This is a genomic window from Streptomyces sp. NPDC018019, from assembly GCF_044327805.1.
Classification (GTDB): domain Bacteria; phylum Actinomycetota; class Actinomycetes; order Streptomycetales; family Streptomycetaceae; genus Streptomyces.
The window spans coordinates 451,439-533,402 of sequence record NZ_JBIRGD010000003.1; the positions used below are offsets into that span (position 1 = coordinate 451,439).

General features: G+C 71.2%; 69 protein-coding genes, 1 pseudogene and 1 riboswitch (1 of these 71 only partly in view). Of the genes and pseudogenes, 33 read left to right on the forward strand and 37 right to left on the reverse strand.

What is annotated here, in order from left to right; translation table 11 throughout:
- From ACH4FX_RS07950 to ACH4FX_RS07970, 5 genes are all read left to right on the forward strand, one after another.
- Positions 1–162: the 3' end of an NAD-dependent epimerase/dehydratase family protein gene (locus ACH4FX_RS07950; protein WP_398476263.1), read on the forward strand. It extends 807 nt beyond the left edge of the window; 162 of the gene's 969 nt are visible here — the last part of the coding sequence; the start codon falls outside the window, past its left edge; its stop codon occupies positions 160–162.
- 416 nt (positions 163–578) lie between these two features.
- Entirely contained in the window at positions 579–2,006 is a 1,428-nt protein-coding gene (locus ACH4FX_RS07955) for a UDP-glucose dehydrogenase family protein (protein WP_398476265.1), read from the forward strand.
- A 90-nt stretch (positions 2,007–2,096) separates the two neighbouring features.
- Positions 2,097–3,773 carry an MFS transporter gene (locus ACH4FX_RS07960; protein WP_398476266.1) on the forward strand — a complete coding sequence of 559 codons (1,677 nt, stop codon included), beginning with the start codon at positions 2,097–2,099 and terminating at the stop codon, positions 3,771–3,773.
- Between the two features lie 207 nt (positions 3,774–3,980).
- Positions 3,981–4,694 (forward strand): GntR family transcriptional regulator, encoded by a 714-nt coding sequence (locus tag ACH4FX_RS07965; protein ID WP_398476268.1) that lies wholly within the window; start codon positions 3,981–3,983, stop codon positions 4,692–4,694.
- Positions 4,691–6,010, forward strand: coding sequence for a nitrate/nitrite transporter (locus tag ACH4FX_RS07970; RefSeq protein WP_398476270.1), 1,320 nt, complete (start codon positions 4,691–4,693; stop codon positions 6,008–6,010). The genes ACH4FX_RS07965 and ACH4FX_RS07970 overlap by 4 nt, the downstream gene beginning before the upstream one ends.
- A gap of 74 nt (positions 6,011–6,084) precedes the next feature.
- On the opposite strand, the gene ACH4FX_RS07975 is transcribed toward ACH4FX_RS07970, so the two are convergent.
- Positions 6,085–6,909: a maleylpyruvate isomerase family mycothiol-dependent enzyme gene (locus ACH4FX_RS07975; protein WP_398476272.1), complete on the reverse strand. Its 825-nt coding sequence runs from the start codon at positions 6,907–6,909 to the stop codon at positions 6,085–6,087.
- Positions 6,910–7,053: 144 nt separating this feature from the next.
- On the opposite strand from ACH4FX_RS07975, the gene ACH4FX_RS07980 reads away from it, so the two are divergent.
- Positions 7,054–7,842, forward strand: a complete 789-nt coding sequence (locus ACH4FX_RS07980) for a carbon-nitrogen family hydrolase (RefSeq protein ID WP_398476274.1) — start codon at positions 7,054–7,056, stop codon at positions 7,840–7,842.
- Positions 7,843–7,904: 62 nt separating this feature from the next.
- Here the strand turns inward: ACH4FX_RS07980 and ACH4FX_RS07985 are convergent.
- Positions 7,905–8,387 (reverse strand): annotated as a pseudogene (locus tag ACH4FX_RS07985) (LURP-one-related/scramblase family protein); the annotation flags it as partial.
- Between the two features lie 146 nt (positions 8,388–8,533).
- On the opposite strand from ACH4FX_RS07985, the gene ACH4FX_RS07990 reads away from it, so the two are divergent.
- Both ACH4FX_RS07990 and ACH4FX_RS07995 read left to right on the forward strand, forming a co-directional pair.
- Positions 8,534–8,722 (forward strand): hypothetical protein, encoded by a 189-nt coding sequence (locus ACH4FX_RS07990; RefSeq protein WP_398476276.1) that lies wholly within the window; start codon positions 8,534–8,536, stop codon positions 8,720–8,722.
- A 137-nt stretch (positions 8,723–8,859) separates the two neighbouring features.
- A complete protein-coding gene (locus tag ACH4FX_RS07995; RefSeq protein WP_398476278.1) occupies positions 8,860–10,707 on the forward strand; it encodes an NHL domain-containing thioredoxin family protein in 1,848 nt (615 codons plus the stop codon).
- A gap of 36 nt (positions 10,708–10,743) precedes the next feature.
- On the opposite strand, the gene ACH4FX_RS08000 is transcribed toward ACH4FX_RS07995, so the two are convergent.
- From ACH4FX_RS08000 to ACH4FX_RS08025, 6 genes are all read right to left on the reverse strand, one after another.
- Positions 10,744–11,406 carry a DUF4232 domain-containing protein gene (locus ACH4FX_RS08000; RefSeq protein WP_398476280.1) on the reverse strand — a complete coding sequence of 221 codons (663 nt, stop codon included), beginning with the start codon at positions 11,404–11,406 and terminating at the stop codon, positions 10,744–10,746.
- Positions 11,407–11,681: 275 nt separating this feature from the next.
- Positions 11,682–11,912, reverse strand: coding sequence for a DUF6458 family protein (locus ACH4FX_RS08005; protein ID WP_398476282.1), 231 nt, complete (start codon positions 11,910–11,912; stop codon positions 11,682–11,684).
- A gap of 98 nt (positions 11,913–12,010) precedes the next feature.
- Positions 12,011–12,697, reverse strand: coding sequence for a DUF4232 domain-containing protein (locus ACH4FX_RS08010; protein WP_398476284.1), 687 nt, complete (start codon positions 12,695–12,697; stop codon positions 12,011–12,013).
- 139 nt (positions 12,698–12,836) lie between these two features.
- Complete coding sequence (locus tag ACH4FX_RS08015; RefSeq protein ID WP_398476286.1) at positions 12,837–13,778, reverse strand: hypothetical protein; 942 nt, start codon at positions 13,776–13,778, stop codon at positions 12,837–12,839.
- Between the two features lie 190 nt (positions 13,779–13,968).
- Positions 13,969–15,867, reverse strand: coding sequence for a BTAD domain-containing putative transcriptional regulator (locus ACH4FX_RS08020; protein ID WP_398476288.1), 1,899 nt, complete (start codon positions 15,865–15,867; stop codon positions 13,969–13,971).
- Position 15,868: 1 nt separating this feature from the next.
- Positions 15,869–17,164 (reverse strand): M18 family aminopeptidase, encoded by a 1,296-nt coding sequence (locus tag ACH4FX_RS08025; protein WP_398476290.1) that lies wholly within the window; start codon positions 17,162–17,164, stop codon positions 15,869–15,871.
- A gap of 194 nt (positions 17,165–17,358) precedes the next feature.
- Between ACH4FX_RS08025 and ACH4FX_RS08030 the strand changes: the two genes are divergently transcribed.
- Positions 17,359–17,700, forward strand: a complete 342-nt coding sequence (locus ACH4FX_RS08030) for an ArsR/SmtB family transcription factor (RefSeq protein WP_398476292.1) — start codon at positions 17,359–17,361, stop codon at positions 17,698–17,700.
- 173 nt (positions 17,701–17,873) lie between these two features.
- On the opposite strand, the gene ACH4FX_RS08035 is transcribed toward ACH4FX_RS08030, so the two are convergent.
- Complete coding sequence (locus ACH4FX_RS08035) at positions 17,874–19,700, reverse strand: acyl-CoA dehydrogenase (RefSeq protein WP_398476294.1); 1,827 nt, start codon at positions 19,698–19,700, stop codon at positions 17,874–17,876.
- Between the two features lie 173 nt (positions 19,701–19,873).
- Positions 19,874–20,332 (reverse strand): hypothetical protein, encoded by a 459-nt coding sequence (locus ACH4FX_RS08040; RefSeq protein WP_398476296.1) that lies wholly within the window; start codon positions 20,330–20,332, stop codon positions 19,874–19,876.
- Positions 20,333–20,423: 91 nt separating this feature from the next.
- Between ACH4FX_RS08040 and ACH4FX_RS08045 the strand changes: the two genes are divergently transcribed.
- The 3 genes from ACH4FX_RS08045 to ACH4FX_RS08055 all read left to right on the forward strand — a co-directional run bounded on the left by ACH4FX_RS08045 (position 20,424) and on the right by ACH4FX_RS08055 (position 23,294).
- A complete protein-coding gene (locus ACH4FX_RS08045) occupies positions 20,424–20,894 on the forward strand; it encodes an SseB family protein (protein ID WP_003980379.1) in 471 nt (156 codons plus the stop codon).
- 191 nt (positions 20,895–21,085) lie between these two features.
- Positions 21,086–22,042, forward strand: a complete 957-nt coding sequence (locus ACH4FX_RS08050; RefSeq protein ID WP_398476298.1) for a pirin family protein — start codon at positions 21,086–21,088, stop codon at positions 22,040–22,042.
- Positions 22,043–22,157: 115 nt separating this feature from the next.
- Positions 22,158–23,294, forward strand: a complete 1,137-nt coding sequence (locus ACH4FX_RS08055) for an AI-2E family transporter (RefSeq protein ID WP_398476299.1) — start codon at positions 22,158–22,160, stop codon at positions 23,292–23,294.
- On the opposite strand, the gene ACH4FX_RS08060 is transcribed toward ACH4FX_RS08055, so the two are convergent.
- The gene (locus tag ACH4FX_RS08060) at positions 23,207–25,435 is read right to left on the reverse strand and encodes a SpoIIE family protein phosphatase (RefSeq protein WP_398476301.1); all 2,229 of its coding nucleotides are present in this window, start codon (positions 25,433–25,435) and stop codon (positions 23,207–23,209) included. The two genes, ACH4FX_RS08055 and ACH4FX_RS08060, sit on opposite strands and share 88 nt — an antisense overlap.
- Positions 25,436–25,597: 162 nt before the next feature.
- On the opposite strand from ACH4FX_RS08060, the gene aspS reads away from it, so the two are divergent.
- Complete coding sequence (aspS, locus tag ACH4FX_RS08065) at positions 25,598–27,361, forward strand: aspartate--tRNA ligase (protein ID WP_398476303.1); 1,764 nt, start codon at positions 25,598–25,600, stop codon at positions 27,359–27,361.
- 152 nt (positions 27,362–27,513) lie between these two features.
- Positions 27,514–28,101: a Uma2 family endonuclease gene (locus ACH4FX_RS08070; protein WP_398476427.1), complete on the forward strand. Its 588-nt coding sequence runs from the start codon at positions 27,514–27,516 to the stop codon at positions 28,099–28,101.
- 63 nt (positions 28,102–28,164) lie between these two features.
- Here the strand turns inward: ACH4FX_RS08070 and metG are convergent, their stop codons facing one another.
- The 8 genes from metG to ACH4FX_RS08110 form a co-directional block, all read right to left on the reverse strand.
- Entirely contained in the window at positions 28,165–29,874 is a 1,710-nt protein-coding gene (gene metG / locus ACH4FX_RS08075) for a methionine--tRNA ligase (RefSeq protein WP_398476305.1), read from the reverse strand.
- A gap of 134 nt (positions 29,875–30,008) precedes the next feature.
- Entirely contained in the window at positions 30,009–30,752 is a 744-nt protein-coding gene (locus ACH4FX_RS08080) for a class I SAM-dependent methyltransferase (RefSeq protein WP_398476307.1), read from the reverse strand.
- 90 nt (positions 30,753–30,842) lie between these two features.
- Entirely contained in the window at positions 30,843–32,375 is a 1,533-nt protein-coding gene (locus ACH4FX_RS08085; protein WP_398476309.1) for an MFS transporter, read from the reverse strand.
- 923 nt (positions 32,376–33,298) lie between these two features.
- Positions 33,299–33,658 (reverse strand): hypothetical protein, encoded by a 360-nt coding sequence (locus ACH4FX_RS08090; protein WP_398476311.1) that lies wholly within the window; start codon positions 33,656–33,658, stop codon positions 33,299–33,301.
- Positions 33,659–33,665: 7 nt separating this feature from the next.
- Positions 33,666–38,426, reverse strand: coding sequence for a putative T7SS-secreted protein (locus ACH4FX_RS08095; protein ID WP_398476313.1), 4,761 nt, complete (start codon positions 38,424–38,426; stop codon positions 33,666–33,668).
- Positions 38,426–39,043 carry a hypothetical protein gene (locus ACH4FX_RS08100; RefSeq protein ID WP_398476315.1) on the reverse strand — a complete coding sequence of 206 codons (618 nt, stop codon included), beginning with the start codon at positions 39,041–39,043 and terminating at the stop codon, positions 38,426–38,428. The genes ACH4FX_RS08095 and ACH4FX_RS08100 overlap by 1 nt, the downstream gene beginning before the upstream one ends.
- Positions 39,040–39,480 (reverse strand): SseB family protein, encoded by a 441-nt coding sequence (locus ACH4FX_RS08105; RefSeq protein WP_398476316.1) that lies wholly within the window; start codon positions 39,478–39,480, stop codon positions 39,040–39,042. The genes ACH4FX_RS08100 and ACH4FX_RS08105 overlap by 4 nt, the downstream gene beginning before the upstream one ends.
- A gap of 195 nt (positions 39,481–39,675) precedes the next feature.
- Positions 39,676–41,067, reverse strand: coding sequence for a VWA domain-containing protein (locus ACH4FX_RS08110; RefSeq protein ID WP_398476318.1), 1,392 nt, complete (start codon positions 41,065–41,067; stop codon positions 39,676–39,678).
- 643 nt (positions 41,068–41,710) lie between these two features.
- Between ACH4FX_RS08110 and ACH4FX_RS08115 the strand changes: the two genes are divergently transcribed.
- The 4 genes from ACH4FX_RS08115 (at position 41,711) to ACH4FX_RS08130 (ending at position 45,544) form a co-directional block, all read left to right on the forward strand.
- The gene (locus tag ACH4FX_RS08115; RefSeq protein ID WP_398476320.1) at positions 41,711–42,946 is read left to right on the forward strand and encodes an alpha/beta hydrolase; all 1,236 of its coding nucleotides are present in this window, start codon (positions 41,711–41,713) and stop codon (positions 42,944–42,946) included.
- Between the two features lie 176 nt (positions 42,947–43,122).
- Entirely contained in the window at positions 43,123–43,836 is a 714-nt protein-coding gene (locus ACH4FX_RS08120; RefSeq protein WP_398476322.1) for an ABC transporter permease, read from the forward strand.
- Positions 43,833–44,507: an ABC transporter permease gene (locus tag ACH4FX_RS08125; RefSeq protein WP_398476324.1), complete on the forward strand. Its 675-nt coding sequence runs from the start codon at positions 43,833–43,835 to the stop codon at positions 44,505–44,507. The genes ACH4FX_RS08120 and ACH4FX_RS08125 overlap by 4 nt, the downstream gene beginning before the upstream one ends.
- A 98-nt stretch (positions 44,508–44,605) precedes the next feature.
- Positions 44,606–45,544, forward strand: a complete 939-nt coding sequence (locus ACH4FX_RS08130) for an ABC transporter substrate-binding protein (protein ID WP_398476429.1) — start codon at positions 44,606–44,608, stop codon at positions 45,542–45,544.
- Positions 45,545–45,634: 90 nt separating this feature from the next.
- Here the strand turns inward: ACH4FX_RS08130 and ACH4FX_RS08135 are convergent, their stop codons facing one another.
- Positions 45,635–46,792, reverse strand: a complete 1,158-nt coding sequence (locus ACH4FX_RS08135; RefSeq protein WP_398476326.1) for an ABC transporter ATP-binding protein — start codon at positions 46,790–46,792, stop codon at positions 45,635–45,637.
- An 81-nt stretch (positions 46,793–46,873) separates the two neighbouring features.
- A complete protein-coding gene (gene ligD / locus ACH4FX_RS08140; protein ID WP_398476328.1) occupies positions 46,874–47,809 on the reverse strand; it encodes a non-homologous end-joining DNA ligase in 936 nt (311 codons plus the stop codon).
- A gap of 318 nt (positions 47,810–48,127) precedes the next feature.
- On the opposite strand from ligD, the gene ACH4FX_RS08145 reads away from it, so the two are divergent.
- Positions 48,128–49,069, forward strand: coding sequence for an NADP-dependent oxidoreductase (locus ACH4FX_RS08145; protein WP_398476330.1), 942 nt, complete (start codon positions 48,128–48,130; stop codon positions 49,067–49,069).
- Positions 49,070–49,102: 33 nt separating this feature from the next.
- Here the strand turns inward: ACH4FX_RS08145 and ACH4FX_RS08150 are convergent, their stop codons facing one another.
- Positions 49,103–50,173 carry a cation diffusion facilitator family transporter gene (locus tag ACH4FX_RS08150; protein ID WP_398476332.1) on the reverse strand — a complete coding sequence of 357 codons (1,071 nt, stop codon included), beginning with the start codon at positions 50,171–50,173 and terminating at the stop codon, positions 49,103–49,105.
- A 462-nt stretch (positions 50,174–50,635) separates the two neighbouring features.
- A complete protein-coding gene (locus ACH4FX_RS08155) occupies positions 50,636–53,854 on the reverse strand; it encodes an AfsR/SARP family transcriptional regulator (RefSeq protein WP_398476334.1) in 3,219 nt (1,072 codons plus the stop codon).
- A 194-nt stretch (positions 53,855–54,048) separates the two neighbouring features.
- Between ACH4FX_RS08155 and ACH4FX_RS08160 the strand changes: the two genes are divergently transcribed.
- A complete protein-coding gene (locus ACH4FX_RS08160; RefSeq protein WP_398476336.1) occupies positions 54,049–56,235 on the forward strand; it encodes a tetratricopeptide repeat protein in 2,187 nt (728 codons plus the stop codon).
- Here ACH4FX_RS08160 and ACH4FX_RS08165 read toward each other — a convergent pair.
- The 3 genes from ACH4FX_RS08165 to ACH4FX_RS08175 form a co-directional block, all read right to left on the reverse strand.
- A complete protein-coding gene (locus tag ACH4FX_RS08165) occupies positions 56,213–56,548 on the reverse strand; it encodes a hypothetical protein (protein ID WP_398476338.1) in 336 nt (111 codons plus the stop codon). The two genes, ACH4FX_RS08160 and ACH4FX_RS08165, sit on opposite strands and share 23 nt — an antisense overlap.
- Before the next feature lie 317 nt (positions 56,549–56,865).
- A complete protein-coding gene (locus ACH4FX_RS08170) occupies positions 56,866–58,140 on the reverse strand; it encodes a hypothetical protein (RefSeq protein WP_398476339.1) in 1,275 nt (424 codons plus the stop codon).
- Between the two features lie 264 nt (positions 58,141–58,404).
- On the reverse strand, positions 58,405–58,638 hold the full coding sequence (locus tag ACH4FX_RS08175) for a hypothetical protein (protein WP_398476341.1): 234 nt from the start codon (positions 58,636–58,638) through the stop codon (positions 58,405–58,407).
- A gap of 399 nt (positions 58,639–59,037) precedes the next feature.
- Between ACH4FX_RS08175 and cbiE the strand changes: the two genes are divergently transcribed.
- Genes cbiE through ACH4FX_RS08190 form a run of 3 tightly spaced genes read left to right on the forward strand, consistent with a single transcriptional unit; the run spans position 59,038 to position 61,790 of the window.
- Positions 59,038–60,324, forward strand: coding sequence for a precorrin-6y C5,15-methyltransferase (decarboxylating) subunit CbiE (cbiE, locus tag ACH4FX_RS08180; protein WP_398476431.1), 1,287 nt, complete (start codon positions 59,038–59,040; stop codon positions 60,322–60,324).
- A 58-nt stretch (positions 60,325–60,382) separates the two neighbouring features.
- Complete coding sequence (gene cobM / locus ACH4FX_RS08185) at positions 60,383–61,171, forward strand: precorrin-4 C(11)-methyltransferase (RefSeq protein WP_398476343.1); 789 nt, start codon at positions 60,383–60,385, stop codon at positions 61,169–61,171.
- Positions 61,172–61,211: 40 nt separating this feature from the next.
- Complete coding sequence (locus ACH4FX_RS08190) at positions 61,212–61,790, forward strand: cysteine hydrolase family protein (protein ID WP_398476345.1); 579 nt, start codon at positions 61,212–61,214, stop codon at positions 61,788–61,790.
- 33 nt (positions 61,791–61,823) lie between these two features.
- On the opposite strand, the gene ACH4FX_RS08195 is transcribed toward ACH4FX_RS08190, so the two are convergent.
- Positions 61,824–62,990: a cobalt-precorrin-5B (C(1))-methyltransferase gene (locus ACH4FX_RS08195; protein ID WP_398476347.1), complete on the reverse strand. Its 1,167-nt coding sequence runs from the start codon at positions 62,988–62,990 to the stop codon at positions 61,824–61,826.
- Between the two features lie 17 nt (positions 62,991–63,007).
- Here ACH4FX_RS08195 and ACH4FX_RS08200 point away from each other — a divergent pair, with 17 nt between their 5' ends.
- The 5 genes from ACH4FX_RS08200 to ACH4FX_RS08220 all read left to right on the forward strand — a co-directional run bounded on the left by ACH4FX_RS08200 (position 63,008) and on the right by ACH4FX_RS08220 (position 66,595).
- Positions 63,008–63,835, forward strand: a complete 828-nt coding sequence (locus tag ACH4FX_RS08200) for a cobalt-precorrin-6A reductase (RefSeq protein ID WP_398476349.1) — start codon at positions 63,008–63,010, stop codon at positions 63,833–63,835.
- A gap of 155 nt (positions 63,836–63,990) precedes the next feature.
- The gene (locus ACH4FX_RS08205; protein WP_398476351.1) at positions 63,991–64,329 is read left to right on the forward strand and encodes a hypothetical protein; all 339 of its coding nucleotides are present in this window, start codon (positions 63,991–63,993) and stop codon (positions 64,327–64,329) included.
- Between the two features lie 15 nt (positions 64,330–64,344).
- Positions 64,345–64,773: a hypothetical protein gene (locus tag ACH4FX_RS08210; protein ID WP_398476352.1), complete on the forward strand. Its 429-nt coding sequence runs from the start codon at positions 64,345–64,347 to the stop codon at positions 64,771–64,773.
- An 83-nt stretch (positions 64,774–64,856) separates the two neighbouring features.
- The gene (locus ACH4FX_RS08215; RefSeq protein WP_398476354.1) at positions 64,857–65,993 is read left to right on the forward strand and encodes an alpha/beta hydrolase; all 1,137 of its coding nucleotides are present in this window, start codon (positions 64,857–64,859) and stop codon (positions 65,991–65,993) included.
- A gap of 41 nt (positions 65,994–66,034) precedes the next feature.
- Positions 66,035–66,595: a hypothetical protein gene (locus ACH4FX_RS08220; RefSeq protein WP_398476356.1), complete on the forward strand. Its 561-nt coding sequence runs from the start codon at positions 66,035–66,037 to the stop codon at positions 66,593–66,595.
- Positions 66,596–66,659: 64 nt separating this feature from the next.
- Here ACH4FX_RS08220 and ACH4FX_RS08225 read toward each other — a convergent pair whose 3' ends face one another.
- The 3 genes from ACH4FX_RS08225 to ACH4FX_RS08235 are packed head-to-tail and all read right to left on the reverse strand — an operon-like array spanning position 66,660 to position 68,693.
- On the reverse strand, positions 66,660–66,803 hold the full coding sequence (locus tag ACH4FX_RS08225; RefSeq protein WP_398476357.1) for a hypothetical protein: 144 nt from the start codon (positions 66,801–66,803) through the stop codon (positions 66,660–66,662).
- Between the two features lie 54 nt (positions 66,804–66,857).
- Positions 66,858–68,192: a hypothetical protein gene (locus ACH4FX_RS08230; protein WP_398476359.1), complete on the reverse strand. Its 1,335-nt coding sequence runs from the start codon at positions 68,190–68,192 to the stop codon at positions 66,858–66,860.
- A 24-nt stretch (positions 68,193–68,216) separates the two neighbouring features.
- Entirely contained in the window at positions 68,217–68,693 is a 477-nt protein-coding gene (locus ACH4FX_RS08235; RefSeq protein ID WP_398476361.1) for a hypothetical protein, read from the reverse strand.
- A gap of 63 nt (positions 68,694–68,756) precedes the next feature.
- On the opposite strand from ACH4FX_RS08235, the gene ACH4FX_RS08240 reads away from it, so the two are divergent.
- The 3 genes from ACH4FX_RS08240 to ACH4FX_RS08250 are packed head-to-tail and all read left to right on the forward strand — an operon-like array spanning position 68,757 to position 69,896.
- A complete protein-coding gene (locus ACH4FX_RS08240; RefSeq protein WP_398476362.1) occupies positions 68,757–69,206 on the forward strand; it encodes a hypothetical protein in 450 nt (149 codons plus the stop codon).
- Positions 69,207–69,235: 29 nt separating this feature from the next.
- On the forward strand, positions 69,236–69,724 hold the full coding sequence (locus ACH4FX_RS08245; RefSeq protein WP_398476363.1) for a glycine-rich domain-containing protein: 489 nt from the start codon (positions 69,236–69,238) through the stop codon (positions 69,722–69,724).
- A gap of 31 nt (positions 69,725–69,755) precedes the next feature.
- Positions 69,756–69,896, forward strand: a complete 141-nt coding sequence (locus ACH4FX_RS08250; RefSeq protein WP_398476365.1) for a hypothetical protein — start codon at positions 69,756–69,758, stop codon at positions 69,894–69,896.
- A 50-nt stretch (positions 69,897–69,946) separates the two neighbouring features.
- Here ACH4FX_RS08250 and ACH4FX_RS08255 read toward each other — a convergent pair whose 3' ends face one another.
- Genes ACH4FX_RS08255 through cobG form a run of 3 tightly spaced genes read right to left on the reverse strand, consistent with a single transcriptional unit; the run spans position 69,947 to position 73,614 of the window.
- Positions 69,947–71,494 carry a precorrin-2 C(20)-methyltransferase gene (locus tag ACH4FX_RS08255; protein ID WP_398476367.1) on the reverse strand — a complete coding sequence of 516 codons (1,548 nt, stop codon included), beginning with the start codon at positions 71,492–71,494 and terminating at the stop codon, positions 69,947–69,949.
- Positions 71,491–72,123: a precorrin-8X methylmutase gene (locus tag ACH4FX_RS08260; protein ID WP_398476369.1), complete on the reverse strand. Its 633-nt coding sequence runs from the start codon at positions 72,121–72,123 to the stop codon at positions 71,491–71,493. Before ACH4FX_RS08260 ends, ACH4FX_RS08255 begins: the two co-directional genes overlap by 4 nt.
- 57 nt (positions 72,124–72,180) lie before the next feature.
- Positions 72,181–73,614, reverse strand: a complete 1,434-nt coding sequence (gene cobG, locus ACH4FX_RS08265; protein WP_398476371.1) for a precorrin-3B synthase — start codon at positions 73,612–73,614, stop codon at positions 72,181–72,183.
- Positions 73,615–73,731: 117 nt separating this feature from the next.
- Positions 73,732–73,804, forward strand: a riboswitch (cobalamin riboswitch).
- A gap of 56 nt (positions 73,805–73,860) precedes the next feature.
- Between cobG and cobN the strand changes: the two genes are divergently transcribed.
- Positions 73,861–77,532: a cobaltochelatase subunit CobN gene (gene cobN, locus ACH4FX_RS08270; RefSeq protein ID WP_398476373.1), complete on the forward strand. Its 3,672-nt coding sequence runs from the start codon at positions 73,861–73,863 to the stop codon at positions 77,530–77,532.
- A gap of 84 nt (positions 77,533–77,616) precedes the next feature.
- Here the strand turns inward: cobN and ACH4FX_RS08275 are convergent, their stop codons facing one another.
- The 4 genes from ACH4FX_RS08275 to ACH4FX_RS08290 all read right to left on the reverse strand — a co-directional run bounded on the left by ACH4FX_RS08275 (position 77,617) and on the right by ACH4FX_RS08290 (position 81,046).
- Positions 77,617–78,951, reverse strand: coding sequence for an LCP family protein (locus ACH4FX_RS08275; RefSeq protein WP_398476433.1), 1,335 nt, complete (start codon positions 78,949–78,951; stop codon positions 77,617–77,619).
- Between the two features lie 247 nt (positions 78,952–79,198).
- Positions 79,199–79,453, reverse strand: coding sequence for a hypothetical protein (locus ACH4FX_RS08280; RefSeq protein WP_398476375.1), 255 nt, complete (start codon positions 79,451–79,453; stop codon positions 79,199–79,201).
- 185 nt (positions 79,454–79,638) lie between these two features.
- Positions 79,639–80,604 (reverse strand): M56 family metallopeptidase, encoded by a 966-nt coding sequence (locus ACH4FX_RS08285; RefSeq protein WP_398476377.1) that lies wholly within the window; start codon positions 80,602–80,604, stop codon positions 79,639–79,641.
- Positions 80,605–80,611: 7 nt separating this feature from the next.
- Positions 80,612–81,046, reverse strand: a complete 435-nt coding sequence (locus ACH4FX_RS08290) for a BlaI/MecI/CopY family transcriptional regulator (protein ID WP_398476379.1) — start codon at positions 81,044–81,046, stop codon at positions 80,612–80,614.
- Between the two features lie 168 nt (positions 81,047–81,214).
- Between ACH4FX_RS08290 and ACH4FX_RS08295 the strand changes: the two genes are divergently transcribed.
- Positions 81,215–81,790: a TerD family protein gene (locus ACH4FX_RS08295; RefSeq protein WP_398476381.1), complete on the forward strand. Its 576-nt coding sequence runs from the start codon at positions 81,215–81,217 to the stop codon at positions 81,788–81,790.
- Positions 81,791–81,964: the final 174 nt, after the last annotated feature.

Sequence of the window (81,964 nt, forward strand, 5' to 3'; positions counted from 1 at the left end):
TACGCCGAGCTGTTCTACCAGCACACCGAGGGGCAGATCATGGCCTCGGCCGCGTTCGAACAGCGCTTCGGCATGGCACCGATGCCCCTGCCCGCCGGAATCGGCGCTACCGCCGACTGGTACCGCGGGTGGCTCTCGGATCAGGCGGTGGGCACGGCCTGACGGGGGGCGCTCGCCGGGGAGCCGGGCCCTGGTAGGCGTCGAGAGCGCTACGAGGCGAATAGTGACGGTCCCCTGGCGCGGAATTCATAGGCAGGCCCTTTCGCTGCATGCGCCCATCCGCGGCCGGCCGGAAGCGGGGCTACCGAGTAATACGGATTACAAGGAATCGCGGCCGGGTGGCCGGAATGGCGGCTACTGCGATCTGTGTCGGCGGAATACTGCTCGGTACCGACAGCGCCCGCCGGTTGCGCGAAACGGCTGTACAAGGCCGCTGTACGCGCCCTTCCCGTAAGGGAGGCCGGCTCCGGCTGCGGGGGTGGGCCGCACCTCGCACACTGGGAACAATTGCCTCGTCGTGCGGGGGAATCCGGTGGCGGGGCGCTTCAAATCAGCAGGAGCGAAGGGGCTGATTTGGGATGCGAGTCGCGGTCATAGGGCAGGGATATGTGGGCTTGACCGGAGCGGTCGCCCTGGCTCATCAAGGTCATCACGTCACCGGGATCGAACAGGATCCGGAGCGGCTGCGCGTCCTGAACGCGGGCCGGGCGCCGGTCTTCGAGCCGGGACTGCCGGAACAGCTGACGGCCGCGCAGGCCACCGGGCGGCTCCGCTTCGCCCGCAGCGTCACCGGGACCCATCGGCGCACGCCGTTCGACATCGTCCTCGTCACCGTCGGGACGCCGCCCGCACCGGACGGCTCCGCCGACCTGTCGCAGGTGACCTCCGTACTGAACGAGGTCCTGCAACTGCTGCCCGCGCCCTGCGTGGTGCTGAAGTCCACCGTGCCGCCCGGCACCAGCGCCATGCTCGCCGAGACCTACCCCGGGCTGCGCGAACGCTTCGCGTACAACCCGGAGTTCCTCAACCAGGGCAGCGCGCTGGAGGACTGGGCGGTCCCGGCCCGGATCGTGGCGGGTGCCTGGTGCGAGGGCGGGCTGCGGGCGCTGCGCGAGCTGTACGCGGGGGTGGCCGCGCCGTGGGTCGAGACGACGCCCTCCGGCGCCGAGATGATCAAGTACGCGAGCAACGCCTTCCTCGCCACGAAGATCAGCTTCGCGAACGAGGTGGCCGGGATGTGCTGCGGCCCGGACATCGACATCGACCACGTGATGCAGGGCGTCGGCTTCGATCCCCGTATCGGCCACGCCTTCCTCCAGCCCGGACTCGGGTACGGCGACTCCTGCCTGCCCAAGGACACCAACGCACTGGCCCACTGGGCGAGCACCGCGGGCCTGGCGACCCCGCTGCTGCGCGCCACCATCGCCGTCAACGACGCCCAGTTCGGGCTGGCCATCCAGATGCTGCGCACCGAACTCGGCGACGGGCCCGCCGACGGCCTGGCCGACGCGGAGATCGCGGTGCTCGGCGTACGGTACGAGCCCTGGAGCGACGACCTGCGCGCGGCGCCCAGCCGGACGGTGGTCCCGGCGCTGCTCGGCCAGGGCGCGCGGGTGCGGGTGTGGGACCCGGGCACCGACACCGACGCCATCACCGGGCTGTTCCCCGGCGCGCGTGCGGCGGCCGGACTGACGGAAGCGGTCGAGGGCGCACACGCCGCCGTGGTGCTGACCGAGTGGCCGCAGGCCATCGAGGCGGACTGGCGGGAGCTGGCCGCCCTGCTCCAAGACCCGCGGCTGGTCATCGACGGGAAGAACTGCCTCAGCCCGGAGCAGATGAGCGACCTGCCCGTCCGCTACCGCAGCATCGGCACCCGGCTGCCCGCCTCGGTCGGCAGTGGGCGGTCCGCCCCGGCGGCCGGTGCCCGCACGGGGGAGGAGCCGGCCCCGGGAGCCGCCGTCCGCAGGCTCCCTCCGGAGCCGCCTCCCCCTCTCCCAGACCGGTGAATCTCGGGATGTAAGGGACCATTCGCCGCCGCCGCGGGTACGGACAGAGGGAACACAGCGGTCGGTCCCACGGCGAGGAGAGCGTTTCACGTGAAACAGCCACCCACGCTGGATGAGCCGCCCCCGGGAGGAGCGCCCCCGGAGGCGGCTCCTCCTGAACCGTCGGCGTGGGCCCCGATGCGCCGCCGGATGTTCCGGGCGCTGTGGCTGGCCCAGCTGGCGGCCAACATGGGCACCTGGATGCAGACGGTCGGCGCCCAGTGGCTGATGGGCGACCTGGGCGGCGGTCCGCTGGAGGTCGCCCTCGTCCAGACGGCCACCACCCTGCCGGTGTTCGCGCTGGTGGTGCCGGCCGGCGCGCTGGGCGACATCCTCGACCAGCGGCGGCTGCTCCTCGGCGGCCAGTTGCTGATGTTCCTCGGAGCGGCCGGCCTGGCCGCCGTCACCGGCGGCGGCCAGGCGACACCGACCCTGCTGCTTCTGCTCACCGCCCTGATGGGTGTGGGTGAGGCGTTCTGCATCTCCTCCTTCCAGTCCATCCAGCCCGAGCTGGTCAGCAAGGAGGAGATTCCCCAGGCGGCCCTCCTGAACAGCGCCAACGGCAATGTCGCGCGGGCCGCCGGGCCCGCCCTGGGCGGCCTGCTCATCTCCGCGGCCGGCCCCGCGGCCACCTTCGGGATCAACGCGCTGTCCTTCCTGGGCGTCATGGTCGTGCTCTACGCCTGGCGGCGGCCCGCCAGGCACCGGCCGCTGGGCTCGGAGCATGTACGCGGCGCGATCCGCGCGGGCGCCCGTTACGTCCGCCGGGCGCCGCTGTTCGGCGCCGTACTCGGCCGTTCCGGGCTCTTCATGCTCTTCGCCGGCGGGCTGTGGGCGCTGCTCCCGGCCATCGCGCGCGGCCCGCTGGGCATGAGCGCCGGCGGGTACGGACTGCTGCTGGGCTGTGTCGGGGTGGGCGCGGTGGCCGGTGCGCTCGCGCTGCCCGTGGTGCGGCCCCGTACGACGACGAACGGCCTGGTCACCGTCGCCATGGTGCTGTACGCGGCCACCATGGCGGTGATCGGGCTGGTGTCGTCGGCGATCGTCGCCGCGGTCGCGCTGATCATCTCGGGCCTGGCCTGGGTGGCCGTGCTGTCCACCCTCTCCGCCTCGGCGCAGATCCTGCTCCCCGTCTGGGCCCGCACCCGGGCGCTTGCCTACTACCAGCTGGTCTTCATGGGCGGCCAGGCGCTGGGCGGGGTGGGCTGGGGCCTGGTGGCCGACTCGTTCGGCGTGCAGAGCGCGTTCGTGATCGCGGGTATCGGACTGGCGCTGACGACGGTCGTGGGCATGCGGACGATGCCGATGCCCACCGGGCACATCGACATGGAGCACGTACAGCACTGGCCCGAACCGGAGAGCATGCAGACGCCGGGCCGGAACATCGGGCCCGTGCTGGTCACCGTGGAGTGGCAGGTGGAACGGGCCGACGCGGAGGCGTTCATCCAGGCGATGCGGCCGGTCGGGCAGGCCCGGCGGCGTACCGGCGCGACCATGTGGGGTCTGTACGAGGACATGGACGACCCGACGGTCTTCCTGGAGACGTTCACCGTCGTCTCCGAGCGGGAGCATCTGCGCCAGCATGTGGAGCGCGGCACCAAGGAGGACCAGGAGCTCGAAGCGCGGGCCCGCAGCCTGATCAAGCCGGGCAGCGCCCCGCGCGTACGCCACTTGATCTGGGCGTATGCGCTGGACCGCACCGAGGAGCTGTCGATCCACCAGCACTGAGCCACCGGCCGCGGCAACCCGGCTGGGCCGGGACGACCGGCCCGCGCCCCGCCGCGCCACTCGGCGCACGCAGCCCCGCCGCCCCCACACGCCATAGACCCGAACCCCCCACGCCCCCACCCCGCGCCCCCCTGCGCCCCGCCCCGCTTCCGTCCGCATCCTGGACCGCCCTGCCTGGCGCATACCTGTTGTATCTATGCTGTACGCATGCCATCAGTCGCCGCTCCCGTCACGTCTGCCCCGGACGCCGCACCCGTGCCGGACACCACCGGCCCCGCCCCCGCCAAGACCCCGCCCGCCGCCGAGCGCGTCTACGCGTACGTCAAGCAGGCCGTACTGGAACGGCGCTACGAGGGCGGCATGCTGCTCACCGAAGGCGAGCTGGCCGAGGCCGTCGGCGTGTCGCGCACGCCCGTACGGGAAGCGCTGCTGCGCCTGGAGGTCGAGGGGTTGATGAAGCTCTACCCGAAGAAGGGCGCCATGGTCCTGCCGGTCTCCGCACAGGAGATCGCGGACGTGGTGGAGACCCGCCTGCTGATCGAGGAGCACGCGGCGCGCAAGGCCGTGCCGGCCGCCCCCGCGCTCATCGCCGAGCTGGAGGAACAGCTCGCGAAGATGGAGGAGCTGGCCGCCGCGGGCGACCTCGCCGCGGTGTCCGTCGCCGACCGCTGCTTCCACGCGGCGATCGTGCGCAGCGCGGGCAACCAGATCCTGGACCGGCTGTACGAGCAGCTGCGCGACCGGCAGCTGCGGATGGGCGTCGCCGTGATGCACGCCAACCCTGACCGCATCGCGAAGAACATCACCGAGCACGGCGAGATCCTCCAGGCGCTGCGCGCCGGGGACGCGGCCGCGGCCGTGGACGCCGTGCACCGGCACGTCAGCTGGGTGCGGAACCTGGCGCAGGGAGACGTCCGATGAGCGGCGGACCGGGGGGCCGGGGCGCCCTGCTGCCCGGCGATCCGCCGGGCGGGCGCAAGGCCATGGCGGTCTGGGGTCTCGGCGTCGCCGTCTACTTCGTGGCGATCACCTACCGTACGAGCCTCGGCGTGGCCGGACTGGACGCGGCGGAACGTTTCCACATCAACGCCTCCGCGCTCTCCACCTTCTCCATCCTCCAACTGCTGGTCTACGCGGGCATGCAGATACCCGTCGGCCTGCTGGTCGACCGGCTCGGCACCAAGAAGGTGCTGATCCTGGGCGTCGTGCTGTACACCGCCGGCCAGTTCGGCTTCGCGCTGTCGCAGTCGTACGCCATGGCGCTGGGCTCGCGGGCGCTGCTCGGGTGCGGTGACGCGATGACGTTCATCAGCGTGCTGCGGCTGGGCGCGCGCTGGTTCCCGGCCCGCCGCGGACCGCTGATAGCCCAGATCGCCGCCCTCATCGGCATGGCGGGCAACCTCGTCTCCACGCTGGTCCTCGCCCGGCTGCTGCACACCTTCGGCTGGACCCCGACCTTCGCGGCCAGCGCGCTCGGCGGCATCGCCGTCCTCGTGCTGGTGCTGGCCTTCCTCAAGGACCACCCCGAGGGCTTCGAGCCCGCCCCGGCGCCCGCCGGCCACACCGGTGCCGCCTTCGTCCGCCGGCAGATAACCGACGCCTGGCGCGAGCCGGGCACCCGGCTGGGCATGTGGGTGCACTTCACCACCCAGTTCCCGGCGATGGTCTTCCTGCTGCTGTGGGGCCTGCCGTTCCTCGTGGAGGCACAGGGCCTGTCGCGCGGCGCGGCGGGCGAACTGCTCACCCTCGTCGTGCTGTCCAACATGGTCGTCGGCCTGGTCTACGGGCAGGTCATCGCCCGCCACCACGCCGCCCGTACGCCGCTGGCGCTCGGCACCGTCGCCGTCACCGCGCTGCTGTGGGCCGCCACCCTGGCCTGGCCGGGCGAGCACGCGCCGGTCTGGCTGCTGATCGTGCTCTGTACGGTGCTCGGCGCCTGCGGCCCCGCCTCCATGATCGGCTTCGACTTCGCCCGCCCGGCCAACCCGCCGGAGCGCCAGGGCACCGCCTCCGGCATCGTCAACATGGGCGGCTTCACGGCGTCGATGACGACGCTGCTGGCGATCGGTGTCCTGCTGGACGCGACCGGCGACGACTACCGCGCCGCGTTCGCCTCGGTCTTCGTCCTCCAGGCGCTCGGCGTCACGCAGATCCTGCGGCTGCGCGGGCAGGCGCACCGGCGGGAGCGGGAGCGGCTGGTCACCAGCCGGGTGGAGGCGGTGCACGTACCGGCGTGAGCGGGCCGGGCGGGGGTGTTCCCGGCCGTACGCGCAGCTGCGCCGCCCTGCCGGGCGGTGGCGGGGGCCAACCGCTACGGCGTGATCGCGAAGTGCGCGAGGACCGCCTCCGCCAGCGGCCGGTCGCCGTCGATCTTGACCTGTTCGGCGACGGCGGCGGGCCGCACCCGGCCGCAGGCCAGCCGGAAGAACGTCTCCCAGTCCATCGAGAGCGTCACCGCCGGGCCCAGCGAGACACTGGCGTCGATGGTCCCGTTGCCCTGCGCGTCCACCCGGACCGTCCGCATGAACTCCAGCGCGCCGCTCACGTCGAAGACGACGGCCGAATCGGCGGGCGCGCCCGCGCTCTTGGCGACCACCTTCGGCAGCGCGAGGAGCAGCAGGTCACGGGTGAGCTGCGCGCCGGGGGAGTCGAGGTTGCCGGGCACGTTCAGCGCGTGGCGCAGGTCCTGTTCGTGGACCCACACGTCGAACGCGCGCTGCCGCAGGATGTACGCCAGCGAGCGCTCCTCGCCGAGCGGGCTGCGCAGCACCGTCTCCGGGTCGCGGGTCTCGTTGCGCAGCGACCGCGCGCGGCGGATGACCATGTACTCCAGCTCGGCGGTCATCTCGGGGCCGGTGTGGTGGCGCCGGACGTCCACCTGGAGCTCCATCCGGCGGGCGAATTCGGTACGTACGTGGTAGAGGTCGCGCGGCAGCGTGTGGATGGGGCGCGGGTCCCCGAGCATCTCGCTCTCCAGGCCGATGATGTGCGACACGATGTCGCGCACGGACCACCCCGGTAGGTCCGTCGCCCGGTTCCACTCCCCTTCCACCAGGGGCGCGACCAGCTCGGATATCGCTTCGATGGAATGAGTCCAGGCGTCGATGGAGGGCTGCAGGCTGGGATGGACGGTCACGGGACCCCTCGGACGGTTCGTACGCGGGCTGCTGTCTGGGCAGTTAAGTTACGCTGCGCACGGGCACCCCGGCAGTGCTTTCGGGTGACCATCGTAGGTCGATTTTTGACGGCGGACCGGCTCGAATGCTTAGGCGGTGGTACTGTGCGCGCTTCACTGATCCAGATGCACGTGGACCTGGCGGAGCCGGCCAATGCCCGGCGGGAGCGGGCCGGTTCACTGGTCCGCGAACGCGCGACCAGCGATCTCGTCGTCCTTCCCGAGCTGTGGCCGGTCGGCGCCTTCGCGTTCGAGACGTTCGCCGACCAGGCCGAACCGTTCGAAGGCCCCACGTATCAGGCGATGTCGGAAGCCGCCCGCGATGCCGGGGTGTGGCTGCACGCCGGATCGTTCGTCGAGCGGGACACCGACGGCACCCTCTACAACACCTCGCTGGTCTTCTCCCCCGACGGGCGGCTCGCCGCCTCCTACCGGAAGATCCACCGCTTCGGCTTCGACAAGGGCGAAGCGGTGCTGATGGGCGCCGGCGACCGGGTGGTCACGGTGCCGCTCCCCGACACCACCCTGGGCCTGGCCACCTGCTACGACCTGCGGTTCCCGGAACTCTTCCGCCAGTTGGCGGATGCGGGCGCGCAGACGCTCGTCATCCCGGCCGGCTGGCCCGCCCGCCGCCGCGCGCACTGGTCGCTGCTGGCCCGCGCCCGCGCGGTGGAGAACCAGAGCTACGTGTTGGCCTGCGGCACCGCGGGCACGAACGGCGGTGTCGAACAGGCCGGCCACAGTGTCGTCGTCGACCCGTGGGGCGAGGTGCTGGCCGAGGCCGGACCGTACGAGGAAGTGCTGACCGTGGAGCTGGATCCGGCCAAGGTGAGCAAGACCCGCGCCGACTTCCCGGCCCTGCGCGACCGGGTTCTCGGCCTCGACGCCCCGTGACCGGTGGTGGAACCCGACGGCCCGTCAGCCCGCAGCTCTTGGCCTTCGGTCAGCCCTCCCCCCCGTTCCCGCTCCGCCAGCCGGATCACCCCCACCGCGACGGCGATGAGCAGCGAGGGATCGGCGTCCTCCCGCACCACCTGCACCGCGTAGGCGTCCCGTACGGACAGCCACCGGCGCGAGATGTCCGCCAGCAGTTCGCCGTCGTACTCGACGGCGAACTCGCGGTCCAGGATCTTGCCGCTGACATCCAGCTCGGTACCGTCCACCAGCTCCACGCGGTAGTGGTTGCGCAGCAGCGACAGCCGCTTGCGCCGGATGGTGGCCAGCGGCCGGTCGTCCCGCTCGATCGTCATGGTGTCGCGCAGGGCGAGCCACTTCTTGCGGATGGTCGCCAGGACCCGCCGCTCGGGGTCCTTCAGCTCGAAGGTCTCGCGCAGCCGCAGCGCCTTGCCGTCGACGAGGAAGGCGTGCCGCCCGTGCTCATCGTCGATCCAGTAATCGTCACCGATGCCGAAGATCCGGTCGTGTACGAAGAACTTCATGGCCGCCATGTTCCCGGCCGTGCCCCGGCACACGGCCCGCCCCGCCCGGGACACGCCGTCACCGGGCCCGTACAGCCAGGTGACCTTGGCCGTCCGGTGCGCGGGTCCTGCCCCGCCACGGACCGCCGCCCACGGACCATGACCCCATGGCAGAAGCGGTCACGAAACGTCGTTTCATCCCCGAAGCGGGCTGCGCCCGCTGCACCGACCTGGACGCGGCACGCCGTCGCGCGATGTCCGCCCGCGACCGCAGCGCCGAAACGGACGCCCGCGTCCTGATCAAGCACCACGTGAGCAAGGCGCACGGGACGGTGCTGGAGACGGGGTGGACGTGAGGAGGTGAGGCGGGAGGGCGACGTGAGGCGGGAGCGGGACGTGAGGTGGGGTGGGGCCGGCCGGCCCGCCCTGTCGGCTGCCTCACACGCCGTACTCCTGTGATCGCGTGTTCATGCCCAAGTGGCACCCTTGAACCATGAACGACGCCGCCCCCGCCCCGCACACCCCGCGCCGTGCCCGTGTCCGTGCCCCCGAGCTGATCGGCAAGGGCGGCTGGCTGAACACCGGAGGCACCGAGTACACCCTCGCCGACCTGCGGGGACGCATCGTCATCCTGGACTTCTGGACGTTCTGCTGCGTGAACTGCCTGCACGTCCTGGACGAGCTGCGGGAGCTGGAGGAGCGGCACCGGGACACCGTGGTGATCATCGGGGTGCACTCGCCGAAGTTCGTCCACGAGGCCGAGCACCAGGCCGTCGTGGACGCCGTGGAGCGGTACGGGGTCGAGCACCCGGTGCTGGACGACCCGGAGCTGGCCACCTGGAAGCAGTACGCGGTCCGGGCCTGGCCGACGCTCGTCGTCATCGACCCCGAGGGGTACGTCGTCGCCCAGCACGCCGGTGAGGGGCACGCGCACGCCATCGGGACGCTGGTGGCGGAGCTGGAGGCGGAGCACGCGGCGAAGGGGACGCTGCGGCGCGGTGACGGGCCGTACGTGCCGCCCGAGCCGGTCGCCACCGACCTGCGTTTCCCGGGCAAGGCGCTGCGGCTGCCCGGCGGCACCTTCCTGGTCTCCGACACCACCCGGCACCAGCTCGTGGAGCTGGCCGCGGACGGCGAGACCGTGCTGCGCCGGATCGGCAGCGGCGAGCGCGGCTTCGGCGCGGACACCTTCAGCGAGCCGCAGGGCCTGGCGCTGCTGCCGGACGGCAAGGTCGCCGTCGCCGACACGGTCAACCACGCCATCCGGACGTTCGACCCGGAGACCGGCGAGATCGCGACCGTCGCCGGGACCGGTCGGCAGTGGTGGCAGGGGTCCGCGACCTCCGGGCCCGCCCGCGAGGTGGACCTCTCCTCGCCGTGGGACGTGGCCTGGTGGCAGGACCGGCTGTGGATCGCGATGGCGGGCGTGCACCAGCTGTGGACGTACGACCCGGCCACCGGCACCGTCGAGGCGGCCGCCGGTACGACCAACGAGGGCCTGGTGGACGGGCCGGCCGCCGAGGCGTGGTTCGCGCAGCCGTCCGGCCTGGCGGCGGCCGGCGACCGGCTGTGGGTCGCGGACTCCGAGACCAGCGCGGTGCGCTGGCTGGACACCGATCTCGTCGTGCACACCGCGGTGGGCACCGGCCTCTTCGACTTCGGGCACCGCGACGGCGAGGCGTCCCAGGCGCTCCTCCAGCACCCGCTGGGCGTCACCGCGCTGCCCGACGGCTCGGTGGCGGTCTCGGACACCTACAACCACGCGCTGCGCCGCTACGACCCGGCGACCGGCGAGGTCAGCACGCTCGCGACCGATCTGCGCGAGCCGTCGGACGCGGTGCTCGTGGGCGACGGGGGCTCCGGCGACCCGGAGATCGTCGTGGTCGAGTCGGCGCGGCACCGGCTGACCCGGCTGCGGCTGCCCGAAGAGGCCGTACGCGTCGAGTCGGTCGCGCACCGCACCCAGCGCGCGGCCACCGAGGTCGGCCCCGGCAAGCTCCGCCTGGACGTGGTCTTCCAGGCGCCCGCGGGCCAGAAGCTGGACACCCGCTACGGCCCGTCCACCCGCCTGCTGGTCAGCTCGACCCCGCCCGGACTGCTGGCCTCCGGTGACGGCGCGGACACCGACCTCGGCCGCGACCTGGTCCTGGCGGACGGCGTGACGGAGGGGGTGCTGCACGTCTCCGCGATGGCGGCGTCCTGCGACGACGACCCGGCGATCGAGTACCCGGCCTGCCACGTGCACCAGCAGGACTGGGGCGTCCCGGTCCGGGTCGTCGAGGGCGGCACGGACCGGCTGGCGCTGGTGCTGGCGGGGCTGGACGAGGCGACCGCCGGGTGACGGAGACGGGCGCGGTCCCGAGGCCGCGCCGCGCCGTCACCCCTGGGGCTTCGTGTAGCTCTCCGCCCGGTTCAGCGAGCTCTGCCAATACGTGACCTGAGAGGCGCCCACCGCCACCGGCGCGTTGCGGAAGTCGACGCGCTGCGGCGGGCCCTTCGGGCTGCCGTTCACGTCACTGCCGCTGAATTCGACCGTTGCGTACGTCTTCTTGCCGCTGCCCTTCTGGGCGGCGGTGGCGGTCGGAATGCTCGCCCAGATCGTGCCCTTGGGCCGGACGGTCTCCACGTCCCCGCCCATCACATTGCTGCCCTTGAGCAGCGGCAGCGGGTCCTTGGCGCCGCCGAAGCGGATCAGCGGGTGGTTGTAGACCCGGCAGGAACGGGTGCTGCTGGTGTTCACCGCCTTGATCACGACATGGTCGTTCGGCGCGTGCGAATAAATCTCGAATCGGAACATGCCGGGCCCGCACGCCCGCGCATCGCGCGAACCGGCCACCGAACCCGCCCCCGCACCGGCCGCCGCGCCGCCTCCGATGATCTTTTTCTTCTTGTTGCTCTTGGACGTCTTCTTCGACGCCGTCTTCTTCGCGCTCTTGCTGCTCTTCGCATTTCCGGAGCAGCCGGTCAGGGCCAGCGACCCGGCCATCGCGACGGCCAGCGCCGCATACGCGGCGGGGCGGCGGGAGCGGCGTGCGGTCATGGAGTCCCCCAGTGATGTCACTGCGTTCAGTGGTGCGGATCGGGCGGTGCGTGCGTCGGTGTCATGGCACCGCCACCATAGCGAGTGGCAGCCGGGACGCCAGTGCCACCGGCGGTCGCTCCGTCGTCAGTGACCGGCGTTGTCGCTTTTCTTCGGATACGGAATCGGTCGGCGAAGAACCTGCCGATTGCATTGGTCATGCTGGGGGAAACCACAATTCCGGGGCGGGGCCGATTGCATTTCGCGTGCAGCGTGTTCGGTCCGCCCTCGGTGTGTCAGTCGTCGTAGCGCATGCGGTGTGTCTCCTCGACCACCGGGGCCGCCGGGCTCGGGGGCTGCATGCGGCGGCGCTTGAAGATGCTGACGTAGGCCGCGATGCCGATGATGCCGACGGCCATCAGGATCAGGCCGACGAGGTGCACGTTGACCCCGGCCATGTGCCAGTCCACCGCGAAGGTCAGGATGCCCCCCAGCGCGAGTAGACCGATGCACCATCCGATGCCCATGGTTCTGCCTCCGTACGCGATTGGATGTTCCGGGCCGGTCGTGGTGACCGGGTACCCGGAGCCCGGGGTGCCAATCGCCGGACGGAATACGCCGGTTGTCAGGGGCGGAGTGCGCTGGTCAGGTCGTGCTGCCAGTACGTGACGCGGGTGTCGTCGTCCACGCGGACGCCCTTCGGGAGCCATATCCGGGCGGGTGCGCCGGGCAGGGCGTGGCCGTCGCGGTCGGTGAAACCGACGGAAAGGGTGCGTATGTCGTGGCCGGTGGCGGAGGAGGACGGGGTGACGGTGGCGTAGGCGGTGCCGCCCGGGGTGAGGGTGAGCGGGGTACGGGGCGTGTGGCTGCCGTGCGGGGTGCCGGCGGGGGCCGTGTCGCTGGTGCGCAGGCGCGGGTAGCCGTGCAGGTCGCAGGTGGTGCGCGAGGTGTTGGTGACCTGGATGAGGACGCGGCCGGGCGGCTGGGGGAGCGGTTTGGCGGCCAGCGTCACCTTCGCGGGGTCGCAGGCCGCGTGGCCGCCGGTGGCGGCCTGGTCGGTGTGGGGCCCGGTCAGGGCCGGACCCAGCGGTTCGTCCGCGCCGCCGGAGTCCTTGCCGAAGGGGTGGAACGGCTTGCCGTCGCTCGTCTTGAGCGCGTCCTGGCCGCCGCACGCGGTGAGCAGGCCGAGGGCGGCCACCGCCGTGAGCCCGGCGGCAGCGGCCCGCAGCGTACGGGCACGGGCGCGCCCACCGCCGGTGCGGCTGCGGTCGCGGCGGGCGGTAGCGGCCTCCGTAACGGTGTGGCGCGGCATGGGGACTCCCGGGTTCGCTACTGGTGCTGCATGCTGCACTGCCAGCCTGACCTGCCACGCTGCCGCCCGGCTAACGCTTCCCTAACGGGGACCGCCTGACGGGGCCTGACTCACCGGACGGGCCGCCACGGAACCCGCCCTACCGGGGCCCGCACGGAGCGCCCGTCATGGTGCGTACCGCACCGCCCGCGTTCTCGTCGTCCGTGCCGAGCACACCCTGGCGGGCGTGCGGCAGGCAGGTGAGGGCCTCGATCTTGTGGCCGGGGTAGCGGCCGAGGGGGACGGGGCCCCGCCGTACGGACAGCCGTACCGTGCCGCGGCGGTCCACGGTCACCTCGCCCGCATCGTAGAGGGCGGAGTCGAAGGGGCCGTCGTCGCCCGTGTCCGAGGCCGAGGAGACGGTGAGCGCGCCGGACCCGGAGATCTTGACGTCGCTTATGTGCCGGACGTGCTCGGCGGGGTACGGGGCGTGGAACGCCGCCGTGACCGGGGTGCCGAAGGTGCGGCGCGCGAGGTCCAGTTCGGCGGCGTGCAGGGTGCCGGGGCGGCTGTCCGCGCCGCGGTCGGCCCAGACGGCGACGAGGCGGTGTGCCCGGGTGGTGAGCGCGAAGCCCTCGTAGTTGTCGTCCTCCGAGGCGCCGGGGACGGTGAAGGTGCCGAGGGTGCGCGCCCCGCTCGCGTCCGGGGCCAGGCGCAGGTGGTAGCCGGTGCCGGCGCTGGTCAGGGCGACGTACTCGCCGGGGCGGCCGGGGACCGCGTCGAGCGCCTCCAGGTCGGCGGGCGGCTCGCTGCCCTTCCAGCCCAGCGGGCGGACCAGGGGCGGTGCACCGGGCCGCAGCCGTATGGCGGCCAGCCGGTTCTCGCCGGGCTTCTTGTTGTCGCGGGCCACGAGGAAGTCGGTACGGCCCGCCCGGGCGCCCGGTACGGCGGCGATGCCGCTGACCCCCGAGGTGATGCCGTCGCCCACCTGCTGCCAGGGGGCGGGACGGCTCGTGGGGCGGGCGGCGGCGCTCTGCGTGGCGAGGAGGGGGACCGTGCAGGCGAGGGCGGCGGCTGCGGCCAGGTACCGGCTTCTGATCATGGGCAGACGGTAGGGGGTACCGGCCGGGAAAGGGAACAGCCGCGGGGAGAAAGGGAGGTAGGGCTTCCGGATCAGGTGGGGACCGTTCCGGTCATTTCCCCCGTACTGCCCTCAGGTGCCCGTCCAGCAGCACCACACCACCCCGCACCGCGGCGGTCCGGGGCCCCCGGCACCCGTACCGCCCCGCCCCTCAGCCCCCTCCCCCGCCACCTCCCGACCCCTCGTCGCGCGCGAACAGCTGGGTCAGCGTGCTGATCGTGTAGACGTCGGTGGACTCCTCGTCGACCAGGTGCATTTCGGCCAGCCGGTCCAGGCTGTCCTGGATGTCCGCCGGGTCGGAACCCGCCAGGGCCGCCGCGACGGACGCGTTCAGGTGTCCGTCCGCGCCGGCGGCGAGCGCGCTGAGGAGGCGCGCGTCGTCCGCCGAGAGACGGGCCACGGACATCCGCAGGGCCGCCGCGACACCGGTGTCCTCGGCGGACAGCAGGGCCAGCCGTCGCCGTTCGTCGCGCAGCGCGGCGGCCAGACGGGCCAGCCGCCAGCGCGGGCGGGCCGTCAGCTGCGCGGCGGCGGCCCGCAGCGCCAGCGGCAGCCCGTCGCACAGCCCCACCAGCTCCCGCGCCGCCTCCGGGTCGTCCGCGACCCGTTCCGCGCCGAGCATCGCCCCGAGCAGCGCCGTGCCCTCCTCCGGGCCGAGCGCCTGGAGGGCCACCGGCCGGGCGCAGTCGGTGGCGACCAGCCCGTCCAGCCGGCTGCGGCTGGTGACGACCGTCGCGCAGTGCTGTCCGCCGGGCAGCAGCGGGCGGACCTGCGCGGAACTCTGCGCGTTGTCGAGGACGACCAGCAGCCGGCGGTCGGCCACCAGCGACCGGAAGAGCGCGGAGGCGGACTGCGCGGAGTCCGGTACGCGCTCCGGCGGCGTACCGAGCGCGAGCAGGAAGTCCCGCAGGATCTCGACCGGTTCGGCCGCCGCGCCCTCGTTGAAGCCGCGCAGGTCCGCGAAGAGCTGGCCGTCGGGGAAGTCCCCGGCGTACGCGTGGGACCACTGCACCGCGCAGGCGGTCTTGCCGACGCCGGCCGGTCCGGTGACGACGGCGAGCGGACTCTCGCCCGGCTCGGCCGACCGCACCACGGCGGTCAGGGCGGCGAGCTGCTGCTCGCGCCCGAGGAAGCGGGCGGGCGGCCGGGGCAGCAGGCGCGGTACGGCGGACCGGACGGGCACGGTGCCCGCTGGGTCCGTGGCGGCGGGGCGGCGTCCCACCTGGGCGGGTACGCGGGCGGTGCCGTCCGCCGTCCGGGCGGCAGCGCGGTCCCCTCCGGCGTCCCCGGCGGCCGCGCCACCGCCCGCCTCCTCGGCCCGCAGGATCTTCTCGTACGCGCCCTTCAGCCGCGCGCCCGGCCCGACGCCCAGTTCCTCGTCGAGCAGCCGCCGCGTGCGGTGGAACCACTCCATCGCGTCGGACTGCCGCCCCATACGGAACAGCGCCTGCATCAGCTCGGCGACCGTCCCTTCCCGCAGCGGGTTGTTGACCGCGGCGGTGTAGAGGATCGCCGCGGCCTGTTCGTGCTCGCCGAGCGCGCCGTGGGCCCGGGCCAGCGCCTCGGTCGCGGTCAGCCGCTGTTCCTCCAGCGCGTGCGCGGCGGCGGCGAACGGCGGGCTGGTGACGGTGCCGGTGAGCGCGGGGCCGCGCCACAGGCCGAGCGCCTCGCGCAGCAGCGGCACCGCGTCGCCGGGGGCCGCCTCCGGGCGCGCCAGCGCGACCAGTTCGGCGAAGCGGTGGGCGTCGATCAGCTCCTCCGGCAGGCGCAGCAGGTACGCCGAGCCGTGGGTGGCCAGCTCGATGCCGTACGCCTCGGCTCCGCCCGCGGCCAGTGTCGCGCGCAGCCGCGAGACATGGCCCTGGACGACCGTACGGGCGTGCTCGGGTGGTTCGTCCTCCCACAGGGAGTCGATCAACTGCTGTAGTGGGACGGTGGTGTTGGGCTGCAACAGCAGCAGCGCCAGCACGCTGCGCCGTTTGGCGGGCCCGAGCGTCAGCTCACCGGAGCCGGTGGTGACGGATATCGGGCCCAGCAGGGAGAAGTCCAACTCAGCCCTCCAGGAAGGCCGTCAGGGCACTCGCGAGCAGGTGCGGGTCCTCGCTGCCGCACAGTTCGCGGGCCGAGTGCATCGACAGGATGGCGACACCGATGTCGACGGTGGCGATGCCGTGCCGGGCGGCGGTGATCGGGCCGATGGTGGTGCCGCAGGGCATGGCGTTGTTCGAGACGAAGGACTGCCACGGCACGCCGGCCCGCTCACAGGCGCCGGCGAAGACCGCGCGGCCGGTGCCGTCGGTGGCGTAGCGCTGGTTGACGTTGACCTTCAGTATGGGGCCGCCGTTGGGCATCGGGTGGTGGCCCGGGTCGTGCCGCTCCGTGTAGTTGGGGTGCAGGGCGTGCCCGGTGTCGGAGGAGAGGCAGACCGTCCCGGCGAAGGCGCGGGCGCGGTCCTCGTACGTGCCGCCGCGGGCGAAGACCGAACGTTCCAGCACGGTACCGAGCAGCGGGCCGTCGGCGCCGGTGTCGGACTGGCTGCCGTTCTCCTCGTGGTCGAAGGCGGCGAGCACCGGGATGTACGGGATCTCCTCGGCGGCCGTGGCGACCGTCGCCAGCGCGGCCGTACCGGCGTGCACGGACAGCAGGTTGTCCATCCGCGGCCCGGCCACCAGCTCGCGGTCGCGGCCGAGGTAGGCGGGGGGCTCGACGCTGTGCAGCATCAGGTCCCAGCCGCGTATGTCGCCGGGGTCCGCGCCGGCCTCCTCCTCGACGAAGGCGATCAGGTCGCCCTCGCGCACCTCGCCCAGGCCCCAGATCGGCGTCATGTGGCGCTGCTTGTCGAGCTTGAGGCCGTCGGCGTTGACCGAGCGGTCCAGGTGGACGGCGAGCTGCGGCACCCGCAGCAGCGGGCGGTCGACGTTGACCAGCCGGGTGCTGCCGTCGCGCAGCGTGACGCGGCCGCTGAGGCCGAGGTCGCGGTCGAGCCAGGTGTTGAGCAGGGTGCCGCCGTAGACCTCGACGGCGACCTGGCGCCAGCCGCGGTGGCCGGTGTCCGGGATCGGCTTGACGCGCAGGTTGGGCGAGTCGGTGTGGGCGCCGACGATGCGGAACGGGGTGGCGGCGGTGGCGCCTTCCGGCACGTACCAGGCGATGATCGCCCCGCCGCGCAGCACATACTTGCCGCCGCTCTCCCCGTCCCAGGCGTCGGTCTCGGCGACCTGCCGGAAGCCCGCTTTCTCCAGCCGCTCGGCCGCGTTGGCCACCGCGTGGTACGGCGAGGGGGCGGCGGCGAGGAAGGACATCAGGTCGTCGGTGTGGCCGCGGTCGAAGCGGGGGGAATGGCTCATGGTTTCAGCATAAGGACTGCCGGGTGCCCTTCCCTGGTAGGCGAATCCGCATGCATCACGGTATGGGCACCTCCGGTGGTGTGCGGGCGGTGCGGTGACCGGGGGTGATGCACCGGTTAGGTACGGTGGGAGACTAACCTTCGCCGCGCGGCGGAGGCGGTTTCCGGCCGTACGGAACGAGGGGAGTGCCCGCGATGCCCGATGCCGAGGGCCATCCGGCCCCCTCGGAGATGACCCTGCGTACGGTACTGGCCGCGCTGGCCGATCCGCTGCGCTACGACGTCGTGCGGGCCCTGGCCCACGAGCCCGGCGGTGCCGCGCGCACCTGCGCGTCGTTCGGCTTCCCGGTCTCCAAGTCGACACTCAGCCACCACTTCCGCGTGCTGCGCGAATCCGGCCTGATCCGGCAGGTGGACCGCGGCAACAGCCGGGCGGCGACGCTGCGGCGGGACGAGGTCGAGGCCCGCTTCCCCGGGCTGCTCGGACTGGTCCGGGACAACCCGGGCGGGCTGCCGACCCCGGCGGACCGGGGTTGAGGCGCGTCCCGAACGACGATGCCCGCCTCCCCGGGGGATGGGAGGCGGACACCATCAGTCTTGCGTGCTTCTCTGAGAACGCGGTGAGAGCGGGCCGGGCACCGGCCGTTTCCGGACGGGGCTTAAGCCGTCCTTAGAACGCCCTTAGCGCGCGCCACGTCCCTCGGGACCCCTCAGAACGCGGCCTCGTCCAGCTCCATCAGCGACTGGTCGACGGTCTCGGCCAGGCCACGCTGCACGGACACGCCCGGCAGCACGTTGTGCGCGAAGAACTTGGCCGCGGCGATCTTGCCCTCGTAGAACGGCTTGTCCTTGGCGGAGGCGCCGGCCAGCTTCTCGCTCGCCACCGCCGCGCCCTTCAGGAGCAGGTAGCCGACGACCACGTCGCCCGAGGCCATCAGCAGGCGGGTGGTGTTCAGGCCCACCTTGTAGATGGACTTCACGTCCTTCTCCGTGGCCGCCAGGTCGGTCAGCATGGCGCCGACGATGGCCTCCAGGTCGGCGGCGGCCTTGGCCAGCTCGCCGCGGGCGGCCTCCAGCGCCTCGCCGCCGACCGCCTCCGCGAGGAACTTCTTGATCTCCTCGGAGAGGGCGGTCAGCGCCTGGCCCTGGTCGCGGACGATCTTCCGGAAGAAGAAGTCCTGGCCCTGGATGGCGGTGGTGCCCTCGTACAGGGTGTCGATCTTGGCGTCGCGGATGTACTGCTCGATCGGGTACTCCTGGAGGTACCCGGAGCCGCCGAAGGTCTGCAGCGACTGGGCCAGCTGCTCGTAGGACTTCTCCGAGCCGTAGCCCTTGACGATCGGCAGCAGCAGGTCGTTCAGGCGGGTCGCGGCGGAGGCGTCCTCGCCCGCGGCCTCCTTGGCGATGATCTCGTCCTGGACGGTCGCGGTGTAGAGCACCAGGGCGCGCATGCCCTCGGCGTACGCCTTCTGCGTCATCAGCGAGCGGCGCACGTCGGGGTGGTGGGTGATGGTGACGCGCGGCGCGGTCTTGTCGGTGAAGGCGGCCAGGTCCGGGCCCTGCACACGCTCCTTGGCGTACTCCAGGGCGTTGAGGTAGCCGGTGGAGAGGGTGGCGATGGCCTTCGTGCCGACCATCATCCGCGCGAACTCGATGATCTTGAACATCTGGCGGATGCCGTCGTGCTTCTCGCCCAGCAGCCAGCCCTTGGCCGGGTGGTTGGCGCCGAAGGTCATCTCGCAGGTGTTGGAGGCCTTCAGGCCCATCTTGTGCTCGACGTTGGTGGCGTAGACGCCGTTGCGCTCGCCGAGTTCGCCGGTCTCCCAGTCGAAGTCGTACTTCGGCACGATGAACAGCGACAGGCCCTTGGTGCCCGGACCGGCACCCTCGGGACGCGCGAGCACGAAGTGCACGATGTTCTCGGACATGTCGTGCTCACCGGAGGTGATGAAGCGCTTGACGCCCTCGATGTGCCAGGAGCCGTCCGCCTGCTGGGTGGCCTTGGTGCGGCCGGCGCCGACGTCCGAGCCCGCGTCGGGCTCGGTCAGCACCATGGTGGAGCCCCACTGCTTGTCCACCATCAGCTGCGCGATCTTGTGCTGCTCCTCGGTGCCCTCCTCGTGCAGCACGCCCGCGAAGGCCGGGCCGGAGGCGTACATCCAGATCGCCGGGTTGGCGCCGAGGATGGTCTCGGCGAAGGCCCACAGCAGGGAGCGCGGCGCGGTGGTGCCGCCGATCTCCTCCGGGATGCCCAGGCGCCACCACTCGGCGTCCATGTACGCCTGGTAGCTCTTCTTGAAGGTGTCGGGGACCGGCGCGGTGTTGGTGTCCGGGTCGAAGACCGGCGGGTTGCGGTCGGTGTCGGCGAAGGAGTCGGACAGCTCGTTCTCGGAGAGCCGGGCGATCTCGCTCAGCACGCTCTTGGCGGTGTCCACGTCCATCTCCGCGAACGGTCCGGTGCCGTACACGCTGTCGCGGCCGAGCACCTCGAAGAGGTTGAACTCGATGTCGCGGAGATTCGACTTGTAGTGGCCCATGGGTACGGCTCCGTAAGGTTCGGGAGGGGACCCAGCGCTTGGAAGCGAGGGACCTCGAAACGCAATACCAGCAAGTAGCTCCGATGATGCTACCCGTCGGTAATAAGAAGCAACCCCTGACCGCCCATCTGTGACGAGCGTCCCTGGACGCCCGCGGCACCCCTACGGCGCGCTCACGGCCGGTCCGGCCACTTCTGCGACGTGTCACTGGCGGTCACCCGGCACACGGCGGGCTTGCCGGGCCCCGGCGACTTCCCCGCGGCGACCTCCCGCCGGCCGTCGAGCAGAATCCGGCAGGAGGCCGTGCCGTTCCCGGCCGGCATCACCTCCAGCCGCGCCTCCTCGCCGCCGTTCACGACGACCGTCCGGCGCCAGGGCAGCCGCGTCCGGCCGGTCCGGTCGTCGAGCCGCTCGCCGCCCGGGTGCGGGCCGGAGTCGTGCCGGTAGCGCACCTCGTCGGCGTGCGGCGGCCCGCCGGTGGAGGTGGCCTCGTACGTCAGGGACCAGGCGGTCCCCGAATCCCGGAGCTGGAGGGCGCCGTAGAACATCAGTCCGCAGGCGGTCAGCGCGGAGAGGGTGAGCAGCACGCCGCCGCGGGTGATGCGCGGTTTCCGGCGGTCACGGTCGGTCATCGGTGGGGGCCTCGGTCGGTGGGTGGCGAACTCGTTGGCCGTTCCAACGTAGCGGCGTACGGGGCCGTGCCGACTCAGTACGCTGTGCGGCATGTACGGCTACGACCAGAACGCCGGCGCCGGGCAGCAGCAGTACGGCGCGCCCCCGCCGCAGCACCCGGCCCCCGGCGGCTACGGCGAGCAGCCGCTGTACCCCGAGCCGTCCCCGCCCTCCCTCGCCGACGCGGTGCGGGCCTTCACCACCGGATCGATGTCCGCGGAGGACTTCCAGGGCATCTTCTCCACGTCCAAGGTCTACTGCCCGCGCGGCGACAACCCCGGCTTCCTGGCGCTGCACAACACCCAGCAGCCGGTCATCCCCATGTTCACCTCGCTCAAGGAGCTGCGCCGGTACGCGGGCAAGGAGTCCAAGTACTTCGTCATCACCGGCGCCGAGGTCCTGGACCTGCTCCCCACCGGCTACGGCTTCGTCCTGGACATGGAGGGTGACCACCGCATGGTCTTCGACGCCAAGTCCGTGGAGCAGATGGTCGACTTCGCGATGCGCCGGATGTACGGCTGACGCGCGCCCGACCTCGTAGGACGGCGGCACCCGGCGGGTGCCGCCGCTTTCTTTTGCCCGCGTGTCCCTCCGCCCCGGTGGCCGCTTCCCACGGTCGTCCCATGCCCCGGGGCACCCCGGGGAATGGCGGACGCCTTGCAGGTTGTTCAGTGTTCAACTAAATTGAAGGACGAACGACCGAGGAGGCCGTCATGCCCGCAGTGACCGTAGAGAATCCGCTGACCCTGCCCCGGGTGGCGGCGCCCGCCGACGCCCGGCCGCGCGCCGTGCTCGCGGTCGCCACCGCGCCCGGCGGTTTCGAGGGGGAGGGCTTTCCGGTACGCCGTGCCTTCGCCGGCATCGACTACACGTACCTGGATCCGTTCATCATGATGGATCAGATGGGTGAGGTGGAGTACGCGCCGGGCGAGCCCAAGGGCACCCCCTGGCACCCGCACCGCGGCTTCGAGACCGTTACGTACCTGATCGACGGCAGCTTCGTGCACCGCGACTCGCACGGCGGCGGTGGGGTCATCAACGACGGCGACACCCAGTGGATGACGGCGGGCTCCGGCCTGCTGCACATCGAGGCGCCGCCGGAGGAGCTGGTCATGACCGGCGGGCTCTTCCACGGCCTCCAGCTGTGGGTGAATCTGCCCAAGAAGGACAAGATGATGGCGCCCCGCTACCAGGACATCGGCGGCGGCCAGGTGAAGCTGCTGACGTCGGCGGACGGCGGCGCGCTGCTGCGGCTGATCGCCGGGGACATCGGCGGTCACCAGGGGCCCGGGATCACCCACACGCCGATCACGATGATGCATGTGTCGGTCAACCCGGGTGCCGAAGTGACCATCCCCTGGCGCTCGGATTTCAACGCGCTGGCGTACGGACTGGCCGGGCGCGGCACCGCCGGGCCGACCGGACGGCCGTTCCGCATGGGCCAGGCCGTCGTGTTCGGCCCCGGCGGCGACTCGCTCACCCTCCGCGCGGACGCCACCCAGGAGTCCCGCAGCCCCAACCTGGAGGTCGTCCTCCTGGGCGGGCGGCCGATCCGCGAGCCGATGATGCACTACGGCCCGTTCGTGATGAACACCCACGCCGAACTGGCCCAGGCCTTCGAGGACTTCCAGGCGGGGCGGCTGGGGACGGTGCCCGCCGAAGGGCACTGAGCCGGTACGGCGGGTACGCGCCGACAGCGGCCCGTACCCGCCCGCGGCGCCCCGGCCGCATCCGCTCCCGGCGGAATGCCGCCGCGGGCGGGCGGCCCCGTGATCCACTGGCAGGGTGCGAAACGATCTGAGATCCCCGGACCGTCAGCCGCTCCTCCCGGTCGCCGCCCGCCGCGCCGCGGCCTGGTGCGGTGTGGGCCTGCTCGTCGCCGCCGTGGTGGCCGTCGGCGTCTGGCTGTGCGTGCTGCTGAGCGCCGCCGTCACCCCCGTCCTGCTGGCCCTGCTCGGCAGCGCGCTGCTCGGGCCGGTCTACCGGCGGCTGGTGGCGATGAGGCTCAACCGTTCGCTGGCCGCCGGGCTGACCTGCGCGCTGCTGGTCGTGGTGGTCGGCGGGGCGGGCTACATCGTCGTCAGCGCGCTGATCGACACCGGCGACCAGATCATCGCCTCGCTGAAGGACGCCGCCAAGGAGGTGTCCCGGCACTTCGGCGCCGCGGGCACGTCACTGGACGACATCGTCTCGAACGCGAAGCCGTTCATAGGGAAGTTCGGCGGGACCGCGGCCAGCGGCCTCCTGGAGGGCGTCGGCGTGGTCGCGGCCACCCTCGCCGCCTCCGTCCTCGCCCTGTTCCTGACCTTCTTCTTCCTGCGCGACGCGGACAAGGCCGTCCGCGCGCTGCACGACTGGGCACCCGGCGACTCGGGGCCCGGCCTGGAGCAGATGGCCCGCCGCGGCTTCCAGGCCATCGAGGGCTTCATGCGCGGGACGACGCTGATCGCGCTGATCGACGCCGTCGGCATCACCATCGGCCTGCTGATCCTCCAGGTGCCCGGCGCGTTCGGCCTGGGCGCGCTGGTCTTCGTGGGGGCCTACATCCCGTACCTGGGATCGTTCCTGTCCGGCTCGGTGGCCGTCCTGGTCGCGTTCGCCGACGACCGCGGCCCGGCCATCGCTATCTGGACGCTGGGGATCGTCGTGGCGGTGTTCTTCCTGGAGGGCCACATCCTCCAGCCGATGGTGCAGAGCCGTACGGTCCAGATGCACCCGGCGATCGTGATGCTGGCGATCACCGCGGGCGCCGGCGTCGCCGGGGTGATGGGCATGCTGCTGTCCGTGCCGCTGACCGCCGCGGCCTTCGGCGTGCTCTCGGAGCTGCGCCGGCACTACGCCGCGGGCTCGGGCAGCGAGTCACCGGGCGCGCCGGCCGCCTCCGGCAGCGACGGCTCCGGGCCGCCCGCCGCGTCCTCGTAGAGCTCGAACCACGTCGACTTGCCGTCGCCGCGGGGGTCCACCCCCCACGCGCCGGCCAGCAGCTCCATCAGCATCAGGCCGCGCCCCGAGGACGCCAGCTCGCCCGGGGTGCGGCGGTGCGGCAGCTCGTCGCTGCCGTCGGCGACATCGACCCGGATGCGGCGGCTCCCCTTCTCCCCGGTGATCTCCGCGACCAGCAGCGCGTCGCCGTCCGTGTGCATCAGCACGTTGGTGACCATCTCGGAGACCATCAGGACGGCGGAGTCCACCTGGTCCTCGTCGGCCCAGTCGTGCAGCACGTCGCGGATCTGTCCGCGGGCTTCCGCTATCCGTTCGGGCTCGGCCTGCTTGACGGTCAGCACCGTACGGCGGACGGGCTGGTGCGCCGCCCCGCCGCCGCTGCCCACACCGCAGCTGCCGCCCTCGCGGCACAGCAGCAGCATCGCTATGTCGTCCTCGCGGCGATCCACGAACGGGCCGGTGGTGTGGTACGAGGACGGGCCGTGCACGGCCTGGACCAGGGCGTCGGCGAGCCGCTCCAGGCCCGCCGTGTCCTCCAGGGTCGCGACGGCCGGCGCCGTGCCGTCCCCGGCCGGGTCCTCGGCCCCGTACGTCTCGATGACGTGCCGCAGCCGCGCCCAGCCCGACTCCAGATCGTGCCCGCCGGTCTCGATCAGCCCGTCCGTGCAGACCAGCATCGTCTCGCCGGGCTCCAGGACGAGCCGGGTGGTGGGGTAGTCGGTGTCCGGCACGATGCCCAGCGGCAGGCCGCCCGCGGTGGGCCGGACGAGCACCGTGCCGTCGGCCATCCGGATGGTCGGGTCGGGGTGGCCGGCCCGCGCGATGTCCAGCAGGCCGGTGGCCGGGTCCACCTCGATGTACAGGCAGGTCGCGAAGCGCGGGTCCTCGCCGCCGAACTCGGTGTCGTTGATGCCGGACAGGAAGCGGGAGGCGCGGGAGAGCACCGCGTCCGGGTGGTGGCCCTCGGAGGCGTAGGCGCGCAGGGCGATCCGCAGCTGTCCCATCAGGCCCGCGGCCCGTACGTCATGCCCCTGTACGTCGCCGATGACCAGCGCGATCCGGCCGGACGGCAGCGTGATCATGTCGTACCAGTCGCCGCCCACCTCCAGGCCCCCGCCGGTCGGCACGTACCGCGCGGCCACCGTCATACCGGGGATGTCCGGCTGCACGGTCGGCATCATGCTGCGTTGCAGCCCGTCGGTCAGCTCGCGCCGCGACTCCTGGTCACCGGCGCGGGCGAGCGCCTGGGCGAGCATCCGGGCGACGGTGGTGAGCACCGCGCGCTCGTCGGGCGTGAAGGCGACCGGTGTGCCGAAGGCGGCCATCCAGGCGCCGATCGTGCGGCCCGCGCTGACCAGCGGCAGAAAGGCCCAGGACGTGCGGCGGAAGACGGCGGCCAGCGGCCAGGTGGAGGGGTAGCGGCGCTTGTAGTCCTCCGGAGAGGGCAGGTAGATGGCGCGGCCGGTCCGTACCACCTCGGCGGCCGGGTAGTCGGTGTCCAGCGGCATGTCGACGAAGGGCTGGACGTCGCCCTGCTGGTGCCCGTGGTGGCCGATGACGGAGATCCGGTCGCCCTCGATGCCGAAGACCGCCAGGCCGTCGGGGCTGAAGCCGGGCATGGACAGGCCGGCGGCGACGCGCAGCACCTCGGCGGTGGAGTGCGCCTCGGCGAGCGCGCGGCCCGCGTCCAGCAGGAACGCCTCGCGGGAGCGGCGCCAGTCGCCGGCGGCCGGGGCGTGCGGGGAGGCGGTGCCGGGCTGCGACTCGAAGATCTCCTGGACGGTGCCGACCAGCTCGTAGTCCGTGTGGTCGGTCTCGCTGCGCAGGAAGGCGCGGGAGCGGGTGCGGACGGTGCGCAGCACCCGGCCCGCGCTGTCCATGACGCGCAGCCGGGCCTCGGCGACGCTGCTCTCGCTGACGGCGAGGTTGACGATGCCGGTGATCTCGGCGAAGTCGGCCGGGTGGAGGCGGGAGCGCACCGCCGCCTCGCACAGTTCGGCGGGCTCCGCGGGCAGCCCCAGCAGCCGGGCCGTCTCGGCGTCGACGGTCACCTGTCCCGAGACGTTGTCCCAGCGCCACAGGCCGGTCGCGGTGGCGGCCAGGAGATCCTTGGTGCGCATTGCATCACTTTATGTGGGTTTGACGGGACCCGACCAGCGCGGCGGGTACCACCATCCTCGCATGGCCGTTCTGACGCGTATATGTCAATGAGCGGCGGTGGGGTGACCGGTAACCTGGAGCGGAAACTGTCACATCTCCACTTGCGACGACTTGGATGAGCGATGCATCGGTACCGGTCCCATAACTGTGGCGAGCTCCGAGCCTCGGACGTCGGCACCGACGTCCGCCTCAGCGGCTGGCTGCACAATCGACGTGACCTGGGCGGCATCCTCTTCATCGATCTGCGCGACCACTACGGCCTGGTCCAGCTCGTCGCCCGCCCCGGCACCCCCGCCAACGAGGCGCTGTCCTCCCTGACCAAGGAGACCGTCGTCCGCATCGACGGCAAGGTCAGCGCGCGCGGCGCGGACAACGTCAACCCCGACCTGCCCACCGGTGAGATCGAGGTCGAGGTCTCCGAGGTCGAGGTGCTGGGCGCCGCGGAGCAGATCCCCTTCACGATCAACACCGAGGACGGGGTCAACGAGGAGAAGCGCCTCGAATACCGCTTCCTGGACCTGCGCCGCGAACGCATGCACCGCAACCTGATGCTGCGCACCGCCGTCATCTCCGCCATCCGGCACAAGATGACCGCGCTCGGCTTCAACGAGATGGCGACGCCGATCCTGTCCGCGACCTCCCCCGAGGGCGCCCGCGACTTCCTCGTCCCGTCCCGGCTGCACGCCGGCAAGTTCTACGCGCTGCCGCAGGCCCCCCAGCAGTTCAAGCAGCTGCTGATGATCGCGGGCTTCGACCGCTACTTCCAGATCGCGCCCTGCTTCCGCGACGAGGACGCCCGCGCGGACCGCTCGCCGGGCGAGTTCTACCAGCTCGACGTCGAGATGAGCTTCGTCGAGCAGGAGGACGTCTTCGGCCCGATCGAGCAGCTGATGACCGAGCTGTTCACCGAGTTCGGCGGCGGCCGTACGGTCACCTCGCCGTTCCCGCGCATCCCGTTCCGCGAGTCGATGCTCAAGTACGGCTCGGACAAGCCGGACCTGCGCGCCGAGCTGGAGCTGGTCGACGTCTCGTCGGTCTTCGCCGGCTCCGGCTTCAAGGCGTTCGCCGACAAGCACGTGCGCGCCCTGGCCGTACCGGACACCGCCGACCAGCCGCGCAAGTTCTTCGACCAGATGGGTGACTTCGCCGTCCAGCAGGGCGCGAAGGGCCTGGCCTGGGTCCGCGTCGGCGACGAGAACACCCTGACCGGCCCGATCGCCAAGTTCCTCACCGAGGACGACGTCAAGGCGCTGGTCGAGGCCCTGGACCTGAAGCCCGGCTCGGCGGTTTTCTTCGGCGCCGGCGAGTTCGACGAGGTCTCCAAGATCATGGGCGCGGTCCGGGTCGAGGCCGCCAAGCGCACCGGCCACTTCGTCGAGGACGAGTTCCGCTTCTGCTGGATCGTCGACTTCCCGATGTTCGAGAAGGACGAGGACACCGGCAAGACCGAGTTCTCCCACAACCCGTTCTCCATGCCCCAGGGCGGCCTGGAGGCGCTGGAGACCAAGGACCCGCTGGACATCCTCGCCTGGCAGTACGACATCGTCTGCAACGGCGTCGAGCTGTCCTCCGGCGCCATCCGCAACCACGAGCCCGAGGTCATGTACAAGGCCTTCGAGATCGCCGGTTACTCGAAGGAGACCGTCGAGGCCGAGTTCGGCGGCATGCTCCGCGCCTTCAAGTTCGGCGCCCCGCCGCACGGCGGCATCGCCCCCGGCGTCGACCGCATCGTCATGCTCCTCGCCGACGAGCCCAACATCCGCGAGACCATCGCGTTCCCGCTCAACGGCAACGCCCAGGACCTCCTGATGGGCGCCCCGAGCGAGGTCGAGGAGGCGCGGCTGAAGGAGCTGCACCTGTCGATCCGGAAGCCGCAGGTCAAGTAGTTCATTCGGACGTGTGATGGGCCCGTGATCCGATGATCACGGGCCCTTTCGCATGCCACGCTCCGGGCATGACGCACCTCGTGGAGAGTCCGGTCGTGGTGTATCGGGAAGACGTACGGTGGAAGGCACCACCGATCCCGGAGGAGACCGACGTGGGCGTCGTCGAAGAGCACGCGAGTGTCCTGAGCCAGGAGCAGTTCGAGGAGCTGGCTCGCCTCGGTGTGCGCGTGGACGAGGCGCTGCGGTTGGAACGGATCAACGGGAAAATCGGGGAGAAGGCCTTGCCGGACGGCGATCACGGGCGCATCATCCAGTGGCTGACACGCGTGTGCATTCAGGCCGACGCCGACTGGTGGCTGCACCCGGACCAAGGCCTGCGGGTGGAGACGTACCGCAAGGGCAACGCCCGCCCCGACGGCTGCCTCGCACCGAGCGATGCCTTCGTCGGCCAGGGCGAGTGGGCGGATGCCGGCGGAGTGCTCATGGTCGTCGAGGTCACGTCCCACGCCCACGACACCGGTCGCCGGGACCGCGTGGAGAAGCCGAAGGCGTACGCCGAGACCGGCATCCCGGTGTACCTGCTGATCGACCGGGACACCTGCGAGGTCAAGGTGCACTCGCAGCCCGACGGCGGGCGCTACGAGATGCTCCTGACGGTGCCGTTCGGAAAGACCGTCACCTTGCCGGACCCGGTGGGCATCGACCTGGACACCGAGCCGCTGAAGGGCTGGGCGCACTGACGCACCGTAACGGCGAGGGGCCCGGACCGACCGGTCCGGGCCCCTCGTGACGTCGTCTGCGCCCTACTCGGCGGCCCCGAACCGCTCCCGGTACGCCTCCAGGTCGTCCTCCGTGATCTTCGCGAAGAGCACCGGCGGGACGGTGAACGCCGTACCGGCCGGAACCGAGGCCAGCGCGCGGGCCTCCTCGGCCGTGACCCAGGCCGCCGTGTCGCCGTCCAGCGCGAACGCGCCCCGCATCGCCTTCGCGGCCCCCGGGATGAACGGCTCCGAGACGATCGCGTACAGGTGGATCAGGTTCATCGCCGTACGCAGCGTCAGCGCCGCCGCCTCCTGGTCGGTCTTGATCTCCAGCCAGGGGGCCTTCTCCTCCAGGTAGGAGTTGCCCGCGCTCCACAGCGCGCGCAGCGCCGCCGCCGCCTTGCGGAACTGGAGGGCCTCCATGTGGCCCTCGTACTCCGCCAGCAGCTCGGCGATCTGCTCGCCCAGCTTCGCCTCGGCCTCCCCGGCCGCCGCGCCCGCCGGCACCTCGTCACCGAAGCGCTTGCGGGAGAAGGACAGCACGCGGTTGACGAAGTTGCCGAGCGTGTCCGCCAGGTCCTTGTTCACCGAGGACGCGAACAGCTCCCAGGTGAAGGACGTGTCGTCGGACTCCGGCGCGTTGGCGATCAAAAAGTAGCGCCAGTAGTCGGCGGGCAGCAGCTCCAGCGCCGCGTCGGTGAAGATGCCGCGCCGCTGCGAGGTGGAGAACTTGCCGCCGTAGTACGTCAGCCAGTTGAAGGCCTTCAGGAAGTCGACCTTCTTCCAGGGCTCACGGGTGCCCAGCTCGGTGGCCGGGAACATCACCGAGTGGAACGGGACGTTGTCCTTGGCCATGAACTCCGTGTAGCGCACGTCGTCGGCCTCGTACCACCACGACTTCCAGTCGCGGGCGGCCGGGTCGGCGTCCGCCCACTCCTTGGTCGAGGCGATGTACTCGATCGGCGCGTCGAACCAGACGTAGAAGACCTTGCCCTCGGCGGCCAGGTCCGGCCACACGTCGGCCGGCACCGGCACGCCCCAGTCCAGGTCACGGGTGATCGCGCGGTCGTGCAGGCCCTCGGTCAGCCACTTGCGCGCGATGGACGACGCCAGCGTCGGCCAGTCCTCGCTGCTGTCGTCGATCCAGCGCTCGACCTCGCCCTGGAGCTTGGACTGGAGCAGGAAGAGGTGCTTGGTCTCGCGCACCTCCAGGTCGCTGCTGCCGCTGATCGCCGAGCGCGCGTCGATCAGGTCGGTCGGGTCCAGGACGCGGGTGCAGTTCTCGCACTGGTCGCCGCGGGCCTTGTCGTAGCCGCAGTGCGGGCACGTACCGACGATGTAGCGGTCCGGCAGGAAGCGGTCGTCGGCGATCGAGAAGACCTGGCGGATGGCCCGCTCCTCGATGAAGCCGTTCTCGTGCAGCTTGCGCGCGAAGTGCTGGGTCAGCTCCACGTTCTGCTGCGACGAGCTGCGCCCGAAGTGGTCGAAGCGGAGGTGGAAGCCGTCGTAGATGGCCTTCTGCGCGTCGTGCTGCTCGCCGCAGTACGCGTCGACCGACTGGCCGGCGTCCTTCGCGGCCAGCTCGGCGGGCGTGCCGTGCTCGTCCGTCGCGCAGATGTAGAGCACGTCGTGCCCGCGCTGCCGCAGATAGCGGGCGTACACGTCGGCCGGGAGCATGGACCCCACCATGTTGCCCAGGTGCTTGATCCCGTTGATGTACGGAAGGGCGCTGGTGATGAGGTGTCGAGCCATTGCCGGCTGCTCCCAAGTCGCTACGGAAAGTGAGGTTTTGTTCTACGGAACGTCAATATCGTATCGGACCGCCACGGGGCCACCGCGCCCGGTTTTCCGCGTCCCGCACGTCCCTTGATCGTCCCGGGCCGTGGTCACGGCTTGCGTGCGACGAGCAGCCCCCAGCTCGGGCTCCCGCCGGGGCGGCGGACCGCTCCCGGCACCGGCACCAGCTCCACCGCGAACCCGGCCGCGCGCAGATCGGCCCGTACGGCCCCCAGCGACGAAGTCCGGTAGTACATGACGAACGGCGGGCGCCACAGCAGGTTCCGTACACGCATCACTGCGTCGAAACCGAGCAGCGTCCAGTACAGCGCGGAGCGCGGGTGCGGGGGCGCGGCGACCGGGAACGCGAAGATCCCGCCCGGCCGCAGGGCCCGGTGCACACCGGCGAAGACCGCGGCGCGCTCGGCGGGCAGGAAGTGGCCGAGGGCGCCGAAGGTGACGGCGAGGTCGAAGGCGGCGGCGAAGGGCAGGGCGCGGGCGTCGGCGCGTACGTACGTGACGGCGGGGCCGGTGCCCGGGCGCCCCTCCGCGGCCTGGCGCGCCGCCGCGAGCATCCCGGCGCTGAAGTCCACCCCGACGGCCCGCTCCCGGCACAGCGACCGCAGTACGCCCGTGCCCGCCCCGGTGCCGCAGCAGACGTCGAGCCCCGCCTCGAACAACCCCTCCGAGGGGCCTCGGCCACGCAACGCCTCAGCCGTCGCGTCGAGAATCCGGTCCGGGGTGCGGAACGGCGTGTGATCGAACTTCGGGGCCAGCAGGTCGTAGCCGCGCTCCACGGAGGAGAGCGCCTGCACGGCCAGCTCGCGGAGCGAGGGGCCCTGGGGAGTGAACACGGGGCCAGGGTACTGAGCGGTGGGCCGGGCCGCGCTACTACGAGCCCCTGACCCTTCCTCCCCGCAAAACCCCAGCCCTCCCCTCCCCCTCTACGGAACCGCAGCCCCGTCCCCCTTCCCCTCCCCGTGCTTCGGCGCCTTCCCGTTCACCAGGACGCCCGCGACCACGGCCGCCAGCAGCATGATTCCCGCGCCCCAGCCGATCGCCACCGTGAACCCGTGCACGACGCCGTCCTTCACGACGCCCTCCCGCATCGCGGGCGTGAGGCGCCCGCCCGCCTCCCGCGCCGCGCTCGCCAGGTGGCTCCCGATGTACGTCGCGCTCGCCGACGTCGCGATCGTGTTCAGCAACGCCGTACCGATCGAGCCGCCGATCTGCTGGGCCGTGTTCACGGTCGCCGACGTGACACCCGAATCCTGCGGCGCCACGCCCGCCGTCGCCGTGGCCATCACCGGCATGAAGATCAGCCCCATCCCGAGACCGACCAGGATCTCGGACGGCAGCACATGCGATACGTACGCGGGCTCGGCGGTCAGCGTCGTCAGCCAGGCCAGACCGGCTGCCGCCAGGACGGCACCCGGAACCATCAGCACCCGCGGCGGCAAATGGTGCAGCAGCCGCGCCGATATCTGCGTCGACCCGACGATGATCGCCGCCGTGATCGGCAAAAACGCCATGCCGGTCTTGACCGGCGAATAACCCAGCACCACCTGGAGGTAGTACGTCATGAACAGGAACATCCCGAACATGGCGATGACCGCCAGACCCATCGTCATGAACGCCCCCGCACGATTCCGGTTCCGCACGATGTGCAACGGAAGCAACGGATACCGGGCCCGGCTCTGCCACCACGCGAAAACCACCAACAGAACCGCCCCACCCACCAGCAGCCCGAGAACCAGCCCGTCTCCCCACCCCCGCGGCTGCGCCTCACTACACCCATAAACAATGGCGACGAGTCCGCCACACCCCAACACCACGCCCGGCACATCCAGCCGAGCCGCTCCGCCATGCCCCCGCCGATCGTGCAAGAACACCCAAGCGCCGACGATGGCTATCACCGCTATCGGCACATTCACATACAGACACCACCGCCAGTCCAGGTATTCGGTCAGCAGCCCACCCGCTATCAGCCCGATAGCCGACCCGCCACCCGCGATGGCGCCATAAATCCCGAACGCCTTCCCCCGTTCCTTCCCGTCCGTGAACGTAGTCGTCAGCAACGACAACGCGGCCGGCGCGAGCAGGGCCCCGAACGCCCCCTGCAAGGCCCGGGCCCCGAACAACATCCCCTGCCCGGTAGCCGCACCACCCAACGCCGAAGCAACCGCAAACCCCACCAGCCCCGTAACGAACGCCCGCTTCCGCCCGACCAGATCGGCAATCCGCCCACCCAACAGCAACAACCCACCGAACGCGAGCGTGTAAGCAGTGATCACCCACTGCCGATTCGCATCCGACATGTGCAGCTCCCGCTGCGCAGACGGCAAGGCAATATTCACAATCGTCGCGTCCAGCACAACCATCAACTGCGCCAACGCGATAACAACAAGCCCCCACCACCGCCGGGGATCAGGCTGCCGCGCCGTCTCGACCTGCTCATACGCCCGGCCCTGAGTCATGAGGCCCCGCCTCCGCCACTGAACGCTCCAGCAGCCACCCACCACCACGAGCAGCCGCAGCGTCCGTCCAGCGTAGGCGCAGGAGGGAGGCTGCGCTCGTCGGGAGTGCCTGGGCCACGGACCACCGGCTGCTGTCCGCGCCCGAGTTCATAGGCGTTTTACTGAAGTTTTCCGTGTCCGCTGTTCGGTTGCCCCGTCTTGTTCAGAGGCAGTGTGATTTGGTGATCTGTGGGGTCGGCCTTCACTATGATGCCGATTTCATGAAGGTTGGCCATATTTTTTTTACGTGTAGCGACAGACTGAAAGTCGCCCAGGGGTAGTCCAGTAAATAAGGGTGTTGGGTGATTTTGCCAGAAACGCCTTGCTGTATACGCGGACACCGTCGGGTGTTCCCTCGGGCGGGATTTCGACGTGTGCGGAGATGCCGACGGCGAGCCCACCCGTCTGCGCCCTTTGCTGATATCTGTACGCATCGATCGTACTGGCCTTCGCTGGGATCATGAAACTCAGTGACTAGTGCCTGCTTCCGCCCAACCGGATCAACAATCCGCCCGCCCATGTCAATAACCCGCCGAACATGAGCATTTATGCTGTGATGACCCACTGTCGGTTGGCGTCCGACACGTGCGCCTCCCACTGCGCAGAAGGCGGCGCGGTCTTTACCATCGTCGCCTCCAATGCTGGACGGTCAAGGGTCACCCAGCCGTGCGACCAGCCGCAGCATCCGTCCGGCGTAGGCTTCGATTCCTGTTCCCACCTTTCGGCGGGGCTGCTCCTGCTTCCAGTTGCGCATGCATCACTCCCGGATTCACTACCTGTCCATTTCTTGTATTGATGCCGCATCCAAGGAGTGGGGGGGGGCAGGGGTGGGAGAAGCGCGAGCACTCGCGTGCTGGATCTTGAGTCGTTGGCAGTTTTTAGGCCTAAAGTGATTCAATCATCGATTTCTCGGTTCGGTAGCATTCGATGGCCCAAAGCTCGCCATCCATAAGGCTTTCCCAGAACCCCGGATCGCCCCAGGGTTCGGGGCAAAGTGAAAGTGACCCGCTGGCCGAAGTGAAGGCTCTCCAGGTCGATGGGAGATTTCGTGCCGTCACACTGAAAAGACGTGAATCGAAAAGGCCTGGAAGCTCACCCGGCATACTTTCGATGCGAAAGTAATTACCCCTGTCTGTCTGGCTGTAAATTTCGAGTACCAGGTATTCATTGCCGACCCTGAGTGATTCGGCTCCTTGGCTGACTCTGGCGTCCTGGCTGGATGTACCTTCGAAGCGCACCTTCATTACGCTTTCACCCTCCAAACTTGATCTTGTAATCGTAGAGGTATATTTCGCCTGTCACGGCATTGTGATAAAAGTGAATCTCGAACGGCCCTTGAGGACTGCTGTAGCGTGGCGAAGTGTACTTGGCCCAATCGGCTAGATCGCCTCTGCCGCGCAGAACGCCTCCCACGCCATTTTCTCCGACCAGGAACCTGTTCTTGAGATTGTCGCCCTTGATGATGATACGCGATTTCTTGATGGCTTCTTCGGTCAACAACCCATCTTCGCGGAAGGGGGAGTTGGCCGACTCATGGCTCAGCTTGTCTGCCAGTCGCTGCCCGTCCAGTGAGCCGGAATGAACTCTTCCAAACTCGTCCTTTCCTGCCTTTCCCAGCTCATTGAGGGACGGTCGCTGTTCGCAGGGGCTGAGCCCAGTTGGGTCTGTGAGTCCGTGCGGGTTACTTACGTATGCGGCAGGGTTGGGCGCAGGGGACAGGCCAAGTGGGTCTGATGAAAGATAGCGAGCTGTAGCCGGATCGTAGTGGCGTCGGAAATTATAGTGAAGCTGGGTCTCGGAGTCGAAATATTGCCCGGGAAACCGCAGTGGTGTATAGGCCGTCGCGTCCGCGTTCCAAGTGGTGGTGCCCCAGAGGGTGGGGCGGGCCTGCCAGGCGACTTCCCCAGACGTGGAGAACAACTCCGTCGGAGTCCCCACCAAGTCCGTGACGATGTTGAAGAAGCGTTCGTCGATTACCTGTTGAGGGGCGGAGGACAGGTTGTCGGTGGTGAGTTTGCGTTCGGTTTGGGTTAGGGGGGTTAGGCCTTGGTGGTCCCAGGTGAGGGTTAGGGATTGGGGGGAGTTGGGGGTTGTGGTGGATTGTTCGGTGAGGGTGGGGCCGTCCCAGGTGAAGTGGGTGGATTCGACGGGGGTGGTGCCGTCGGGGGAGAGACGGTGTTTGGCGGTGCGGCGGCCCAACGGGTCGTAGGTGTAGCGCCAGGGGGTGCCGTCGGGGGTGGTGACGGCGGTGAGGCGGTCTTCCGCGTTCCAGGTGTAGTGCCAGGTGGCGGGCTTGCGGGAGAGGCGGGTTTTCTGGCGGAGGGTGACGCGGCCGAGGGCGTCGTGTTCGTAGCGGATGGCGCCGGCGCGGTTGATGCGGGTGCCGGTGTAGGTGCGGGGGCCCTGGGCGGAGGCGCCGGCGTGTTCGGCGGGCCAGGTGGCGTGGGTCTGGTTGCCGGATGCGTCGTAGGCGTAGGTCTCCGACCAGTCGGCGGCGTTGACGGCGGTGACGCGGCCCGCGCGGTCGAGGTCGAAGGTGCGGTGGCCCCGGGCGGAGTCGTCGATGCCGGTGAGGTTGCCGTCGGGGCGGTAGGTGTAGGACCGCTGGTGGATCACTCCTGCATCGCGTGTGGTGAGGGACTGGGAGGCCAGCCGGCCCGTGGGGTCCCAGGACTGGGTCAGGGTGAGGGCGTCGGAGAGGTGGCGGGCGGTTTCGCGGCCGGCGGCGTCGTGGTCGAAGGCGAGGGGGTGGCCGGAGGCCGACATGTGGGTGCGGTTGCCGGCGGCGTCGTAGGTGTAGGTGGTGGTGGCGCCGGTGGGCGTGGTGCGGGAGGTGCGGCGGCCGAGGGCGTCGTAGGTGAGGGTGAGGGTGCGGCCGTTGACGGATTCGGCGGTGACGCGGCCGAGGGGGTCGCGGGTGTAGGTGATGGTCGCGTCGGGGTTGGCGGTGCGGAGGAGGCGGCCGGCCGTGTCGTACTCGTAGGTGGTGACGAGGCCTGCGGCGTTCTTCTCGGTGAGGTTGCCGAGGGCGTCGTGGGTGTAGGTGGTGACCTGGCCCAGCGCGTCGGTGCGGGTGGTCAGTTGGCCCGCCGCGTCGTGGGTGTAGGCCAGGACCCGGTCGTCGAAGTCGGTTTCGGAGGACAGGCGGCCCGCTGGATCGTAGGTGTACTTCCAGGTCAGGCCCTGGGGATTGGTGACCTGGGTGAGACGCAGCTCGGTGTCGTGGGTGAAGGTGTGGCGGGTGCCGTCCGGGTCGGTGCGGGCGGCGAGCAGGTCGAAGTGGGTGTATTCGAAGCGGGTGGTCCGGCCGATGGCGTCGGTGTGGGAGGTGCGGTTGCCCTCGCCGTCGTACGTCCAGTGTTCGGCGGCGCCGGTCGGGTCGATCCGGGTGGCGAGGTGTCCTTCGACGGTCCAGACGAGGTGGGTGGTCTCGCCCAGGGGGTCGGTGACGGAGGTGATGCGGCCGAACGCGTCGCGCCGGTAGTGGGTGCGGGCGCCGAGCGGGTCGGTGGTGGAGAGGGGCAGGCCCGCTTCGTCGCAGTAGAGGTGGGTGGTGTTGCCGAGGGCGTCGGTGACGGAGGAGAGGTGGCCTCGGCTGTCGTACGCGTAGTGCGTGGTGGCGCCGGCGGGGTCCGTGGAGGAGGTGCGGTTCCCGCTGAGGTCGTAGGTGTGGGACCAGGTCGCGCCGTCCGGGCCGGTGGTGGTCAGGGGCAGGCCGCGGTCGTTGTACCTGGAGGTGGTGCGGCTGCCGTCGGGGAGGGTGATCTCCGTGGGGCGGCCGTCGTCGTCGTACGTGAAGCGGGTGGTGCGGCCCAGCGGGTCGGTCACGGACAGCACGCGGTGCTCGGCATCGCGCACCGTGCGGGTCGTGGCACCGGTCGGGTCGGTCGTGGCGACGATCTGGTGACGGTCGTTGACCAGGTGGCGGGTCACCTGGCCGTGCGAGTCGTGGTGCAGGTTGGTGCGCAGGCCCGTCTCGGGGTCGGGGTCGCCCCAGCTGAAGTGGGCGCGCAGGTGGCCTTCCGTGCCGCTCTGCCAGATGCAGCGGTTCTGGTCGTCGTAGGCGTAGCTGTACGAGCTGTTGTTGGTGTCCGTCCAGGAGGTGATCCGGTCCGCGGTGTCGTAGGTGAAGCGGAGCGGTAGGCCGGTGGAGTTGATGACTGTGGTGAGGTTGCCGGACTCGTCGTAGCCGTACCGGCGGATGAGCTGGTCGCCGCCGTCGGGGGCCGCTCCCGCCAGGTGGAGGGCGGTGATGCGGCCCGCTTCGGTGGTGAGGAGGAGGCGGTAGCCCGCGCTGTGGGTGATGGCGGTGGGCGTGCCGGTTTCGTCGTAGTCGAAGGTGTGGCGGTTGCCGCGGCGGTCGGATATCTCGTCGAGGACGGCGGTGTCGTCGGTGTACGGGGTGAAGTACCAGCGTGTGCCGCCGACCGGGTCGGTGAGGACATAGTCGCCGTCCGGGGTGCGCTCCAGCGGGTGGCCCTCGCCCTCGACGGGCAGGGTGGGGACACCGACGGCCGGGTGCGGGTAGGCGAGGAGGTTGCCTTCCTCGCCGATGAGGACGACGCCCTCGGCGTCGATCTCCAGGCGCTGGTCGACGGTGCTCATCCACGTGGGCCCGAACCAGCGGCCGGTCCGGTAGGACGACTCGAAGGTGCGGGAGAAGGTGAGCGGGAAGCTGCCGGGCAGGGTGATGTCGGTCTGCGGCAGGATCATGCGGCCGGTGGCCATGTCGATCGGGTCGCTGCCGAAGACCTTGCACCAGGCGCGGCGGGCGCGGTCGCGCAAGGTGGTCTTCCCGCCCTCTTTGAGGGCGGAACGGGCGGTGTCTTTGGCGGCGCCCTTCGCACCGGCCTTCATGATCCCTTTGGCCAGGCCGCCTGCTCCCTTGGCACCCACGAGGTTGACGATCAGCGAACCGGCCGCGTCCGCCGGGTCGCTGCCCCAGCCCGTGCCCAGCAGGGCCTTGGGCAGCCGCTCGGGGTGGGCCACCGTGGTGCTGAGTCCCATGAGCGTCGTGCTGACGTTGGACAGGTACTGCCAGGGGTGGGTGATGTTGTAGGGGTCGTACGGGTTGACCGTACGGACCAGCTTCACCGTTTCGGACGCGGCCCTGAGCGCGCCGCCCGCCAGGTGCGTCAGCTGGATGCCACCTGATATCGCCCCGTCCGAGAGGTTGGAGAGGGCCCGGTCGGTGAACTTGGGCTCCTTCGGAGCGTGGGCCAGTGCCTGGCTGATGGCGTGCTGGGCGCGCTCCGCGGCCTCGTCGCGCTGGTGGCGGGCGTTCTTGAGCAGTTCTTCGGCGGCCTTGCGCCCCTCCGCGCCCGGGTCGGTGAAAGCGCCCGGCTTCTGGGGTTTCCGGCCCGGGTCGGCGTTGTTCTCCAGGGCGGAGTTGTACGCGTCCACCTTGGAGTTGTACGAGTCGACCTGGGCCTGGTACGCCGCCACGGCCTTCTTGGTGGCGTTCTGCGCGGCCTTGTACTTGTCGATGGCCGTCTGGGCCTTGCCCTGCGCCCAGGAGACCGTTTCCCCGTACGCGTGCAGTGCCTTGCCCGCCGCCTCGCAGGCGTCCGCCGCCTGCATCCACTGCTTCGGGTGGGCGTTGAACTCCTCGTGGAAGCTGTCTGCCGCTTTGCCTTCCCAGCCGCCCGAATCCAGCTTGCGCAGGCCCTGACCGACCCGTTCGAAGGCGGCGGAGAAGTCCTTCAGGTGCGAGGCCGACTCGTTGATCGCGCCGGCGTCGCCGTGGATCAGGTCCTTGGGGTCGTCGGACTCGCCCAGATTCCGCTCGTCGACGTGGGCCCCGAGGTTGTCGGCGATGTCCTCGCCCGCGGAGCGGACCGTGTCGGCCGCCCCGTCCGCACCGATCGAGTCCAGTGCGTCGGCGGTCTTGTCGGTGACGAACTCGACCCCTTCACCGACTTTCTCCTTGGCGCCGTCGATGATGTCGTCGGCCTTGTCGGCCGCGGCATTGACGATGTCCTTCGCGCCGCTGAAAACGTCTCCCAGGCCCATCAGCCCTCACCCCCGTCGTCTGGCGCGTCCGCGGGCTTGCCCTTGCCGATGCCCATGGCCTTCATGGCGAGGTTGTGATCGGCGTCGCCCGCCCACTTGGACGTGGACCAGTCCTCCTTCGTCTGGGCCAAGGTCTGGAGCGTCCTTGCCCTGGCCTCCTTCGAAGCGGCCGAGGTCGGGTCGTAGTCGGCATCCCTGATCTGGGTGATCGGGTTGTCGGCGAGGACTTGGCCCCAGGTCTTGTCCTTGAGCTGTTCCGCGGTCAGCGTCGGGTCGCCCAAGGCGGCATTGGCCGCGACCTTGAACTGACCCGAAACGTACTGTTCCTGCTCGTGGTAGAGGCCGGCCGACAGGTCGAGGCGGCGGGCGAAGGAGTTCGCTTCGTGCACGAGGGCGCGGACTCCCCAGGTCCAGCGCTCGCAGAAGGACTCGAAAGTCGATGCCAGTTCGGCATGTCCGGCTTCCATTCCGGTCAGCTGGATCTTCTCGAAGCCGTGGCCGAGTTGCGCCTGGCTGTCGAAACCCAGCTCTTTCAGCTCCGAGATGGTGTCGTTGATGCCTTTGCTGACTTGCTGCAGCGCACCCTGATCGAGTTTGTAGCCGTTCCCCGCGCTCAATTCCGCTCACCTCCCGGAAGGGCGGCGGCGCCGGAATCACGGGTCGGGACTTCGCCGTCCTGGTCGGTGCGGACGGCTGCGGAGTCCGGCACGATGCCCGGGGCCGGCGGGAACAGCATGCCCTGCTCACTGCCCGCGTCCAGGGCGACTCCGGCCGGGCCCTCTATGGCGGGTATGACGACGTCGAGCAGGCGGGCGCCGAGAGCGGAGACGTAGGGCCATTCCGTATCCGGCGCGCTTCCTCTGGCCAGCGCGAACCGGCTGAGGGCCGCCTCGTCCGTGAATGCGTACAGCCAGCGGATACCGCCCATTTCGGCGGACATGAGCCCGTCGTCGGGCACGGGCACCAAGACGCTCGTGCGGCGGAATTCCCCTACAAGCGCGGCCGGGTCCCCTTCGTACGCGTGCATACGGGAAATCTCGTCGATCAATGGCACAGCTGCTCCCCCACCCCCGTGTGGTCAATGCCGTAACACTCTTACATATGGCACTGACAATGGGCCTGAGACCCAAGAGAAACGGTTGTTCAGGGGTGTGATTCGGCGATAAGGATGTCCGGAATGCGCCGACGGCCGCAGCGGGCCTGGGGGCCCGGCCGCGGCCGGTGGGGAACTGGGGGGGTGGGGGCGGGGTCAGGCGGGGAGGATGCCGGCGGCGCGGGCTTCGGTGAGCCAGGCGGGGAACTCGACCATGAGCTGCTGGTAGAGGTCGGCGTCGGCGAGGGACCGGGGGTCGCGGCCGGCGTGGAAGAAGCCCGCGTTGTCGACCACGCGCTTCTCCGGTACGGCCAGGTCGTCCAGCTTGCGCAGGAAGTCGAAGCCCTTGGCGTCCGGGTCGCCGAAGCCGACGAACTGCCAGAAGATGGGCAGCTTCGCGGCCTCGCAGAGGGCCTTCTCGGCGGCCGGCTTCGAGGTCGGGGCGCCGTCGGTCTGGAAGATGACGAAGGCGGGGTCGGTCGCGCCGGACTTCTCGTAGTGCTCGATGACGGCGTTGATGGCCCAGTGGTAGTTGGTACGCCCCATGTGGCCGAGGCCCGCGTGCAACTCCTCGATGCGGCCCTCGTAGTTGGCCAGGTCGATGTCCGCGGTGCCGTCGACGTCGGTGGAGAAGAAGACCACCGGGACGGTGCCGTCGTCGTCGAGGTTGGCGGAGAGGCCGAGGGCCTGTTCGGCGAGGTGCTGGACCGTGCCGTCCTTGTAGTAGTTGCGCATCGAGCCGGAGCGGTCGAGTACGAGGTAGACGGCCGCGCGCTGGGTCGCCAGCCCCTGCTTTTCCAGGGAGACCCGGGCCGCCTTGTAGAGGCTGACGAGGGCGGGGGCCTGGGCTTCCACCTTGGTGAGGGAGGTGGGGGTGGAGGCGTGGGCGTTCTCGGAGGTGGGCTCCGGGGAGGAGGCCGATTCGGTGGCGGGGTCCGGGGTGGGCTCGGGGGTGGCCGTGGCCTCCGGCTCCGCGTCGGGTTCTGCTGCGGGGGCGGGTTCGGGTGCCGCGTTGGTCTTCGGCTCGAATTCGGGCGCCGTGTTGGGCTCGGGCTCCGGTTCGGCCGCCGTCTTGTTCGCCGGTTCCGTCGTCGTCTCGGCCTTCGCCTTGTCCTCCGCCTTCGTTTCTGTCTCCGCCTTCGCCTCGTCCTTGGCCTCCGCCTCGCTCGGCGCCTCCGCCGTAACCGCAGCCGCCGTTTCCTTCTCCCCCGTGCGGGGTTCCGGCGTCTGGGGTGTCTTCGGGTTGTCGAACGCCTGGGAGACGAGGTCGGAGGCCGAGTCCTTGGCGGGGCCCGAGGCGGGCTCCTTGGCGGGGTCCGGAGTGGTGGCCTGGGTGGGGACGGAAGCGGGCGGGGGGCCGGTGGGGGCCGTGCGGGCGGTGGGGACGGCGGGGTCGCGGGGGGCGGCGGGCTCCGGGGTGGCCTCTTCGCGGGCCTCCGGGATCGTTGCCGTCTCCGGCGTCCGAGTGCCGCTCGCCGCCTCGTTCGATTCCTCGCGGGCCGCCTTGGAGCGACCGAAAGCGTTGCGCAGCAGACTCCGAATGCCCATCGGCGAACCTCTCTAGCGTGTGTGCGGTGCGGCGAATGTCCGAGAAGCGCGGACATGTCCCTGACCAGGCCGGACACGTAAGGGTAGCCGCCTGGCCCGGCCTCATCGTGGGACCCCGCGCGTCTCACGGCACGCCCCGTTTGGGTGTTTTGTTACTTGGCGTGATGTGGGGGAGGGGCGGGGGTGTTTGTCGGGTGGGGGTGTGTGGTGGGTGGGGGGCGTGTGGAGGAGAGCGTATGTGCGGCGGTCGGGCGTGCGAAGCGGTAGGGGGGAATTGGGTGGGGAACGAGCGGGCCGGGAGCCCTGAAGGCGGGACCCGGTAGAGCGGGCCGGGAGCCCTGGGGGCGGGAGCCGTAGCGCAGGACTGGGCCGGAAGTGCGGCGGATGTTTGTGCGGTGTGCGGGCGGGCGGACCTGGGCGGAGGCTGCGAAGGGGACGGCGCGGGGTGGTGCGGGTGTCCGTTCGTGCACGTCATGTGGTGACGGTGTGCCCGGTGGGTGGGTGAGGCGGCGGGTGTACGGAGGGCAGGCGCCGGCGCCACCCGTGGCCGGCGCGGTGACCATAGGCCCGGCCACCCGTTGACCCTGGCGGCGGTCCAGGAGAACCAGACAACCCTCGTACGGGTGACGGGAGATGTGGGCGCATGGGGCTGACCAGCCAGTCGCTCGAAATCGCGGTGGCCACGCTGGCCGTGGCCTGTGTGGTCCTCACGGTGTGGCAGTGGCCGCGGCTGTCCCGGCGCGGTGTCCTCACCGTACTGGGCCGGCTCGGGACCGTCCTCGTCACGCAGGTGGCCGTGCTGTGTTCGCTCGCCCTGGCCGTGAACTCCAGCTTCGAGTTCTACAGCAGTTGGGACGAGCTGCTGGGCAACACCGACGAGGCGCCGGTGGCGGTGAACAAGGGGGGCCGTCCGCAGTACGCCGACGCGGGCAGTCTGCGGGGCGGGCTGGTCCAGCCGGCGGGGCCGCAGGGGCTGGACCGGGTGACCGGGCTGCCGAAGGGGGCGCCCCGGGAGGTCGGCAAGGTGGAGTCCGTACGGATCGTCGGGCGCCGTACCCGTGTCATCAACCCGGCCTTCGTCTACCTGCCGCCGCAGTACTTCCAGCACCAGTACCGCCGCCAGCGCTTCCCCGTGTCCGTCGTCATCAGCGGCTATCCGGGCGGCATCATGAACCTCGCCCAGCACCTCCAGATCCCGCAGACCGCGGGCCGGCTGATCGAGCAGGGCCGGATGCAGCCGACCGTCCTGGTGATGGTCCGGCCGACGATCGCGCCGCCGCGGGACACCGAGTGCGTGGACGTGCCGGGCGGGCCGCAGGCCGAGACGTTCTTCTCGCGGGATCTTCCGGAGGCCGTCAAGGCCGCGTACCGGGTCGGCCACGACCCCAGCGCCTGGGGCGCGTTCGGCTACTCCTCCGGGGGGACGTGTTCGCTGCTGCTGGCCCTGCGCAACCCCGGCGTCTACACGTCCGCCGTATCGCTCTCGGGCGACTACGCGGTCAAGGACGACCTGACGACGGGGAGCCTGTTCGGCAGCGGCGCCGCGGCGGAGCGGCGCAAGCGTGCGCACGATCTGCTGTGGCGCCTGAAGAACCTGCCGGTGCCGCAGGTCTCGGCGCTGGTGGCCAGCAGCCGTCTCGGCGAGCCGAACTACGCCGACACCCTGCGGTTCATCCAGGCCGCGCAGCCCCCGATGACCGTCGACTCGATCATCCTGCCGCGCGGCAGCCATCAGTTCTCGACGTGGCGGCGGGAGGTGGCGCCGGCCCTGGAGTGGCAGGGCCGCCAGCTGACGTTCCCGCAGGACGTGGAGGCCGCGCACGCACGGCCGAAGCGGCCGGGGGCGGGGGCGACGCCCGCACCGTCACCGTCCCCGTGATCCTCGCCGTCCCCCGTAGCCCTCACCGTCCCCGTAGCCCCGCATCACATCCGTAACCCTCACCGGCCCCGTAAACCCGCACCGCCCCCGTAACCCTCACCAGTCCGCCCCCTTCCCCCTCACCCATCCGCCCCACCCGGCAAGACACCCACCCCTCGCCGCGGTGGACTTCTACAGTGACCGCCGCCCCGGCTGCAGCCCCCGCCCCTCCGGCCACAGCGACCGCCCCTCCGGACGACTGCCTGGCCCGCAACGACTGGATCTGTGGCGACTACCTCGCCACCCGCCGCCACACCCTCCTCGATGCGGCCCTCCAGCACCTGCACCTCACCGTGGTCTCCGTGCTGCTCGGCCTGGTGATCGCGCTGCCCCTGGCGCTGCTGGCGCGCCGGTGGCGGTGGGCGGTGGGGCCGGTGCTGGGCCTGACCACCGTGCTCTACACGATTCCGTCGCTGGCGATGTTCTCGCTGCTGCTGCCGCTGTACGGGCTCTCCGCCACGCTCGTCATCGTGGGGCTGGCCCTGTACTCGCTGACCCTCCTCGTACGGAACATCCTGGCGGGCCTGGCGGGCGTACCTGCCGAGGCGAAGGAAGCGGCCCGCGGCATGGGGTACGGGCCGCTGCGGCAGCTGCTGGCCGTCGAACTGCCGCTGGCGGTGCCCGCCGCGATGGCCGGGCTGCGCATCGCCACCGTCTCGGCCGTCGCGCTGACCACGATCGGCGCGATCGTCGGGCACGGCGGACTGGGCAACCTGATCTACGCGGGGATGAACTCGTTCTTCAAGGCGCAGGTGCTGACCGCGTCCGTCCTGTGTGTGGTGATCGCCGTCGCATTCGACCTGCTGCTGCTAGGCGTGGAGCGGCTGCTGACCCCGTGGCGGCGCGTATGAGTACGCTCGGGAACGTCTGGGACTGGCTGAGTACGGACGCCAACTGGGCCGGTGAGAACGGCGTCTGGCACCGCCTCCTGGAACACCTGCTGCTGACCGTCGGCTGTCTGCTCGCCAGTTGCCTGATCGCGCTGCCGGTTGCCGTCACGCTCGGGCACCTGGGCCGCGGCGGGGCGCTCGCGGTCAACCTCGCCAACGTCGGCCGCGCCGTGCCGACGTTCGCGGTCCTGGTGCTGCTCCTGCTCACGCCGCTCGGCCGGCACGGGGACTGGCCGACGTTCATCGCACTGGTGCTGTTCGCGCTGCCGCCGCTGCTGACCAACGCGTACGTCGGGATGCGGGCGGTGGACCGGGCCGTGGTGGAGGCGGCGCGCGGGATGGGGATGTCCGGCGGGCAGCTGGTGTGGCGGGTGGAGGTGCCGCTGGCGCTGCCGCTGGTGCTGACCGGGGTGCGGATCGCCGCGGTGCAGCTGGTCGCCACGGCGACGCTGGCCGCGCTGGTCGGTGGCGGCGGGCTGGGCCGGATCATCACCGCGGGCTTCAATCTGGCCAGCACGCCGCAGGTGGTCGCGGGCGCGGTGATCGTGGCGGTGTTCGCGCTGGTGCTGGAGGCGCTGTTCGAGGTGGCCGAGCGGCTGGGCCCGGCCTGGGCACGGGGGCGGGCGCGGTGAGCGGGCGCCCCGGCACCCCCGCCGCGCTCCGTCGTACGCGCCGGAGCGCCGGCCCCGCGGCACTGGTGCCCCTGTCGGTCCCGCGGGCCCAGGTGCCACTGCTGGCCCTGGTGGCACTGGTGGCACTGGTGGCACTGGTCCTCACCGCCTGCGCCACCGGCCCTTCCCTGGAGAACCGCGGCCGGGTCACCGACCCGCCCGGCGACAGCCGCCACCTGTCGGTCGGCTCGGCCGGCTTCACCGAGAGCGAGCTGCTGGCCCAGATGTACGCGGTGCTGCTCCGCAAGGCCGGGTACGAGACCGACATCCTGACCGTCGGCAACCGGGAGCTGTACGAACCGTCCCTGGAGAGCGGCCAGATCGACGTCGTACCCGAATACGCGGCGACCTTCGCCGACTGGCTGAACGCCAAGACCAAGGGGGCGGACGCCGACCCGGTCGCGTCACCGGACCTGGACACGACCATGAAGGTGCTGCGGAGCCTGGCCACGCCGCGCGGCCTGACGGTGCTGCCGCCGGGCCGGGCCGTCGACCAGAACGCGTTCGCCGTGGCCGCCTCGTACGCCCGGCAGCACGGTCTGAAGACCCTCAGCGACCTGGGGCGCGCCAGGCTGCCGGTGCGGCTGGCGGCGGGTGACGAGTGCGTGCGGCGGCCGTTCTGCGCGCCCGGGCTGAAGCGTACGTACGGAATCGACATCACGGCCGTCGACCCGAAGGGGGTGGGCACCACGCCCGCCAAGCAGGCCGTGCAGAACGGGCAGGACCAGATGGTGCTGACGACCAGCACGGACGCGACGGTCGAGCAGTTCGGGCTGGTCTTCCTCGAAGACGACAAGAAGCTCCAGAACGCGGACTACGTCGTCCCGGTGGTCAACCGGGCCCGCGCGGGCAGCGCCCGGGTCGCCGCCGCCCTGGGCAAGCTCAACACCGTACTGACGACGGAGGACCTGGCGGACCTGAACCAGCGGGTGGACAGCTGGCGGCGGCTCCCGGAGGACGTGGCGCGGGATTATCTGCGGAAGAAGGGTCTGCTGTAGGCGGGGAGCGGGGGCTGCTGTGGGCGGGGCGCCCGTCCGCTCGGCCCCCTGCCGGCCCGGTGACCCGGCAGCCCGGCGGCCCCGGCGCGGTCAGTCCGTGGGTACCGAATCCACCTCCGTCTCCTCCCGCGGCACCCCCTGTTCGTCCGCCCCGATCGTGCGCCGTAGTGCCTCGTGCAGCTTGGCCGGGGTCAGGACGCCCAGGAAGCGGGTGCCGTCCACCACCGCGATCCAGCCTGCGTCGTACTTGAGCATCTCGCTGAAGGCGTCTTTCAGGGAGCCGCTCACCGGGACCCACGCCTCCATCCGGCGCGCCTGGGACGAAACGTTTCCGGGCGCGCCCGACATCTCCTCCGTGCCCACCCAGCCGTGCAGCCCGCCTTCCTCGTCCAGGACGACGGCCCAGCGCGCGCCCTCCGCGCGCAGCCGTTCCGCCGCCCGGGCGGCCGGTTCGCCGAGGCGGGCGAAGGGCGGGTGTTCCAGGTCGCCGGGGTCGATGCCGGTGACCATGAGCTGTTTCAGCGCCCGGTCGCTGCCGACGAACTCGGCGACGTACGGGGAGGCGGGCGCGCCCAGCACGCTCGCCGGAGTGTCGTACTGCTCGATCCGGCCCTGCCCGAAAACCGCGATCCGGTCACCCAGCCGGATCGCCTCCTCGATGTCGTGGGTGACCAGCAGCACCGTCTTGTGCAGCGATGCCTGGAGCCGCAGGAACTCCTTCTGGAGCCGGTCGCGGACGACCGGGTCCACCGCGCCGAACGGCTCGTCCATCAGCAGGACGGGCGGATCGGCGGCCAGCGCGCGGGCCACCCCGACGCGCTGCCGCTCGCCGCCGGACAGCTGGTCCGGGTAGCGCGGCCCGTGTACGGCGGGGTCCAGGCCCACCAGTTCCAGGAGTTCGGCGGCGCGGGCGCGGGCCCGGCCCTTCTTCCAGCCGGTCAGGAAGGGCACGGTGGCGGTGTTGTCCAGGACGGTGCGGTGCGGGAAGAGGCCGGTCTGCTGGATGACGTAGCCGATGCGGCGGCGCAGGCGTACGGGGTCGGCCGTCGCGATGTCCCGGCCCTCGACGAAGATGCGGCCACCGGTCGGGTCGATGAGCCGGTTGACCATCTTCATGGTGGTCGTCTTGCCGCAGCCGGACGGCCCGACGAGCGTCACCAGCTCGCCCTCGGCCACCTCCAAGGAGAGTCCGTCCACGGCGGTGGTGCCGTCCGGGTAGCGCTTGGTGACGGATTCGAACCGGATCATTGGACCATTGAAGCCCGCGGTCCCGGAGCGGTCGCTTTATACGGGCAAACGGGCCCGTCCTCCGGGCCGTCGTCCAAGCCGCTACTCCTTCAGGTCCTCCAGCCGCTCCCGTGCAGCCCGTACCGACCGTCCGCGCCACGACAGCCCCGACCAGGGATCGGGTGCGGAAAGGCGGTCGGGGATGGTGGCCACCGTCCACCGCCGGGCGGTCAGCTCCGGGTCGTCCAGTTCGTCGCGGGAGATCGGGGTCGCCACCGGCGCGCCCGGCTTGGCCCGAACGGAATACGGCGCCACCGCGGTCTGCGCGTACGCGTTGCGCTGGACGTCCAGGTAGACGCGGCCCTTGCGCTCGGCCTTGCGCTGTTCGGTGGTGAGCCGGTCCGGGTGGCGCCGGGCGAGCCGTTCGGCGGCCAGGTGCGCGAATTCGCGTACCGCGTCGAAGCCGGAGCCGCCGTCCAGCGGGGCGATGACGTGCAGGCCGCGCGAGCCGGTCGTCATCAGGCGGGCGGGCAGCTTCAGGTCGTCCCACAGTTCGCAGACCCGGTGGGCGGCCCACCGTACGTCCTCGAAGTCCGCGCCCTCGGCCGGGTCGAGGTCGAAGATCAGCAGGTCGGGGTGGTCGGGGCGGTGTTCGCGGGAGAGCCAGCGGTGGACGGTGACGCTGGCCTGGTCCGCGAGGTAGACGAGGGTCGCGGCGTCGTCGCAGACGACATGGGTGACCTCGCCGCCCTCCTTGGACTGCACCGAACGCCGTACCCATTCGGGGAAGTATTCGGGGGCGTTCTTCTGCATCAGGGGCCTGCCGTCGATGCCGTCCGGGTGCCGCTCCATCATCAGCGGACGGTCGCGCAGATGGGGGACCGCGCGCCGGGCGACCGCCTTGTAGTGGTCGGCCAGGTCGCCTTTGGTGATCCCGTCGTCCGGGAAGAGGACCTTGTCGGGCCGGCTGACCGTGACCGTGCGCCGCCCCGCCTTGATGGTGCGTGCGTCGTCCGCGCCGCCGCTCTTGCCGCTCATATCGAGGACGGGTAACCGGCCGCGCCGCGCGGCAAACGCGGGGGCGTGCGGGCGCCGCGCGGCACCGGTCCGGCGGGACCCGGAAGAGCTCTCGGCGGGGACCGGACGGGTTTTCGGCGGGGCCGTACGAGTTGCTTCCGGGGCACCGGCCCCCGTCCTGCCGGATACGCCCGGTTCGCGTGCTTACGATCCTGGGGGCTGTCGTCACCTGGCGTCGTTTCACCCCGAGGCGGGCCGCGACAGGCGCCACGTTGACGGCGGCTCTTGCCCTGCCATCGGTCGGGAGGGTGGATCGCACGGGTGGAAGGGAACGCGACGATGAAGGCCGTAGCAGTCACCGCATTCGGCGAACAGCCCCGGCTCCTGGACCTGCCGGAGCCGCAGCCCGGGCCGGGCGAGGTCCTGGTACGGATGTCCGCCGCCGGGGTCAACCCGGTCGACTGGAAGATCGCCGACGGCCTGTTCAAGGACACCGCGCCGCACTCCTTCCCGCTCGTGCTGGGCTCGGACGGCGCGGGCGAGGTGGTCGCCGTCGGCACCGGGGTGCGCCGTCTGTCGCCGGGGGACGCGGTGTTCGGCCAGTTCCAGCGGCCGGAGCGGGGCGGCGGCTCGTACGCGGAGTACGCGGTGGCCGACGAGCGGGCGGTGGCCGGCGCGGCCCGTTCCGTCACGTACGCGACCTCCGCCGCCGTGCCCACGGCCGGTACGACCGCGTACAACCTCGTGGAGGAGACCCGGATCGGCGAGGGCAAGCGCGTCCTGATCGTCGGCGGCACCGGCGGGGTCGGCATCTTCGCCACCCAGCTCGCGGCCGGCCGGGGCGCGGAGGTGATCGCCACCGCCCGGGACGGCCTGGCCGACCTGCTGCACGGCCTCGGCGCCGCGGAGACGGTGGACCACACGCTGGGCCCGGTGGCCGATCAGGTGCTGGCGGCCCACCCGGACGGTGTGGACGTGCTGCTCGACCTGGTCAACGGCCCGGACGCGTTCGGCGAGACGACCCGGACGGTACGGGACGGGGGAACGGCCGTCTCCACCGTCGGGGCCGCCGACGCGGACGTACTGACCGAGCACAATCTGCGCGGTTTCAACTTCTCCAACCGGCCCTCGCCGCAGCTGCTGGAGATCCTCGCCGGGCAGCTCGACGCAGGCCGGCTGACCGTGATCGTCGGCAGCGAGGTCACCCTGGAGGAGGCGCCGGAGGCGCTGGAGGCCAGCCGTACGGGGCACACGCAGGGGAAGACGGTGATCAGCTTCTGAGCGAGGCCGGGCCTCCCTCCGGCCCGGCGCCCCTCAGTGATCGTGCGGGCCCGGCCGGTGGACCGGCCCGTGGGTGTCCTCGCAGTGCGGCGGGACGAGCGCCGTGTCGTCCGGCCCGGCCGCTATGTGCAGCACCTCGCCGGGCAGCGGCTGCTCGCCCACGTGGTCGACCTGGAGGGTGGCGTGGGTGATGCCGTACTTCAGGCGCAGCAGTTCGTGGAGGTTGCGGCGTACGGCGTGGCAGTCGCCGCCCGGGGCCACCAGGATGTGCGCGGACAGGGCCGGTTCACCGGAGGTGATCTCCCAGATGTGCAGGTCGTGGACCTCCACCACCTGGTCGGCCTCGACCAGGTGATCGCCCAGCGCGTCCGGGTCCACCCCGTTCGGCGCGGCCTCCATGAAGATCCGCCCGGACTCGCGGACCAGGCCGATGCCGGCCCGCAGCATCAGGACGACCACGACGAGCGAGGCGATGGCGTCGGCCCGCGCGAAGCCGGTGACCATCACCACCGCGCCGGCGACGGCGGTGGCGATGAAGCCGAACAGGTCGGTCAGGATGTGCTGGTAGGCGCCCTCGACGTTCAGGCTGCTGCGGTTGGCCCGGGAGATGCACCAGGCGGCCACGATGTTGACGACGACCCCGGCGAGCGCGGTGATCAGCACCAGACCGCCGGTGACCTCGGGCGGTGCCAGGAGGCGGGCGATGGCCTCGTACCCGAGCCAGAGGGACAGCACGAGCAGCGTGATGCCGTTGGCCTGCGCGGACAGGATCTCGGCGCGCTTGAGTCCGTACGTGTAGCCGCCGCGCGCGGGCCGGGCGGCCAGCCGCATCGCGACCAGGGCCAGCACGATCGAGGCGGCGTCGGTGAGCATGTGGGCGGCGTCGGAGATCAGCGCCAGGGAGCGCGCCAGGAAGCCGATCACCACCTCCACGGCCATGAACGCGGTGATCAGCACCAGCGCGGCCCGCAGCCAGCGCCGGTCGGCGTCCGGCGACAGGGCGTGGGAGTGCGAGTGCCCGTGTCCATGCCCGTGCCCGTGGCCGTGTGCGGTGGGCGGGGGTCCGGTGGAGGAGGTGGTGTCGGCGTGGGCGTGCTCGGTCATGGGCGCGCTCCCTTCCCTGGGGCGTCCGAAAGGACGTGCGCAAGGAAGCAAACCGCACTTCGCCGCTAGATCCAAAGGCTGCACCGGTGACCGTTGTCATTACCGTCGAACGGCGCATTGTTGCTGGTCAGGGAGGCGTACCAACAGATGGGTGGCGGCCGCGGATCGCGCGGCCGCCACCCATCGAACGATCACTGAGCCATGCGCGGCTACGTCGGTATGCAGATGCGCGAGAGGGTGCCTATGGCGGTGGCCGTGGTGCTGTGCGGAGCCGCAGATGCATTCAAGATCAAGACGGTGGCGGCGCTGACGAGAGCTATGGTGGCGATGCGCCATACTACAAGTTTGGACAATTTATGTGGTCCTCGTGCGTAGATCAGACGTATCTGGCGCGCAGATTGGACCACGCTTGTAAGGAAAGTGACAACCTTGCTGGTGGTGGTCACTTGGCGCGCGAAGTGACTAGCGAGGTTGTCGATTCGTGACGCTTCCTGCTTGGAGCTGCTGCGCAATACGATCAGCCGCACATGTGTCCAAACCAACGAATAATTCGAACGCCTGTTGCCAAAGCGCCTGCGCCTCCTCCCGGCGCCCCTCGCGCAGCCGAACGCCCGCGAGTGCGTCGCTCGCGCGGGCCTCCTCCTCCGGGAACTGGATCCGGCGGGCCAGTGCGATGGCCGCGCACAGGCTCTCCGCAGCGGCTGCCGACCGCCCCTGTGCGGCCTCCGCGATGCCGAGGCAGCGCAGCGCGTGCGCCTCCTCCTGGGCGGCGCCGATGCTTCGTGCGAGGTTCAGGGCCTGCCGGTGGTGCGTGGCGGCCTCGGCGAACTGGCCGAGGCTGTGGTGGGCGGTGCCCAGGCCGATCAGGGCATTACCCTCATTTTTTCGGTCCCCGAGCCGTCGGAAAGTGAACAGACACTCCCGGTACATGTCCATGCCGGACAGAATTTCGCCGCGATCGGCTGAGGCGGAGAGCAGGGCGGCCAGGTTGGCCTGGACCGTGGCCAGGTCGGAGAGGCTGCCGACGGACTCGGTGAGGGCGAGGGATTCCTCGTATTTCCGGCGGGCCAGCTCGATGGAGCCGACCTGTACGTGCAGGTCGCCCAGGTTATTGATGCACTTGGCCGCGTTCCGGGTGTCTCCGGCGCGCTGAAAGGTGTCGATGGCCTTCGTGAAGAAGTCCAAAGCTTCCTGATGCCTGCCCAAATGCAGCAGGGAAATCGCGAAGTTGTTTTCGCAGCGGGCTCGCGCCCAGGTGTTTCCCGAACGCATATGCACCGCCAGCGCTTGCCGGTACAGTCCCAGCGCCTCGTGATTCTGGCCGTGATTCCAGCGGAGAATGCCCAGCTTTCGCAGTGCGTCCGCTTCCGCGTCCGGGTCGTCCGTACGACGGGCCAGTTCCAGTGCGCGGCGGCCCGCGCTTTCCGCCTCGGGGTAGTGCCCGGTGTTTGTGCGGGTCGTGCTGAGGTCGAGCAGGGCCAGACACAGCGCGCGCGGTTCGCCCGCCTGCTCCCAGTGGTCGACGGCGTGCCGCTGCATACGGTCGGTGTCCACCCAGTGGCATTCGGAATCCAGGAACTCCGCCAGTACGTGGCTCATGACCGCGGCTTGGGCGGGAGCCCCGTGCGTGCGCGCGTACCGTTCCACGGTGAGGAGATTCGAGCGCTCCGTGATCAGCCAGTTCTTCGCCTCGTCCGCGTTTCGGAGCACGACCGCAGGAGGTGTGCTGCCGGTGACGAGGTGGCGGTCCGCAAGCCGGGAGCTCCGCGGGTACAGAAGGACATCGGCGGCGTCGGCAGAAGCCAGGTAGAAATCGATCAGGCGGCGCACGGCCAGGTCGCGGGTTTCTTCGTCGTCCTCGGAGTAGGCCAGCGCCCGTGCGTATTCGCCGAGCAGGTCGTGGAAGCGGTACCGGTCGGGGGCGGGTTCCTGCAACAAGTGGCAGTGCAGCAGGCTTTCGAGCAGTCGCTCGGTCTGTTCCCGCGGCAGCCCGACCAGCGCGGCTGCCGCGTGCGGGCCGAACTCGGCGCCCAGGTGGAGGGACAGGCGGCGGAACACCGACCGCTGGGTGCCGGTCAGGGTCTGGTACGACATCTCGAAGGCGCGGGCCACCTCCGAATACCCGTCATGGAGTTCCGCGAGACGGCCCGGACCCCGGGTGAGCCGTTCGCGGAGATGGGTGAGGGACCAGGCGGGGCGGGCGTTGAAGCGATTGGCGGCGATTTCGATCGCCAGGGGCAGATGCCCGCACAGATCCACGATCCGGGAAATGCCGGTTGCGTCCTGCGTCCGGTCATGTCCGGCGAAAGCGCGGAACAGAGCCACGGAATCCTCCGGCGGCAGGACGTCGAGGGCGAGCGACTGGGCACCGGGCAGGCCGGCCAGATGGCGGCGGCTGGTGATGATGATGAGCGAGGGGGACGGTCCGGGAAGCAGCGGACGCACCTGGTCGGTGTGCGCGGCATCATCCAGGATGATGACCGCCCTCTTGTGCGCCAGCAGGGTGCGCCACAGTGCCGTGCGTTCATCGAGTTCCGAAGGGATGGTGCCTGCCGGGACGCCCAGAAGGCGCAGCAGGGACGCCAGTGCGCTTGCCACGTTCAGCGGCTCCTGAATGCGGGCGTGCGCCCGGAGGTCGATGTAGAGCTGTCCGTCGGGGAAGTGCCGCCCCAGGGCGTTCGCCGCATTCACGGCCAATGCCGTCTTGCCCACCCCGGCCATGCCGGAAATGGCTTCCAGCGCCACGATGGACGGAGCGGAATCACAGTCCTTCCTGCGGACCGCGCCGGTGACGATGGCACGCAGCCGCCGCATTTCCGTATGGCGGCCGACGAGAGGGTTCTGCCGAGGCAGATTGTGCGGTGTGAGCGCAGTCCTGAACCCGTCGGGGGCGCGTCCTGGATTCCTAGGGAGTACGTCGCTTGGCGGGGTGCGCCGGAGAATGTGCTGATGGATGCACGTCAGCTCTTCACCCGGGTCGGAGCCCAGCTCCTGGCGCAGGCGGTGGCGTGCTTCCTGATAGGCCCGTAAGGCGTCGGCGGGCCGGCCGCATCCGTAGGACGCCAGCATGAAGTACCCCACGAGCGTTTCGTCTTCCGGGTACTGATCGACCAGAGAGGAGAGTACGTCGACCGCCTCGCCGAAACGGCCCAGGCGCAGTTGCATGGCCACCCGTGAAGTGGTCGCTTTGAGGCGCTGTTCGGTCAGAATCGTGCGCATGCGCTCGGACCACATTCCCGGCAAGCCTGCCAGAGGATCTCCCTGCCACAAACCGTCCGCCGCGTCGAGCAGTTGGACGGCACCCGCGTCGTCACCGCCGTCCGACAGCGACCTGGCGCGGGCGACGAGGCCCTGGAAGCGGTGCCAGTCGACGGACTCGGGCATGACGTCGAGGGCGTAGGTGTGGGCATGACGGGTGATCGCCGGAGCGCCCGGCCGCGCGGCTCCCGCGGCGGCCGTGCGCAGGGACCTGCGCAGGCGTGAGACGTAGGTGTGGACCGACTCCCGGGCCTTGCGCGGCGGTGAGCCGTCCCAGAGGCGGTCGACCAGGGTTTCCAGGGCCACCGGCCGGCCCGCCGACAGGGCTAGCGAGGCCAGCAGGCAGCGTTCCTTGTCGGAGCCGAGACGGAGCCGGTGCGTGCCCGCACCAAGGCAAATGGGGCCGAGGACGAAAATTTCCATCAGCGCCTCCCTCGTCGGCGCACACACCAGTTTTGTGAGCATGACACCGAGGGGTTCAAGAGGCCAGTGCGCACTACTGCGGGGTGGCCGGTTCGGGGCCCGTGCGCGGGCTGCCAGGTCTCCCGCCGTCCTTCCATGGGTAGAGCTGAAGTGATCCATGACGTATCGGACGGGGGTGGCGGATGCGCCGGGACGTGAACGCGATCGGTGGTTCGGCGCGGATTTACGGAACAAGTATTCAGGCGGGAGATGTTGCGGGCGGTATTCACGTGCATTCGGAGATCGCGCCACGGCCTCCGGTGCCACGTCAGCTGCTGTCCGTCACCCGGCATTTCACCGACCGAGGACGTGATCTGTCGGCGCTGGATGATCTCTACGAAGGGTGTGCGGAGCCGGCCGGCCCGCTGATCGTGGTCAGCGGCCCCGCCGGGGTCGGCAAGACCACCCTGGTGTCCCGGTGGCTCCGGGGAATGGCGGTTAGATTTCCCGACGGCCAGCTGTATGCCGACCTCCGCGGCCACTCGGCGGCCGGTCCGGCCGCTCCGGGGGAGGTACTGGGCCAATTCCTGCGCGCCATGGGCGTCGTGCAGGTGCCGCTCGGTCTGGAGGAGCGCGCCGCGCTCTGGCGCTCCGTCACCGATGGGCTGCGCGTCTCGATCATGCTCGACAATGTCTTCTCCGCGGCCCAGGCCAGATCTCTGCGGCCTGGTGGCCGGCCCGGCCTGGTCGTCGTGACCAGCAGGTACCGGCTGACCGGGTTACGGGCCGACGGAGCGCTCTACCACGAACTCGGCCTGCTGGAGCAGTCGGCCGCCGTGGAGATCATCTCTCTGGGGATCGGCGCCGAGCGCGTACGGCGCGAGACCACCGCCGTGCAACAAGTCGCGTCGCTGTGCGCGGGGTTGCCCCTGGCTGTGTGCCTGGCCTCCGCGCGGCTCGCCTCCCGTCCCCGTCAGCCCATGCGTGCCCTGGTAGACGCGCTCACCCAGGACCGGAGCCGGCTGGCGGCGCTGGCCGTGGAGGGGGAATCCTCGGTGTACCACGCTCTCGACGAGTCGTATGCGGTGCTGGCGTCCGACGCGGCGCACCTCTACCGCAGCCTCGCGCTGCTGCCGGCCCGGGTGCTGGATTCACGTATCGCGGCGGCCGCCCTCGCAGTGTCCCTGGAGGAGGTCGAGCGGCTGCTGGGCGTGCTGGTCGAGGCGAACTTACTGGAGGACACGGGCCCGGACGCCTATCGCTTCCACGACCTGGTCCGTCTGCACGCCGAGGAACGCGGACGGGCGGAGGAGCATCCGGACGCGCGCGAAGAAACGCTTCGCCGCGTGGGTGACTGGCACCTGGCCACCGCTTCGGAAGCCCAGAAGCTGCTTTCCCCCATCCAGGCCACCTTCGACCGCGTCTATGCCTACTACCCGGATGTGGCGCCTCCCTTCACGGACGAGGGCGGTGCGCTGCACTGGCTGGAGAGCCACCGGTCGGACCTGATGGCGACGGTGCGTACCGCGTACGAGAGGCAATGGGACGGTCTGGCCTGGCAGCTCGTGGACGCCATGTGGCCGCTGTTCCACCGGCTGCGCCATTACGAACTCTGGACCGAGGCGCACGCCATCGGCCGACGCGCGGCCGCGCGCGTCGAAGACCGTACGGCGGAACGCCAGATGCTCAATTCCGGGGCCATCGGGCTCAATGCCGCCGGGCGCCCGGAAGAGGCCATCGAATGGTTTGAGGTGTCGTTGCGCGCGGCCCGCGAGGTCGGTGACATCCGTGACGAAGGACAGGCCCTGCACGGCATCGGGTCCGCTCACCGGGAGGCGGGACGCTTCCGGCAGGCCGCCCGCTGCCTTACCCAAGCCATCGCGGTCTGGAACGCCGCGGGATACGGCAGGGGCGTGGCGCTGTCCCGCACCGTACTGGGCGAAATGGCCCTGGAAACCGCGGAAAAGGAAAGCGGCGGCGGAGCGGAGTCGGCCGAGCGGGCAGAAGAGCACTTCGCGGCGGCGCATGAAGCGCTGACCGCCCTGGACGATCCCTACGATGCCGCCCGGGCACGCGCTTTCCTGGGGCGCGCCTGCTCTCTCAGGGGCAGGTACGACACGGCGGTGACGCATCTCGGCGAGGCGCTGGAATTCTTCGAGTCCGCGGGGGCCATCCATTGGCAGGCGCGGACCTGGGAAATGCTGGGGAAGTGCGCGCACGAGCATTCTCTGACGGACGCGGCCCGGGACCGTTACGAGCGTTCCCGGAGCCTGTACGCGCTGCACAGCCCGTCGGACGCGCAGCGCGTCGGGGACCTGCTGGCCGCCCTGAGCGGTCCGGGAGAACCGGAGCGGCCAACAGACCCCCGGGACGAGCGGCCTATCCGTCCCGAAGAACGGTGAGGGAGCGCAATTCGTCCAAGGTGTGCCCCGCCACCAGCAGCGCGTGCAGGCACGACGCGGTCCAGGACCAGCTCACAGGCCCGGCCGTGCCCGCCCTCCGGTCGGCGAGGCGCAGCAGACGCCGGGCACCGCTCCGGTCGGCGACCGCACAGTCGCCGTTCACGGTCGGCAGGGCGGCGAGCCGGCAGCCGATGTGACGTTCCAGCATCCGGTCCAGCCGGCGCCACGCGTACTCGTGACGCAGCGGCCGGCTGTGGCACAGCACATCCGCACAGTCGAGCCAGTGTTTTCCGGAACACCTGTCGGCATCCACGGCGACATGTTCGTCTGTGCTGAGGGGGAATCGGTAAGCTGCCCGGCTTCCGGCAATTCCAGCGCGGGACCATACGGATTCCCCGGCAAGGCCATATGCGGTTTTCCCGGCAGGCCCGTATGCGGTTTCCCCGTCACCTACGGATCCCCCGGCATCGACGCACACGGACCGAACCCCGGCGGCGGTCACGGCAACGAGCCCGGAGACCGGCACTGAACCAGCACCGGTGGTGCCGATGTCCGGTCCGGACATCACGCGTACGGAACGGTGCCACAGCCACCGCGGTGCCGTGTCCGGCAAGCGGACCGGCACGGCGGTCATGCCGTCGCCCCGGTGCCGATTCCGGTAACGGCACCGGCGTCCGAATCCGCCGCAGTGGCGGACCAGGAATCCAGCGGTGGAGGAAGCGGCAGCGGGCGGGTGTCGGCCGGGTGTGCGGGCTGGCCCAGGCCCAGTACGCGGTACATCAATGTCCGCATGTTCCGCGAGAACCGCCCTGGTTCCGAGGTGATGCGGGCCGCGATGGCCGCGTATTCCACGTGCTGGTGTTCCCGGTATTCGGCAGCCGCGTACTCCAGCTGGCTGGTGAGGGAATGGCCCGGCGAAAGTGCCGGGGCCGTCCGGGCGAGGGTCGCCGCAGGCGACGCGGGATTGATCTCCGCTTCTGGTGACACGGCGAGCAGGATCGGGGCGCGGGTCAGCGTGCCGTACAGCGTCACCGACCCGTGGTCCCCGATGATCCGGTCGGCGGCCAGCAGTACGGAGCGCCAGTCCGCCTCGGGCGGTACGACGGCGATGCCGTACTCCCGGCACCGCGCCAGCCAGGCCCGTACCTGCCATGCGCCGTGGCCGGACCAGACGTTGGGGTGGAGCAGGATGGCCACCCGCCGGTTCGCGCCGGTCAGTTCGCCGATGAGCCGCGGCAGCAGCGCTTCGATCGACCCGAAGGACGACCGCGTGCCCCAGGTGGAGACGACGGCGATGAGTTGCTGCCTCTTCCGGATCCCGAGCGCACGGCGGTAGGTGGCGCGGCGGGGAAGGCTGGCCACGATCCGGTCGTGCACCGGGTCCCCGACGACGGAGGACACCGGCAGGGCTTCCGGGCACAGCTGTGCCAGCCCGTGCAGGTCGTCCCGATGCGGCAGGACCACGGCAGCCGGCAGGCACCGGCCGTCGGGGACGATGTCCGCGCGCCCGAGCCCGGCCACGCGCGTCTCGGGACCTTCGGTGACCCGCTTGAGGTAGTTGGCCCCGTGCGGCAGCGTGATCAGCGGCGCGCTGATCTCGCCCAGCCCCCTCGGCCCCGCCGCCAGCGCGAGGTCGAATTCCATCCGGGCCGCTTTCTCCCACGGCAGCACCGCGCTGCCGAGCCGGTGGAGAAGCTGGGCCACGCCGTCCCCGAACGGGTGCGGCGGAGCGGTGAACAGGACCTGCACGCGCAGGTCGGACTCCAGGAGCGAGAACACTTCCTGGAGGCGCTTGATGTACGTCACCGTGTGGGCGACAACCAGGACCCGCTTACGGCCGGTCAGCGTCAGCCATTCGCGTAACGGCTGTGGTGAGCTTTTGTCGAGCACGCTCCATGCCCCCATGACATCCCCCTGTCCGATCGAACCGGCGCGTCCCATGCGGACGCCCCGGCCGGTTGCGGGGAGGTGGTGCCCTGCGGCCTGGACGGAAAGCTGTACCGGCCCTTGAGAAAACCTTGCGTACGAGGTCGGACGGGATGCCGTCGCTCCGTGCGGCGGCTGGTGGGGGGCGGTGCCCGGGGCAGCGTGGACCTATGGGTGCGCGTACGCCGGGCAGCCGTCCACCGGGTCCTCACCCCGCCGGACCGTCACCGGCCCGGGGCGGCGTCACCGCTCCCGGCCCGTACACCGCAGCGCGGCCGCCAGCCGCCGGGCCACCTCGGGTGCGCAGCGGCCCAGTTCGACGAGCGGGCGGGGGGCGTCGGCCGCCAGTGACGGGCCGTCCAGTCCCAGCGACGGCAGGGTGATCCCCACTCCGGCCAGCGCGTCCCGTAGTTCGTCCCGTGCGGCTTCCGCGTCCGTGACGGTCTCGTCCGCCGTCGCGCGTTCCACTGTGTCCATGATCGCAGCGCCTTCCCTCGGTGCCCGTGCCGTGCTTCCACCGGAAGCAGCGTTCGGTGAAACCACGATTACTAGGAGTAGCCAATTATGCGGCCGTGAAACGAATTCGGGAGGGCTTGTGGCGATACCCGCGCAACCGGGTGTAAGAGCCCGCCGGTGAGGCCGCCGGGGACCGCCTCTTACCCTTGAAACGCCCCGTCCGGATGGTCCGCGCCGGGTTGACGGCTGCGTCCGCCGGACCGGTCGTGCCACCCCGCGCCCGGCCCGTCGCGCCACCGTCCCGCAGCCCGTCCGACCCCGTCCGTCCCCCATGTGCCCCGTTCGACCGAAGCCCCGAGGTGACCGGCAGTGAGCCCCGCCCCGCCCGCAGCGCCCGCGCCGCACACCCCCGCCCACGGCATCCCCGCCCGCGTCACCGTCGTCGGCATCGGCGCCGACGGCTGGGACGGGCTGCCCGCCGTGTCCCAGGAGGCACTGCGGAGCGCCGGGACGCTCATCGGCGGCGCGCGGCAGCTCGGCCTGCTGCCCGCCGAATGCCCGGGCGAGCGGATTGCGTGGCCGTCGCCGCTGCGGCCCGCCGTACCGGGGCTGCTCGCCGCGCACGCCGGGCGCGAGGTGTGCGTCCTGGCCAGCGGGGACCCGATGTTCCACGGCATCGGGCGGACGCTGGCCGAGGTGCTGGGCGAGCTGGGTGCCGCGCCGCCCCGCGTGCTGCCGCACCCGTCCTCCGTCTCGTACGCGTGCGCCCGCCTCGGCTGGCCCGTGGAGGAGACGGAGGTCGTCACTCTGGTCGGCCGCCCCCTCGCCGGGCTCTCCGCCGCCCTGCACGACGGCCGCCGTCTGCTCGTCCTCTCCGCCGGAGCCGAAACCCCCGCACAGGTCGCCGGACTGCTGCGCGAACGCGGTTTCGGGCCGACCCGGATGCGCGTACTGGAACAGCTCGGCGGCTCGCGCGAGCGGCAGGCCGAGGGGACGGCGGCGGACTGGCCGCCCACCGCCTCCGACCGCACCGACCCGCTCAACGTCATCGCCCTGGACTGCGTCCGCGCCCCGGACGCCCTCCGGCTCGCCGCCGCCCCCGGCCTGCCCGACGACGCGTACGAGCACGACGGCCAGCTGACCAAGCGCCACGTCCGCGCCGCCACGCTCGCCGCGCTGGCGCCCGCGCCCGGTGAACTGCTGTGGGACATCGGCGGTGGCTCCGGCTCCATCGGCATCGAGTGGATGCGTACGCACCGCACCTGCCGCGCCGTCGCCGTCGAACGGGACGCCGTACGGGCCGGGCGCATCGCCCGCAACGCGGACGCGCTCGGCGTACCGGCGCTGCGCGTGGTCACCGGCCGCGCGCCCGACGCGCTCGCCGGCCTTCCGGTGCCCGACGCGGTGTTCATCGGCGGCGGACTGACCGCGCCCGGCCTGCTGGAAGCGTGCTGGGCGGCGCTGCCGCCGGGCGGCCGGCTGGTCGCGAACACCGTCACGCTGGAATCCGAGGCGCTGCTCGCCGACTGGTACCGGCGGCACGGCGGCGACCTCGTACGTCTCGCGGTGGCGCACGCCGTACCGGTGGGCGGCTTCACCGGGTGGCGGCAGGCGATGCCGGTCACGCAGTGGTCGGTGACGAAGCGGCCGGAGACCAAGGATTCGGAGACCGAGGAGCCGGTCGGCACCGCCCTCGGCGACCGGTGACGCAGGAACCGGCCGCACCCAGCCCCCGCCCCACCCCCTCTGCCCCAGGAGACGCACAGTGACCGTCCACTTCATCGGCGCCGGACCGGGCGCCGCCGACCTCATCACGCTGCGCGGCGCCCGTACGCTGGCCCGCTGCGAGGTCTGCCTGTATGCGGGCAGCCTGGTGCCGCGCGAACTGCTCGACGAGTGCCCGCCCGGCACGCGCCTGGTCGACACCGCCGACCTCGACCTCGATCAGATCACCGCCGAGCTGGTGCGCGCCCACGAGGCGGGCAAGGACGTGGCCCGGCTGCACTCCGGCGACCCGGCCGTCTTCAGCGCCGTCGCCGAGCAGATGCGCCGCCTGGACGCGGCGGGCGTGCCGTACGAGGTCGTGCCCGGCGTACCGGCGTTCGCCGCGGCGGCGGCCGCTCTGAAGCGCGAACTGACCGTCCCCACCGTCGGTCAGACCGTCATCCTCACCCGCGTCGCCCAGCAGGCCACGCCGATGCCGGAGGGCGAGGACCTGGCGACGCTGGGCCGCAGCCGTGCGCTCCTGGTCCTGCACCTCGCGGCCCGCTACGTGGACCGGGTCGTCGCCGAACTCCTCCCGCACTACGGCGCCGACTGCCCCGCCGCGGTCGTCGCGATGGCCTCCCGCCCCGACGAACTGGTGCTGCGCGGCACACTGTCCGACATCGCGGACCAGGTGAAGGCGGCGGGCGTGGTCCGTACGGCGGTCATCATGGTCGGCCGCACGCTGGGGGCTTCGCAGTTCCGCGACAGCCACCTGTACTCGACGGAGCGGGAGCGGGGGTGCGCGGCGCGGGCCGGCCAGCATTCCGGAGGCGATCAGGCCGAATAACCGGTTGATCGGGCACGGCGGGCGCAGCAGAATCAGCCGGATGAACCCGACTCCCCCGCCCGCCGAAGCCCTGATCGTCGTCGACGTCCAGTCGGCCTTCTTCGAGGGCGAGGACGTGGCGCCCCACGCCGACGCCGTACTGGAACGCATCGTCGGCCTGATCGACCGGGCGCGGGCCGCCGGCGCGCTCATCGTGTACCTCCAGAACGACGGCGCGCCCGGCACGTCCGACGAGACGGGCACCAAGGGCTGGGAACTGCACCTGCCGGTCACCCCCGGCCCCCGCGAGGTCGTGATCCGCAAGACGGAGGACGACGGTTTCCACGAGACCCCGCTGGGCGACCTGCTCACCGAGTCCGGGGTACGGTCCGTCGTCGTATGCGGCGTGATGTCCGAGATGTGCGTGCTGGCGACCGCCCGTACCGCCCTGGAGCGGATGTACCGCGTCGTCCTGCCGCACGACGCGCACGGTACGTACGACGTGCCGCCGGCGCCCGGCGAGACGGAGGGCGTCCCGGCGGCGATGGCCTCGCGGGTCGCCGAATGGGCCCTCGGCGACGAGGTCGAGATCATCGCGTACGCGAAGGACGTCCCCTTCGCGCCGCCACCCGTCCCGTAGCAGGCCGGAGCATGCGCCGTGCGGCGGACCGGTTCACCCGCCGTCCCGCGGCCCCCGCGGTTCCGCCCGGCCCACCACGTTCCCCGCCCGGTCGATGCAGATCACATCCACCGCGACCGGCGCCCCCCGCAGCACCGCCAGGGCCTCGTCGCGGGCCGTCGCGGCCACCAGGTCGCCGAGCGGTACGCCGCGCGCCGTGCACAGCTGGAGCGCGGCCAGCCCCGTGTTGGCCCCGGCGACCTCCGCCGCCAGTTCCTCGTCCGCGCCGCCCTGCCGGGCCAGCTCCGCGAGGAACCCCTTGTCCACCTGCGAACGTGCCGAATGCAAATCGAGGTGCCCTGCCGCCAGCTTGGACAGCTTCGCGAAGCCGCCGCAGACCGTCAGCCGGGGCACGGGGTGCCGCCGTACGTACTTCAGCACCGCCCCCGCGAAGTCCCCCATGTCCAGCAGCGCGTCCTCGGGCAGCCGGTGCTCCGCGACCACGACCTTCTCCGAGGTCGAGCCGGTGCACCCGGCCACGTGCGTACGCCCGGCCGCGCGCGCCACGTCCACGCCGCGCCGGATCGAGTCGATCCACGCCGAACACGAGTACGGCACGACGATGCCGGTCGTCCCCAGGATCGACAGCCCGCCCAGAATCCCCAGCCGCGGATTCCACGTGCTGCGCGCGATCTCCTCGCCGTGATCGACCGACAGCTCGATCTCGACGTCCCCGCCGTCCCCGTACCGCGCCGCGACTTCGGCGACGTGCTCCCGCATCATCTGCCGCGGTACGGGATTCACGGCCGGCTCGCCCACGTCGAGCGGCAGGCCGGGACGGGTGACGGTGCCCACCCCCGGCCCGGCCTTGAACGCCACTCCACTGCCCGCCGGGAGCCGGCGCACGGTGGCCCGGACCAGCGCCCCGTGCGTGACGTCGGGGTCGTCCCCCGCGTCCTTGACCACGGCCGCCATGGCGCTGGAACGGTCCCGCGCCAGCTCTTCGGCGGCCAGCGCGAACGCGGGCGTCTGCCCCTTCGGCAGTGTGATCGTCACCGGGTCCGGGAAGTCCCCGGTCAGCAGGGCCGTGTACGCGGCGGTGGTGGCCGCGGTGGCGCAGGCCCCGGTCGTCCAGCCGTGCCGCAGCCCGGTGTGCGCGAGCTGCGCCGTACGGCCTCCCGTAGCGTTCGTCTTCTCCGTACCCGTACGCGCCTCACCCATGGAGAAGACCGTCCGCCATGAGCGTCCCCGCCGGACCCGTACGCCGCCCGCACGTCCTGATCCTCGGCGGCACGACCGAGGCCCGCACGCTGGCCGCCGAACTGGTGGACCGGCTGTCCGGCACGCCTGAGATCGACCGGCTACCTGGTACGCCCGAAACCGGCCGGTTGCCCGGCCTGCGCGTCACCACATCCCTGGCCGGCCGCGTCGCCGCGCCCCGGCTGCCGGCCGGCGAGGTCCGCATCGGCGGGTTCGGAGGCCCGGACGGCCTCGCACACTGGCTGCGCGAGCACGCGGTGGACGCGCTCATCGACGCCACCCATCCCTTCGCCGGCACGATCAGTTTCAACGCGGCGCAGGCCGCCGCCACGGCCCATGTTCCCCTGCTCGCCCTCCGCAGGCCCGGCTGGGTCCCGGAGCCGGGCGACGACTGGCACCCGGTGGCGTCCCTGACCGAGGCCGCGGAAGCCGTACGAGGGCTCGGCCACCGCGTCTTCCTCACCACCGGCCGCATGGGCCTCGCCACCTTCGCCCACCTCACCGACCACTGGTTCCTCGTCCGCTCCGTGGACGCCCCCGAGCCACCGCACCCACCCCACATGGACGTGCTCCTCGCCCGAGGCCCCTTCACCCTCGAAGGCGAACGCGCCCTCCTCCGCGACCACCGCATCGACGTCCTGGTGACCAAGGACAGCGGTGGCGCGGCCACGGCCCCGAAGCTGGAGGCGGCCCGGGAGGCGGGGGTGCCGGTGGTGGTGGTGCGTCGCCCGGCGGTGCCGGAGGGGGTGCCGGTGGTGGAGACGGTGGGGGATGCCGTGGGGTGGGTGTCCGCCACCATCCACTAACCCTTGCTGCTTCACCACCTCAAAACACCTCACACGTCACGCCTGAGTACACGCACTCAGGCGTGACGGGGCGACAGAAGATACGTTTGACCGTTGCCCTGAGCCCGAGTGTGACCGGCTAGGCGCAGGGAACGTCGTGACAATTGGGGGGAAGAGTGTTCTGGGACAGTAAGGCAGAGCCGAAAACGCTGAAAACGGTTGCTGCCCAAGGTGATGAGTTGCGGTCCGGCACGCTGCGCGGCGTGATTGAGTTGGACGCGGCTCACCAGAAAATATCCTCGGAAACCGAGGGATTCGCGTTCGCGCAGGAACTATTGAAGATAGAGCGGTCGTGGCGCGAACGACTAGGCGTCGTGGCTGACGAATGCGGATCGCTGAGTCAGTTGCCGAGAGAGACCGCAGGCCGGTATGAGAAGAACGAAGAGCATACGACGGAAGCCTTCTCGGGCGGCGACGGTAAGAGCTCCATCCTGCATGACAATCCTTTTGGGTAATTTCTTATGGTGACTATGAGGCAGTTGGAGAACCTTCGTTTCGGGGCGCTGAACGGCGCCAAGGGGACGTGGCAGCAAAGTTCTGCGAGGTGGGGCGGGTATCACGATCGGGTCGAAGCTGACATGATCAAGCCTCTGAACCGTGACTGGAGCGGGTTGGCGGCAGACATGGCTATGCCGCAATTCGTGAACCTGGGGGACAACTATCGCTTTGCCGGCCAGGAAAGTGTGCTCGTAGAGACACTGATAGATGGTGTCGTAACCGAGCTCCAGCAGCAGCAGAAGAACTTGGCGGAGGTGTTGGACAAGGCGGCGCGAACCGGATTCCGAGTGAGCGAAAAAGGTGAGGTGAACTTCGCCGACGAGGCTGACATACCTACCGGGATCCCGATGCGGGAGTTCCCGAACAGGAACAGGCCAGAAGGGCAACCGAGGCGGCTATAGCCTCGATCCTGGATGAGACTGCGAAGATCGACGTCCGATACCGCGACGCTTTCGCAAAGTTGTCCGCGCGTCGTGATCTCAATGTGGACGGTCTGGAATCATGGGAGGATTCCGGAGCCGTAGCGAAGGCCGCCGGTAAAGCCATCGGTCTGGACGACATCCCCACGAAGGGCACGGACCCTTCCGAGGTCAGCGCCTGGTGGAAGAAGCTGAGCCCGGAAGAGCGAGCCGAGTACCTCGCTTTGCACCCTGATGTGATCGGCAACCTCGATGGGATCCCTGCCAAGACCAGAGATTCCGCGAACCGTACGTACCTGGACCAGCTGATAACCATTGACCAGCGCTACGCGAGCACCAAGCCGCTACCGGAGACCGAAGCGCAAGCCTACGAAGGCTACCTCGCCATAAGGAGTCGGCTCGACAAGGATTCGGGCAAGGAGCCGGAGCCGCTTCTGCTAGGACTTAGCCGGGAAGGGCAGGGGAGGGCTGTTCTCTCGTACGGGGACCCGGATACGGCGGACAACGTCTCCGCTTACGTTCCCGGAACGAATTGTCGTCTGTCGAACATCGGCGGTGGGGACGGAACTCGGGCCAAAGCTATTTGGGAAGCTTCACGCAAGGCGGATCCGGGACGGAGTACGGCCTCCATTGTGTGGCTTGGGTACGACGCTCCACAGGCTGAGCCATCACTGTTTCCGGATTTCTCGGTGGCCGGTGAAGAGCGAGGGAAGAAGGGCGCTGAAGACTTCAATAACTTCCTGAACGGAATACGGGCAAGTCACGAAGGGGGGCGTCCGCATATCACGGCAATTGGACATAGTTACGGCTCCTTTACGGTCGGTCAAGCGGCGCAGAGCGAGGAGTCGGCTGCGGACGACGTAGTCCTGGTGGGTAGCCCGGGCACGGGTGCGCAGAAAGCAGACCAACTCAGCGTTGGATCGGATCACGTTTGGATTGGTTCGGCCGAGAACGATCCGATAACGCACCTGCCCAGTAAATACGAGCCAGTTGGTGTGGCGCTGGACCCCCATGAGCTTTGGTTCGGCCAGGACCCGGCCAGTGAGGGATTCGGCGGTCAACGGTTCAGCGTGGCTCCCGGTACTCTAGATGACTCCCACTTCAACTACTTCGATAAGGAAAAGGGCGGTGACTCTCTGTCGAATATCGGTAAGATTGTTACGGGACATGGGGTGGATGTCACGCGGGAGGGGCGGCGATGAAACAAGTGGCTCGGGTGCTGTGCGGTGCGGTGGGAGTAGTGGTGAGTGCCGCACTGGTTGCTGGTTGCTCCGCCGATGACGCGGGGAGCAAGGGGAAAGCGGGCGAGATTCAAGACCCGTACAAGGCGGGAAAGCATTTGGATGTGCTGCTGAACGGTGTGACATCGGCAGTCAAGCCCTCGCTTAAGTCGCGGGACGGGGCAACGGAAACCCAGCAACTGAACCACAACGTGTCCAATAAGCCGGACGGAACCGTTATCGTTTCGAAGACCAGATATATTAGAACGAAAGTGGCCCGGAGTAAGGTTGATGCGCTGGCCAACTCCATGCAGGGTTACTGCAAAGGTGAAGGTTACAAAATAACCAGCGTGAATCCGAAGGAGCCGTCTTTCGTGGCCCTCACTTCGGACGGTTACTCCCTCAGGTTTTCCGTCGGGGCGCCGGGGAACGTCTACCTCGACGCAGCCAGCCCGCCGGCAAGGGATCCCGGCACCAGCGGCGACGATACGCTCTCTGGGATGGAAGGTGACACGTTCCCAAAGGATGCCAAGGGGCAGCCGGACATCATGCCCGATCTTGAGGACGCCTACTGGTCCCATTGAAAGCCCGCCATTGCGAGTCTGATCCCCGCCCCGCCACTGGCACAACCCGCGCTCTGAACGGTCGTCACGAACTCGCGCTGCACGACGCCTGGAATGCCGCCCACGGCACGGACCGGACGACAGTCGGCCGGGCGGGAACGACCGGGCCGTGGTCGGTGCCGATGAGGTCGGCCAGGGCTTGGTGCAAGGTGGCGGGGATCGTGGTCATGGTGGACCGGGTTTCCGGTGCGCGGGGCGGGAGATGGCCGGTGAACGACCTTCTTTAGCGCACGGTGAGGAGATGGTCGTCCAGTTCCGTCACGAAGGGTTCGCCGTGCCAAGGGCGCAGCGCGTGGCGGGCTCTGCGGAGACGCAGAGCGGGGACTCGGCCGCCTGTGGCGGACACTTCGTCGGCGCAGGCGTGCAGGAGAGCGGTGCCCGCGACCGGGTCGCCCGTGTGGATTCGGGCGAGGGCCTGGTCAGTGGTGATGATTGCGCGTTGCAGGCGGTCGCGGGGACTCGTCAGTGCCGCGGCCGCATCGGCGAAGTGGGTATCGGCGGTGGTGGCATCTCCGGTGTGGAGAGCGCACAGACCCTCGAAGCCTCGCAGATGGCCGGAGGAAAAATGCGAGCCCGACGGGTCATCTTGGGTACCACGGCCGACGTCGTACCGGGCCAAAGAGAGCGCGGTCAGCGCTTGGCGACGGTCGCCACGGCTGGCGGCGATCTCGGAGTGCAGGGCGTGGGCCCGACCGCGTACGGCCGGGCTGTCTCCCGATTGCGCGTCCCGGATCGCCGCTTCGACGAGTGCGCGGGCGGTGTCGGTGCCGGGCGTGGAGTACAGCGTGACGAGGGCGTGGCTCATGTGCACGACCGCGCGGCGCCAGGCGGGGAGGTGCCCGGCGGCCTCGGTGGCGGCGGCGTACAGGGCACGCGACGTGGCGTCGTCGTACGTCTCGAAGGCGATGCGGCCGGCGAGGGTGAAGGCCTGCGCCGCGACGGCATGGAGGCTGCGGAGGGCCGGGGGCGGGGGATCGCCGGCGAGGAGGCGCCGGCAGGTCTCGACGACGGGGGAAAGGAGAAGCTGAAGCCGGACGAAGGGGAGGGAGCCGACGAGGCGGTTCGCGTCGTCCACCACGGCTTGAAGGTCGTTGATCAGGGACACTTCGGTGCGGGCGGGATCTTCAAGAGCTGCGGTGATCGTTGCTCGGGTGAGCGGGCCGACAAGGGCGAGCAGACCACCGTCGTCGACGGTCACGGTGCGGGTGACCAGGGCCCTCAGCTCCGCGAGGTGGCGGTCGCTCTCGCCGTAGTGGGTCAATGCCGTGAGGAGTTCGGCGAAGTCGCTGCCGGGGCCGAGCTGAACAACGCCACTGGTGTGACGTGCGTAGACATGCCCTAGGAGGAGTTGGTAGCGGTGGCTGGGGCGGACGGGGGAGGCGTCGCTCTCCCAGCGGGCGAGGCTGCGTTGCACGTTGAGGGGCGAGGCGGTGAGAGGGATGCCCAACCGTGAGGCGATGTCGACGAGAGATCGGGACAGACCGGCCAGGGACCAGCCACGGGATGTGCGCAAGCGCTTCAGCGTGCGAGCGCCGACGGCGGTGTCACGCGCGTTCATGGGCACATGATGCCCGTCGGCGGGTCAAACCGGCACGATCAGACGGGGCTTGCTGAGAGAGGCCGTATAGTCGAGAGTTTGCCATGTCCCGGTTTTGCCGGTTCTTCCGCTCGCGTCGTCCGGACCGTCGAGTGGGAAGCCGATGGTCAGTTCGCTTCGGTCCACCATCCAGCGGTTACGTGCGTGATATGCGGCGGCGTGCAGTCCGGGGGCTCGCAGTTCCACGATTTCGGTGATACGGCTACGGCACTGTGCCATGGCTTGTTGTGCCTCTTCCGGTTGTTCTTCGACGGTCACCGGAACCACCACGGTGACGGCGGAGCGCGTATGGGCCGCCAGCCACGACAGAGCCAGGGAATCGATGCCTTTCGCGCCGCCGACGAAGAAATGTGCTCGCGGGGTGGAGAACGGGGCGACGTAGGTGGTGAAGACCGTCTCGTACCACTGGTCCGGATGGTGGCCGGTGGCGCGCGTACCGGTGATGGTGATGGACCCGAGCATGATCAACTCCGTGTCACAGGTTGTCGTCTGCCGCTGCGGCAGCAGCCCCGCTGGAATCGGTGCATGGACACGAAAGCATCGTCGTCGCGCGGCACGGCCGCCTGCAACGACACCATCCGGTTCAGTGCGGCTCGTCCGGTCCCGCCGCTCGTCTTCATCTACGACCGCAGCGCGACAAGGTCGCACAGCCTCCTGGACCTGCGCCTCGTCGGCTGTCAGAACTACGCCGCACGGTGGGGCTGGGAAGTGGTCGGCACGTGGGTCGACCTCGGTGACCACGCTCTGGGTGTCGAGCGCCCGCAATTCGGCGAGCTTCTCGCCGCCATGCGGACGCAGGCGGAAAGGCGGAAAGCGGTCTGTCTGGTGCACAACTGGGGGCGGCTGGCTCAGGACGGCGAAGTACGTCTGCGTCAGCAGCAGCGGGTGGCACAGGCAGGTGGCTGGACTGCGACGACCTTCGACGAGTCGGACGAACGGCGCCGAGCCGTGCTGTCCGGTGTGGGCTGCTGGTAGGGGCGGGCAGGCAGGTGGAAGGAACGTACATGGGAAATTCAGCTCGCGTGCTGTTGCCTGCGTCGGAATTCCTGGCCGTGAGAGAGACCATCGCTGCTGGGAATCACGGGATGCCCGGGCTCACGGCGGAGCGCATTCTCGTACAGCCATTGGCTTTCGTCGCGACCGCTGCCCGGTACCGGAGCGCGGCCATCGCACCGTCCCGTGTCGTGGACGAAGGCTGGCACGCACTGATTCTGCACACGAAACCGTACGCCGCGCTGTGCGACCGGCTCGGCGGTTTCGTCCACCATTACCCGCAACCGCCGGACCCACGGCGGCAGCGGCAAACGGTCATCGACCGCACAACTGCGCTCATCGCTGAGGCCGGATTCGTGGTCGATGGGGAGTTGTGGCGTACACCTGCCGAGGAACTCGTGCCGGTGGCCGCCGACTGCGGGCATACGCCGCCCGGCGGCTGCGGACCGATCGGACCCTCTCCGCAATCCGGCCCCATGCCCAGGAATCCCGGGCAGTAGCCGCACGGTATCGACGATCAGGAGATGACGCGTGGAGTGGACCGACCCGCGCTATGAGCAGGTCGTCGCGGACCTGCGGGCCCGGCAGCGTGCCGAGGCGGAGGAAGGGCGTGCGCCCCGGGCGCTGAGGGGCTTCATCCGTCCCTCGCCGGAATGCGAGGACGAGGAGTGAGCGGGGGCGGGTGGGCCCGCATGTGACGCACCCGCCAAGCTCCAACCCCGTCAGTTTTCCGGGTACCGCCGTGGGGTCCACACCGTGTCCCGGTCGTTGCCGGTGCGGCGTACCGACTGCGTCTGGGACGAGCCGATGAGGAGGATCGTGCGCATGTCGACTTCCTCGGGGGCCAGGTCGGACAGGGGGACCACGCGGACGGATTCGGTCGGGCCGCCCACGTCGCGGGCGAGGACCACCGGGGTGTCGGGGGACCGGTGTTCGAGGAGGAGTTCGCGGGCCTTGGCGACCTGCCAGGTGCGGGTGCGGGAGCCGGGGTTGTACAGGGCCAGCGCCAGGTCGGCGGAGGCGGCGGCGCGTAGGCGGTCGGCGATGACCTCCCACGGCTTGAGGCGGTCGGAGAGGGAGATGACCGCGTAGTCGTGGCCGAGGGGCGCGCCCGCGCGGGCGGCTGCCGCGTTGGCGGCGGTGACGCCGGGGAGGACGCGGACGGGGACGGAGCGGTAGGGCTCCTGGGAGGCGACCTCCAGGACGGCGGTGGCCATGGCGAAGACGCCGGGGTCGCCGCCCGAGACGACCGCGACCCGGCGGCCCCGGCGGGCCAGGTCGAGGGCGAGTTCGGCGCGTTCGGACTCGACCTTGTTGTCGGAGGCGTGGCGCGCCTGGCCCGGGCGTACGGGGACGCGGTCGAGGTAGGTGGTGTAGCCGACCAGGTCGGTGGCGGAGGCGAGGGCGCCGCGGGATTCCGGGGTGAGCCAGCGGGGCCCGGCCGGGCCGGTGCCGACGACCACCACTTCGCCGAAGGCGGGTGCCGGCGGCGGGGTGGCGATGCGGCTGGGGACCACGGCCACCGAGAAGTAGGGGACGGTGGCGGGGTCCACGGAGGCCAGCGGTGCCGTCCGCTCGCCCGGCATGGTGGCGCGTTCCACGTAGTCGGCTTCCGGGAGGCGGCCGGAGTCGGTGAGCGCCTGGTGTACGGAGGGGAAGGTGCGGCCGAGCTTCATGACGACGGCGGCGTCCGTGGCGGCCAGGCGGGCGGTCAGTTCCTCGGTGGGGAGGGTGCCGGGCAGGATGGTGAGCACTTCGTCGGCTTCGCACAGGGGCTTGCCCAGGCGGGCCGCTGCCGCGCTGACGGAGGTGACGCCGGGGACGACCTCGGTCTCGTACCGGTCGGCCAGGCGCTGGTGCATGTGCTGGTAGGAGCCGTAGAAGAGGGGGTCGCCCTCGGCGAGTACGGCGACGGTGCGGCCCGCGTCGAGGTGGGCGGCGAGGCGGGCGGCGGCCTCGGTGTAGAAGTCGTCGAGGGCGCCCCGGTAGCCGCCGGGGTGGTCGGTGGTCTCCGTGGTGACCGGGTAGACCAGGCGTTCTTCGATGTGGTCCGGGCGGATGTGGCGCTCGGCGATGGAGCGGGCGATCGAGCGGCCGTGCCGGGCGCTGTGGTACGCGACGACGTCGGCGGCGGCGATGACCTCGACGGCGCGGAGGGTCAGCAGGGACGGGTCGCCGGGGCCCAGGCCGACTCCGTACAGGCGGCCGGGGGCGGGCGCAGGGGAGGCGGACGGCTCGGCCGTACGGCCGGTGGTGTGCTGCTCGGTCACTCTTCCACGCTCGCTATCGCGTTGATCGCTGCCGCGGCCATGGCGCTGCCGCCGCGCCGCCCGTGTACCACCAGGTGCTCCAGGCCCGCGGGGTGCTTGGCCAGCGCCTCCTTGGACTCCGCCGCGCCGATGAAGCCGACCGGGATGCCGAGGACGGCGGCCGGGCGCGGCGCGCCTTCCTCGATCATCTCCAGGAGGCGGAACAGGGCCGTGGGGGCGTTGCCGACGGCGACCACCGCACCCTCCAGGCGGTCCCGCCACAGTTCGAGGGCGGCGGCGCTGCGGGTGGTGCCCATGCGCTTGGCCAGGTCCGGGACGGACGGGTCGGCGAGGGTGCAGATCACGTCGTTGTCCGCGGGCAGCCGCTTGCGGGTGACGCCGCTGGCGACCATGTTGGCGTCGCAGAGGATGGGGGCGCCGTTGCGCAGGGCCTCGCTCGCCCGGGCGACGACCTCCGGGGAGTACGCCAGGTCGCGTACGAGGTCGGTCATGCCGCAGGCGTGGATCATCCGGACGGCGACCCGGCTGACGTCCTCGGGCAGCTGCGCGAGGTCCGCCTCGGCGCGGATGGTGGCGAAGGACCGGCGGTAGATCTCCGCTCCGTCCTTCTCGTAGTCGAACTCGCTCACTGTGTTTCGTTGCCCTCGGTCATGTCGTGGTGCGGATAGCCGCTGTGCGGATGGCGGTCAGGTCGTGGTGCGGGTGGCCGCGCGGGCCGCCGCGACGGCGTCGGCGAGGCGGCCCGGTTCGGTCGTGGGGACGGTGGCCGTGGCGGGCGCCCCGTGCCGGGTGCCCCGTACGGACACCTCGTAGGCGTCGCCGGTGGCCACGACATCGACCCACGTGCCGTGCGGGTGGCCGCAGCGGCGCGCGCAGCCCGACCAGTGGACGGGCAGCAGGCCGGTGCCGTCCGCGCGCAGGGTGGCCACGGCGTCCGCCCGTACGTCGGACAGGGACTTGGCGCAGCCGGGGCGGCCCGTGCAGGCGCCGAGCCCGTACCAGGGGGAGGCGGGGTCGGTGACCAGGCCGGCGGCGGCCAGCTCGCGCAGCGCGGGTCCGGCCGCCTCCGGTGAGAGGCCGGGCAGCACCACGCCGCGCCAGGGTGTCATACGGAGTTCGCCGGGGCCGTCCTGGGCGGCGAGGGAGGCCAGCCGCCGCAGCTGGGCGGTGGTGAGGCGGCCGAGGGGGGCGAGGAGGGAGAGGGCGTGGGTGCCGCCGGGGGACCGGAGGACGCCGGGGCGGGGCGGGCGGGGCGAGGCGGGTGCCGGGGGCGCGGCCGTCTCGTACGGCTGCGGGAGCCGTGTACGGAGGCGGGCGCGGACGGCCGCGGCGTCGTGGCCGGGCGGGAGTTCCCGGACGCGCCAGGAGCCGTTGCCGGCCTCGTGGGCGACGGAGAGGAACGCTTCGGCGGCGGCGAGGGCGGCGCCGGGCGCGTCGGGGCCGGGGAGGCGGAGGGCCTCGGTGTCGTCGCCGATGCGCAGCAGCGCCGTACCGCCGGCTTCTGCGACCAACGTCACATCGGCGCCGAGCGCGGCCACGTCGCCGCGGCCGTCGTCCAGGGCGAAGAGGAAGCGGCCGGAGAGGGCGGGGGCCGTCGCGCTGGCGCACAGGAGACGGTCGAGGTCGCGGGCCCATTCCTGGACGCGGGCGCCGCCTCCGGCCCCCTCGCCGTCCAGTCCGGCGAGCGGCGAGGCGACGATGTTGCGGACGCGTTCGTGCTGGTCGGAGGGGAGGAGCCCGGCGGTACGGAGGAGGTCGGCGAGGGGCGCGGCGCTGCTCTCGCCGAGGCCGCGCAGCTCCGCGTTGCCGCGGGAGGTGAGGGAGAGGTGGCCGTCGCCGAGGCGGTCCGCGGCGTCGGCGAGGGCGCGGGCCTGACGGCCCGTCAGCAGCCCTGCGGGCAGGCGGAGCCGGGCCAGGAAGCCGTCGGCGGCGGAGTGCAGCCGCAGCGCTCCGGGGCAGGCGTCACCGCGGTCCCGTACGGGGGCGGCGCCGCGGCCCGGTACCGGGGCATCGGCACGGCCCTGCACGGGGGCGCCGGCACGGTCCCGTACGCAGGCGTCACCGCGGTCCCGTACGAGGGATTCGTCCCGGTGCGGGGGTATCGCGGGGGTGGGCGGCATGGCGGCGAGCATACCGACGATGGCCCGGACGGTCCCCCGCCCGGCCGTCCGCCGCAGCCCTTACTATGCAGGTCGGTGGGTCAGCTGGCCCACCGGACGCCAGCGACGGCGCCAAGGGAGGAAGCCCGGTGGAAATCCGGCGCGGTCCCGCCACTGTGAGCCCGGCCACCGCCGGGCGAGCCAGGAACTCCCGCCGTCCGTGAACACCGCCCGGGGCGCGGACCCCGAGGAAGGCCAGACGCCGCAATGATCCTGCTGCTGTCGACGTCCGACACCGATCTGCTCAGCGCCCGCGCGGCCGACGGCCCGGTGCCGTACCGGCTCGCCAACCCCGCCCGGCTCGACCTCGCCGAACTGCCCGGGCTCCTGGAGGGCGCCGACCTGGTCGTCGTGCGCCTCCTCGGCGGCCTGCGCGCCTGGCAGGAGGGCCTGGACCAGCTCCTGGCCGCCGACCAGCCCCGCCCCGTCGTGGTGCTCACCGGCGAACAGGCCCCCGACGCGCAGCTCATGGAGGCGTCCACCGTCCCCATCGGCATCGCGGCCGAGGCGCACGCCTACCTGGCGCACGGCGGCCCGGCCAACCTGGACCAGCTCGCCCGCTTCCTGTCCGACACCGTGCTGCTGACCGGCCACGGCTTCGAGCCGCCGGCCGCCGCGCCCTCCTGGGGCCACCTGGAGCGCTCGGAGCACCTGGCGGCCGAGGCGCGTACGGGCACGGGGGTGGTGGCCCGTACGGACGACACGGGCGCCGCGACCGGCCCGCTGGTCGCCGTGCTCTACTACCGCGCCCACCACATGAGCGGCAACACCGCCTTCGTGGAGTCGCTGTGCGAGCGCATCGAGGAGGCCGGCGGGCGCCCGATGCCGCTGTTCGTCGCCTCGCTGCGGGCGCCCGAGCCGGAGCTGATCGAGGAGCTGCGCGCCGCCGACGCCATCGTGACGACCGTGCTGGCGGCGGGCGGCACCAAGCCCGCCGAGGCGTCGGCCGGCGGTGACGACGAGGCGTGGGACGCGGGCGCGCTGGCCGCGCTGGACGTGCCGATCCTCCAGGCGCTGTGCCTGACCGGGCCGCGCAGCGCCTGGGAGGAGAACGACGAGGGCCTGTCCCCGCTGGACGCCGCCAGCCAGATCGCGGTGCCCGAGTTCGACGGCCGGCTGATCACCGTCCCGTTCTCCTTCAAGGAGACCGACGAGGACGGCCTGCCGGTGTACGTCGCCGACCCCGAGCGCGCCGCCCGGGTCGCCGGCATCGCCGTTCGGCATGCCCGGCTGCGCCACATCGCGCCCGCCGACAAGCGCCTGGCGCTGGTGCTGTCCGCGTACCCGACCAAGCACTCCCGCATCGGCAACGCGGTCGGCCTGGACACCCCGGCGAGCGCGGTGGCGCTGCTGCGCCGCCTGCGGGAAGAGGGCTACGACTACGGTGACGAGCCGGTGCCGGGGCTGGAGTCCGGTGACGGCGACGAGCTGATCTACGCGCTGATCGAGGCGGGCGGCCACGACCAGGAGTGGCTGACCGAGGAGCAGCTGGCCCGCAACCCGGTCCGCATCCCGGCTGCCGACTACAAGCGCTGGTACGCCACGCTGCCGCAGGAGCTGCGCGAGCAGGTCGAGGAGCACTGGGGTCCGCCGCCCGGCGAGATGTTCGTGGACCGCAGCCGCAACCCGGACGGCGACATCGTGCTGGCGGCCCTGCGCCGCGGCAACCTGCTCATCCTCATCCAGCCGCCGCGCGGCTTCGGCGAGAACCCGATCGCGATCTACCACGACCCCGATCTGCCGCCCTCGCACCACTACCTGGCCGCCTACCGCTGGATCGCCGCCTCCCGCGAGGACGGCGGCTTCGGCGCCGACGCCATGATCCACCTGGGCAAGCACGGCAACCTGGAGTGGCTGCCCGGCAAGAACGCCGGCCTGTCCGCCGCCTGCGGCCCGGACGCGGCCCTCGGCGACCTGCCGCTGATCTACCCGTTCCTGGTCAACGACCCGGGCGAGGGCACCCAGGCCAAGCGCCGGGTGCACGCCACGCTGGTCGACCATCTCGTACCGCCGATGGCCCGCGCCGAGTCGTACGGCGACATCGCGCGCCTGGAGCAGCTGCTGGACGAGTACGCGGCGATCTCCGCCATGGACCCGGCCAAGCTGCCCGCCATCCGCGCGCAGATCTGGACGCTGATCCAGGCCGCCAAGCTGCACCACGACCTCGGTCTGGAGGAGCGCCCGGACGACGAGGGCTTCGACGACTTCCTGCTGCACGTCGACGGCTGGCTGTGCGAGGTCAAGGACGCGCAGATCCGCGACGGCCTGCACGTGCTGGGCGGGGCGCCCGAGGGCGAGGCGCGCGTCAACCTGGTGCTCGCCATCCTGCGCGCCCGGCAGATCTGGGGCGGCACGTCCTCGCTGCCCGGCCTGCGCGAGGCGCTGGGCCTGGACGAGTCGGCCGCGACCCGTACGACCGCCGACGCGGTCGAGGAGCGCGCCCGCGGGCTGGTGCAGGCCATGGACGACGCGGGCTGGGACCCGGCGGCCGCCGAGCGGGTCACCGCGGAGCTGCCGGAGGCGCAGCGCGGGCCGGTGGCGGCGATCCTCGCCTTCGCCGCCCGGGAGGTCGTGCCGCGCCTGGCCGCCACCACCGCCGAGATCGACCACGCGGTGCACGCGCTGGCCGGCGGCTTCGTTCCGGCGGGCCCGTCCGGCTCGCCGCTGCGCGGCCTGGTCAACGTGCTGCCGACCGGCCGCAACTTCTACTCCGTCGACCCGAAGGCGGTGCCCAGCAAGCTGGCCTGGGAGACCGGCCAGGCGCTCGCCGACAGTCTCCTGGAGCGCTACCGCACCGACCACGGCGACTGGCCGACCTCCGTGGGCCTGTCCCTGTGGGGGACGAGCGCGATGCGCACCTCGGGCGACGACGTCGCCGAAGCCCTCGCCCTGCTCGGCATCCGGCCCGTCTGGGACGACGCCTCGCGCCGCGTGACCGGCCTGGAGCCGATCCCGGCCGGTGAACTGGGGCGCCCGCGCATCGATGTGACGCTGCGTATCTCCGGCTTCTTCCGTGACGCGTTCCCGCACGTCATCGGCCTGCTGGACGACGCGGTACGGCTCGCCGCCTCGCTGGACGAGCCCGCCGACGTCAACTTCGTGCGCGCCCACGCCCAGGCCGACCTGGCGGCGCACGGCGACGAGCGCCGCGCCACCACCCGTATCTTCGGTTCCCGTCCGGGCACGTACGGCGCGGGCCTGCTCCAGCTCATCGACTCCCGCGACTGGCGCACCGACGCGGACCTCGCCGAGGTCTACACGGTGTGGGGCGGCTACGCGTACGGGCGCGGTCTGGAGGGCTGCCCGGCGCGCGAGGAGATGGAGACCGCGTACAAGCGGATCGCGGTGGCGGCGAAGAACACCGACACCCGCGAACACGACATCGCCGACTCGGACGACTACTTCCAGTACCACGGCGGCATGGTGGCCACCGTCCGCGCGCTCAAGGGCACCGCGCCCGAGGCGTACATCGGCGACTCGACCCGGCCCGAGACGGTGCGCACCCGCACGCTGGTCGAGGAGACCTCCCGTGTCTTCCGCGCCCGCGTGGTCAACCCGCGCTGGATCGAGGCGATGCGCCGCCACGGCTACAAGGGCGCCTTCGAACTCGCCGCGACGGTCGACTACCTGTTCGGGTACGACGCCACGACCGGTGTCGTCGCCGACTGGATGTACGACAAGCTGGCGCAGACGTACGTCCTCGACCCGGAGAACCGCGCCTTCCTCCAGGAGGCCAACCCCTGGGCCCTGCACGGCATCGCGGAACGCCTCCTGGAGGCGGAGTCGCGCGGCATGTGGGCCGAGCCGGACAAGGAGACCCTGGCCGCGCTCCGGGAGGCGTTCCTGGAGACCGAGGGCGACCTGGAGGAGAAGGGCTGACGGGCCCCTGATGCGACGGCGGGGCGCCGGGTGAGCTGATCGCACAGCCCACCCGGCGCCCCGCCGTTCACAGGTGACCGGGCATCAGCCCGTCGTGCTGAACCCCTCGCCGACCGTCAGCGTCACCACGCCCGGCCCGGCGGCCGTCGCGTCCGCCGACTTCTCGGTCTTCACCCCCGCCAGCCGGGCGGAGAGCACCTTGGCCTGCGCCTCCATCGCCGCCGGGTAGGTGATGGCCGTCTCGGTGGCGCCGGGGGCCGCGTTGCCGGTGGAGACCACCGAGAAGCCCAGCTTGCGCAGCTCCGCCGCCGCGTTGGCCGCGTAACCGGGCGTGCCCGTGCCGTTGAGCACCCGTACCTTCACCGAGCGCGCCGTGACCAGCTTCTTGGCCTCGGCGGCCAGCCGGTCCTTGCTGACCTCCTTGTCGTGCGCCAGATCGCTGAAGAGGCCGCCGGCCTGCGGGTACTGCCACACCACGTTCGCCCGGTCGGTGGGCACGTCCGCCTCGCGCGGGTAGTTCGGCACGGTCAGGAAGGTGAGCCGGTCGCTGGGGATGTCCTTGACCGTGGAGGCCAGTTCGGACAGCGGCTTGACGCCCGCCAGGTCGTCGTCGGTGGTGATCGACTTGGTCGCCGAGTCGAGGAAGTCGTACAGCGCGCCGGGGCTGGTCAGCTTGGACTGCGCCTTCTCGCCGAGCGCCTTCATGAACTCCTGCTGGCGGCCGATGCGGCCGAGGTCGGAGCCGTCGCCGACGCTGTAGCGGGTACGGACGTAGCCGAGCGCCTTCTCGTCCCGGACCTCCTGGCAGCCCGCCTCCATGTCGAGGTGCGCCTTCTTGTCGTGGATCGCGGTCTTCGGGCAGACCTTTATCCCGCCCAGGGCGTTGACCATGCCCTTGAAGCCCTGGAAGTCGACCGAGACGAAGTGGTCGATGCGCAGGCCGGTGTTCTTCTCGACGGTCTTGATCGTGCAGGCCGCCGCGTTGGCGACGTCCCCGCTCTCGCCGCCGATGGTGAACGCTTCGTTGATCTTGAAGTGGTGGGGCTTGGACTTCCGGCCCTGGCCGGTGTCGCAGGACGGGATGGAGACCCAGGAGTCGCGCGGGAAGGAGACGGCGGTGGCCCACTCGCGGTTGGCGGCGATGTGCAGCACCATCAGCGTGTCCGACTGCATCGTCTCCAGGTTCTTGCCGTACTTGGCGTTGGCGCCCGCCCGGCTGTCCGACCCGACGACGAGGATGTTCTTGGAGCCGGGGCTGAGGTTGGCGGGACGGTCGCCGCCGAGCCGGCTGCCGACGTCCGCGCCGTGGATGTTGCCGTCCAGCTTGAAGTAGATCCAGCCGCCGACACCGGCCGTGATCAGCAGGAGGATGCCGAGGATGCCGCCGGTCCAGGCGAGGACGCGGCCGCGCCGGGTCATCCGGGCCTTGCCGGGCCGGCGCCCGCGGCCGGAGCCGGCGGCGCGGCGCGAGCGGCCGGGGCCGGACGGGTCGGCCCGCCGGGCACGGCCGCCGGTGCCGCCGCCCGAGCCACCGGGGCTGCCGGGGCCGTGCGGGCTCCGGGCGGTGCCGGTGCGGCCCGCGGGGCCGGAGGTGACGGTCTGTCCGGAGGTCGCGCCCCGCCGGGGCCGGTTCCTGTCTTGCACGCCTAATGGTCCTTCTGGTGCGTCAGATGCCCGCGCTCGGCAGGACGAGCATGCGGTCGGGGTCGTACGGAAACCACTGCGGGCAACTGCCGCTGCTGCCGCGCATCGTACGCAACCTGCACCACAGTTCGCCCGCCCCGTCCCGCCACCAGGCGCTGATCCGGCCCAATTCCCACCCGCCGTCGGGATGTTGCAGCTCCACCGGCTGGTAGACCCACCGCACCTCCGCCTCCGGAGGAGGGCCGCCCCGCCGCGGGGGCCCGCACGTCGTCGTCATCTCCCCCTCCCACCAGGCCGGTTGCGCATGTTCTGGCGCACTCTACAACCAAGTTCTACAACGCTGTAGAAACGCGGTGGTGTGGGGCGGATCACATCGTAAGGGAGGCGTCCGGGGCGGGGTGCGCGGGGGCCGGTGGACCCGGCACCTGAACACCAGCCCCCAGGTCCGGGTGTTGCGCGTACTCAGAGCGGGGTGGCCGCCTTGAGGACGAGGAAGAGGGCCACGGCCGCGTTGAGGGAGGAGAGGGCCGAGGCGGCGGTGCCGGCGGCGGCGATCAGGGCGGCCAGGCCCGCCGGGGTGAGCGCGGGCGGCCAGCTGCGGGCCGGCGGGACCGGCCCGAGGAGCGCCGCCACCCGGCGCGGTACGGGGCCCGGCTCCGGGGCGGCGAAGCCCGCCAGCAGCGGGCCGGGCGTGGGCCGGGTGACCAGCGCGGCCTTCCCCACGGCCCGCGCGGTCAGCCGCCGGTCGCCGACGGTCCGTGCCGCGTCCTCGTCGGCCCACCGCTCGGCGCTGAAGGCGACCGCCGTACGGAGCGGCAGGAGGAGCGGGTTGGCGCAGCCCGCCAGCCGGACGGCGAGCTGGAAGCGGTGGTGCCGTTCCGCCAGGTGGGCGCGCTCATGGGCGAGCAGCGCGCGGCGCTCGTCGGTGTCCAGGCTGTGCAGCATGCCGCGGGAGACCGCGATCCGGCCGGGGCGCGCGGGTCTGCCGGGGCGGCCGGGCAGGCCGGGCACGGCGTAGGCGTAGGGGGCGTCGTCGGGCAGCACCGCCAGTTCCGTACCGGCGGGCAGGCCGTCCAGCGCCTGGTGCGTACGGAACCGGACGCGGTAGTGGCGGCGCAGCTCGGTGCCGCAGGCGGTGAGGACGGCGGCGAGCGCGGCGATCGCCGCCGCGCCCGCGACCTCGGCGAACGGCACCGCGGCGCGGACCTCCGGGTCGGACCAGCCGTCCGGCAGCGGGTTGCCGGGCAGCTGGGCGGTGCCCACCACCATCAGCAGCGCCAGGCAGAGCGTGCTGCACACGCCGAGGACCACGGCCAGTGCGGTCAGCAGGCGGGTGGTGCCGCGCGGGTGCAGGTGCTGGCCGGCGAGGCGGGCGATCGGCAGGGCGGTCAGCGGCAGGACGAGCGGGAGGAAGACGAAGACGCCCATGGGTCAGTCAGTCTCCGCAGCTCTCGGCTTCTCCGGGGCCCTCGCCGGCGGCGCGCTCCAGCAGGGTGCGCAGCAGCTGCTCGTCCTGGGCGGACAGGGCCGACACGAAGCTGGCCAGCACGGCGTCCCGGTCGGACTCGCTGTCCAGCACGCGGCGCATGCGCAGCGCGGCGAGCCCGGCCTCGTCGGCGGCCGGGGTCCACACGTAGGACCGGCCGACGCGTTCGCGGGTGACGGCCTTCTTGGCGTGCAGGCGGGAGAGGATCGTCATCACCGTCGTGTACGCGAGGTCGTCGCCCAGGTGTTCCTGGACCCAGGCCGCGGTGGCGGGTCCGGGGGAGCGGTGCAGCGCGGCCAGCACCTGTGCCTCCAGCTCGCCCTGGCCCCGGCGGCGCGCGCGGTCGCGCCCGCCCGGATGGCCGCCGAAGGGGTCCCCGTTCATGCCGTCGCCTCCCGTTCGTGCCGGACGCCCCGCGCGGCGGGGGCGTCGCCGCATCCTACTGAGCGGTCCGGGAACGCGTCCCGGCCCTCGTTCGTCATCTTCTACAGCACTGTAGATTTTGTGGCCCGCCGCACACGGGGGCCGCACCCCGACCCGGGAGGAACATCCATGGGAGTCTCGCTGGCCAAGGGCGGCAACGTCTCGCTGTCGAAGGAGGCGCCCGGCCTGACCGCCGTGACGGTGGGCCTCGGCTGGGACGTGCGCACCACCACCGGCACCGACTACGACCTGGATGCCAGCGCCCTGCTGTGCAACGAGTCGGGCAAGGTCGTCTCGGACCGGCACTTCGTCTTCTACAACAACCTCACCAGCCCGGACGGCTCGGTGCAGCACACCGGTGACAACCTGACCGGCGAGGGCGAGGGCGACGACGAGTCGATCAACGTGAACCTGGCGGGCGTGCCGGCCGAGGTCGCGAAGATCGTCTTCCCGGTCTCCATCCACGACGCGCAGAGCCGCGGCCAGAGCTTCGGCCAGGTCCGCAACGCGTTCATCCGCGTCGTCAACCAGGCGAACGGCACCGAGCTGGCCCGCTACGACCTCACCGAGGACGCCTCCACCGAGACCGCCATGGTCTTCGGCGAGCTGTACCGGCACGGCGCGGAGTGGAAGTTCCGCGCGGTGGGCCAGGGCTACGCCTCCGGCCTGGCCGGCATCGCGGCGGACTTCGGCGTCAACGTGTGATCACCCCTGATCACGTGTGATCCGTACCCGTGGTGCGGCGTCCGCGGTGGTGACGGGTACGGCGGCGGGGGGGGCGCCGGGGGGGGGGGGGCGGCGCCCCCCCCCCGGCGCGCGGCGGGGGGCCGGGGCGGCGCGGGCCCGCGCCCCCACGCGCGCAGCCGAGCACCCGGGGAC

What these genes read in the sequence shown, in the direction of transcription:
- ligD (WP_398476328.1), bottom strand. Translation starts at nt 47,809, where the DNA reads ATGAGCGGCAAGAGCGGCGGCGCGGACGACGCACGCACCATCAAGGCG.
- ACH4FX_RS08090 (WP_398476311.1), bottom strand. Translation starts at nt 33,658, where the DNA reads ATGAAGGTGCGCTTCGAAGGTACATCCAGCCAGGACGCCAGAGTCAGC.
- ACH4FX_RS08115 (WP_398476320.1), top strand. Translation starts at nt 41,711, where the DNA reads ATGGGGCTGACCAGCCAGTCGCTCGAAATCGCGGTGGCCACGCTGGCC.
- ACH4FX_RS08045 (WP_003980379.1), top strand. Translation starts at nt 20,424, where the DNA reads ATGTACGGCTACGACCAGAACGCCGGCGCCGGGCAGCAGCAGTACGGC.
- metG (WP_398476305.1), bottom strand. Translation starts at nt 29,874, where the DNA reads ATGGCTCGACACCTCATCACCAGCGCCCTTCCGTACATCAACGGGATC.
- ACH4FX_RS08040 (WP_398476296.1), bottom strand. Translation starts at nt 20,332, where the DNA reads ATGACCGACCGTGACCGCCGGAAACCGCGCATCACCCGCGGCGGCGTG.
- ACH4FX_RS08230 (WP_398476359.1), bottom strand. Translation starts at nt 68,192, where the DNA reads ATGAACGCGCGTGACACCGCCGTCGGCGCTCGCACGCTGAAGCGCTTG.
- ACH4FX_RS08035 (WP_398476294.1), bottom strand. Translation starts at nt 19,700, where the DNA reads ATGGGCCACTACAAGTCGAATCTCCGCGACATCGAGTTCAACCTCTTC.
- ACH4FX_RS08280 (WP_398476375.1), bottom strand. Translation starts at nt 79,453, where the DNA reads ATGACGACGACGTGCGGGCCCCCGCGGCGGGGCGGCCCTCCTCCGGAG.
- ACH4FX_RS08290 (WP_398476379.1), bottom strand. Translation starts at nt 81,046, where the DNA reads ATGAACGGGGACCCCTTCGGCGGCCATCCGGGCGGGCGCGACCGCGCG.
- ACH4FX_RS08000 (WP_398476280.1), bottom strand. Translation starts at nt 11,406, where the DNA reads ATGACCGCACGCCGCTCCCGCCGCCCCGCCGCGTATGCGGCGCTGGCC.
- ACH4FX_RS07970 (WP_398476270.1), top strand. Translation starts at nt 4,691, where the DNA reads ATGAGCGGCGGACCGGGGGGCCGGGGCGCCCTGCTGCCCGGCGATCCG.
- aspS (WP_398476303.1), top strand. Translation starts at nt 25,598, where the DNA reads ATGCATCGGTACCGGTCCCATAACTGTGGCGAGCTCCGAGCCTCGGAC.
- ACH4FX_RS08245 (WP_398476363.1), top strand. Translation starts at nt 69,236, where the DNA reads ATGGGAAATTCAGCTCGCGTGCTGTTGCCTGCGTCGGAATTCCTGGCC.
- ACH4FX_RS07995 (WP_398476278.1), top strand. Translation starts at nt 8,860, where the DNA reads ATGAACGACGCCGCCCCCGCCCCGCACACCCCGCGCCGTGCCCGTGTC.
- ACH4FX_RS08195 (WP_398476347.1), bottom strand. Translation starts at nt 62,990, where the DNA reads ATGGGTGAGGCGCGTACGGGTACGGAGAAGACGAACGCTACGGGAGGC.
- ACH4FX_RS08095 (WP_398476313.1), bottom strand. Translation starts at nt 38,426, where the DNA reads ATGGGCCTGGGAGACGTTTTCAGCGGCGCGAAGGACATCGTCAATGCC.
- ACH4FX_RS08050 (WP_398476298.1), top strand. Translation starts at nt 21,086, where the DNA reads ATGCCCGCAGTGACCGTAGAGAATCCGCTGACCCTGCCCCGGGTGGCG.
- ACH4FX_RS08210 (WP_398476352.1), top strand. Translation starts at nt 64,345, where the DNA reads ATGAGGCAGTTGGAGAACCTTCGTTTCGGGGCGCTGAACGGCGCCAAG.
- ACH4FX_RS08175 (WP_398476341.1), bottom strand. Translation starts at nt 58,638, where the DNA reads ATGGACACAGTGGAACGCGCGACGGCGGACGAGACCGTCACGGACGCG.
- ACH4FX_RS08190 (WP_398476345.1), top strand. Translation starts at nt 61,212, where the DNA reads ATGAACCCGACTCCCCCGCCCGCCGAAGCCCTGATCGTCGTCGACGTC.
- ACH4FX_RS08060 (WP_398476301.1), bottom strand. Translation starts at nt 25,435, where the DNA reads ATGCGCACCAAGGATCTCCTGGCCGCCACCGCGACCGGCCTGTGGCGC.
- ACH4FX_RS07955 (WP_398476265.1), top strand. Translation starts at nt 579, where the DNA reads ATGCGAGTCGCGGTCATAGGGCAGGGATATGTGGGCTTGACCGGAGCG.
- ACH4FX_RS07965 (WP_398476268.1), top strand. Translation starts at nt 3,981, where the DNA reads ATGCCATCAGTCGCCGCTCCCGTCACGTCTGCCCCGGACGCCGCACCC.
- ACH4FX_RS08170 (WP_398476339.1), bottom strand. Translation starts at nt 58,140, where the DNA reads ATGGGGGCATGGAGCGTGCTCGACAAAAGCTCACCACAGCCGTTACGC.
- ACH4FX_RS08145 (WP_398476330.1), top strand. Translation starts at nt 48,128, where the DNA reads ATGAAGGCCGTAGCAGTCACCGCATTCGGCGAACAGCCCCGGCTCCTG.
- ACH4FX_RS08010 (WP_398476284.1), bottom strand. Translation starts at nt 12,697, where the DNA reads ATGCCGCGCCACACCGTTACGGAGGCCGCTACCGCCCGCCGCGACCGC.
- ACH4FX_RS08085 (WP_398476309.1), bottom strand. Translation starts at nt 32,375, where the DNA reads ATGACTCAGGGCCGGGCGTATGAGCAGGTCGAGACGGCGCGGCAGCCT.
- ACH4FX_RS08125 (WP_398476324.1), top strand. Translation starts at nt 43,833, where the DNA reads ATGAGTACGCTCGGGAACGTCTGGGACTGGCTGAGTACGGACGCCAAC.
- ACH4FX_RS08015 (WP_398476286.1), bottom strand. Translation starts at nt 13,778, where the DNA reads ATGATCAGAAGCCGGTACCTGGCCGCAGCCGCCGCCCTCGCCTGCACG.
- ACH4FX_RS08155 (WP_398476334.1), bottom strand. Translation starts at nt 53,854, where the DNA reads ATGGAAATTTTCGTCCTCGGCCCCATTTGCCTTGGTGCGGGCACGCAC.
- cobN (WP_398476373.1), top strand. Translation starts at nt 73,861, where the DNA reads ATGATCCTGCTGCTGTCGACGTCCGACACCGATCTGCTCAGCGCCCGC.
- ACH4FX_RS08135 (WP_398476326.1), bottom strand. Translation starts at nt 46,792, where the DNA reads ATGATCCGGTTCGAATCCGTCACCAAGCGCTACCCGGACGGCACCACC.
- ACH4FX_RS08200 (WP_398476349.1), top strand. Translation starts at nt 63,008, where the DNA reads ATGAGCGTCCCCGCCGGACCCGTACGCCGCCCGCACGTCCTGATCCTC.
- ACH4FX_RS08025 (WP_398476290.1), bottom strand. Translation starts at nt 17,164, where the DNA reads ATGAGCCATTCCCCCCGCTTCGACCGCGGCCACACCGACGACCTGATG.
- ACH4FX_RS08150 (WP_398476332.1), bottom strand. Translation starts at nt 50,173, where the DNA reads ATGACCGAGCACGCCCACGCCGACACCACCTCCTCCACCGGACCCCCG.
- ACH4FX_RS08295 (WP_398476381.1), top strand. Translation starts at nt 81,215, where the DNA reads ATGGGAGTCTCGCTGGCCAAGGGCGGCAACGTCTCGCTGTCGAAGGAG.
- ACH4FX_RS08285 (WP_398476377.1), bottom strand. Translation starts at nt 80,604, where the DNA reads ATGGGCGTCTTCGTCTTCCTCCCGCTCGTCCTGCCGCTGACCGCCCTG.
- ACH4FX_RS08275 (WP_398476433.1), bottom strand. Translation starts at nt 78,951, where the DNA reads ATGACCCGGCGCGGCCGCGTCCTCGCCTGGACCGGCGGCATCCTCGGC.
- ACH4FX_RS08030 (WP_398476292.1), top strand. Translation starts at nt 17,359, where the DNA reads ATGCCCGATGCCGAGGGCCATCCGGCCCCCTCGGAGATGACCCTGCGT.
- ACH4FX_RS08235 (WP_398476361.1), bottom strand. Translation starts at nt 68,693, where the DNA reads ATGCTCGGGTCCATCACCATCACCGGTACGCGCGCCACCGGCCACCAT.
- ACH4FX_RS08110 (WP_398476318.1), bottom strand. Translation starts at nt 41,067, where the DNA reads ATGGGCATTCGGAGTCTGCTGCGCAACGCTTTCGGTCGCTCCAAGGCG.
- ACH4FX_RS08005 (WP_398476282.1), bottom strand. Translation starts at nt 11,912, where the DNA reads ATGGGCATCGGATGGTGCATCGGTCTACTCGCGCTGGGGGGCATCCTG.
- cobG (WP_398476371.1), bottom strand. Translation starts at nt 73,614, where the DNA reads ATGCCGCCCACCCCCGCGATACCCCCGCACCGGGACGAATCCCTCGTA.
- ACH4FX_RS08240 (WP_398476362.1), top strand. Translation starts at nt 68,757, where the DNA reads ATGGACACGAAAGCATCGTCGTCGCGCGGCACGGCCGCCTGCAACGAC.
- ACH4FX_RS07990 (WP_398476276.1), top strand. Translation starts at nt 8,534, where the DNA reads ATGGCAGAAGCGGTCACGAAACGTCGTTTCATCCCCGAAGCGGGCTGC.
- ACH4FX_RS08225 (WP_398476357.1), bottom strand. Translation starts at nt 66,803, where the DNA reads ATGACCACGATCCCCGCCACCTTGCACCAAGCCCTGGCCGACCTCATC.